113 protein-coding genes, 1 tRNA gene and 1 other RNA gene (1 of these 115 running past the window's edge) are annotated in these 112,496 nt (G+C 57.7%); 69 read left to right on the top strand and 46 right to left on the bottom strand.

Annotated elements, in window-relative coordinates; translation table 11 throughout:
* Positions 1-166: 166 nt before the first annotated feature.
* On the bottom strand, positions 167-1,300 hold the full coding sequence (locus ASE07_RS05735; RefSeq protein WP_057289855.1) for an ABC transporter substrate-binding protein: 1,134 nt from the start codon (positions 1,298-1,300) through the stop codon (positions 167-169).
* Between the two features lie 273 nt (positions 1,301-1,573).
* Between ASE07_RS05735 and ASE07_RS05740 the strand changes: the two genes are divergently transcribed.
* Positions 1,574-2,227, top strand: coding sequence for a GNAT family N-acetyltransferase (locus ASE07_RS05740; protein WP_057289856.1), 654 nt, complete (start codon positions 1,574-1,576; stop codon positions 2,225-2,227).
* A 29-nt stretch (positions 2,228-2,256) separates the two neighbouring features.
* On the opposite strand, the gene ASE07_RS05745 is transcribed toward ASE07_RS05740, so the two are convergent.
* On the bottom strand, positions 2,257-2,748 hold the full coding sequence (locus ASE07_RS05745) for an Lrp/AsnC family transcriptional regulator (RefSeq protein ID WP_057289968.1): 492 nt from the start codon (positions 2,746-2,748) through the stop codon (positions 2,257-2,259).
* 179 nt (positions 2,749-2,927) lie between these two features.
* Here ASE07_RS05745 and phhA point away from each other — a divergent pair, with 179 nt between their 5' ends.
* Positions 2,928-3,821 carry a phenylalanine 4-monooxygenase gene (phhA, locus tag ASE07_RS05750; protein WP_057289857.1) on the top strand — a complete coding sequence of 298 codons (894 nt, stop codon included), beginning with the start codon at positions 2,928-2,930 and terminating at the stop codon, positions 3,819-3,821.
* A 42-nt stretch (positions 3,822-3,863) separates the two neighbouring features.
* Here the strand turns inward: phhA and ASE07_RS05755 are convergent, their stop codons facing one another.
* Positions 3,864-4,169 carry a hypothetical protein gene (locus ASE07_RS05755; protein ID WP_057289858.1) on the bottom strand — a complete coding sequence of 102 codons (306 nt, stop codon included), beginning with the start codon at positions 4,167-4,169 and terminating at the stop codon, positions 3,864-3,866.
* A gap of 310 nt (positions 4,170-4,479) precedes the next feature.
* On the opposite strand from ASE07_RS05755, the gene ASE07_RS05760 reads away from it, so the two are divergent.
* Complete coding sequence (locus tag ASE07_RS05760) at positions 4,480-4,938, top strand: GGDEF domain-containing protein (protein ID WP_057289859.1); 459 nt, start codon at positions 4,480-4,482, stop codon at positions 4,936-4,938.
* A 94-nt stretch (positions 4,939-5,032) separates the two neighbouring features.
* Here ASE07_RS05760 and ASE07_RS05765 read toward each other — a convergent pair whose 3' ends face one another.
* Positions 5,033-5,362, bottom strand: coding sequence for a hypothetical protein (locus tag ASE07_RS05765; protein WP_057289860.1), 330 nt, complete (start codon positions 5,360-5,362; stop codon positions 5,033-5,035).
* Positions 5,363-5,888: 526 nt separating this feature from the next.
* Between ASE07_RS05765 and ASE07_RS05770 the strand changes: the two genes are divergently transcribed.
* Complete coding sequence (locus ASE07_RS05770) at positions 5,889-6,746, top strand: DUF72 domain-containing protein (protein ID WP_156396414.1); 858 nt, start codon at positions 5,889-5,891, stop codon at positions 6,744-6,746.
* Here ASE07_RS05770 and ASE07_RS05775 read toward each other — a convergent pair.
* From ASE07_RS05775 to ASE07_RS05795, 5 genes are all read right to left on the bottom strand, one after another.
* The gene (locus tag ASE07_RS05775; protein WP_057289861.1) at positions 6,724-8,124 is read right to left on the bottom strand and encodes a serine/threonine protein kinase; all 1,401 of its coding nucleotides are present in this window, start codon (positions 8,122-8,124) and stop codon (positions 6,724-6,726) included. The two genes, ASE07_RS05770 and ASE07_RS05775, sit on opposite strands and share 23 nt — an antisense overlap.
* A gap of 3 nt (positions 8,125-8,127) precedes the next feature.
* Entirely contained in the window at positions 8,128-8,871 is a 744-nt protein-coding gene (locus ASE07_RS05780) for a metallophosphoesterase family protein (protein ID WP_057289862.1), read from the bottom strand.
* Between the two features lie 134 nt (positions 8,872-9,005).
* Entirely contained in the window at positions 9,006-9,713 is a 708-nt protein-coding gene (queC, locus tag ASE07_RS05785) for a 7-cyano-7-deazaguanine synthase QueC (RefSeq protein WP_057289969.1), read from the bottom strand.
* Positions 9,714-9,851: 138 nt separating this feature from the next.
* Positions 9,852-10,679 (bottom strand): DUF3108 domain-containing protein, encoded by an 828-nt coding sequence (locus ASE07_RS05790; protein ID WP_162256862.1) that lies wholly within the window; start codon positions 10,677-10,679, stop codon positions 9,852-9,854.
* A gap of 2 nt (positions 10,680-10,681) precedes the next feature.
* Positions 10,682-11,857, bottom strand: coding sequence for a DUF3108 domain-containing protein (locus ASE07_RS05795; RefSeq protein ID WP_057289863.1), 1,176 nt, complete (start codon positions 11,855-11,857; stop codon positions 10,682-10,684).
* A 205-nt stretch (positions 11,858-12,062) separates the two neighbouring features.
* On the opposite strand from ASE07_RS05795, the gene ASE07_RS29400 reads away from it, so the two are divergent.
* On the top strand, positions 12,063-12,812 hold the full coding sequence (locus ASE07_RS29400; RefSeq protein ID WP_057289864.1) for a PhaM family polyhydroxyalkanoate granule multifunctional regulatory protein: 750 nt from the start codon (positions 12,063-12,065) through the stop codon (positions 12,810-12,812).
* 130 nt (positions 12,813-12,942) lie between these two features.
* Here ASE07_RS29400 and ASE07_RS05805 read toward each other — a convergent pair whose 3' ends face one another.
* Together ASE07_RS05805 and ASE07_RS05810 are read right to left on the bottom strand one after the other, a co-directional pair.
* Positions 12,943-14,190: an MFS transporter gene (locus ASE07_RS05805; RefSeq protein ID WP_057289865.1), complete on the bottom strand. Its 1,248-nt coding sequence runs from the start codon at positions 14,188-14,190 to the stop codon at positions 12,943-12,945.
* A gap of 542 nt (positions 14,191-14,732) precedes the next feature.
* Positions 14,733-15,845, bottom strand: a complete 1,113-nt coding sequence (locus ASE07_RS05810) for a hypothetical protein (protein ID WP_057289866.1) — start codon at positions 15,843-15,845, stop codon at positions 14,733-14,735.
* Positions 15,846-16,046: 201 nt separating this feature from the next.
* On the opposite strand from ASE07_RS05810, the gene ASE07_RS28665 reads away from it, so the two are divergent.
* The 5 genes from ASE07_RS28665 (at position 16,047) to ASE07_RS05830 (ending at position 19,326) form a co-directional block, all read left to right on the top strand.
* Complete coding sequence (locus tag ASE07_RS28665) at positions 16,047-16,328, top strand: hypothetical protein (protein ID WP_156396418.1); 282 nt, start codon at positions 16,047-16,049, stop codon at positions 16,326-16,328.
* 19 nt (positions 16,329-16,347) lie between these two features.
* Positions 16,348-17,202: a hypothetical protein gene (locus ASE07_RS05815; RefSeq protein WP_057289867.1), complete on the top strand. Its 855-nt coding sequence runs from the start codon at positions 16,348-16,350 to the stop codon at positions 17,200-17,202.
* Positions 17,203-17,343: 141 nt separating this feature from the next.
* On the top strand, positions 17,344-17,820 hold the full coding sequence (rfaE2, locus tag ASE07_RS05820) for a D-glycero-beta-D-manno-heptose 1-phosphate adenylyltransferase (protein WP_057289868.1): 477 nt from the start codon (positions 17,344-17,346) through the stop codon (positions 17,818-17,820).
* A 27-nt stretch (positions 17,821-17,847) separates the two neighbouring features.
* Positions 17,848-18,861, top strand: a complete 1,014-nt coding sequence (locus ASE07_RS05825) for an asparaginase (protein WP_057289869.1) — start codon at positions 17,848-17,850, stop codon at positions 18,859-18,861.
* Between the two features lie 9 nt (positions 18,862-18,870).
* A complete protein-coding gene (locus tag ASE07_RS05830; protein WP_057289870.1) occupies positions 18,871-19,326 on the top strand; it encodes a DUF411 domain-containing protein in 456 nt (151 codons plus the stop codon).
* 90 nt (positions 19,327-19,416) lie between these two features.
* Here ASE07_RS05830 and ASE07_RS05835 read toward each other — a convergent pair whose 3' ends face one another.
* From ASE07_RS05835 to ASE07_RS05845, 3 genes are all read right to left on the bottom strand, one after another.
* Complete coding sequence (locus ASE07_RS05835) at positions 19,417-19,899, bottom strand: copper chaperone PCu(A)C (protein ID WP_057289871.1); 483 nt, start codon at positions 19,897-19,899, stop codon at positions 19,417-19,419.
* Between the two features lie 26 nt (positions 19,900-19,925).
* Complete coding sequence (gene trmL / locus ASE07_RS05840) at positions 19,926-20,396, bottom strand: tRNA (uridine(34)/cytosine(34)/5-carboxymethylaminomethyluridine(34)-2'-O)-methyltransferase TrmL (RefSeq protein ID WP_057289872.1); 471 nt, start codon at positions 20,394-20,396, stop codon at positions 19,926-19,928.
* 70 nt (positions 20,397-20,466) lie between these two features.
* Positions 20,467-21,204, bottom strand: coding sequence for a ComF family protein (locus ASE07_RS05845; RefSeq protein ID WP_057289873.1), 738 nt, complete (start codon positions 21,202-21,204; stop codon positions 20,467-20,469).
* 65 nt (positions 21,205-21,269) lie between these two features.
* Here ASE07_RS05845 and ASE07_RS05850 point away from each other — a divergent pair, with 65 nt between their 5' ends.
* The 8 genes from ASE07_RS05850 to ASE07_RS05880 all read left to right on the top strand — a co-directional run bounded on the left by ASE07_RS05850 (position 21,270) and on the right by ASE07_RS05880 (position 27,527).
* Positions 21,270-22,214, top strand: coding sequence for a methyltransferase domain-containing protein (locus ASE07_RS05850; RefSeq protein WP_057289874.1), 945 nt, complete (start codon positions 21,270-21,272; stop codon positions 22,212-22,214).
* 231 nt (positions 22,215-22,445) lie between these two features.
* Positions 22,446-22,907: a DUF2244 domain-containing protein gene (locus ASE07_RS05855; RefSeq protein WP_057289875.1), complete on the top strand. Its 462-nt coding sequence runs from the start codon at positions 22,446-22,448 to the stop codon at positions 22,905-22,907.
* A 15-nt stretch (positions 22,908-22,922) separates the two neighbouring features.
* Positions 22,923-24,083 carry a cytochrome c oxidase subunit II gene (gene coxB, locus ASE07_RS05860; RefSeq protein ID WP_057289876.1) on the top strand — a complete coding sequence of 387 codons (1,161 nt, stop codon included), beginning with the start codon at positions 22,923-22,925 and terminating at the stop codon, positions 24,081-24,083.
* Between the two features lie 18 nt (positions 24,084-24,101).
* Complete coding sequence (ctaD, locus tag ASE07_RS05865) at positions 24,102-25,697, top strand: cytochrome c oxidase subunit I (RefSeq protein ID WP_057289877.1); 1,596 nt, start codon at positions 24,102-24,104, stop codon at positions 25,695-25,697.
* A gap of 43 nt (positions 25,698-25,740) precedes the next feature.
* Positions 25,741-25,848: a cytochrome oxidase small assembly protein gene (locus ASE07_RS29595; protein WP_235548362.1), complete on the top strand. Its 108-nt coding sequence runs from the start codon at positions 25,741-25,743 to the stop codon at positions 25,846-25,848.
* Position 25,849: 1 nt separating this feature from the next.
* Positions 25,850-26,419, top strand: a complete 570-nt coding sequence (locus ASE07_RS05870) for a cytochrome c oxidase assembly protein (RefSeq protein ID WP_057289878.1) — start codon at positions 25,850-25,852, stop codon at positions 26,417-26,419.
* Between the two features lie 2 nt (positions 26,420-26,421).
* Entirely contained in the window at positions 26,422-26,637 is a 216-nt protein-coding gene (locus ASE07_RS05875; RefSeq protein ID WP_057289879.1) for a DUF2970 domain-containing protein, read from the top strand.
* Between the two features lie 29 nt (positions 26,638-26,666).
* A complete protein-coding gene (locus ASE07_RS05880) occupies positions 26,667-27,527 on the top strand; it encodes a cytochrome c oxidase subunit 3 (RefSeq protein ID WP_057289880.1) in 861 nt (286 codons plus the stop codon).
* Between the two features lie 145 nt (positions 27,528-27,672).
* Here ASE07_RS05880 and ASE07_RS05885 read toward each other — a convergent pair whose 3' ends face one another.
* Positions 27,673-27,873 carry a twin transmembrane helix small protein gene (locus ASE07_RS05885; protein WP_057289881.1) on the bottom strand — a complete coding sequence of 67 codons (201 nt, stop codon included), beginning with the start codon at positions 27,871-27,873 and terminating at the stop codon, positions 27,673-27,675.
* Between the two features lie 80 nt (positions 27,874-27,953).
* Here ASE07_RS05885 and ASE07_RS05890 point away from each other — a divergent pair, with 80 nt between their 5' ends.
* The 5 genes from ASE07_RS05890 to ASE07_RS05910 are packed head-to-tail and all read left to right on the top strand — an operon-like array spanning position 27,954 to position 31,888.
* Entirely contained in the window at positions 27,954-28,667 is a 714-nt protein-coding gene (locus tag ASE07_RS05890; protein ID WP_057289882.1) for an SURF1 family protein, read from the top strand.
* 25 nt (positions 28,668-28,692) lie between these two features.
* Complete coding sequence (locus ASE07_RS05895) at positions 28,693-29,244, top strand: SCO family protein (RefSeq protein ID WP_235548365.1); 552 nt, start codon at positions 28,693-28,695, stop codon at positions 29,242-29,244.
* Positions 29,245-29,253: 9 nt separating this feature from the next.
* The gene (locus ASE07_RS05900) at positions 29,254-30,366 is read left to right on the top strand and encodes a COX15/CtaA family protein (RefSeq protein ID WP_057289884.1); all 1,113 of its coding nucleotides are present in this window, start codon (positions 29,254-29,256) and stop codon (positions 30,364-30,366) included.
* Between the two features lie 7 nt (positions 30,367-30,373).
* Positions 30,374-31,258: a heme o synthase gene (cyoE, locus tag ASE07_RS05905; RefSeq protein ID WP_057289885.1), complete on the top strand. Its 885-nt coding sequence runs from the start codon at positions 30,374-30,376 to the stop codon at positions 31,256-31,258.
* 3 nt (positions 31,259-31,261) lie between these two features.
* Positions 31,262-31,888, top strand: coding sequence for an SCO family protein (locus ASE07_RS05910; RefSeq protein ID WP_057289886.1), 627 nt, complete (start codon positions 31,262-31,264; stop codon positions 31,886-31,888).
* Between the two features lie 103 nt (positions 31,889-31,991).
* Here the strand turns inward: ASE07_RS05910 and rpoH are convergent, their stop codons facing one another.
* The 4 genes from rpoH to ftsY form a co-directional block, all read right to left on the bottom strand.
* Positions 31,992-32,888: an RNA polymerase sigma factor RpoH gene (gene rpoH, locus ASE07_RS05915; protein ID WP_057289887.1), complete on the bottom strand. Its 897-nt coding sequence runs from the start codon at positions 32,886-32,888 to the stop codon at positions 31,992-31,994.
* 245 nt (positions 32,889-33,133) lie between these two features.
* Positions 33,134-34,060, bottom strand: a complete 927-nt coding sequence (ftsX, locus tag ASE07_RS05920; RefSeq protein ID WP_200960888.1) for a permease-like cell division protein FtsX — start codon at positions 34,058-34,060, stop codon at positions 33,134-33,136.
* A complete protein-coding gene (locus tag ASE07_RS05925; RefSeq protein ID WP_057289888.1) occupies positions 34,057-34,740 on the bottom strand; it encodes a cell division ATP-binding protein FtsE in 684 nt (227 codons plus the stop codon). Before ASE07_RS05925 ends, ftsX begins: the two co-directional genes overlap by 4 nt.
* Positions 34,737-35,981, bottom strand: coding sequence for a signal recognition particle-docking protein FtsY (gene ftsY / locus ASE07_RS05930; RefSeq protein ID WP_057289889.1), 1,245 nt, complete (start codon positions 35,979-35,981; stop codon positions 34,737-34,739). The genes ASE07_RS05925 and ftsY overlap by 4 nt, the downstream gene beginning before the upstream one ends.
* Positions 35,982-36,134: 153 nt before the next feature.
* On the opposite strand from ftsY, the gene ASE07_RS05935 reads away from it, so the two are divergent.
* The 5 genes from ASE07_RS05935 to ASE07_RS05955 all read left to right on the top strand — a co-directional run bounded on the left by ASE07_RS05935 (position 36,135) and on the right by ASE07_RS05955 (position 40,428).
* Positions 36,135-37,508, top strand: a complete 1,374-nt coding sequence (locus ASE07_RS05935) for a M16 family metallopeptidase (protein WP_057289890.1) — start codon at positions 36,135-36,137, stop codon at positions 37,506-37,508.
* A 13-nt stretch (positions 37,509-37,521) separates the two neighbouring features.
* On the top strand, positions 37,522-38,877 hold the full coding sequence (locus ASE07_RS05940; RefSeq protein ID WP_057289891.1) for a M16 family metallopeptidase: 1,356 nt from the start codon (positions 37,522-37,524) through the stop codon (positions 38,875-38,877).
* 14 nt (positions 38,878-38,891) lie between these two features.
* Positions 38,892-39,551: a 16S rRNA (guanine(966)-N(2))-methyltransferase RsmD gene (rsmD, locus tag ASE07_RS05945; RefSeq protein ID WP_057289972.1), complete on the top strand. Its 660-nt coding sequence runs from the start codon at positions 38,892-38,894 to the stop codon at positions 39,549-39,551.
* A gap of 43 nt (positions 39,552-39,594) precedes the next feature.
* Positions 39,595-40,083 (top strand): pantetheine-phosphate adenylyltransferase, encoded by a 489-nt coding sequence (gene coaD, locus ASE07_RS05950; protein ID WP_057289892.1) that lies wholly within the window; start codon positions 39,595-39,597, stop codon positions 40,081-40,083.
* 63 nt (positions 40,084-40,146) lie between these two features.
* Positions 40,147-40,428, top strand: a complete 282-nt coding sequence (locus ASE07_RS05955; RefSeq protein ID WP_057289893.1) for a YfhL family 4Fe-4S dicluster ferredoxin — start codon at positions 40,147-40,149, stop codon at positions 40,426-40,428.
* Between the two features lie 18 nt (positions 40,429-40,446).
* Here ASE07_RS05955 and ASE07_RS05960 read toward each other — a convergent pair whose 3' ends face one another.
* From ASE07_RS05960 to ASE07_RS06015, 12 genes are all read right to left on the bottom strand, one after another.
* Positions 40,447-41,541, bottom strand: a complete 1,095-nt coding sequence (locus ASE07_RS05960; RefSeq protein WP_057289894.1) for a GGDEF domain-containing protein — start codon at positions 41,539-41,541, stop codon at positions 40,447-40,449.
* A 190-nt stretch (positions 41,542-41,731) separates the two neighbouring features.
* The gene (locus ASE07_RS05965; RefSeq protein ID WP_057289895.1) at positions 41,732-42,583 is read right to left on the bottom strand and encodes an MOSC domain-containing protein; all 852 of its coding nucleotides are present in this window, start codon (positions 42,581-42,583) and stop codon (positions 41,732-41,734) included.
* 23 nt (positions 42,584-42,606) lie between these two features.
* The gene (gene ychF, locus ASE07_RS05970) at positions 42,607-43,698 is read right to left on the bottom strand and encodes a redox-regulated ATPase YchF (protein ID WP_057289896.1); all 1,092 of its coding nucleotides are present in this window, start codon (positions 43,696-43,698) and stop codon (positions 42,607-42,609) included.
* A 64-nt stretch (positions 43,699-43,762) separates the two neighbouring features.
* Positions 43,763-44,860, bottom strand: coding sequence for a hypothetical protein (locus ASE07_RS05975; protein ID WP_057289897.1), 1,098 nt, complete (start codon positions 44,858-44,860; stop codon positions 43,763-43,765).
* Between the two features lie 79 nt (positions 44,861-44,939).
* Positions 44,940-45,518 carry an aminoacyl-tRNA hydrolase gene (gene pth / locus ASE07_RS05980; RefSeq protein WP_057289898.1) on the bottom strand — a complete coding sequence of 193 codons (579 nt, stop codon included), beginning with the start codon at positions 45,516-45,518 and terminating at the stop codon, positions 44,940-44,942.
* A gap of 150 nt (positions 45,519-45,668) precedes the next feature.
* Positions 45,669-47,381, bottom strand: a complete 1,713-nt coding sequence (gene ybaL, locus ASE07_RS05985) for a YbaL family putative K(+) efflux transporter (protein WP_057289899.1) — start codon at positions 47,379-47,381, stop codon at positions 45,669-45,671.
* Between the two features lie 247 nt (positions 47,382-47,628).
* Positions 47,629-48,243 carry a 50S ribosomal protein L25/general stress protein Ctc gene (locus ASE07_RS05990; protein WP_057289900.1) on the bottom strand — a complete coding sequence of 205 codons (615 nt, stop codon included), beginning with the start codon at positions 48,241-48,243 and terminating at the stop codon, positions 47,629-47,631.
* A 111-nt stretch (positions 48,244-48,354) separates the two neighbouring features.
* Complete coding sequence (locus ASE07_RS05995; RefSeq protein WP_057289901.1) at positions 48,355-49,305, bottom strand: ribose-phosphate pyrophosphokinase; 951 nt, start codon at positions 49,303-49,305, stop codon at positions 48,355-48,357.
* A 101-nt stretch (positions 49,306-49,406) separates the two neighbouring features.
* Positions 49,407-49,483, bottom strand: a tRNA-Gln gene (locus ASE07_RS06000).
* Between the two features lie 55 nt (positions 49,484-49,538).
* On the bottom strand, positions 49,539-50,405 hold the full coding sequence (gene ispE / locus ASE07_RS06005) for a 4-(cytidine 5'-diphospho)-2-C-methyl-D-erythritol kinase (protein ID WP_057289902.1): 867 nt from the start codon (positions 50,403-50,405) through the stop codon (positions 49,539-49,541).
* Positions 50,390-51,031: a lipoprotein insertase outer membrane protein LolB gene (gene lolB, locus ASE07_RS06010; protein WP_057289903.1), complete on the bottom strand. Its 642-nt coding sequence runs from the start codon at positions 51,029-51,031 to the stop codon at positions 50,390-50,392. Before lolB ends, ispE begins: the two co-directional genes overlap by 16 nt.
* Positions 51,028-52,863 carry a tetratricopeptide repeat protein gene (locus ASE07_RS06015; protein WP_200960889.1) on the bottom strand — a complete coding sequence of 612 codons (1,836 nt, stop codon included), beginning with the start codon at positions 52,861-52,863 and terminating at the stop codon, positions 51,028-51,030. Before ASE07_RS06015 ends, lolB begins: the two co-directional genes overlap by 4 nt.
* 190 nt (positions 52,864-53,053) lie before the next feature.
* Between ASE07_RS06015 and mutM the strand changes: the two genes are divergently transcribed.
* From mutM to mutY, 3 genes are read left to right on the top strand one after another with little or no spacing between them, the layout of a single operon-like run.
* The gene (gene mutM, locus ASE07_RS06020; RefSeq protein WP_057289905.1) at positions 53,054-53,875 is read left to right on the top strand and encodes a bifunctional DNA-formamidopyrimidine glycosylase/DNA-(apurinic or apyrimidinic site) lyase; all 822 of its coding nucleotides are present in this window, start codon (positions 53,054-53,056) and stop codon (positions 53,873-53,875) included.
* A 48-nt stretch (positions 53,876-53,923) separates the two neighbouring features.
* Positions 53,924-55,861: a dynamin family protein gene (locus tag ASE07_RS06025; RefSeq protein ID WP_057289906.1), complete on the top strand. Its 1,938-nt coding sequence runs from the start codon at positions 53,924-53,926 to the stop codon at positions 55,859-55,861.
* Positions 55,862-55,871: 10 nt separating this feature from the next.
* The gene (mutY, locus tag ASE07_RS06030; RefSeq protein WP_057289907.1) at positions 55,872-57,017 is read left to right on the top strand and encodes an A/G-specific adenine glycosylase; all 1,146 of its coding nucleotides are present in this window, start codon (positions 55,872-55,874) and stop codon (positions 57,015-57,017) included.
* Positions 57,018-57,097: 80 nt separating this feature from the next.
* Here mutY and ASE07_RS06035 read toward each other — a convergent pair whose 3' ends face one another.
* The 7 genes from ASE07_RS06035 to ilvA all read right to left on the bottom strand — a co-directional run bounded on the left by ASE07_RS06035 (position 57,098) and on the right by ilvA (position 64,365).
* Complete coding sequence (locus tag ASE07_RS06035; protein ID WP_235548363.1) at positions 57,098-58,150, bottom strand: GGDEF domain-containing protein; 1,053 nt, start codon at positions 58,148-58,150, stop codon at positions 57,098-57,100.
* A 317-nt stretch (positions 58,151-58,467) separates the two neighbouring features.
* The gene (locus ASE07_RS06040; RefSeq protein ID WP_057289908.1) at positions 58,468-59,094 is read right to left on the bottom strand and encodes an LON peptidase substrate-binding domain-containing protein; all 627 of its coding nucleotides are present in this window, start codon (positions 59,092-59,094) and stop codon (positions 58,468-58,470) included.
* Positions 59,095-59,116: 22 nt separating this feature from the next.
* A complete protein-coding gene (rapZ, locus tag ASE07_RS06045) occupies positions 59,117-59,977 on the bottom strand; it encodes an RNase adapter RapZ (protein WP_057289909.1) in 861 nt (286 codons plus the stop codon).
* Between the two features lie 112 nt (positions 59,978-60,089).
* On the bottom strand, positions 60,090-61,028 hold the full coding sequence (hprK, locus tag ASE07_RS06050) for an HPr(Ser) kinase/phosphatase (protein ID WP_057289910.1): 939 nt from the start codon (positions 61,026-61,028) through the stop codon (positions 60,090-60,092).
* Between the two features lie 12 nt (positions 61,029-61,040).
* The gene (locus ASE07_RS06055) at positions 61,041-61,508 is read right to left on the bottom strand and encodes a PTS sugar transporter subunit IIA (protein ID WP_057289911.1); all 468 of its coding nucleotides are present in this window, start codon (positions 61,506-61,508) and stop codon (positions 61,041-61,043) included.
* Between the two features lie 258 nt (positions 61,509-61,766).
* Positions 61,767-62,606: an NADPH-dependent 7-cyano-7-deazaguanine reductase QueF gene (gene queF / locus ASE07_RS06060; RefSeq protein ID WP_057289912.1), complete on the bottom strand. Its 840-nt coding sequence runs from the start codon at positions 62,604-62,606 to the stop codon at positions 61,767-61,769.
* 235 nt (positions 62,607-62,841) lie between these two features.
* Positions 62,842-64,365 (bottom strand): threonine ammonia-lyase, biosynthetic, encoded by a 1,524-nt coding sequence (ilvA, locus tag ASE07_RS06065; protein WP_057289913.1) that lies wholly within the window; start codon positions 64,363-64,365, stop codon positions 62,842-62,844.
* A 151-nt stretch (positions 64,366-64,516) separates the two neighbouring features.
* Here ilvA and ASE07_RS06070 point away from each other — a divergent pair, with 151 nt between their 5' ends.
* The 16 genes from ASE07_RS06070 (at position 64,517) to ASE07_RS06145 (ending at position 82,188) form a co-directional block, all read left to right on the top strand.
* The gene (locus ASE07_RS06070) at positions 64,517-65,005 is read left to right on the top strand and encodes a YqaA family protein (RefSeq protein WP_057289914.1); all 489 of its coding nucleotides are present in this window, start codon (positions 64,517-64,519) and stop codon (positions 65,003-65,005) included.
* Positions 65,006-65,156: 151 nt separating this feature from the next.
* Positions 65,157-69,152: a DUF3683 domain-containing protein gene (locus ASE07_RS06075; RefSeq protein ID WP_057289915.1), complete on the top strand. Its 3,996-nt coding sequence runs from the start codon at positions 65,157-65,159 to the stop codon at positions 69,150-69,152.
* A 19-nt stretch (positions 69,153-69,171) separates the two neighbouring features.
* The gene (locus ASE07_RS06080) at positions 69,172-69,609 is read left to right on the top strand and encodes an HIT family protein (protein ID WP_057289916.1); all 438 of its coding nucleotides are present in this window, start codon (positions 69,172-69,174) and stop codon (positions 69,607-69,609) included.
* A 73-nt stretch (positions 69,610-69,682) separates the two neighbouring features.
* On the top strand, positions 69,683-70,114 hold the full coding sequence (locus ASE07_RS06085) for a gamma-butyrobetaine hydroxylase-like domain-containing protein (RefSeq protein ID WP_057289917.1): 432 nt from the start codon (positions 69,683-69,685) through the stop codon (positions 70,112-70,114).
* Between the two features lie 117 nt (positions 70,115-70,231).
* A complete protein-coding gene (gene ubiE / locus ASE07_RS06090) occupies positions 70,232-70,966 on the top strand; it encodes a bifunctional demethylmenaquinone methyltransferase/2-methoxy-6-polyprenyl-1,4-benzoquinol methylase UbiE (RefSeq protein ID WP_057289918.1) in 735 nt (244 codons plus the stop codon).
* 9 nt (positions 70,967-70,975) lie between these two features.
* On the top strand, positions 70,976-71,917 hold the full coding sequence (locus ASE07_RS06095) for a Tim44 domain-containing protein (RefSeq protein WP_057289919.1): 942 nt from the start codon (positions 70,976-70,978) through the stop codon (positions 71,915-71,917).
* Positions 71,918-71,986: 69 nt separating this feature from the next.
* The gene (locus tag ASE07_RS06100; protein WP_057289920.1) at positions 71,987-72,562 is read left to right on the top strand and encodes a ubiquinone biosynthesis accessory factor UbiJ; all 576 of its coding nucleotides are present in this window, start codon (positions 71,987-71,989) and stop codon (positions 72,560-72,562) included.
* Positions 72,563-74,140, top strand: coding sequence for a ubiquinone biosynthesis regulatory protein kinase UbiB (gene ubiB, locus ASE07_RS06105; protein WP_057289921.1), 1,578 nt, complete (start codon positions 72,563-72,565; stop codon positions 74,138-74,140).
* Positions 74,141-74,146: 6 nt separating this feature from the next.
* Positions 74,147-74,752, top strand: a complete 606-nt coding sequence (locus ASE07_RS06110; RefSeq protein ID WP_057289922.1) for a methyltransferase domain-containing protein — start codon at positions 74,147-74,149, stop codon at positions 74,750-74,752.
* An 81-nt stretch (positions 74,753-74,833) separates the two neighbouring features.
* Positions 74,834-76,264 (top strand): sodium:solute symporter family protein, encoded by a 1,431-nt coding sequence (locus ASE07_RS06115; protein WP_057289923.1) that lies wholly within the window; start codon positions 74,834-74,836, stop codon positions 76,262-76,264.
* 165 nt (positions 76,265-76,429) lie between these two features.
* Positions 76,430-76,759, top strand: coding sequence for an FmdB family zinc ribbon protein (locus tag ASE07_RS06120; protein ID WP_057289924.1), 330 nt, complete (start codon positions 76,430-76,432; stop codon positions 76,757-76,759).
* Positions 76,760-76,812: 53 nt separating this feature from the next.
* Entirely contained in the window at positions 76,813-77,448 is a 636-nt protein-coding gene (locus ASE07_RS06125; protein ID WP_057289925.1) for a DUF502 domain-containing protein, read from the top strand.
* A 95-nt stretch (positions 77,449-77,543) separates the two neighbouring features.
* Positions 77,544-79,349 (top strand): aspartate--tRNA ligase, encoded by a 1,806-nt coding sequence (gene aspS, locus ASE07_RS06130; protein ID WP_057289926.1) that lies wholly within the window; start codon positions 77,544-77,546, stop codon positions 79,347-79,349.
* A 162-nt stretch (positions 79,350-79,511) separates the two neighbouring features.
* Positions 79,512-80,009: a dihydroneopterin triphosphate diphosphatase gene (nudB, locus tag ASE07_RS06135; RefSeq protein ID WP_057289927.1), complete on the top strand. Its 498-nt coding sequence runs from the start codon at positions 79,512-79,514 to the stop codon at positions 80,007-80,009.
* Between the two features lie 81 nt (positions 80,010-80,090).
* The gene (locus ASE07_RS06140; protein WP_057289928.1) at positions 80,091-80,885 is read left to right on the top strand and encodes an endonuclease/exonuclease/phosphatase family protein; all 795 of its coding nucleotides are present in this window, start codon (positions 80,091-80,093) and stop codon (positions 80,883-80,885) included.
* A gap of 136 nt (positions 80,886-81,021) precedes the next feature.
* Positions 81,022-82,188, top strand: a complete 1,167-nt coding sequence (locus tag ASE07_RS06145; protein ID WP_057289929.1) for a phospholipase D-like domain-containing protein — start codon at positions 81,022-81,024, stop codon at positions 82,186-82,188.
* A gap of 11 nt (positions 82,189-82,199) precedes the next feature.
* Here ASE07_RS06145 and pdxR read toward each other — a convergent pair whose 3' ends face one another.
* On the bottom strand, positions 82,200-83,696 hold the full coding sequence (gene pdxR / locus ASE07_RS06150; RefSeq protein WP_200960890.1) for a MocR-like pyridoxine biosynthesis transcription factor PdxR: 1,497 nt from the start codon (positions 83,694-83,696) through the stop codon (positions 82,200-82,202).
* 103 nt (positions 83,697-83,799) lie between these two features.
* On the opposite strand from pdxR, the gene ASE07_RS06155 reads away from it, so the two are divergent.
* On the top strand, positions 83,800-84,195 hold the full coding sequence (locus ASE07_RS06155) for a rhodanese-like domain-containing protein (protein ID WP_057289931.1): 396 nt from the start codon (positions 83,800-83,802) through the stop codon (positions 84,193-84,195).
* Here the strand turns inward: ASE07_RS06155 and gcvA are convergent, their stop codons facing one another.
* A complete protein-coding gene (gcvA, locus tag ASE07_RS06160) occupies positions 84,196-85,125 on the bottom strand; it encodes a transcriptional regulator GcvA (RefSeq protein WP_057289932.1) in 930 nt (309 codons plus the stop codon).
* Positions 85,126-85,298: 173 nt separating this feature from the next.
* Between gcvA and ASE07_RS06165 the strand changes: the two genes are divergently transcribed.
* From ASE07_RS06165 to ASE07_RS06190, 6 genes are all read left to right on the top strand, one after another.
* Complete coding sequence (locus ASE07_RS06165) at positions 85,299-86,189, top strand: DMT family transporter (protein ID WP_057289933.1); 891 nt, start codon at positions 85,299-85,301, stop codon at positions 86,187-86,189.
* An 89-nt stretch (positions 86,190-86,278) separates the two neighbouring features.
* A complete protein-coding gene (locus ASE07_RS06170; protein ID WP_057289934.1) occupies positions 86,279-87,034 on the top strand; it encodes an SIR2 family NAD-dependent protein deacylase in 756 nt (251 codons plus the stop codon).
* Between the two features lie 26 nt (positions 87,035-87,060).
* Positions 87,061-87,465, top strand: coding sequence for a YybH family protein (locus tag ASE07_RS06175; protein ID WP_057289935.1), 405 nt, complete (start codon positions 87,061-87,063; stop codon positions 87,463-87,465).
* A gap of 74 nt (positions 87,466-87,539) precedes the next feature.
* Entirely contained in the window at positions 87,540-88,043 is a 504-nt protein-coding gene (locus tag ASE07_RS06180) for a pyridoxamine 5'-phosphate oxidase family protein (RefSeq protein WP_057289936.1), read from the top strand.
* A gap of 294 nt (positions 88,044-88,337) precedes the next feature.
* Entirely contained in the window at positions 88,338-89,510 is a 1,173-nt protein-coding gene (locus tag ASE07_RS06185; RefSeq protein WP_057289937.1) for a hypothetical protein, read from the top strand.
* Positions 89,511-89,553: 43 nt separating this feature from the next.
* Positions 89,554-90,339 carry a ferritin-like domain-containing protein gene (locus tag ASE07_RS06190; protein WP_235548364.1) on the top strand — a complete coding sequence of 262 codons (786 nt, stop codon included), beginning with the start codon at positions 89,554-89,556 and terminating at the stop codon, positions 90,337-90,339.
* 144 nt (positions 90,340-90,483) lie between these two features.
* Here the strand turns inward: ASE07_RS06190 and hpf are convergent, their stop codons facing one another.
* Complete coding sequence (gene hpf / locus ASE07_RS06195; protein WP_057289938.1) at positions 90,484-90,840, bottom strand: ribosome hibernation-promoting factor, HPF/YfiA family; 357 nt, start codon at positions 90,838-90,840, stop codon at positions 90,484-90,486.
* Positions 90,841-91,073: 233 nt separating this feature from the next.
* On the opposite strand from hpf, the gene ASE07_RS06200 reads away from it, so the two are divergent.
* On the top strand, positions 91,074-92,006 hold the full coding sequence (locus ASE07_RS06200) for an SDR family NAD(P)-dependent oxidoreductase (RefSeq protein ID WP_057289939.1): 933 nt from the start codon (positions 91,074-91,076) through the stop codon (positions 92,004-92,006).
* A 44-nt stretch (positions 92,007-92,050) separates the two neighbouring features.
* On the opposite strand, the gene ASE07_RS06205 is transcribed toward ASE07_RS06200, so the two are convergent.
* Complete coding sequence (locus ASE07_RS06205; RefSeq protein ID WP_057289940.1) at positions 92,051-92,944, bottom strand: LysR family transcriptional regulator; 894 nt, start codon at positions 92,942-92,944, stop codon at positions 92,051-92,053.
* A 232-nt stretch (positions 92,945-93,176) separates the two neighbouring features.
* On the opposite strand from ASE07_RS06205, the gene ASE07_RS06210 reads away from it, so the two are divergent.
* Positions 93,177-93,926: a sulfite exporter TauE/SafE family protein gene (locus tag ASE07_RS06210; protein WP_057289941.1), complete on the top strand. Its 750-nt coding sequence runs from the start codon at positions 93,177-93,179 to the stop codon at positions 93,924-93,926.
* 55 nt (positions 93,927-93,981) lie between these two features.
* Here ASE07_RS06210 and ASE07_RS06215 read toward each other — a convergent pair whose 3' ends face one another.
* Complete coding sequence (locus ASE07_RS06215; protein WP_057289942.1) at positions 93,982-94,713, bottom strand: anti-sigma factor; 732 nt, start codon at positions 94,711-94,713, stop codon at positions 93,982-93,984.
* The gene (locus ASE07_RS06220) at positions 94,710-95,252 is read right to left on the bottom strand and encodes an RNA polymerase sigma factor (protein ID WP_156396425.1); all 543 of its coding nucleotides are present in this window, start codon (positions 95,250-95,252) and stop codon (positions 94,710-94,712) included. Before ASE07_RS06220 ends, ASE07_RS06215 begins: the two co-directional genes overlap by 4 nt.
* A gap of 245 nt (positions 95,253-95,497) precedes the next feature.
* Here ASE07_RS06220 and ASE07_RS06225 point away from each other — a divergent pair, with 245 nt between their 5' ends.
* The 7 genes from ASE07_RS06225 (at position 95,498) to ASE07_RS06255 (ending at position 103,989) form a co-directional block, all read left to right on the top strand.
* Positions 95,498-95,869 (top strand): RNA-binding S4 domain-containing protein, encoded by a 372-nt coding sequence (locus tag ASE07_RS06225; RefSeq protein WP_057289943.1) that lies wholly within the window; start codon positions 95,498-95,500, stop codon positions 95,867-95,869.
* Between the two features lie 220 nt (positions 95,870-96,089).
* On the top strand, positions 96,090-96,737 hold the full coding sequence (locus tag ASE07_RS06230; RefSeq protein ID WP_057289976.1) for a TetR/AcrR family transcriptional regulator: 648 nt from the start codon (positions 96,090-96,092) through the stop codon (positions 96,735-96,737).
* Positions 96,738-96,764: 27 nt separating this feature from the next.
* Complete coding sequence (locus ASE07_RS06235; RefSeq protein ID WP_057289944.1) at positions 96,765-98,555, top strand: acyl-CoA dehydrogenase C-terminal domain-containing protein; 1,791 nt, start codon at positions 96,765-96,767, stop codon at positions 98,553-98,555.
* Between the two features lie 161 nt (positions 98,556-98,716).
* The gene (locus tag ASE07_RS06240; protein WP_057289945.1) at positions 98,717-101,104 is read left to right on the top strand and encodes a 3-hydroxyacyl-CoA dehydrogenase/enoyl-CoA hydratase family protein; all 2,388 of its coding nucleotides are present in this window, start codon (positions 98,717-98,719) and stop codon (positions 101,102-101,104) included.
* A 55-nt stretch (positions 101,105-101,159) separates the two neighbouring features.
* Positions 101,160-101,582, top strand: coding sequence for a PaaI family thioesterase (locus tag ASE07_RS06245; protein ID WP_057289946.1), 423 nt, complete (start codon positions 101,160-101,162; stop codon positions 101,580-101,582).
* A 17-nt stretch (positions 101,583-101,599) separates the two neighbouring features.
* Positions 101,600-102,796 carry an acetyl-CoA C-acyltransferase gene (locus tag ASE07_RS06250; RefSeq protein ID WP_057289947.1) on the top strand — a complete coding sequence of 399 codons (1,197 nt, stop codon included), beginning with the start codon at positions 101,600-101,602 and terminating at the stop codon, positions 102,794-102,796.
* Between the two features lie 425 nt (positions 102,797-103,221).
* Positions 103,222-103,989, top strand: coding sequence for an enoyl-CoA hydratase (locus tag ASE07_RS06255; RefSeq protein WP_057289948.1), 768 nt, complete (start codon positions 103,222-103,224; stop codon positions 103,987-103,989).
* Positions 103,990-104,061: 72 nt separating this feature from the next.
* Here the strand turns inward: ASE07_RS06255 and ASE07_RS06260 are convergent, their stop codons facing one another.
* Together ASE07_RS06260 and ASE07_RS06265 are read right to left on the bottom strand one after the other, a co-directional pair.
* Positions 104,062-104,910: a hypothetical protein gene (locus ASE07_RS06260; RefSeq protein ID WP_057289949.1), complete on the bottom strand. Its 849-nt coding sequence runs from the start codon at positions 104,908-104,910 to the stop codon at positions 104,062-104,064.
* Positions 104,911-105,138: 228 nt separating this feature from the next.
* The gene (locus ASE07_RS06265) at positions 105,139-106,845 is read right to left on the bottom strand and encodes a thiamine pyrophosphate-binding protein (protein WP_057289977.1); all 1,707 of its coding nucleotides are present in this window, start codon (positions 106,843-106,845) and stop codon (positions 105,139-105,141) included.
* A 180-nt stretch (positions 106,846-107,025) separates the two neighbouring features.
* On the opposite strand from ASE07_RS06265, the gene rnpB reads away from it, so the two are divergent.
* From rnpB to ASE07_RS06290, 6 genes are all read left to right on the top strand, one after another.
* Positions 107,026-107,345, top strand: an RNA gene (rnpB, locus tag ASE07_RS06360) — RNase P RNA component class A.
* Between the two features lie 332 nt (positions 107,346-107,677).
* Positions 107,678-108,955: an extracellular catalytic domain type 2 short-chain-length polyhydroxyalkanoate depolymerase gene (locus tag ASE07_RS06270; RefSeq protein ID WP_082583978.1), complete on the top strand. Its 1,278-nt coding sequence runs from the start codon at positions 107,678-107,680 to the stop codon at positions 108,953-108,955.
* Between the two features lie 429 nt (positions 108,956-109,384).
* Entirely contained in the window at positions 109,385-109,813 is a 429-nt protein-coding gene (gene mraZ / locus ASE07_RS06275) for a division/cell wall cluster transcriptional repressor MraZ (RefSeq protein WP_057289951.1), read from the top strand.
* Between the two features lie 8 nt (positions 109,814-109,821).
* Positions 109,822-110,808, top strand: coding sequence for a 16S rRNA (cytosine(1402)-N(4))-methyltransferase RsmH (gene rsmH, locus ASE07_RS06280; RefSeq protein WP_057289952.1), 987 nt, complete (start codon positions 109,822-109,824; stop codon positions 110,806-110,808).
* Positions 110,805-111,077 (top strand): cell division protein FtsL, encoded by a 273-nt coding sequence (gene ftsL, locus ASE07_RS06285; RefSeq protein WP_057289953.1) that lies wholly within the window; start codon positions 110,805-110,807, stop codon positions 111,075-111,077. The genes rsmH and ftsL overlap by 4 nt, the downstream gene beginning before the upstream one ends.
* Positions 111,077-112,496, top strand: the 5' portion of a protein-coding gene (locus ASE07_RS06290) for a peptidoglycan D,D-transpeptidase FtsI family protein (RefSeq protein ID WP_057289954.1). 338 nt of this gene lie beyond the right edge of the window; only the first 1,420 of its 1,758 coding nucleotides appear in the window; it begins with the start codon at positions 111,077-111,079; its stop codon lies beyond the right edge, outside the window. The genes ftsL and ASE07_RS06290 overlap by 1 nt, the downstream gene beginning before the upstream one ends.

The following is a 112,496-nucleotide window of genomic DNA, read 5'->3' on the forward strand; positions in this document are numbered from 1 at the left end:
TTGGGAACCCGAAGGGCGGCGAAGCGGGGTCGCCTTTCTTGGCTTACCTTCTTTGGCGAAGCAAAGAAGGTAAGTGGCCCGCCGGGGCCAGTCCCGGCAAGCATCCACGAAGAACAAACAGCCCAGAACCACCGAAGAAAATCCCAAAACAAAAACAACAAAACCCCTATCGAACAAACCTCCCATCCTTCCCAATCATCGTCAACTCAACAAACTCACTCCCCGTATGATCCCCCGCCCCATACGTCACCATCAACCCACCAAAATCCACCCTCTGCATCGATTCCAGCGCCCGCACAAACCCGTCACGCGTCAACTTCGGTCCTGCACGCCGTAAGCCCTCCACCAGCACCTTTGCATTCACATATCCCTCCATCGCCGCATACGAAATCGTCGCTCCCGATGCCTTTGCGGCCGAACTAAACTCCTGCCCCAGCTTGGTCGTTACCAAATGCGGTGCAGGCGTAATCTGCGACACAATCACACCGTTGCCAGCCTTGCCCAGATCCTTCACAAAAGCATCCGAGGAATTGTTCGACAAGGTCATGATCTGCGTATGGCTTCCCGCCGCACGAATCGCCTTGATCACATCGATCGTGTTTTTGGCGGAACTGACGATGATCAGCGCTGAAGGATTCGCTTTCACCACCTCGGCAGCCGCCGCAGCGTTATCCGGATTCACACGGCCAAACTTGATGACGGCAGCGGGCTGCAGCTTGCGTGCCGCCATCGCTTTCTGGAAACCTTCCAGTCCATCCTGGCCAAAGGCATCGTCCACATGCAGGATGCCAATCGCCTGAATCCCGATGGTGGTGAAGTGCTCAACGGCACGTACCACTTCATCCTGATATTTCGCGCGAATGTTGAACAACATTTTGTGCGCCGGCTGATGAAAGATCGTTGCGCCGGTGCTGGGAGCGACCAGCGGGACATTGTTCGCCTCAAGCAGAGGCAGGATGCCTTTTGTGTGCGGCGTGCCACGACCCTGGAACAACGCAAAGACACGGTCTTTTTTGATCAGGGTTTCGGCATTGGCGAGTGTCAGGGCAGGGTCGAACTTGTCGTCGAGCATGCGCATCTCGATCTTGCGACCATAGATGCCGCCTTGTTTATTGACCTGATTGAAATAGGCGTTCGCGCCTTCATTCATTTCCTTCACGGGACCAGCGACCGTGCCGGTGATCCCCACGGTCTGCCCGATCAAGATCGTGTTGTCAGTGACGCCTTCTTCTGCCGATGCCGCAATTAACGTTCCGCCTAACAATAGTGCCGCAAGTGCCTTGCGTCGCAACGAAATCATGTTGTCCCCTCAATGTATCAAAAAGTTTACGTACGGAAAGAATATCCCATGCACTCTTTGCCGACGATGGTGCGCGTCGCAACTGTGGGTTTTACGTAACAGTCCGGATAAATATCGCCTGTGACGATTGATTACTCTCAACCTGCACGTATATAGAAGGCAGTCTCCTGCGGTGTTTGCGCATATGGCCTACAATGCAATGGTGCATTGCACAAACCCAATTTCTGCAGGAATCGGCATGAAATCGATTGATCTGGAAGGCTTGATGCCACCATGAGTACTACCACTGCTACTGGCACGGACCGCCCTGTAGTCCGCGTCAAGGAACTGTCCGAACGCGACAGGCGCCGCTTGCTGATGCATTTTCTTGCGCTCGACGACAGCGATCGATTGCTTCGCTTCGGCACGGTACTGCCTGATGAGTTGATTACCCGTTATGTGCAGAAGCTGGATTTTTCACGCGACACCGTGTTTGGCGTGTATGACGACAACCTGCGGTTGCTGGGTGTCGGACATCTGGCCTTTACCGCGCGTGAGACTTCTCCGGTTCTGCATAACGCGACACTCAAGGCCCGAATCGCTGAGTTCGGCGTTTCCGTGTCGTCCAATGCGCGCGGCATGGGCATCGGTTCGCGGTTGTTCGAACGGGCGGCGATACGTTGCCGTAATGAGGATGTCGATACCTTGTACATGCATTGCCTGTCTTCCAACCAGACCATGATTCATATCGCCGCAAAAGCGGGCATGAAGATTCATCGCGAATACGGGGAAGCTGACGCTTATCTCAAGCTACAACCTGCGAGTCCGGGAACGATGCTGGCGGAAGCCATGGAAGAACAATTCGCGACTTTTGATTACGGGTTCAAGGCCAATACCAAGGCGGCGCTCAAGTGGTGGAATCGCTTGCCGGGAAGGAAAGGAAAGTAGGCCATCTTCCTACTGCGGCGGCGCCCTCATCACACCAATGGCAGCGCCGTCGTATCCTTGATCCTCTGCAGCGCAAAGCTCGACTTCACGTCCATTACTGCGGAATGCCTGAGCAGCGTCTCCATCATGAATTGCGAGAAGTGCTCCATGTCTTCCACATGGACTCGCAACAAATAATCCATTTCGCCTGTCATCGCGTAGCAGGCCACAACCTCGGGCCAGTTTGCGACCGATGCAGCGAAATCGGCGCGTGGCGAATGTCCGCCGGCCGGATGACTATCGTTGTGCCTCTCCAGCCGTACATTGACATAGGCTAGCAGTCCCAGCCCGATTTTGTCCGGATCAAGCAGGGCTACGTACTGACGAATAACGCCGTTCTCTTCAAGGTTCTTGATCCGCCGCAGGCAAGGCGAAGGCGACAGGTTGACGCGCTCGGCAATTTCCTGGTTCGTCAGCCTGCCATCCGCTTGCAGAATGGAAAGGATTTTTCGGTCGGTCTTGTCCAGGTTAATTTTTGGCATGTTCAGCCTCTTTGGTGCGATATGGAGCAATATTATTGCCCATAATCCGATGAAGAGCGCAATCATCGCAATTTTATGCCTTGGCGTCTTGACTATACTGTCTTCATCCTTTTGCCATGTCATCCACGAGATTTACGGTGATGGACTGGCGGTCAAGTACAAGTCACGGAGACATCAACATGAACACCACAGTAGACCAGGCGGATTTTTTCAAGACGCTTGAAGAAAAGTCGGATGGCGGTACGCTGCGCGGCGACTACAGCCGCTGCGACGCAAACTATATCGTCCAGCAGGACTGGTCGGCATACACGCCTGAACAGCATGCGTTGTGGAAAAAGCTTTATCAGCGCCAGGCAAAGCTGGTGCCGGGGCGTGCTTGCGATATGTTCATCGATAGCCTGGCAAAGATGGATGCCAGCGAAGAGATTCCCCGTTTCGATCGCACGACTGAAGCCTTGCATAAGGCCACCGGCTGGGAACTGGTCGCCGTGCCCGGCCTGGTGCCGGAGCTGACCTTCTTCGAGCATCTGGCCAATCGCCGCTTTCCAGTCACCGTGTGGCTACGCGAAGCCCATGAATTTGACTACATCGTCGAGCCCGATGTCTTCCACGACTTCTTTGGCCATGTGCCGTTGCTATTCAATCCGGTCTTTGCCGATTACATCCAGCAATATGGGCAGGGCGGCCTGAAGGCGCTCAAGACCGATGGTCTCACGCATCTTGCGCGGCTCTACTGGTACACGGTGGAGTTTGGACTGATTGAAAGCCCGCAAGGCTTGCGCGCCTATGGTGCTGGCATCTTGTCATCGGGCGGAGAAATAGAGTATTGCCTGACAGATCCCGCGCCGCGTCGAATTCCGCTCGACATCGAACGCATCATGCGTACGCTGTACAAGATCGACTCGTACCAGGAAACGTATTTTGTGATCCGCGATTTCGAGCAGCTGTTTAAGGCAACCGCGCCCGATTTCACGCCGATCTACGAGCGCCTGAAAGATCAGGAGGCGCTGCCTGCCAACACCTTGTTGCCCGGCGAGATCAACCTGCCGCCCAATCCAAAGATGGCGGGCTGAGCAAGGAGGGGCTTAGTGGCTACCGTGCTAAAACGCTAGCCACTAACTGGAGAGCCGGCTGCGCAACAGGACGCGAATTTCTTCGCGCGTCACTTTGCCATTCTTGTTGATATCCAGGCGCTCAAAATTATTGACGATCCGCTCCATGCCGGCGGTCCGGGCCTCGGCCATGGTCAAGCCGCCGTCATTATCCATGTCCGCTGCCTTGAATTGCTCATCGAATTTCGCGAGATGCCGCTGCGGCTTGGTTGCTGGTGACGCGGCGGGATTGGGTGTCTGTTCAGTGGCAATTGCCAGTCCGGCACCAAACACGGTACCGATTACCATGCATGCCAGGATGTAGTGCATCACATTCTCCAAAAGCTCGCTCGAACGATTCAAATGTAAGCAGAGCCCCGTTGTTTCACCAAGGCATTTACGCCTTGTTACACCTCGAAGTGGGCTTTCTCCTGCAATCATCTTCCTTTCTGCTTCCATCGGATGCTAAATTGCCAAGCTGACGGTTCTCGATTGGCATCGGACTACAGCTATGTGACGCCAACGTTACAATTGGTGCATGGCGGCCCATAGTTCTTGCTGATCTACGGCGTTGTTTCCGCCGTCACGCTGTGGTGTATCGGCGACCGCTTCAGTTATCCAGGTACGTCCGGAGATGGAAATGCAGCGCAGCGAGCGTTCCGGACGGCCGTTCTGCCTGGTCATGCTGGATCTGGATTTTTTCAAGAACATAAATGACCACTATGGTCATCCGGTCGGCGATGAGGTGCTCAAGGTGGTGTGCGGGATCGCCAGTGGGGCGTTGCGTGGTGTGGATGCGCTCGGGCGTCTCGGTGGCGAAGAGTTTGCCGTACTGTTGCCCGAAACATCGCTCGACGCCGGCTTCACCACGATGGAAAGGGTCAGAACGGCCGTCAGTGCCTATGACTGGAACACCATCGCCCAAGGGATTGCCGTCAGCTTTTCCGCCGGTATTGCCTGCCATATCCCGGACGACAGCGTGCAAACCATGACCAAGCGCGCCGACGACGCGTTGTATCGTGCAAAGAACGGAGGTCGCAATCGCGTCATCGTTGCCGAGCCTGAACTGGCCGGTCATGTTGCCGGTGCCGGACGCTGATTTCGTGGTTCCCTGCTTCTCCGCTTCTCCCAACGTGTCGCAACGCAGGCCCGCGTCTTCAAACCGGCGTTCAAGCGCAATGTCAAACTGCCTTTCAGGTAAGTTGATAACGCAGTGCCGACAATTCGATATGCGTCAGAATCACGGCACTCTTGACCGCATAGTTCATGCCGTCGTAAGGATGGATGCGATGCTGTGCTTCATCGCTGAGCCGCGCGAGCTCATCGACGCTTTGCCGCATCCGAGGTTCGTCGCGTGCGTGCAATGCCTGCTGTGCCTGGCTGGAACGCTGTCGCAGCCTGCTCACGCATTCCTTCAGTTCTTGAGGAACGCTTGCATCCGAGTGGCATGCCTGCACGGCATGGATGATCGTGCGGTCGATAAAGACCAGGCGGTCCAAGATTTCGTCGTCGTGCGCTTTCATGCAAGACTCCCTTCATACCTCGATAGGGTGCAGCGATTTTCTGGAAACCTGAACACAGCGATGGCGGTTCAGGGAATCATGTCTGGCGCAAATGATGTCGTGTGAGCCAATCGGATGGCATGCTGATCATGAAGTTCCTGCTGAAAATGTTTGGCAAAATCCGGCGCATCAAGTCAGTCGAGTGAGTTGCCCAAGCTGCGATAGTTACGTTCGTTATTACGATAGTTGCGTTAGTCGCATGAGATCCATGACCCACGGTCCATGGTATTAGACGTTCATGCGGTACGGGTGATACCGGTGACGCCTTGCGATAAATCTCAAAGCATTGCGCGATTCATTACATTGCGCGGAACATGTGTTCCAACTGCGGGTCTGGTCTCTGAGTGCTGCAAATAGATTGTGCTCCCGCTTCTGATACGGATCAACTTGCATTGCACAATGTCTGACCAGCACATGCATGATGAAAATTGGTGCGCTGCGGCGTGCTTGCCTATTGATCAGATATCAAGTCCTATCAAATCTTTGCATGCAAAACCCATTGGAGTCTTCGCTCTTCATCGGCTGCGCGGGTTGGGGAATTCCATCCACGGTGGCCGACCAGTTCGGTGGTGAAGGGAGCCACCTCGAACGATACGCGCGCGTGCTGACGGGTGTCGAAATCAACACTTCATTCTATCGGCCGCATCGTCCGGTGACGTATGCACGTTGGCGCGACAGCGTGCCTGCCGGCTTTCGCTTTTCGGCGAAGGTCCCCAAAATCATTACGCATGAAATGCGCCTCAAGGATGTCGCCGATCCGCTCGAGCGCTTTGTCGGCGAAGTACGCAATCTTGGCCACAAGCTCGATTGCCTGCTGGTGCAATTACCGCCGCGCCTTGCGTTCGATGCCGATGTTGCGCACCGGTTCTTTGTCGACCTGCGAACAATGATCGACGTCGACGTGGTCTGCGAACCGCGCCATGCGAGCTGGTTCACGCCGGTCGCCGCCGACCTGCTGCATCACCGCAAGGTCTCGTACGTGATCGCTGATCCCCAGGTGAGCACGGTGCCGATCGACGACATCGCTGGCCACATGCCAACTGTGTATCTGCGTCTGCACGGCTCGCCGGAAATGTATTACTCCGCCTACACGGACACGTATCTTGACGAGCTTGCCGTGCGTATCAGAGCTTATCTGGACGGGGGCAGCAAGGTCTGGTGCGTGTTCGACAATACTGCTAACGGTGCTGCAGTACCGAATGCGTTGTCGTTAATAAAGCGGCTGAAGGGCTTTGTCGATCAAGTCAGTCCGCTCGATCAATCCATTCAATCGCTTCAAGCAATTCAGACAAGGCAGCCCAGCCAACCCAGCCTGCTGGACCTCAGCCGCCACCCGCACTCTTGACCACGGTGACCGTGCAATCAGCCTGTGCCACGACTTGCGACGATACGCTGCCGAGGTAACGACGCAGCACCGACCTTCCTCGTGAACCGATCACAATGTGGTCCACATCATTGACTCTCGCGTAGTCGACGATGGCCGATGCCGGGTCAGGCGCTTCCAGCACATGGTAGGTGATCTTATCCGGCGCGATCGCCAGCGGCCGCGCCCAGTGCTTCAGTCCGACCAGATGCTTGACATGGATATTGCGTCCCTGACGGTCGACCACCTCATCCATGCCGATGCGATTGGTCTTCTGCACGGTAATGCAGGCGAGGCGGGCACCCGGTTCCGTCTGCAGTATGCGACGCGCGGCCGTGCGCAGTGCCTCGGCCAGCGATTCCGAACCATACGACAAGTCGATCGCGACGACGATGATGGGCGCGTGCGTCAGCTGTTGGCCTGCCGATTGCTGCGATGAGGCTTCCATGCCGACCGCATGGAACCAGCGGCGTACGACGACAAAAAAACCATCCCTTGCGTGCTTGTCCGCGCGGGCGGTCAGTTGTACCTGATCAGGATTCTGCAACTCAAATGCGAGTTGTGCCGCGGTATCGTGGCGTGAACCCGGGTCCACTTCGAGGCAGCGCAGAATGATCTCCTGCAACCATGGGGGAATCTTTGCATTCAGTGCGCGTGGCGGTACCGGATCACGGTACAGGCGACGCCGCAGCCCGGATACAGTCGTTGGAAACCCATACGGGCGTTCGCCTGTCGCCAGGTGGTAAAGCAATACGCCCAGCGCAAACAGATCGCTGCGCGGATCATTGCGAATATGCAGCACCTGTTCCGGCGAGATGTACGGTCCGGTACCCATGGGCAGGCGGAATTCCTCGGCCAGCAGATCGGGCAGTCTGTCATGGCGCGACAGGCCATAATCAATCAGGATCGCTTCGCCGTTTTCACGAAACATGATGTTGCTCGGCTTGACGTCCAGGTGAATCACCTGCTGTCGGTGCAGATTGTGCAAGGCGCTGGCGACACGAATCCCGATGCTGATCACTTCGTCGACCGGCAGCGGCGAGTCGTCGAAACGCGCACGCAGGGATGTCCCTGCAATCAGTTCCATCACGATATATGGCTGTCCGGTAAAGTCGCCCGATGCCACAAAATGCGGCACATGCGTACCGTTCAGTTTGGGCATGATCATTTGCTCGACTTCAAAACCCACGATCGCCGCCGGATCGTGGTTGTCGCCGAGTATCGGGACTTTCATCAGCAGGGGAGGGTCATCAGGCGCTTCTTCTCGCGAGACGCGCCAGAGCATGGCCATGCCGCCCTTGTGCAGACGCTCTTCCAGGCGGAAACCGTCAACCACCATGCCTGCCTCGAGACGCAGCATGCGTTACAGACCGTGCTGCAAACGATTGCCGACGCTTTGCGGCAAGCCGGCGGAGCGAATCTTTTCCGCCGCCGTATCGTAGTCATACGGCACGCGGAAATAGATCAGCTCATGTGTGACATCGTCATACAGCGCATAACAAGCGGCGGGATTGCCATCGCGCGGCTGGCCGACCGAACCGGGCAGTACCAGCCAGTGCCGCTGTGTGCCGAGAGGAATGCTGCTATCGCCGGTCGGCACGAAGGACGACACCTTGCCCGTCGGCGACATGTTGTACAAGGCCGGTTGATGCACGTGTCCGCAAAAGGTAATCCGGCACTGCGTCGCGTACATGCTCTTCAGCGCCTCCACCGTGCCGGTAATGTATTCCCAGCTGTGCGGGTCGGCCGCGGTAGCATGCACGAAGAGGCAATGACCGGTCTCCTGCGTCATGGGCAGTTGCTCGAGAAAGTTGCGCTGCTGTTCATTGAGCTGCGAACGCGTCCATTCGACCACTGCGCGTGCCTGGGGATTCATGTTCTTGCCCGCCGCCTGTGAAATCGCGGCATCATGGTTTCCCTGCACCGCGATCGCACCGTCGGCGACGTACTCCATCACGGTATCGACCACCCAGCCCGGATCGGCGCCGTAGCCGACAAAGTCACCCAGAAAGGCATAACGTTGGGCGCGGCGCTCTTCGGCATGCGCAAGACAGGCGGTGAACGCCTCACGGTTGGCATGGATATCGGTAAGGATGGCGATCAGCATGGTGGCGAGCGGGTATCGTACTTACTGGTGGGGCAAATCCTGCCCATGAACGGCACACCGACACTATCGGCATGCCATGTGAAGCACCTATCTTATCGTGCGAGTCTTTGAGTTTCCTTACACCGCATGAACGTTCAGGTTGCGCTCGCAATGTATTCCCGATAGCCGCGTGCCCGTAGCTCGCAGGCAGGGCAGGTCCCGCAGCCATAGCCCCAGTCATGCAGTGCGCCGCGTTCGCCGAGATAGCAGGTATGCGTGTCAGCCCGGATCACATCGACCAGCGCCTGGCCGCCAAGGTCAGCGGCAAGCTTCCAGGTTTCGGCCTTGTTGATCCACATCAGCGGAGTTTCAAGCTTCAGACGTGTCGCCATGCCCAGATTGAGCGCTACCTGCAAGGCTTTCATCGTATCGTCGCGGCAGTCGGGATAACCGGAAAAATCGGTTTCGCACATCCCGCCGACCAATACATCGAGTCCACGGCGATAGGCGACGGTGGCAGCCACCGTCATGAACAGAAGGTTGCGCCCCGGCACGAAGGTATTGGGCAAGCCGTCGTCCTGCATTGTGATTGCGACATCACGTGTCAGTGCAGTGTCGGAAATGCTGGCAATCAGCGAGAGGTCGATCATATGGTCATCGCCCAGCCGGGTATCCCAGTCCGACGACAGCGACCGCATTGTCCGTAGCAAGGCAGGTCTCACGCTGAGTTCGATGGCATGCCGCTGCTTGTAGTCGAAGCCGATGGTTTCCACGCGCGCATAGCGGGAAAGCGCCCAGGCGAGGCAGGTGGCGGAATCCTGTCCGCCGCTGAAAAGAACGAGTGCGCCGTTGTTGGTAGTCATGAGTCGGATCAAAAAATAAATGGAGAAGCAGGCCGCGATGATCAGGAATCTTTCCGCTGGCATCGGCTGCAATGCGTACGACCTGGCGAATCAGTCGGAACTGTCGGGCTTGCTGACGGTGCTTACGCAGATTATGGCTTACGGTGTCTTGCGATTCAGTTCCTGCAAGGTTTGTTCGATATAGTCGCCGTTATCTTCGCTGTAGCGTACGCGCACTGGATACCACTCCAGCGTCGGCGCCAGCCAGATGTCGAGAAGCTGGTCCTTCGAATCGGGCGTCGGCACCCGCTGCACATGCAGGCTGTTAAGTTCGCCCAGCGGCGTGTGAATAGTATCCTGGCCGACTACCTTGAACACCCATTCATCCGCATCGCGCTGACCCGCTACGACCACCTTCCACACAAAGCCCGTCTTGAACTTTTTGGACATCCCACGGGCGACCCCGGCGAGTTGCCAGATCACGCTGTTGCGATCCTGCTCGCCGCCCTGGATGGGATATTGTTCGTCGGAGCTGCTGAAGGTAATCCGGTTTTCCGAGCGATCGAAAGATGTGGTGGTCGCCGGGCGCCGAAAGCGTTTTTCCGTAATGCTGGTGGGCGCCAGCCCATCAGCATCGATAAGGCCTTCGCTTTTCGTATCGAGTATTTTGCCGACGATCATCGCGCGGGCTTCATTGCTGATGCTGAAGGAATTGCCCGTCATGCTCCAGCGCATGACCGCATCGCCTTCGATCGGCATGCCTTTCTGTTTTGCCTGTATGGAATAGGACAGGTCAGCCGAAGGGGGGAAACTGATCTTCGCTTTTGTCGCCGGCTTTGCGGACGCCACAGGTATTACAGGCACCACAGATGCTACCGGCACCGCAATTGCCGTGGTGGGTTTGGTGGCCGCGTTTGCCGCGACCGTGCCCGCTAGCAAGCCGGACAGTAGGACGGCCGCAGCCATCGTTCGCATGAGTGTATTCATCGTTAGTTGGTTTGTGTCGCCGGCGGTATGCCGGCATTCAGATTGGACAAGGACATTTCCAGATAGTCGCCGTTGGTCGATGTCTGGCGCAGCCTGACCGGATACCATTGCTGTTGCGGTGCGAGCCAGATGTCGATGATCTGGTCGTAAGCTTTTTGACGAGGCGCACGCCGTACATGCCAGGCTTTCATCTTGCCGAAGGGCGTCTCGATCTCTTCCTCGCCAATCACGCCGATGCGCCATGTTTCAGCGTCGCGAGCGCCGGCCACCACGATATCAAACGCTGCGCCCGGCACAAAACGTCCCGGATCGCCGCGACCGATGCCGGCCAGTTGCCACATCACGCTGGCGCGATCCTGTTCGCCACCCTGATAAGGGTAGACGGCTTCCGATGCGGAAAAGGTAATTTTTCGCTTTTCCTGCTGAAAATGGGTATTGGTCTGCGACTTGTTCCGTGGCTTTTCGCTGTACAGGAGCGGGGCGACGCCCTGTTCGCTGATCAAGCCCTCGCTCCTGAATTGCAGCACAGTCAGGTTGATCAGCAGTAGCGAGGCATTGGCTTCGCCGGTAATACTGTAACGCCCGCCTGCGCTTTCCCAGACGAAGGTTCCAGATCCATACCATTTCTGTTGGCCGCGCAATGCAATCACGTCATAGTCAAGTTGTGCGGAAGGCGGCAAGGCAACGGGGTATTGCGGTGCTTCGGTAGTGGCAGATGCGGTGCTCTCGGCGGGAGAGAGTGGCGTCGGTTCCGCCGAATCTGCCGTATCAGGCGTGGCCACCACCACGGGTGTTTCCACGCTGGTACCGGGTGCTTCCATGCCGGCCGGTGCAAGCTGCGCGAGTGCGTCCGGGTTGGGCGCCGGCGCGGCTTCAGGCGGAGGTGGTGGCGATGCTGCCGGTGGTTTTGGCGGCTTCGGTCTGGCAGGGCGCGGTTTTTTTGGAATCGTTTTCTTTGGCGGCGGTGCAGGGGTTGCTACTGGGACAGGGGGAGCCTCGTTCAGCGCGATGGTGATGACGGGTGCCTGTTGCTCGCCTTGCAGGGACGGCAGACCGAGACGTCCTTCTGCCCATTGAAAAACCAGTAGATGCAGGAATGCAGTCACCACCAGGACGACAACGATGCGCGGCGCCCGGTGCTTTTTGGATGGTCTGCCAGAATGCGGAAAATCGATCATTCCGCTAGTGTAGCAACCTCTGCGCCGTCATCGTGGGCAGACGTCAAGTTTCATTGCGGCAAGGACGTCGCGACGTGCGGCAAAGCGTATTTTGCGCCGCCGGTCTTTGATTGTTCTCACATGACAGCTGGCCCGGCCGGGTGCATACTTCCGGGAACTGGCGAGTTTTCGCCTACGTCAGCTTTTCACTACGCGGAGGTTTTTCATGATTAAACCGGAGATGCCGAACTTTCCCGGAATGGGTGCGATGACCGATACATTGGACTTCGTAAAAAATCTGTGGGGAAGCATGGGTATTCCCGGCATGAACATGCCGGGTAAAAATGGGCCCGGCATGAACATTCCGGGAATGAATATACCGGGCATGGTCATGCCGACTCTGTCCGTTGAAGAAATCAACAAGAAGATTGCCGATCTCAGGGCGGTGGAAAACTGGCTGACGCTCAATATGAACATGCTGCGCGGCACGATACAGGCGCTCGAAGTCCAGGCCGCAACGATTTCCACTTTGCAGACGATGAGCGAGACGTTCACCGCCACCATGCAGGCCGGGGCCGATGCCGCCAAGCCTAGAACTGCAGGTGCGTCCAATGGTAGTGGTGGTAACGGCGCCGGCAGTCACAGCAGCGCCGCAAGCACATCCGGCCAGGCTGATGACGAGGCCGGCGAGAAACGCAAGGGTGCGCCCGAACCGACCAGCAAGGATGAAATCGACGCGGCAAGTCTGACCGCGCCGCTGGTCAATGCGGCGGCATGGTGGAATATGCTGCAGGACCAATTCAAGCAGGCGGTCAGCAATGCGATGACGGAAGTGCCGAAGACGAGCGATAGCCCTGACAGTAACGGCAACGGTAACAGCAAGCCCAAGGCTTCCGCAAAAAGCGTATCGAAGGACAAGGTCGAACCGGCAGCAAAGACGGCGTCGTCAAGCCGCAAGTCAAAGCCGACCAAATAAATCCATTCACGGTCACGCGGTGTTCCGGTGTTTGATAAGCAGCTGCGTGTTCCGGATTTGCCTATGTTGCGCTTGCAATGCTTGGCGCAACATACGGCTGCTCGCTGTACGCGTCAGACAAGTTCCAAGCCTAAGCCGGTCGTGTGACCGGCGTAGCCGATGGTGCGACTTTCAAATGCTGCGCCACCCAGATCCCCGCCAGCGTGCAACCGAACGCCAGATAGCCAACCAGGTTGTAATGTTCGATCTGTCCCGCAGCATTGCGGGTGATGATCAAACCGGCACCCAGCGAAGCCAGTCCCGAGGCCATCATCTGCACCGATGAAGCGATGCTCATGAAGGTGCCGCGCACTTGAGGCGCCGCTGCAGCGGTAATCATGGCCATCCCCGGCACCATGCGCCCTGGCACCAGGATGAAAAAGATCGTCGAATTGATCAGCACGGCCCACCATGGCACAGGCACCAGATGCGTCGTCACCAGCAAAGGCAACAGCGACGCCAGCGCGACGACGCGATAAGTCCGGAGCTTGCCGTAACGGTCTGCCATCCTGCCGATCAGGCGTGAGGTAAAGAAGGTCGCCGCACCGCCACATAAATAGATCACGGTGATGAAGGATTCGGTCATGCCGACATTCGCGGTGTAGTACAGCGCGACATAGGGGATCACCGTGAATCCACCCAGCATCAGCAGCGACATGAAGAAATAGGCATTCATGTGATTGGGTTCCCTCACCACCGCATAGATTTGCCGGAAGACGTTGCCCGCATCGGAACGCCGCAGGTGCCCGGTTAATGAAGGCAGATAACGGTAGCCTACTGCAAGGAAGCCGCAGGACAGCAGCACGATGAAAAAGAACGGCGCCCGCCAGCCCAGCGTCTCGATGTGCGAGGCCAGGAACAAGCCAAGCGGAACACCCGCGACGGTCGACAGCGCAAATGCGGACATGATGGTTCCCATCGCCTGGCCGCGCCGCTCGAAGGGCACCACATCCGCCACGACAGTTTGCACCATGGCGCCAAGTATGCCGCCAAACGCACCCGCCAGCGCACGCGCGATCAGCAGGAAAACAAAATCAGGCGCAAGTCCACAGCACAGGGTTGCCACAATAAACAGCACATACAGCGTCAGGATCAACTTGCGCCGGTCGAAACGATCGACATAGGTCGCTGCCAGCAATCCGGACGCGGCGGCGGTAAAGGTGTACGACGAGAGCAGTAATCCGAATTGATGGGTATCGATATGCAGTACCCGGATCAGTTGCGGCCCGAGCGGCATCATGATCATGAAATCAAGGATGTGCGTGAACTGGATACCGGCAAGGGTCAGCAGGAAGATGCGTTCTTCTTTGGGGCTGGGAGAATGAGTAGTGTTGACCAAGGATGTTGCGTGTTAGTTGAACAGTAAGGCCAAAATGGTTCGGCAGGCGATGTGGCGACTATGCCACATTGTGCGTGAGGAAGCGCAATGCCTGCCATGGATTACATGCTGTCAGCAGCACTGTGTGTCTGGATGCGCTTGCAAATTGAACAATTTGAAATAAAGGGAAACTGTATCGGTAGCGATTACAAAACCAGAATAGCGTGACTGAGGAAGGATGGCTTTTAGGTTGTGCATTTGCAGCATATATTCGGTCTAATCCAATAATTTTTAAGGAATATCAATGGCTTGATCGATGGTGCGATGCGGCATGGATCGTGCTAGTCCTGTTGATATATCTTTACAGGAGGTCCTATGTTGCACTATTACATTCTCTTTGCTACTACCGATCAATGGCTGTTTCCCGCTGCGCAACTGGAGGTGCTGCCAGAGGGGCTCATTGAAGATGAACTCTAAAGAGTTCTAACTGAACACGACTGCTTTGCGCTGCTTCCGAATTCCGCTCGGCGCAATGCTAGAGACGGATCTGCTCGCCTTGTCAACTAGCGAAAGACGCCGATCGCCATCGGTTGTTCCGGCAAGGCGGGTGGGCGTTTCATTGTCGCGTTCAGGATCGGCTCAAAATTCGGCGCACCTATGGCGCCACAAGTTCGCCTTGTCATTTTGGACTGTCCCAAGGGGATGAGGTAGCCGACGCGTAATGCGGTACTGCCGCCACTGTCGTTGATATCCCGGGATAACTGGATATTCCATTTGTCACGCGCCACAGTGAGGTCCATGCGACCGAAATCCGTGCCGGCGCTGTAACCACCATGCACCTGGACGCAGTCGTCCAGGAACTGCGAAAAACGGACGCCGCTGGTTGCCTGGATTTCGGTGTGCAGCGCAATGCTATCGGCATAGTAGGTGGATTGGCTTAACTCATGCCGTAGCTCGACTTTTGAATCGGCGGTTGGCCGCAAATTCAGGTTGAGCAGGTAGCCTTCTGTTCTACCTGATGCCGGCAGGGTCGCACTACGCACGCCCGGATCCAGCGTGTCCGGGTCGGTCAGCGCTGAAACGGTAGCGGTGCTGGCGGTATTCGCGTCGACGGTGTACGCCGAAATACCAAGGTCCGACAGATACGCGTAATTGGTCCAGTATTTTCGCGCGCCGATCAGATAGCTATGCTGTTGCAAGGATTCGGCGCCATCTGCTTCTGCTGAATTGCTGCGTAATTGTGCGCCGGCGATGCGGAAACGCACGTTCTTCTTGGGCGCAAATATCCCGTTCAAGACCATTTCGGATTGTGTGCTGCCACGGGTAAAACTGCCGCCCGCACCAAACGTGCTCGACAGCGCCCGGCCGTAGTCAAACGTCAACGCGGGATCGGCCATATATTGTTCAAGCTTGGCATCCCACTTTTCTGAGCGGCTGCTATAGCCAATCACGGCGGCTTCGCGCGCCAGGCCGAAGTAACCTGGGGTAGGCCTGCCGCCGCTTTGCAGATCGGGCAATGCCTCCGTCAGCTCCCCGGTCGTCGCAAACAGGTCGGCGGTATCGGTCTGGTTAATGACTGTGGCCGAGACGTTTGCCATCGTGCCAGACAGTGCGGCAATGCAGGCCAGATGCTGCCACGCTGGCATCTTGGCGAGGATCGTCGTTGTAGAAGGCATGTATGTTCGATAATGGTTTGCCGAAGGTCGTCACGGTGGGCTGCATCACCTGAAGCCGTCGCGCTGAACGAATGGACAATGCCACTCGGACATAGTTGCATATCAAAAATATATCACGCGCCATCCATATCGTGGCGCGCGTCGGCGGTGATGGTTCGCCACTTCAGTCGTGCATTGAGCGGTAATAGAACCAGAACCGCCATGGCACTAGTTTCCGGAACCATGGTCATAAAGGCGGGCAGCTCGCTGCAGACTAATTTCGAAGAAACATTCATCGGCAAGCTGACAAACCCTCATACCCGGATGGTTTGCGGTATTTTTGGCTGGAGCGCTTGCGTTATTGTTTTGGCTACAAGTGGTTTTTCTTGCCGGCAGGCTGACCAGTACTGCACCGAACAATGTCTATCGGAGTACTTGCGTATTCCGCGGACCGTCGGGGAATTAAAGTTTCCGCGCTTTTCTTTGGTAGAATCAAATACTTAACTAATCATGAAGGTGTGTGATGCTGTATCCAGAACTATTCAAATCGCTCGAACAGGTTCGCTGGAACATGGAAAAGGATATTCCGTGGGAACAGTTTGATGCTTCCAAATTATCGGATGAGCAGGCACAAACCATCCGCATGAATGCCATCACGGAATGGTCCGCATTGCCCGCGACTGAAATGTTTTTGCGTGACAACCGTGGTGACAGTGATTTCTCCGCATTCATGTCGGTCTGGTTTTTTGAAGAGCAAAAACATTCGCTGGTGCTGATGGAATACCTGCGTCGTTTTCGCCCGGATCTGCTTCCCACCGAAGAAGAATTGCACAATGTGCGTTTCGAATTCGATCCGGCACCTCCGCTCGAAACCCTGATGCTGCATTTCTGCGGCGAGATCCGCCTCAACCACTGGTACCGTTGCGCCTCCGACTGGCATACCGAACCGGTAATCAAGGCCATCTACAAGATCATCAGCCAGGATGAAGCACGTCACGGCGGCGCCTATCTGCGTTACATGAAAAAAGCGTTGAACGAAGTCGGCGATACCGCGCGTGCCGCCTTCGCCAAGATCGGTGTATTGATGGCATCCGCACGCCGCACCGAAAAGCCGCTGCATCCGACCAATCTGCATGTCAACCAGGCGCTGTTCCCGAATGACACGGTCCAAAGCCGCTTGCCCGATCCAAACTGGCTCGAGCGCTGGCTGGACGGTCAGATCAAGTTCGACAGTGAATGGGAAAAGAAAGTGATTGACCGCATTCTGCACAATATGTCGCTGCTGTTCGATCGTACCTTTGAATCGGTGCAGGACCTGAACCGTTATCGCAAGGAAGTCAGCGCACGTCTGCAGGGTAACCTGAAGCCGGCCTCCTGACACGGCGACACTGACGCTTTGCAGTAAGCAGGGTCCCGCTTTTTCGACCAGTCTTTTCATGTATTCAAGAAGGGCTTGCGGGAAAGCGCTACACTAAAGTAAAAGCCGTAAGCCATCGCTTGCGGCTTTCTTATTTTCATCATGCCTAATTTCGAAGATAAACTTGTTACCCGCGCCGCACTGAAGGAACGTGTCGCCAGCCTGCCCAAACCGGTTGTCCTGACCAACGGCGTATTTGACATCCTGCACCGAGGCCATGTCACTTACCTTGAGCAGGCACGTGAGCAGGGGGCATCGCTGGTCGTTGCCGTCAATACCGATGCATCGGTCAGGCGACTAGGCAAGGGCGACGATCGTCCGGTCAACACCTGTGAAGACCGCATGGCGATACTTGCCGCACTCGAATCGGTCAGCCTGGTCGTGCCGTTTGATGAAGACACTGCACTGGAAGTGGTACAGGAAGCACGCCCCGATGTCTATGTAAAAGGCGGCGATTACGACATGGCAGCGATTCCCGAAGGCAGGGCAGTCGCTGCCTACGGTGGCAAGGCTGTTGCCATTGAATTCCAGCATGACCGTTCGACCAGCAAACTGTTGTCGAAGGTGCGCAATTCCTGACCCTGAACCTTTCTGAAGGGACCATGCATGATGCTTGCTCCACTCGTTGAAGTCATCCGCGGCGGCCGGCTCGAGTCCTTGCATTACGGCGCTGTTGCTGTCGTGAATGCCAGGGGCGACCTGCTTTATCATGCCGGCGATCCTGACTTTCTGACCTTCACGCGCTCTACCATCAAGCCTTTTCAGGCGCTGCCTTTCCTGCGCGCCGGAGGCCACGAAAAGTTCGGCTTCGATAGCCGTGAACTCGCACTGATGTGTGCCAGCCATTCTGGTGAAGCGATGCACACGCAGACGGTGGAGGGCATGCTGCGCAAGGTCGGTTGCGACGAGCATCACTTGCGCTGCGGCTGCCATGTGCCCATGCACTTCACCGTGCAGGACAAGGCGCCGCCTGCAGGTGCAACTTTCAATCAGCTGCATAACAACTGCAGTGGCAAGCATGCCGGCTTCCTTGCGTATTGCGTGCAGAACGGACATCCACTGGACAACTATGTCGAGCCGGCACATCCACTGCAACAGGCAGTGCGCGACAGCATAGCCGAAGTTGCCGGCATGTCCCCGAGCGATATGGCGATGGGTATCGACGGCTGTTCCGCGCCCAACTATGGCCTTCCGCTGTCACGGCTCGCACACACCTATGCGCGGCTTGCGCAGGGTGACCAGGATCCCCATTACGGCAGCCTGATGGGCGAGCTGTTTCGCGCAATGACCTTGCATCCGGAGCTGGTGTCCGGCACCGGGCGCAGCGACCTCGCATTCATGCAGACGGTACCGGGCGACTGGGTGGCAAAGATCGGCGCCGAAGCAGTGCAAGTGATCGGTATCCGTTCTGCCGGCATCGGTATCGCCGTCAAGATTGCGGATGGCAGCACACGTGGTTTGTTTCCGGCCACCATTTCGGTATTGCAGCAAATCGGGATACTGCCTTCAGCGGAAGCGACACCTCTTGCTCCATGGGCGCGTCCACAGCTCCACAACTTCCGTGGCCTGCACACCGGTGAAGTGCGTGCCACCTTCACATTGACCAAAGATAAATTCTAAGGAGCCATCATGCAACGCAGGACTTTGCTGCAAGGCGCACTGGTTGCGCTGTATTTACCTGCGGCTGTCACGCACGCCGCCACACCAGCCATTCAGGTGTACAAGACACCGAGCTGCGGCTGCTGCCATGAATGGGTCGCGCATTTGCGCAAAAGCGGATTTACGGTGAACACCACCGATGTGCCAGACACCGCTCCTTATCGGACGCGTTATGGCGTCCCGACCGAACTGGCGTCATGTCATACGGGAGTCGTCGGTGGATATGCGCTTGAAGGCCATGTGCCCGCCGAGCAAATCAAGCGATTGCTCGCTGAAAAGCCGAAGGCAAAAGGGCTGGCGGTGCCTGGCATGCCGATGGGATCGCCCGGCATGGAGATGGACGACCATCGGCGTGATGCGTTCGACGTGGTACTGATCAAGGCCGATGGCAAGCATCAGGTCTATCACCATTATGCGGCTTCCTGATCTTCCTGATCGTTTCCGTTAGCGGTCTGGCATCGCCGGATGCGGAAAAAGCTGAGCTACGCCAGGGGCAGCTCAGCGCATCAATATCGTTCAATGGCGATGCTGACCGGCTGCGGGTGCTGCTTCCTTCTTTGCTTCTTCGACCACCACGGTGACGTCGGTCTTGCCAGCTTTTTCAAAATTCAGCGTAAGGGGAAACTTGTCGCCGGCTTTCAGCGGCTTTTCCAAACCCATCAACATGATGTGATAGCCATGTCCCGGCTTCATTTCAACCTTTGCTGCCGGCGGCAAGTCGATACCGTCGACTTCACGCATTTTCATCACATTGCCTTCCATCGACATCGTATGAATCTCCGCGGACTTGGCGACGGGCGAGGAAAGGGATGTCAGCTTGTCTGCCGAGCTACCTGTGTTTTCCAGTGAAAGATAAGCGGCGCCGGATGGCTGGTAAGGCGCGGTCGTCCGCGCATAGGGATGTCCGATTTTCAGGTCCTTGAGCTTGAATTCATGCGCTTGTGACAGGCCAGAGGCGACTACGGTGATGGCGATTGCTGCGAGGTGATACAACTTCATGTTGATCCTTCAATCAAGAGGGGGATTTACTGGCCGCCGGCGAAACCGTTCTGTCGCCATGCTTCATAAACAACAACTGCGACCGTATTGGACAGGTTGAGGCTGCGGTTATCCGGACGCATAGGCAAACGGATACGCTGCGATGCGGGAAACGATTCCCGCAAGGCTGGGTCAAGACCACGTGTTTCCGAACCGAATACAAACACATCGCCCGGTAGGAAATCGATGCCTGCAAATGGCGTCGATCCATGTGTGGTCATGGCAAACATGCGATGCGGATCCGGCGTTTCGGAAGCCAGAAAGGCCGCCCAGTCGCGATGAACCTTCATCGTCGCATAATCATGATAATCAAGACCCGCCCGTCGCATCTTGGCGTCATCCAGCGGAAAACCGAGCGGCTCCACCAGGTGGAGTTGCGCCCCGGTGTTCGCACACAGGCGAATGACATTGCCGGTATTGGGGGGGATCTCGGGTTCGACCAGTACTACATGAAACAAAGTATGCTTCCTTCCGATATATCTTGTTAGTCGTTGTTGCCTGTCGCCAGTCGATCGTGCACTGCGTTCTCTATTGCGGCGGAGTCCTGGCAAACACGATGCCGGTCACGCGTGCGGCACCGTAACGTTTTAGCATCGCCGCAAATTCATTCATCGTTTGTCCTGTTGTCATGACGTCATCGACCACGCCGATGTGCGCACCGCGCACGAGCTCCATTGTTTGCGCCTGCAGCGAAAACGCATGATGGATATTCTGTTGCCGCTGCGACGGATCCAGTTGCGCCTGCGCCTGGGTTTCACGCTGCCTGAGCGCAAGCCGCGAGTGCAGCGGAATACCAAGCGAGCGCGAAAGCGGACGTGCCATTTCAAGGGCCTGGTTAAACCCGCGCTCGGTCAAGCGTGTACGTCCCAGCGGTACCGCACACAACAAGCTTGGCAGCGCCGTATCCTGTCGCGCAAGCAGCGCGTCGCGCATCATGGTTGCAAACAGCGACGCCAGATCCAGGCGCGCACCGAACTTCAGCGCCAGCACCAGCCGATCAACCGGTGCGGCGTAGTCGGCAGCAGCAATTGTCGCATCGAATGCCGGCGGATGTCGCAGGCACTCACCACAGATCGTGTCGCCAGCTTGATGCATCGGCGTCGCGCAACAGCGGCATCGGTTTGGCTGCAAGGCCAAAAATTGTCCATGGCATCCCTTGCACAATCCGTCAATTGCCTCCAGACCGCAGAATGCGCAACCGCCCGGCAAGGCCACGGGCAGGCGGGAAAACAAAGTGTGCGACCAATGGCGCAGGCGAGTGAACATGGAGCAGGCAAATCTTCAAGCGTGTAAACTTCGGCATTATCTCATTGCCTTAACCGGATTTTCTCTTGCCTTCATCCCTGCCAACTTCCGAGAGCCGGTCCAGCGGTCCGATTGATACCCGGCGCGTGCGTGCGCTGTTCGCCAGGCCCGGCCGTATCGCCGATTCGGAGTTTTTGCGCCGCGAAATTGCCGGGCGCATGCATGAGCGCCTTGCTCTTGTGAAATTGCAGCCCGAGCGCATACTGGACTTGGGATGCGGCGAAGGCGCGGATTTCAGCTCCTTGCAGGGACAATACCCGCAAGCACAGCTTGTTGGCATGGACGGATCGCTGGCCATGTTGCAAGCCGCACGCCAACGGCAGCAGCAGGCAAGCTCGTCAATGAACCGCCTGTTGTCCAAATGGCTGCCTGGCAAGCTGGGGGGAGGTACTAGTCAACTCGCTACAGCTTGTGCGGATTTTGCGCAATTGCCCTTGCCCGCAGCATGCGCGGATCTGGTGTGGTCCAATCTCGCGCTGCACTGGCATCCGCAGCCGGACATGGTGTTCGCTGAATGGCGGCGCGTACTTCGGATTGACGGTTTGCTGATGTTTTCCTGCTTTGGCCCTGATACGCTCCGTGAAGTCCGTCATGCATTTGCCAACATCGATAGCGCCGCGCATGCGTTGTCATTTGTTGATATGCATGATTTCGGCGACATGCTGGTGAACGCCGGCTTTTCCACCCCCGTGATGGACATGGAAACCATTACGGTGACTTATGATTCCACTGATAAGCTGTTTGCCGATGTGCGTGCGTTGGGCGGTAATCCGCTTCTCACCAAACGGCAAGGGCTGTTCGGACGTGCCGCCTGGCACGCAGCCATCGCAACGCTGGAGCGGATGCGCGGTGCCGACGGCAAGATTCCTCTGACTTTCGAGGTGGTCTATGGACATGCGTTTCGTCCGGCGCCGCACAAGACGGCTAGCGGCGAAAGCATCATCCGGTTCGAACCAGGCTGGAAAAAATAACACGACACTTCATCGACAGGCGATAGCAATATGACAGATCGGCCAAGGTGTGGCCAAAACTGCAAGGCCGCCAGCGCCGCTCATCGGTCGCTAACCCGCATGTATAGAGGCATGGCATACCGTTGCCCAGTATTTTTCCGCTTGATAAGCAGCCAAGTTCAGCCTTATACTTCCGTGGTTTTGCATAGTGCTTGTACTCTCGGGTTCGCTGTCGCGGTCGGATGATCCAACATGGTCTCGCGCGAATGGATTTTAAGGCGCAATTGCTCGATAACGCCACGTCAGCTGATGATGGTCTATGCGGCATTGTGTACAACTTCCTTACTGGTCGCCGTTGTGTTTACGTTGCGTGGCGCCTGGTACATCCTTGGCTTTGCCATTCTGGAAATGTTGGCGATGGGAATCGCTTTTTTCCTGTATGCTCGCCATGCCACCGACAGGGAGCACATCGCGCTGGCAGACGATTGCCTCCTGGTAGAGCTGATTCAGGTAGAGCATGTCCGTCAATTCAGGCTGGATCCGCGCCGTACGCGCGTTGAGCCGCCCGGATCCGCGCGAGACCTAATCGGACTTGAGGCGGGCGAAACCAGAGTTGAAGTGGGACGCTTTTTGACAGAATGGAAACGACGCGAGCTTGCGCGGGAACTACAGAGCGCGCTGGCGTCAGGAAAATATACGGAACTCCAATTTTAGGCTTTTGAGGAAATTATGAAACTTGCGAAGCGCCTCCAATCACTGATGCTCGGTGCGTCGCTCCTGGCGGCCGGCGTGCCATCATGGGCGGTTGTGGACAGTCAGGGCGGTCCTGCCGTGCGTCAGTTGAACTTTCAGCCACCGGTAACCAAGATTGCCGAGGAAGTGTACTCGCTGCACAACCTGATGCTGATCATCTGCCTGCTGATCTTTATCGCCGTGTTCGGCGTGATGTTCTATTCGATCATCAAGCATCGCAAGTCAGTCGGCCACAGGCCGGCAACTTTCCATGAAAGCACCGCAGTTGAAATCGCCTGGACCATCGTCCCGTTCCTGATTGTTATTGGTATGGCATTGCCGGCGACAAAAACCGTCGTTGCAATGAAAGATACGTCCAATGCGGATATCACCATCAAGGCAACTGGCATGCAGTGGAAATGGGGTTATGACTACCTCAAAGGCGAAGGTGAAGGCATTTCCTTCCTCTCCGCCATGTCCACGCCGCGCGAGCAGATCGTCGATGTGAGCAAGACCAAGAGCGACAACTACCTGATCGAGGTCGACAACCCTGTTGTCGTTCCGGTTAACAAGAAGATCCGTATCGTTACTACCGCCAACGACGTTATCCACGCATGGGGCGTCCCGGCATTCAGCGTCAAGCAGGATGCGATCCCCGGTTTTGTCCGCGACACCTGGTTCCGTGCCGAAAAAATCGGTACCTACCGTGGTAATTGCTACGAGTTGTGCGGCAAGGAACACGCATTCATGCCTATCGTCGTGAATGTTGTCAGCGACGAAGACTACAAAAAGTGGACAGAAACCAAGAAAAAGGAAATGGCGGCGCAGGCTGACGATCCGAATAAGACCTGGACTGTTGATGAACTGAAGCAGCGCGGCGAAAAAGTTTATGCAGCTAACTGCGTGGCCTGCCACCAGGCTAACGGCAAAGGTGTTCCGGGCGCATTCCCTGCACTCGAGGGTTCCGCTATGGTCACTGGCCCCAAGGGTCCGCAGATCAACATTCTGCTGAATGGTAAGGGCGGCATGCCGCCGTGGAAGGGCGTCTTGTCGGACACCGACATCGCCGCCGTCATTACTTATACCCGTAATAGCTGGTCCAACAAGGCCCAGGAAAATATTGTTCAACCGGCTGAAGTGCTGGCTGCGCGCAAGTAATTGAATTAGGAGATTGACATGAGCACCACCGTAGTTGATCACGCCCACGATCACGCTCACGACCACGCGCACGACCATCCTCATGGCTGGCAGCGCTGGCTGTACGCAACCAACCACAAGGACATCGGTAGTCTGTACCTGTGGTTCTCTTTCATCATGCTGCTGTCCGGCGGCGTGCTGGCACTGATGATCCGTGCCGAATTGTTCCAGCCGGGTCTGCAATTGGTACAACCGGAGTTCTTTAACCAGCTGACCACCATGCACGGTCTCGTGATGGTGTTCGGCGCGATCATGCCGGCGTTCGTCGGTTTCGCCAACTGGATGATCCCGCTGCAAATCGGCGCATCCGACATGGCATTTGCCCGGATGAACAACTTCTCGTTCTGGCTGCTGCCGCCTGCTGCCATCCTGCTGGCTGCATCCTTCCTGGTTCCTGGCGGCGCTACCGCTGCGGGCTGGACGCTGTATGCCCCGCTGTCGACCCAGATGGGTATCGGCATGGACATGGGTATTTTCGCGATGCACATCATGGGTGCGTCGTCGATCATGGGTTCGATCAATATCATCGTCACCGTCCTGAACATGCGCGCTCCCGGCATGACGCTGATGAAGATGCCGATGTTCTGCTGGACCTGGCTGATTACTGCCTACCTGCTGATCGCTGTGATGCCCGTGCTGGCTGGCGCAATCACGATGACATTGACCGACCGTCACTTCGGCACCTCGTTTTTTAACGCTGCCGGCGGCGGTGATCCGGTAATGTATCAGCACATTTTCTGGTTCTTCGGTCACCCGGAGGTCTACATCATGATTCTGCCGGCGTTCGGCATTGTCTCGCAGATTATCCCGGCCTTTGCACGCAAGCAGCTGTTCGGTTACGCCTCCATGGTGTATGCAACCGCATCGATCGCGATCCTGTCGTTCATCGTCTGGGCGCACCATATGTTTGCCACCGGCATGCCGGTGACAGCGCAGCTGTTCTTCATGTACGCAACCATGCTGATCTCGGTTCCGACCGGCGTGAAAGTGTTCAACTGGATCGCCACCATGTGGAAAGGCTCGATGACTTTTGAAACCCCGATGCTGTTCTCGGTGGGCTTCATCTTCGTGTTCACCATCGGGGGCTTTACCGGCCTGATTCTCGCGGTGACACCGATCGACATCCAGATGCAGGATACCTACTATGTGGTTGCGCACTTCCACTACGTTCTGGTTGCGGGATCGCTGTTCGCACTGTTTGCCGGTTTCTACTACTGGGGTCCGAAGTGGACAGGTTTCATGTACAACGAAACCCGCGGCAAGATTCACTTCTGGGGTTCGCTCATTACCTTCAACATCACTTTCTTCCCGATGCACTTCCTGGGACTGGCCGGCATGCCGCGTCGTTACGCCGACTACCCGGCGCAGTTCACGGACTTCAACATGATCGCGTCGATCGGCGCATTCGGCTTCGGCCTGATGCAGGCCTACTTCCTGCTGGCCGTCGTGCTGCCCTCGATCAAGGGTGGTGTCGCAGCGCCTGCCAAGCCATGGGATGGTGCGGAAGGCCTCGAGTGGACTGTCCCAAGCCCGGCACCGTTCCACACCTTTGAAACACCGCCGATCGTCAAGTAATCTAAGGTAAATGGGGTCGGCGAAAGCTGGCCCCAAATCCAATATGTCTGACCCAAAGAAACCGAATAACCTGAAGACCGCGCTGATCATTGCGTCGATCGCACTGATGTTTTTTATCGGCTTCTTTATCAAACGGATCTGGCTGAGCTGAAATGGAACAACAAAATCCGACACCGGCAGGGCAGGAGCGGTCGCTGAACAAGCAGATGCTCAAGAAACTGCTGATTGTCGCAGTCCTGATGTTCGGTTTCGGGTATGGCCTGGTGCCAGTCTATAAACAGATATGCGAGTTGACCGGCATCAATCTGTTGACGCCGAAAGATTCGATGGTTGGGGATATCAAGAATACCCAGGTCGACAAGAGCCGTACCATTACCGTCGAATTTGATGCCAATGCCCAAGGCCCGTGGCGTTTCCGCCCGACCGTTTCAAGCATGCAGGTGCATCCCGGCGAAATGGCGCAAGTAGTCTATGAAGTGGTCAATACGCAGTCCCGCAGCATGGACGCGCAGGCGATTCCAAGTTATGCACCGCAGCAGGCAACCGCCCACTTCAAAAAGATGGAATGTTTTTGTTTCAAGCAGCAGACGCTTGGACCAAACGAGGCCAGGCAGATGCCGGTCGTGTTCTACATTGATCCGGCATTGCCAAGGGATGTGAAGACAATCACCTTGTCTTACACGTTCTTTGAAATCGGCGGTCCCGGCAAGAAGGCAAGCTGAAGATGGACGAGTCGAAGAAACCTGCGCAGCGCAAAGCATCCTTTGGCGCCACTGTAAAGGCGGTGTTCTGGTCGTTCTTCGGCGTTCGCAAGAAAAGTGATTACGAAAGCGATGCGCAGCACCTGAATCCGGTGCATGTGATCATCGCCGGGATCATCGGTGCCATTATTTTTATCACGACGCTGTTGCTGATTGTGAAGAGCGTCGTTGCAAAGTGATTATTTAAAATTTGTATTGGGAGATGGAAATGGGTTCTCAACACGCTAAGACAGCGCCGTACTACTTTGTGCCAGGCCCGTCCAAATGGCCGGTTCTGGCAGGTGCGTCCCTACTCTTGACGATGGCAGGCGCGTCCGCATGGGTAAACGGTTACGGCTGGGGGCCGGTCGCCAATATTCTCGGCATCCTGGCAACAATCGTGGTGCTGTTCAAATGGTTCGGCGAAGCCTTCGCGGAATCGGAAAGCGGCCTGTACGGCGACCGCATCGACCTGTCGTTCCGCTGGAGCATGAGCTGGTTCATTTTCTCTGAAGTGATGTTCTTCGCGGGCTTCTTCGGCGCATTGTTCTATGCCCGCAGCGTTACCATGCCCTGGCTCGCTGATATCGACCACAAGGTGATCTGGCCTGACTTTACTGCACAATGGGGGAATACACCTGGTGGCACGATCGATCCCTTCACCAAGATGGGCCCGTTCCCGATCCCGACCATCAACACGGCACTGTTGCTGGCATCCGGCGTGACCTTGACTATCTCTCACCATGCACTGCGGCTCGGTCAGCGTGGCAAGACCGCATTCTGGCTGGCGGCAACAATTCTTCTGGGTGCAGTTTTCATGGGCTTCCAGGTATATGAATACATGCACGCCTACAGCGAACTGAACCTGAAGCTGACTTCCGGCATCTACGGCTCGACCTTTTTCATGCTGACCGGCTTCCACGGGTTCCACGTGACCCTCGGCGCCATCATGCTGGCTGTTGTCCTGTATCGCCTGATGAAGGGACACTTCACTCCTGAAAATCACTTCGGCTTCGAAGGCGCTGCCTGGTACTGGCACTTCGTCGACGTTGTCTGGCTCGGCCTCTACGTTGTGGTCTACTGGTTGTAAGCTTCAGGCCGCGAATAAAAAGCCGCACTTCGGTGCGGCTTTTTTACTGGACAGGCGAGCTATGCAATTTATCAACGGCGGGGGATATCGCTGCGACTTCAATAGTCGGAGTCACGTGGCACCCTATCAGAACGACTTGCTGCGGCTAACGAATCCCGGTCGGTTGTATCCAGCCCTGGCTATGCGCGATCAGGATCAGGATGAACAGCGTGATGGAAAAACCGACGCGAAACGCGAGCGCTTTCACGGTCCGGTTGCTTTTTCCCTTGTCGCGCATCAGGAAAATCAGGGCTGAGCCCAGACTTGCAAGAATGAGGATAAAGGCAATGGCGACAACTGTTTTCATGATTGGTACGGTAGGGTGACACCAGCCTGTCGACATCGACTTCCAATGGTACATGGCCAGCTGATTAAAGAGACATTGTAATGCCATTCAAATTCCGCTTTCGGTGGATCCCTTTCATTGCCGCACTGATCGTCGCAGCAGTAGGCATTACATTGGGGAACTGGCAGACGCGACGTGCGCAGGAAAAGCAGGAGATCGAAGCTAAGCTGGGTGTACGACAACATGCGCCCGCCCTGGTGCTCGAAGGACGCGGCGATGTGCCTGCCGATATCGAATATCGTCGCGTCGCCGTCCGTGGCGAATTCGTTCCGGGCTGGACCTTCTATCTCGATAATCGGCCCTACAACGGCGTCCCCGGCTTTTATGTACTCACTCCATTGAAAATTGCGGGGTCTGACATGCATGTACTGGTGTCGCGCGGCTGGCTCAAGCGCGACGTTGCCGATCGCACCAGGATTCCACCGATCGCGACGCCCAAGGGAACCATAGAAATTTCCGGCATTGTCCGTAATAGTAGCAGCCGTCTGCTACAACTCGGCGAAGCTCCTCCCCTGCAGCCGAATGCCATCGTCCAGAACGCCGAGGCGCAGGATGTGGGGCGTGCGGCCGGATTGCCAATCCACCCGTTCGTGATAGAACAATTGACCGATGTGCATGATGGGCTGGTAAGAGATTGGCCGCGGCCATCCACGGGTGAAGATCGGCATCGTGGTTATGCTTTTCAGTGGTATGCGCTCGCAGCAACAGCGCTGATTTTTTTTGTCGTGACAGGATTTCGACGTGGAACAAACTAAACAAAAGACAAGCGGCCGATGGAAAATGCTCGCCGTGCTGGCGGTCTGCGCCTCGCCGCTCATCATTTCTTACCTGACGTATTACGTCATCAAACCAGAGGGCCGCACAAACTATGGCGACCTGATCGATCCGCGTGCCTACCCTATTCCTAAGCTGGATGCCACTTCGCTGGACCAAAAACCGGCATCACTGGATGATTTCCGGGGCAAATGGGTGATGATGCAGATTGGCAACGCCGATTGCGCCGACGCCTGTCGCAAACGCCTGCATGACATGCGCCAGTTGCGCCTTGCGCAGGGCAAGGAAATGGAAAGGATAGAGCGAGTCTGGCTCATCACCGATGACAAGCCTCTGGAAACCATGCTCATGCGCGAGTTTGACGGCACGCGCATGCTACGGGTGAAGCCGGAAGCGCTTACTAAATGGCTGCCCGTTGATAATGGAACGACCCCGGCGGACCATATCTACATGATAGATCCCTTGGGCAATCTGATGATGCGCTTCCCCAAGGACGCCGATCCCAACAAAATCAAGAAAGACCTTGCCAAACTGCTCAAGGCCTCGCGCATTGGATAAGGGCGAACCATGCTGATACAACTCGCGGTCATTGCCCTGCTTGTTGCGCTCTTGCCGCTGACCATCGTCTGGGTTTCCAGCGACCAGAACAAGTATCGCAAGCTGGTGTGGATTGCTGTATTCCTGACTTTCGACCTAATCATGTTCGGCGCTTTTACGCGCCTGACCGACTCCGGCCTCGGCTGTCCGGACTGGCCAGGCTGTTACGGCCACGCCAATCCATTGCAGGCGCATGAACACATCAGTGCTGCGGAAGCGGCCATGCCCACCGGCCCGGTCACCGTCATCAAGGCATGGATTGAAATGATCCATCGTTATCTGGCCATGACCGTCGGCGTCCTGATCATTGCCATCATGGCCATTGCGTGGCGCGGGTGGATCAAATCCCGACGCACCGATCCAAAGTTTTCGCCGTGGTTACCCAGCCTGCTGTTCGGATTCGTCTGCCTTCAGGGTGCCTTTGGGGCGTGGACAGTTACGTTAAAACTGCAACCGGTCATTGTCACGATCCACTTGCTGCTTGGGTTGTTTCTTTTGTTATTGCTCGTGTGGCTTGGTGCGCGTGAAAACAATCACGCTCCGGTCGCCGCCAGTGCAGGTTCATTGCAATGGCCTGCCGCGTTGGCGATGGGCATCCTGTTTATTCAAATTGCCCTGGGGGGGTGGGTGAGCACCAATTATGCCGCGCTTGCCTGTACCGACTTCCCCTTGTGCCACGGCCGTGTCGTACCCAACATGGACTTTGAACATGGTTTTACGCTGTGGCGCCATCTTGGCAAGACCGCAGACGGCGACTACCTGCCATTTGAGGCACTGACCGCCATTCACTGGGTGCACCGCAATTTTGCCATCGTCGTCGCAGGTTTTATTGCCTGGGTGGCATATAAGGCCATGCGCGTCGACGGTCTCAAGACTGATGGGCGCCGGCTACTCATTGCCGTCGTCGTGCAGTTCCTGATTGGTGTTTCCACCGTGTTTCTGAAATGGCCGTTAGCACTTGCCGTCTTGCACAATGGCGGTGCGGCGGTCCTTGTGCTGCTGCTGACCATGCTAAACTATCGAGTTAGAATTCCCGCGCAAACCGCAGCTGACAGCACTGTAACCCGGCTATCTGCCGCATGAGATCCAAGTGACTACCCTGACCGCACATCCCAACCGCATCGCTCAGTATTGGGCTCTCACCAAGCCGCGTGTGACCCAGCTGGCCGTGTTCTGTGCCGTGATCGGCATGTTCCTGGCATCGCCTGATCTGCCAAGCTGGAAAATTGTGGTTGCCGCAACGATCGGTATCTGGCTGCTGGCCGGTGCCGCCTTCGCGATCAACTGCCTGGTCGAGCGCGAGATCGATTCACGGATGGCGCGCACCGCCCGCCGCCCGATGGCGCGCGGTGAAATCACTGTCACACAGACACTGATGTTCTCCGGCATCATCGGCGGTGCCGGTATGTGGGTTCTGTTTAATTTTGTGAACCCATTAACGATGTGGCTGACGTTCGCGACCTTTGTCGGGTATGCGGTCATCTATACCATGCTGCTGAAGCCGGCGACCCCGCAAAACATCGTCATCGGTGGTCTATCTGGCGCCATGCCGCCCGCGCTGGGCTGGGCAGCCGTCGCCAATGATTTGCCGATGCAGGCATGGATACTCGTACTGATCATTTTTGTGTGGACACCGCCCCACTTCTGGGCACTCGCCCTGTACCGCCGTGACGACTATGCCAAGTCCGGCCTGCCGATGCTGCCGGTCACCCACGGCCTGAAATTCACCCAGTTCCATATCTGGCTGTACACGATTGCGCTGGTTGCCACTACCATGTTGCCGTTTGCGGTACAGATGAGCGGCCTGATTTACCTGGCCAGTGCGGCGGTGCTCGGCGCCGTCTTCCTCTGGTATGCCTGGCAGGTCTATCGTCATTACACCGACCTGATCGCCCGCAAGACTTTTGCCTATTCAATCATCTACCTGTCATTGCTGTTCATCGCCTTGCTGGTCGATCACTACTTCAAGTTCTGAAGCATGCCATCCTTTTTTCGACGCCGTTTCGCGCCTTTCCTGCTGCTCGCTGCAGCGCTAATGCTCTCAGCCTGCGACAAACAGGGTGAGGGGGGGCAACTGCTGTCGTCCTCCGCATCCACTTTCAAGAATACCGACGTCACCGGACTGGATTACGCGAAGGATTTCGCGATGCCGGATCATAACGGGACGATGCGTACGCTGGCCGATTTCAAAGGCAAGGCGGTGGTCGTGTTTTTCGGTTATACCCAGTGCCCCGATGTTTGTCCAAGCACCATGGCGGAAATGGCAAGCGTGATGCAGCAACTCGGACCGCAGGCGGACAAAGTGCAGGTGTTGTTCGTTACCGTCGATCCTGAGCGCGATACGCCTGCGTTACTGTCCAAATATGTTCCTTCATTTGATACACGCTTCCTTGGACTGGTTGGCGACAAAGCGCAGACCGAAAAGATTGCCAAGGACTTCAAGGTGTTTTACCAGAAGGTGCCGGGCAAGGAGCCAGGCAGCTACACGATGGACCACGCGGCGGGCAGCTACGTGTTCGACCCGCAAGGCCGCATTCGCCTCTTCGTAAGACATGGGCAGGGCGCCGAACCCATCGTGCATGACCTGAAACTGCTGCTGTCATAAAGCCTCGCCACACGGCGCAGGCAACGACCGAAGAGATGAAAAAGGCGCTCCGTGGAGCGCCTTTTTATTGCCGGTCGATCACCCGCGCGATACCGGTCAGGCATCAGGCATAAGCTGCCAGCGCACCTTTCATTTTCTTCAAGGCTGCGCTCTCGATCTGGCGGATTCGTTCGGCAGATACACCGAATTCGTCAGCCAGTTCATGCAGTGTCGCGCCAGAACCGTCGTCATTGGCCAGCCAGCGCGCTTCGACGATGCGGCGTGAGCGCGGATCGAGCTTGCCGAGTGCCGTTTCCAGACCTTCGGACTGCAGACGGTCATACTGACGCGCCTCCAGTGTTTTTGTCGGCTCGCTTGCCTCGGACGACAGATAAGCGATCGGTGCAAACTTGTCGTCTTCATCATCGCTTGGCGCATCAAGGGCAATATCGTGACCGGACATACGGGTTTCCATCTCAATGACTTCCTCCCGTTTGACGTTCAGCGACCTGGCCAGATCGTCGACCTGTGCCGGCGTCATCGCATCAAGTCCTTCCTTGTGGCTGCGCAGGTTGAAGAACAGCTTGCGTTGAGCCTTCGTCGTGGCTACTTTGACGAGACGCCAGTTTTTCAGGATGTACTCATGCATTTCAGCCTTGATCCAGTGCATCGCGTACGACACCAGACGAACTCCCTGGTCCGGATCGAAGCGTTTGACCGCCTTCATCAAGCCAATATTACCTTCCTGGATCAGGTCGGCATGCGGCAAGCCGTATCCGAGATAACCGCGTGCAATGGAAACGACCAGTCGCAGGTGCGACATCACCAGCTTTTGCGCTGCGCCCAAATCGTTCTTCTCACGGAACTCACGCGCAAGCGACGTCTCTTCCTCATGCGTGAGCATGGGGATACGGTTCACAGCCGAAATATACGCTTCAATATTGCCGAGGTTTCCAGAGAAACCCAGCGCCAAAGCATTCTTCGCGGATGGAACCAATGCGGACTGTGCAGATGCGTTCATTGTTTCTCCTTGCTTCACGAGCTTCAATCACCGTCAAATGCCAGTGATCCGCTCCTTGTTGAACATTATATTAGCACTCCCCGCAATAGAGTGCTAATCACCGATTTCAACGATGTTCATAGGGTAGACCTATTGCAGTTCCGTAACGATTGGTCAGGGAGACTTTAGGCCACGTCAGGCGCAGTAAGTTGCGAGGGCTCAAAGAAAAAGCGGGAAATTGCCTAAAAGTTTTAATTCGCCAAGACTTAACCAAGTCGCGCCAAGTGCCGCTTAACCGACATCAATGCACCTACCAGTCCTAAACCTGCGCTGATTAACAAAAGAGCAAGCTGAGTTTGCACAGTGAGAGGAGTCAGGCGGAATTCCGACGCGTAAAGCCGGGCAAATTCTGTAATGGCCCCATTCAGCGGCCCCAAGGCAAGTGCGACCACGCCAAGTGCCAGCACACCGGCCGCCAAGCCGAGTAATGCGCCGGAATAGTAGAATGGCCGGCAAATAAAGCTATCCGTCGCGCCAAACATCCGGCACACCTCAATTTCCTCGCGCTGTGTCATCACCTGCAGCCGGATGGTATTGAAGACGACCGCCACGACCACCACACCCAAGGTCGTGGCAAGAAAGAGCAGGGCAATCCGCAGCACCTGCATCAATGCGGCCAGTCGCTTGACCCAGGCCGAATCGATTTGGACATATTCGACACCTGGCAGGTTTTTCAGTTGCGCAGCAATCGATTCGACACGCACTGCATCGCTGGTGCTTTGTACGCCGGACAACTTCAGGACATAGCCGTCCGGCAGCGGATTTTCTCCAAGCGCCGTGATCGCATCCGATAAACCGGTTTTATCTTTCAATAAGGTCAACGCGCGTTCGCGTGGAATAAACTCCAGTCGTCCGGTGCTCTGGGAAGCCTGCACGATCTGGCGGATTTGCGGCGCCAGCGCCGTCACCCGCTCGCGCGGTGTATCGATTGCCATGAACAGGCTGATTTCCGGTTCCACCGCCAGTTGCTCGGATACTGGCCGGACGTTCTCCAGAATGGTCAGTCCGGCGATCGGAAGCGCCAGCGCGATCGCCACGACCAGCACATTCAAGATAAAGCTGCCGGCTGACGAAGCTATGTGAGCCATTGCATCCCGGAGGGCGGCAAGATGTTGTGAAAGCCAATTCATCATGCGGATTCCTGCGCAAGACGCATTTCCGGACTTTTCGTGAGACGTCCGCCGTCAAGATAGATGATGCGGTCGGCGTTACGCAGGATCGCTTCGTCGTGCGTTGCAATCAGGCAAGTCACGCCAGCCTCGTGAAAAGCCGTGAGCGCATCCATCACCCGGTTAGCGCTGGCACGGTCGAGGTTTGCGGTCGGCTCGTCGGCCAGAATGATCTGGGGCCGGTTGACGATGGCACGGGCAATGGCCACGCGCTGCTGTTCGCCGCCCGACAACGCGAGCGGTTCCGAGGTCGCCTTGCCGGCCAGACCCACTTTGTCCAATGCTGCCCGTGCCCGCTTTTCGGCGTCATTGCGTGCCGATCCGGTCACCAGCAAGGGCAGCATCACGTTGGCAACCACGCTACGGTCGCTCAAGAGGTTGGCTGGTTGGAACATCAGTCCAAGATTGCGACGCAGATAAGGGATTCCCGACGCTGATAGCTTGCCGATATCCTGGCCATTCACCAGGACGCTGCCCGATGTTGGCCGCTCGATGGCGGCAATCATCTTCAGCAAGGTCGATTTGCCGGCACCTGAGGGGCCGGACAGGTACGCCAGCTCGCCCTTCGCGATCGATAGCGTGACGTCCGTTAGCGCCGAACTGCCATGGCTGTATTGCTTGGAGACCTGCCTGAATTCGATCATGTCAGCAAAGCTTCAACAAATTCCTCGGCATTGAAAGGCTGGAGGTCCTCGATCTTTTCGCCCACGCCAATAAAGTACACGGGAACCGGACGCGTCTTGGCGATCGCTGCCAGGACGCCACCCTTGGCGGTGCCGTCGAGCTTGGTCACGATCAGACCCGTGAGCCCGAGCGCATCGTCAAATGCCTTAACCTGCGCCAGTGCGTTCTGGCCGGTATTGCCGTCGATGACGAGCAGGATTTCGTGCGGTGCCGACGCCATCCCTTTACCAATGACACGGCGCACCTTCTTCAATTCTTCCATCAGGTGCAGCTGGGTCGGCAGGCGACCAGCCGTATCGATCATCACGACGTTCGTGCCGCGCGCGCGTGCCGATTGCACGGCATCAAATGCCACCGCGGCCGGATCGCCCGACTCCTGCGCAATCACCGATATGTTATTGCGTTCGCCCCAGATGGCCAGCTGTTCCCGCGCTGCCGCGCGGAAGGTATCTCCGGCGGCGAGCAACACGGATTGCTGGTGTGCCTGAAGGTGTTTGGCCAGCTTGCCGATGGTCGTGGTCTTGCCGGCACCGTTGACGCCGGCAATCATCATCACCAAAGGCTGATGCCGGCCGAGCACCATCGGCTTCTGCAGCGGTGTCAGCATGTCAATCAGCAATGCGCGCAAGGCTGTCTTCACTTGTTCCGCATCGGTCAGCTTCTCGCTTTTCACCTTTTTCTTGAGCGAATCAAGAATGAACTGTGTCGCCTCGACACCAGCGTCGGACATCAGCAGCGCCGATTCAAGCTCTTCATAAAGGTCTTCGTCGATCTTTGCACCGACAAACAGGGTTGTCAGATTGCTCGACGTTTTGGATAAGCCGGATTTAAGGCGTTGCATCCAGGAACGCTTTTGCTCGAGTTCGATCGGCGCAGCCGGAACAATCTCGCCTTCTTCTTCATTCTCTTCCTCGACGGCAAGCGCCGGCATCGGCGGTGGTGCTGGTGGCGAGGAAGAAGCGGGCGTCGGCGACGTCACGTCCTGAGCCAGCTCCTCTTCAGGCTGGGGGGCCGGTGCAGCATCACGCTTAAACAAGCCAAACCAAGACTTTTGCTCGGTGGCAGTCGACACCGGAGCGGTCACTGGGACAGGCGCCGGAGTCACTTCAGCCGGCACTGTGGACTGGACTTCGCCGGCCGAAGCGGGCGACTCCTGCGGCGCAGGCGTATCTTTCGGTTTTTTCTTAAAGAAACTAAACATTCGGGTAGGGAGGAGTGGCAGTTCGGCGCGCACAAAGCCGCGTAGCCGAAAGAAGATACAATCGGAACCTCATTTAATGGGCGGCGCTCTTTTACAGTCAATTATGCGTCCGCTGCATCATTACTAGCCCCGTATTTTATCAGAGCACAGAATATGAAATTCCGGATTGCCATCCTGCTGTCGGCGTGCGTGCTGAACTGGTTGCCTGTTACTGCAGGCGCCGCCGACATTGCGCAAGAGTTCATGTTGAATAACGGCATGAAAATTATCGTCAAGGAGGACCATCGCGCACCGACAGTGGCGCACATGGTCTGGTACAAGACGGGTTCGATGGACGAGCAGAACGGCACGACCGGAATTGCGCATGCTCTCGAACACATGATGTTCAAAGGCACCAAATCGCTCAAGCCGGGAGAATTCAGCCAGCGTGTCGCAGCGCTCGGGGGGCGCGAAAACGCGTTCACCAGCAAGGATTACACCGCCTACTTCCAGCAGATAGAAAAGTCGAAGCTGGAACAGGTCATGCGCCTTGAATCGGACCGTATGGCAAACCTGATTTTCGACAAGGACGAGTTCGCGCGCGAGATCCGTGTTGTGATGGAAGAACGGCGCTGGCGCACCGAGGACCAGCCTATTCCGCAGGTCTACGAGGCCCTGAATGCAACGGCCTTCACGGCACATCCTTATCATCACCCCATTGCCGGATGGATGGAGGATTTGAAAAGCATGACCGTGCAGGACGCAAAGAACTGGTATGACCGCTGGTATGCGCCAAACAATGCAGTGATGGTCGTGACCGGCGATGTCGATGCCAGGCAGGTGCTGGCGCTTGCCCAGAAATATTACGGCAAGATCCCGCGCAAGGCAGTGCCGACGACACGCCCACAGGACGAACCTGAGCAGCGCGGCATCCGGCGCGTGACCATCAAGGCGCCGGCAGAGAATCCCTATGTCGTCATGGCATTCAAGGCGCCGACCCTGCGCGATGTCGAAAAGGACGACGAATCCCATGCACTCGATGTGCTCGCCGCCATTCTTGACGGTTACGACAATGCGCGACTCAATGCCAAGTTGGTACGAACAGACAAGGTCGCCAATTCGGCGGGGGCCGGCTATTCCAATGTCGCACGCGGCCCCGCATTGTTCCTGCTCGACGGCACGCCGTCACAAGGCACGACCACCGAACAACTCGAGAAGCTGCTGCGGGCAGAGGTGGACCGCATCGGCAAGGAGGGTGTTTCGCAAGAAGAACTGAAGCGTGTGAAGACGCAATTGATCGCTGGTCAGATCTATAAGCGCGATTCGATTTTCGGCCAGGCGATGGAGATCGGTGTCATGGAAATGAGCGGACTGTCGCATACCAAGATCAACCGCATCATTGAGAAGTTGAAAGCGGTCACCAGCGAGCAGGTCCAGGCCGTGGCGCAAAAATATTTCAGCGATGACACGTTGACCGTAGCTACCCTGGTTCCGCTGCCATTGTCCGAGAAAAAATCCGCTCCGCCGCCCAAGGGCCTGCGCCATTAATCGAGGAATGATGATGTTTAAACGCTTTTTCTTTGCACTGGCCGGCGTGGCCATCGGCTTTACCGGCATCGCACCGGCACAGGCGGCTTTGCAGATACAGTCGTGGTCGCTTGGCAACGGCACACGTGTGCTGTTTGTCGAAAACCATTCGATCCCGGTGGTCGACCTGAGCGTCGAGTTCGACGCAGGTTCTCGCCGCGACCCGCAAGACAAGTCGGGCGTCGCTTCACTGACCAATGCCATGCTCGCGCGCGGCCTGCGTGAATCGACCACGCCGATCGCGGAACCGGCGATGACGGAAGCACAGATTTCCGACGCCTTTGCCGATACGGCGGCGCAGCGCGGCGGCGGGGCGGGCGGTGATCGCGCCGGCGCCAGCCTGCGCACGCTGAGCAGTCGTGCCGAACGCGATGCTTCGGTCACATTGCTCGCCCGCTTACTGGCCCATCCCAGCTTTCCGGAAAATTTTCTGGCGCGCGACAAGGCGAGGACGATTGCCGCGATCAGGGAAAGCGAAACCAAACCGGAGTCGATTGCCGACAAGGCCTTCTGGCGCTTGCTCTATGGTAGTCATCCCTATGCAAGGCATGAAACCGTCGCTTCGGTAGAGTCGATTACACGCGATGATCTGGTTGCTTTTCACAACGCCCATTACGTAGCCAACCGCGCCATTGTGTCCATCATCGGCGACCTGAGCCGCGCCGACGCCGACGCGATCGCGCAGCAGTTGACGGAGCGTCTGCCGCAAGGGACTCCCTTGCCGGAACTGCCGTCGGTCGACATTGCACCGCCCAGGGAAGAACGCATTGCGCATCCCGCATCGCAAGCGCACATCCTGTTAGGCATGCCGGCGATTGCCCGCGGCGATCCTGATTATTTTCCCTTAATGGTCGGAAACTACACGCTCGGCGGTGGTGGTTTCGTTTCACGGTTGACGCGCGAGGTGCGCGAAAAGCGCGGACTTTCATACAGCGTCTATAGCTATTTCAATCCGCTTGCACAGCCGGGGCCATTCCAGGCCGGTCTGCAGACGCAAAAAGAGCAAACCGACAATGCATTATCCGTTGTTCGCGACACCATCTCGACCTATCTGCGTAACGGTCCGACAGAGCAGGAAGTGAAAGCCGCCAAGGACAACCTGATCGGTGGTTTTGCGTTGCGCATAGACAACAATAAGAAGATTCTCGACTACGTTGCTGCGATCGGTTTTTACCGACTGCCGCTGGATTATCTCGACACCTGGACCCGCAATGTGGCCAAGGTAACTGCGGCCGATATCAAAGCGGCGTTCAATCGCAAAGTCGCGCTCGACAAGATGTCGACAGTGATCGTCGGCAGTGCAGCCAACAATGCGGATACTGCGAAATGACGCGACCCAACAGCATGCAGGCTAGCCGTAAAAACAGGCAGGCGCCTGCTCCACGTCATGCAGGACCGGCACGCCAGGTGCGTATCATAGGTGGTCAGTGGAAAAGGACGCCGCTGGCTGTGCTTGATGCGGAAGGACTGCGTCCTACGCCGGACCGCGTCCGCGAAACCGTCTTCAACTGGCTCAGTCACCTGTTCGATGGTAACTGGACCACAGTGCGCTGCCTGGACTTGTTTGCCGGTACGGGCGCACTCGGTTTTGAAGCGGCAAGCCGCGGCGCTGCCGGTGTGCTGATGGTGGAAGACAATGCGGCTGCCGTGCGACAGCTGGATGCAACACGCGACAAGCTAAAGGCGACACAGGTCGACATTCGACGTGGTGATGCCCTGGTGACAGCGCAAACCTTGTTGCGACACGACATGCGCTTCGAACTGATCTTCCTCGATCCCCCATATCACCGCGACTGGATGGTAAAAATACTACCTGTTTGCCGGCAACTGTTGGCTGACGGCGGCATGGTATATGCTGAAGCTGAAACGCCGCTGAACACTGAAATGGAAGGCGAATCCACGCCGAATTGGCTGGATGGCTGGACAGTCGTGCGGGCAGACAAGGCAGGCATGGTGTTCTATCATTTGCTGCAGCGCAAAAGCATGCCGGAAAATCAGGCATAATGCGCGTTCCGGAATTTGTTTCATCACTGGTCAGGGAGCCAAGATGGTCACAGCAGTTTATCCAGGCACGTTCGATCCACTCACGCGCGGCCACGAAGATCTGGTAAGGCGCGCTTCGGGTTTGTTCGACAAGCTGGTGGTAGGCGTTGCCGACAGCAAGAACAAGCGGCCGTTTTTTTCGATGGAAGAGCGTCTATCCATCGCCAACGAGGTGCTGGGCCATTATCCGAATGTGCAGGTCGAAAGCTTTTCGGGCTTGCTCAAGGATTTTGTGCGCGCGCATGATGCGCGCGTCATCGTACGCGGTCTGCGTGCGGTGTCGGACTTCGAATATGAATTCCAGATGGCCGGCATGAACCGCTACCTGTTGCCCGACGTCGAAACCTTGTTCCTGACGCCATCGGACCAATATCAATTCATATCCGGTACCATTGTGCGCGAAATCGCCACATTGGGCGGTGATGTCTCCAAGTTTGTTTTCCCGTCAGTCGAAAAATGGCTGAAGGAAAAATTGGCTGCCAGCGGCAAATAAGCCGCATCCTCATCGCGACATTCGCCAACCGGCGAATGCACGGGCAGCAAAGCAGAGGTTGTTATGGCATTAATGATTACGGACGAATGTATCAATTGCGACGTGTGCGAGCCCGAGTGCCCGAACGACGCGATTTACATGGGGACCGAGATCTACGAGATCGATCCCGACAAATGTACGGAGTGCGTCGGCCACTTCAATGAGCCGCAATGCCAGCAGATATGTCCGGTGGAGTGCATCCCCTTTAACCCGGACTGGCGGGAAAGCAAGGAACAACTGCAGGCAAAGTATGAGCGCCTGCAAGCGGAAGCAGCGGCGAAAAACCAGGACAAGGCACAGGCATAGCGCCGATTCGGATTGCCTTCAGCCTGCGGCAATCACCCGATTCCGACCTGCTTCCTTCGCTCTGTAAAGTGCCTGGTCAGCCTGCGCCACCAGGCGCTGGGCGGCTGCTTCGACATCCTCTGCGCGCGCCTTCGTGTCCAGTGCGGCAACACCTAGCGAAACCGTCACATCGAGTTTCTGCCCGTTGAGCAGTACCAGCGGATGTTCCGCAATGCCGAGGCGGATACGTTCGGCGACATTCACCGCATCCACCTGTTCGGTATCGATCAGCAGGACAACAAATTCCTCACCGCCAAAACGGCCAAGCGCATCGCTCAGGCGCAGTTCCGCCTTGATGCGAGCGGCCACGCCTCGCAATACTTCGTCGCCGGCCTGATGGCCCATGCGGTCGTTGATGCGCTTGAAATAATCGATATCGATGTACATGCAGGACAGGGCATAGCTCTGACGCCATGAACGGCCGATTTCCTCAAGCAGGCGGCGCTCGATGTAGCGTCGATTGTTGACGCCGGTGAGCGGATCGGTCAACCCGATATGCTTCAGCCTTTCGGTATTGATGACGTTTTCAACACAGATGGCAATGATGGATGCCAGGTGTTCAATGAATTCCGTACTGAGTGCCGGCGCAAAACGCTTGGTATCGTCGCTACCAAGATTCATGCAGCCGATCAGCTTGCCATGCCGAACAAGAGGCAAAATGGCCACGCTGGCGGGCGGCACAATCGGTTCAGGGAAAACGCGGCCATGCAGTTCTTCTGAATAAGTGCCGAGCACCGGTTTGAACAATTTGCCCGCAAGTTCGCCGAACTCGGCTTCTTCCTGCAGGAAGAGCAGGTGAGGAAATTCCGTCTGCTGGATGCCGAGATCGACCAGAATGCGGCGAATGTCGTAATCCGGGTCGAGCAAAGTCAGGGTCACCACATGGAGGCCGGCCGAACTTGCGAAGGTATCGAAGACCGTATCAAGCAATTCACGCAGGCTGCCGGCCGAGATGAATTGCAGGTCGAACGCCTGATGCTTTTGCAGGATGCGCTGGTTTTTTTCAGCCTGTGCCAATAGCTGCGCCAGCTGCTCGCGCAGCCGCCTGTTTTCTGCAGCCAGGTCTTGCGTCATCGGCGAAGGCTCCGTATCAGGGCATCGGCGAGACGGGCAGATGCTCGGAAGGCGTGAAACGAAAATTCGTTTAGATACTACCGTGTACCATCCCGGGTCACAATAGACCGGATGGCAACTGCAAATGGAATAAGGCGAGTACGAACCGAACGATGCACATCATGCATTCTGTTACCCGCGTGTTGTCAGATCAGAATGCGATGCTGACGTCGACTTCCTGACCAACCCGCAGCACCTGACCTTCGCCTTCGAGCAGGATGGCGTTCATGCCAAATGTAATACGGCCATCGACTTTGGGATTGGCGCGGTAGGTTTGCAGGATGTCGAGCGGATTGGGGCCAAATTCACCGGTTGCCTGATCCACCGAGGGCATGGGACAGCGCGGGCAGGGCTTGACCGGCTTGAGCACGGCATCGCCGATCCTGAATGATTCGGTGACATCTTCCTCGAAGGCTTCGATACCGTTCACCACGATATTGGGGCGGAAGCGATTCATCGGCAATGACTGTCGGCCTTGCGCCTGCAGCTTGCTGTTGAGGTCGGCGAGCGAGGCTTCCGAGACCACCAGCATCGGATAACCGTCTGCAAACAAGGTTGGTACTTCCAGACCATTGGTCCATTCCTTGTTGGCGATCCGCTTGGCTTCGGCATGAAAACGCACGAGACGGCATGGCGTGCCCAGAAATTTCGAAAACCATGTCGCCGTGGTTTCGTCGCAGTCATACGCGTGTACCGGTTCGCCCCAGACGTGCACCGTCAGCGTGGTTTCCTCGGACGGATCGGGCAGGCCGAGCGGCACTTCCAGCCGCAGCATGCCGGGTGCGCGCAGTTCCAGCGTGTCGGCCTTGATACGCGGGACGATCAGGGCCATCTTCGGATAATCGCGCTGCGTCATGAACTGTCCCTCCGCATCGACGACCATCCATTCGCGATCATAGATCTGCTCGCTCATCAGGCCCGCAGGCGTGACGGTCGCCTCACGCAGGGAAATGCCGGCGCAGGATTTAATCGGATAAAGGTTCAGTTCGGTCAGGATGGGCATGGCGCGTTGGATTTTCGTAGTGCTTAGACGTTAAACAGAAAGTTCAGCACATCGCCGTCCTTGACGATGTATTCCTTGCCTTCGGCGCGCATCTTGCCGGCTTCCTTCGCACCCTGTTCGCCCTTGTAGGCAATGAAGTCTTCGAAGGAGATTGTCTGTGCACGGATAAAGCCGCGTTCGAAATCGGTGTGGATTACGCCGGCTGCCTGCGGTGCGGTCGCACCAACCGGAACCGTCCATGCTCGCACTTCTTTTACGCCTGCGGTGAAATAGGTCTGCAGGCCCAGCAGCTTGAAACCGGCACGGATCAGGCGATCGAGGCCCGGTTCTTCCATGCCCATGTCGGCCAGGAATTCTCCCTTGTCTGCATCATCGAGATCGGCGATTTCCGCTTCGATCGCGGCGCAGATCGCGACGATCGGTGCATTCTGTTCCTGCGCGTAGGCGGTCAGCTGGTCGAGCAGCGGGTTGTTGGTGAAACCGGTGTCGGAGACATTGGCTACGTACATGGCCGGCTTGGCGGTGATCAGGCAGAGCGACTTGATGATCGCCATTTCTTCCGCGTCCAAACCCATGGCGCGTACCGGCTTGGCATCGTTCAGTTGCGGCATGATGCGTTCCAGCAGGTCGACCAGTTTGGCGGCTTCCTTGTCGCCGGAACGCGCTTTCTTGTTTTCGCGGTGGATTGCCTTTTCGACGGTGCCCATGTCAGCCAGTGCAAGTTCGGTCTGGATGACGGCGATGTCGTCGAGCGGACTGACTTTACCGGCGACGTGAATTACGTTCGGGTCTTCGAAGCAGCGCACCACGTTGACGATCGCATCGGTTTCGCGGATGTGCGCGAGGAACTGGTTGCCCAGGCCTTCGCCCTTGGACGCGCCCGCCACTAGGCCGGCGATGTCTACAAATTCGACGACTGCCGGGACGATGCGCTCGGGCTTGACGATGTCGGAAAGCTGCTTGAGGCGAGGATCGGGAACTTCCACGATGCCGACGTTCGGCTCGATGGTGCAGAAAGGATAATTTTCCGCAGCAATGCCTGCTTTGGTCAGTGCATTGAACAGGGTGGATTTGCCGACGTTAGGCAGGCCGACGATGCCGCATTGGAGACTCATGGTGTACTTCGCTTTGCCAAATGTTTGAATTAACCCGCTATTTTACCGTAGCAGCGGACTCGAATCAGATCGGCTGTACCAGATCGAGATTTGGCTTTTCGACAAATTCGGCCAGCGCATCGCGCAGTCGCTCTCCTTCGCCGATGGCCAGCTTCCAGTTGAGAATGCGTGCCGCATGATTCAAGCCGTAATAATGGAAATCGTTACGGTCAGGCAGTTTCCCCAGGGATAAGGTTTGCAGGAATTCGCGTGACGGTGAGAGCAGGATGACATTGTCCAGCCATTCCCGGTTGCGGCCGATATTGGCCCGCCGCCAGGGAAGAGACTTGTCCAGCCAGCCCGGCACGATTTCATTGCTGAAATGCGGGTACAGCACCAGGCCGCCGTCCGCATTGCCGGCGACGCGGGAGTATGGCAATGCCAGGTGATAATCGATCAGGCCGCCGTCCCAGTAGGTGCCGATCGGCGCATGTGGAATATGACGGACGGGTTCCATGGTGAACGGGAGCGTGCCCGAGGCCAGCAAGGCGCTGTTCAGGTTGTCAGGGGAGAGCGGAGCAAAGGCTGTATGGAAGGCGTCGAATTTTGCCTTGAGCCAGAAAGCCGGTTCGCGCTCGTCGCCGATGACAACCCTGGCAAGATGGTTTGCCAGCTGCGAGCGTGAAACGAAATTGCCCAGAACGGCGAGGCCGAAGCCTGTGCTCACCGAAACATTGCGCCTCGGCGCCTTCAGCAAACCGCGCCCGCGCGACACCAGGATTTGCAGGCGGTAATGCGGATGGCTGGTTACTTCATGCTCATGTCCGCCTAGGGTGCCGTTCAGGACCGCCTTGCAGGTGTCCGTGACATAGCGGGCCGATGGCCGGTGCGGATAAGTCTGTTCGCAATAGAGATCGCCGAGGCGCTGGAAGCCCGACACCGGATCGGCGAGACAGGCGGCCGCCATGCGCCATGCGCCGATCGACGCGCCGACCAATGTACGTTCGCGCGGTGCCGATGGCAACCAGCTACCGAACATCCACTGGTCAAGCTTTTGCAAGATCAGTCCCTTAGGGCCACCGGCTGCGCCTGGGATGATGGCGATATCCTGTGCACGCAAGCCGTGGGTGCGAAGATGGGCGAGCGCCTTCGGGCCGGCGTGAATTGAAAGCGGGCCAGTCATGTATGACCGTGGCAAAGGGGTTGCATGGCACCGTCGGTATAGTCTGTCGCCATTGATGCGGTTACGGAAATCAGCATGCCTATTTTGCCGTCGAATGCAGTTTCATCATTGCCGCTTCAAACTTACCTTCGCAGAGCATGGGAATCACATCGATGCTTTTTTCTATTGATTCATTGATCAGCGCCTGTTCTTCCTTGCGCGGACGATGGAGTACGAAGTCGACGACGGGTTGTTGCAGGTTCAGCGAGCGTGGATGACCGATGCCGATGCGCAGCCGCCAGTAATCCTGGGTGCCGAGCGCAGCGGTAATGTCCTTCAATCCATTATGACCGCCGGAGGATCCGCCTTTCTTGATTTTCGCAGCGCCCGGGGGCAGGTCGAGTTCGTCATGGACAACCAGCACTTCGTCCGCCGCGATTTTAAAAAAGCGGGCGAGTGCGCCGACCGATTGGCCTGAACGGTTCATGTAGGTCTGCGGCTCCAGCAGCCAGACTTCCTGACCTGCGATGCTGGTTTTGCACGCCAGTGCGTTGTAACGGGACTCGCGCACGAGGCGGTTTCCGGCGAGGTTGTCGACCAGCCAAAAACCGGCGTTGTGCCTTGTCTGTTCGTATTCAGGACCCGGATTTCCCAAGCCGACGATGAGGCGTATGGACATGCTGTTAGGTTTGCCCGTGCTGCTGCCAAAATGGCAATTGCAAGGCGAATATATCAAAGACCCTGATTATCGGGGATGTTGCAGGTCGCCGTCCAATACAGCATGGCGCTGAGGGCACTTCCATCGAGTTGATGGGCTCACTGCACGCACTCAATGCGGATGTGGGGCGGCATGTTCCTGTTGTTCGAGGCTGTCCAGGATGTAGTGTGTCATGCTTGTCGCCAGTTCATGTTCGCCGATAAATACCTTGCCTGCCTTTTCGTGTCGCAGCAGCGCTGCCTCGCTTTCACTATGGGTACGCACCACGGTTTGAATAGTGGGGTTGAGTGCGCGCGCGGTTTCGATCATTGCCCGCACACCAAATGTGTCGGGAGTTGCCACCACTAGTATGGAAGCGCGAGCGATATGCGCCTGAATCAGGACCGCCGGTTCGGCGGCGTCGCCCGCGACGGCGGGTATCCCCTGTTTGCGCAACTGCTCGACCCGCTCGCGGTTCTGGTCGGCGACAACGAAATGCACGCCCCGGGCAACCAGGTCGTCGGCAATGCGCCGGCCCACGCGACCATAGCCAACCAGTACCACCTGCCCGGTTAGCTTGTTCTGGTCTGTTGTCATCGGCAATTCGGCCAGGGGGTCATCCGGGCGCTCAAATTTGCGAGCGAGGTCGGACTTGGCGCGTATCCAGTTCTGCAGAGGTTCGATCAGCTTGAAGACCGCTGGATTCAATGCAATCGAAATGATTGCGCCAGCAAGGATAAAACTTTGTGCTTCCTTGGGCAGCAGGCCGAGTGACATACCGAGGCCGGCAAGGATGAATGAGAACTCGCCGATCTGCGCCAGACTTGCCGATACGGTGAGCGCAGTGTTGAGCGGGTAACGCAGCATCAAGACGAGGACAAACGCTGCAATCGATTTGCCGACAACGATGACGGCAACCACGGCAAGGACCTGCAAGGGATATTGCACGAGTACAAGTGGATCAAACAGCATGCCAACTGACACGAAAAACAGTACGGAAAATGCGTCCCGGAGCGGAAGGGATTCCTCTGCCGCGCGATGACTGAGTTCCGATTCGCGCAGGACCATGCCCGCAAAGAAGGCGCCGAGGGCGAACGACACGCCAAATATTTTGGACGAGCCGTAGGCAATACCGACTGCGGCGGCAATGACGCAAAGGGTGAACAATTCGCGCGAGCCGGTTCTGGCGACCCGCCATAACAGCCACGGAAAGAGCTTGCGCCCCACAACAAGCATGAACACGACGAAGGCAATGACCTGTCCCAGCGTCAGGGCAAGCGTCGTCCACAGCGTACTGCCTTCTTGTCCGCCGCTGCCACCGAGCCATCCTGACAACGCCGGCAATAGCACCAGGACCAACACCGTAACCAGATCTTCCACGACCAGCCAGCCAACGGCGATCTGCCCGTTGATTGAGTCTAAAATTCCCCGGTCTTCAAGCGCTCTAAGCAGAACGACTGTGCTGGCGACAGACAAGGCGAGTCCAAATACCAGACCCGCGCCAAGACTCCAGCCCCACAAATGCGCAAGCCCTACCCCCATCGCGGTCGCAACGACGATCTGCAAGATCGCGCCGGGCAGGGCAATACGTCGTACCTGCAAAAGGTCATCGACTGAAAAATGCAGTCCAACGCCAAACATGAGTAGCATGACGCCGATTTCCGCGAGCTGAGCTGACAGTTCGATATCTGCGACAAAGCCCGGAGTCGCAGGGCCGATCACAATGCCGGCAGCGAGATAGCCAACCAGCGCGGGGAGCTTCAGGCGAATGGCAAGCATCCCGAAGATCAGGCCAAGGCCCAGAGCGGCGGCAATTGTCGTAATCAGACTGACGTCATGTGGCATGCGGGGCTGTTCCTCCAAGGTTGAATGGATGTAATTTATGCGGCTGGGCGAACGAGTGATTTTACAGACGATTCATGGCCAGGAAGTGGCTGCGGTCGAATGCGGGTTTGACAAATATATTGAAAAATTCCGCTGGTTTGCATGAGAGTAATTGCCTGCGGATGAGTAGCAGCAGCTATAAGCAGCTATAAAAATAAAACCCCGCCAGGTGGCGGGGTTTTCATGGTTGCGAAGTACGCAATACCGATTACTTCTTCTCTGCGTCGCCTTCGGCAGCAGCCGCGTCGTCAGCAGAAACCTGACCGGCAGGTACGCTCGCCGTTGCGATGGTCGGATCATCCTGACCGTGCAGCACCGCGGACACGCCCTTCGGCAGCTTGATGTTAGACAGGTGAACTGTCGCACCAACTTCGACTGTCGACAGGTCGACTTCGACGAATTCCGGCAGGTCGCCAGGGAGGCAAGTCACGTCGAGTTCGTTCATCACGTGGCTGATGATCGCACCGCCCAGCTTCACAGCCGGCGAAATCTCAGCGTTCACGAAGTGCAGCGGCACCTTGACGTGGATCTTCTGGTTCTGGTCAACGCGCTGGAAGTCAGCGTGCAGGACGAGTTGCTTGAACGCGTGCACCTGGAAGTCGCGCAGCAGGACTTTTTCAACCTTGCCTTCAATTTCCATGTCGAGGATCGACGAATGGAATGCTTCCTTTTTCAGCGCATGGTACAGCGCGTTGTGGTCGAGAGCGATAGCGACCGGTGCAGCCGTACCACCGTAAATGATGCCCGGTGTCTGGCCAGCATTGCGCAGGCGGCGGCTCGCTCCGGACCCCTGCTCTTTGCGTGGGAATGCAACTACTTTCATATTAAATCTCCAATGATTGCAAGGCATCTGCCTCGCGTTGCCGTCCCCCGCGACCAGGGGACGAAAAAACCTGGCCCCGCCGGAAGGCGGGGCCAGGGAAAAGCGTAAATCTTAATCTGCGAACAGAGAGCTGACCGAGTCACCTTTGGTAATGCGCTTGAAGGTCTCAGCCAGCAGTTCCGCCGATGTGAGCTGACGGATCTTCGGGCAAGCACGTGCGGCAGCGGTCAGCGGAATGGTGTCGGTGACAACCAGTTCGTCCAGCGGGGACGTCGCAATGCGCTCGATCGCTGGACCGGACAGCACGGGGTGCGTACAGTAGGCGACCACTTTCTTGGCGCCACGCTCTTTCAACACTTCAGCTGCCTTCGTCAGTGTGCCTGCGGTGTCGACCATGTCGTCCATGATCACGCAGTTACGGCCTTCAACTTCACCAATGATGTGCATTACTTCGGACACATTGGCTTTGGGGCGGCGCTTGTCGATGATCGCGAGGTCGCAGTTCAGGCGCTTGGCGAGCGCACGGGCACGAACCACGCCGCCCACGTCAGGCGATACGACCAGAAGATCGTCGTAATTCTTTTCTACCAGATCCGACAGCAGGATCGGCGAGGCATAGATGTTGTCGACAGGAATATCAAAGAAGCCCTGAATCTGGTCGGCATGCAAATCCATGATCAGGACGCGTTCGACGCCTGCCTGCTGCAACATGTTGGCAACAACTTTGGCCGAAATGGCAACACGAGCGGAACGCGGGCGACGGTCCTGACGGGCATAACCGAAATAGGGGATGGCGGCAGTGATACGACCGGCAGACGCACGCTTCAGTGCATCGACCATCAGCATGATTTCCATCAGGCTGTCATTGGTTGGAGCACAAGTCGACTGCAATACGAAAACATCCTTGCCGCGGACGTTTTCGTTGATTTCCACCATGACTTCACCGTCGGAAAATTTTGATACCACCGCCTTGCCGAGAGGAATTCCAAGCTGTTTGGCCACTCCTGCGGCCAGCTCCGGATTGGCATTGCCGGTAAAGACCATCAGGTTTTCGAGCGCCATGGGACACCTAGGTAATTGAGTGGGTTAAAAATTTGAAAAGCCGCCAAGGCTTTGACGTATCGTCTTGCGTTGGCGGCTTGTAAGTTTCTTCTATATTTTAATGGCAGGGGAAGAAGGATTCGAACCTTCGAATGCCGGAATCAAAATCCGGTGCCTTGACCAACTTGGCGACTCCCCTACACAACCGGTTGTTCAACATTGCACTCTTCCGCAATACCAAACGAATTCTTGACTTACGAACCTAGCAAGTGCGAGAGCGGGTGACGCTCGATCGCTTTGGCTTTCCATGCTTTCCAATTCCGCAGGCCGGTTTTGCGTACTGCTTGCAAAACTTCCTCTGCCTCATGTTCATGCGAAAACGCGCAGAACACACATGCACCGGAACCAGTCATCCTGGCATCTCCGTATTGTCTCAGCCATTTAATGGCTTCAGCAATGGGGGGGAAAAGCCTTGTTGCCACGACTTGCAGGTCGTTTTTTCCGAAGCCGGTAGACGCCTCAGGAAAGTCCGTTATTCTGACGACTTTTGTATCCCTTGTCAATTCCGGATCGGAAAATATCGCAGCTGTTGGTGCCGAGACACCGGGTTCGATTACAACATACCAATACGGCGGGGTGTTGAGTGGGGTAAGTGTTTCGCCTACTCCCTCGGCAAATGCGTTCTTGCCAAAGATGAAAAACGGCACGTCGGCGCCGAGTTGCAATCCGAGATGCATCAGCTGTTTCCGGGTAAGGCCGGTATTCCACAGATGATTGAGGGCGATCAGGGTAGTTGCGGCATCGGATGACCCTCCACCCAGCCCGCCGCCCATCGGAAGGCGCTTGTCGATGGCGATGTCGACGCCGAAGCGGGTGCCGGTTTCCGTTTGCAGCAGGCGGGCGGCACGCACCATCAGGTCCGACGCTTCCGGTACGCCGGCAATCTCGGTCGTGCGTTTGATTTCAGCATCTTCACGCATCATGAAATGCAACCGATCACCATGGTCCAGCAACTGGAATGCGGTCTGCAAAAGGTGATAACCGTCCGCGCGACGTCCCGTCACGTGTAGAAAGAGATTCAGCTTGGCAGGCGCAAGGCAGTCGTTCAGTGTTCTTGCCATGTATCGATCACAATGCGGATGGAGACGTCGCCGGCTTGTGCGGTATTGCGCGCGAGGTCAATGCGTCGCGGACGAGTCTGCGGCGATGCCTCATCCTGCCAGTTGGCATAACGTATGCGCCAGCCGTCGCGCGTGGTGAAGTCGCTGGCTTGCGGGTTGGCGATAAAGCGCTTTCCGGAGGCATCAATGCCGAAGCCTTGCAGCCATTGACGCAGCCCGGATACCGGTAGCGGCCAGCCGAGGGTTTCGGCTGTCAATGCATCGACATCAGGTGCGGAACGCACCGGCTGGTTGGCCTGGCGCAGCATTGCGCCCTCTGGTGTCACATCGATCACAGCCACCGTTTGCCCCAATGGCGAGAGGATGGCGACGGTAGTCTGTGCCGCAGTCTGTGCCCAAGTGAAGCTGCCATGCAAGGCCTCTTCTTTCTGGTTGCCCTGATAGCGCACCGATAGGCGGCCAGCCAGGTCGACGTTGTCGCTGAAGCTGCGTGCCGATGGAGCCGATGCCGACGGGATCGTTTCCGGTGCAGGCATTGATGACAAGGGATTGAGGCTTGCGCAGCCGGCGGCGAGTGCCGACAGCGCCGCAATCAGTATGCGGTTCCCGACAGTCCGCTGCATCATAGGTTCACATTGAGCCGCGCCAGCGTACTCCTGAGAGTGTCGTTCTGCGGATCCTTGGTCTGGGCATCGCGCCATAGTTTCTGCGCATCGGCCTTCTGGCCCTTTACCCACAATACTTCGCCGAGATGGGCTGCAATTTCAACGTCAGGGCGCAGTTCATACGCGCGACGCAGCGACGCTTCCGCATCTTTCAGTTTGCCGAGGCGGAACTGGATCCAACCCATGCTATCCAGGATGAAAGGATCGTCCGGCGCCAGTTTGAGCGCCTTGTCAATCAGGGTGAGCGCTTCATCAAGACGGATGTTGCGCTCGGCCAGAGAGTAGCCAAGGGCATTGTAGGCATGATGGTTGGATGGCGCGAGCTGCATGATCTTGCGCAGCGACGCTTCCATCACCTCATACTGGTTACTCTTTTCCGCGACCATTGCGTGGTCGTAGAGCAGGTCGGTATTCTCGGGGAACTTTTTCAGTCCGGCCTTGAGCACTTCCAGGGACTCCTGTAGTCGGTTTGCATCACGCAGCAATTGCGCTTCGGCGAGCAGCATTTGCGACTCTTCGCGTTCACCGTTGACGATGGTGTCGTGCAAAGCTTTGCGAGCGCCGGCGATATCGCCGCGCTTGGCGATTATTTGCGCGCGCTTGACTTGCGCGGTCAGGTAATTTTCACCCGGTTCGATCTGCGACAGCCATTTCAGGGCCCCATCGGTATCCTTGCGGTCCTCGGCGATCTGGGCTAGCAACAGCTGCGCCTGCGAAGGATCTCGTTCATCGTCCGGATTGGCTGCCAGTACGTTGAGATAGCTGGTCAGGTGCTTTTCCGCTGCAGGCAAGTCATTGGCCTGCACTTCGAGCACGCCGAGTGCGTAGAGCGAGGTCAGGTCCTGAGGCTGCTCTTTCAGGAGCGCTTCAAACTGGGCTCGTGCCGCCGCAAACTGCTTTTCTTCAACCAGGTTGCGCGCATAAGCAAGCCGTACTTCACGTGCTTTAGGATTCTTCGCAATGAAGCTGGAAATGATGCGGTTGGCTTCGGCCTTGTCGGGTGTGACCTGGGCGAGCGCGAGCACGGCGATTTCCGAGTCGGGCTTGGCTTTCAATGCGAGCTGTGCTTCGCGGCGCGCCCGCTCATTGTCGCCTGCGGCAAAAGCACCCTGGGCAAGCGCAAGATGCGATTCCGTCATGTCGAGATAGGGTGCCAGCACTTCTTCGAGCAGGGTGAATGCGGCGGCTTTATCCTTGGCCCTGGACAGCAGGCGTTGCATCTGGAAAGCGAGCAGGCCCCGAGTCTGCGGGCGTGCTTCCTTCAGACGCTGTTCAAGGATGGGCTTGGCCTCGGCAAGGTTATCGCTGAGTACGACGAAGCTGAGGTAGTATTGCGCCGCTTCATCGGAATTGGGTGCAAGGCTGCGCCACAGGCGCACTGCGTTAAGCGCTTCATCAGCCTGTTTTGCACTGAGTGCAATTTCCGCTGCGCGTTTCGCGAGACGTGGGTCGCGTGTCTGCTGCGCGGCGGCCATATCCGTCACATAGGCGCTTTGCCAGTCACCACGCTGGAAGGCGAATTCGGAGGCCAGCAGCTTGTAGAGCAATTCTTCGGTCAGTTCGGCTTTCGGCAGATTGTCTTCTTCTTTGGGTTCGCCAGATGTCGTTCCGGCACGCTGCGCGACGGGCTGCGTCCGGATTGGCCCGCTTTCTGCCGTAGTGACCGAGGACGGCGTGTTGTTGGCCGCCTGGGTTGGTGTCTGGGGCTGCTGCGATGTCTGCGATTGCTGGCCGACGGAGGCGCATGCCGACAAGACGAGCGGCAGAGTTACAATAAGAAGAGTGTTTTTCAAGGGATATTCCCGGCAATTCAAGCAGAGTTAATTCTACGCCCAACGGTGGGGCAGTGCAGTATTGGCAGGGTGCCGGCTCAGTATTGCACGTCGTGTATTGAAACCGGCGCACACCGCCAACAACTGAGTCTACTCATAGCATGCTTGTTCCCCGTCAAATTTGTCTTTATACAAAGAGTTAGCTTCCAGAATGCCTGAATTACCCGAAGTAGAGGTGACCCGGCGCGGCGTCGCGCCACATCTTGAAGGCCGCGTGGTGACTGCGGTTGTCCTGCGCCACACCGGGCTGCGTTGGCCTTTTCCGCCCAACCTGAGCGAATTGCTGGTCGGTCGCACGATACTGCGCACTGGCCGACGCGGGAAATACTTGCTGATCGGATTCGAGCATGGCACCTTGATCGTGCATCTTGGCATGTCCGGACATTTGCGTATCCTGCCGCAGTCGACGCCGGCGCAAAAGCATGATCATTTTGACTTGGGAGTGGGCGACCAGATCATGCGCCTGACTGATCCACGCCGCTTTGGTGCGGTACTCTGGCATGGCAACGAAGAAGGCGTGCTGGATGAGCATCTGCTGTTGCGTAGCCTGGGCGTTGAACCCTTGGAAGACACATTTACTGCCTTGCTGCTGTATAAGCAGACGCGCAAGCGCAGTGCACCCATCAAGCAAGTGTTGCTTGCGGGAGACATTGTTGTGGGCGTAGGAAATATCTATGCATCGGAAAGCCTGTTCAAAGCTGGCATCAATCCCAAGGTCGCAGCACATCGGATCAGCCTGGCGCGCTACGAAAAACTGGCCAAGGCGATTCGTGAAACCTTGGCCGCCGCCATAGAGAAAGGTGGCAGTACGCTGCGCGATTTCATGGCAGCCGATGGCCAGCCTGGGTACTTCCAGCAGAGCTACTTTGTGTATGACCGGGCCGGCGATCCATGCCGGGTTTGCGGCAATGAAGTCCGGCAATTGAAGCAAGGTCAGCGGTCGACCTTTTATTGTCCAAATTGTCAAAAGTAAGCCCGGGTGCTAGATTCGTGAATACAACTCAGATGAATTGGGGAAACCGTGAGCAATCTCGTACAGAAGTTCCAGGAATACAGCAGTTGGCGCAATGGTGTGCTGGCAGCGCTGGAACGCTATCGCACCTGCGTCGACGCGGCGGATCTGGCTGATTCGGCCAGCGACCAGCGTTTTGCGCGCCTGCGTGCAAGGCTCACTGATGACAAACTGTCAATTGCCTTTGTTGCCGAATTCTCGCGCGGCAAATCAGAACTGATCAATGCGATCTTTTTCGCCGACTACGGTCAGCGCATCCTGCCATCCTCTGCCGGTCGCACAACGATGTGTCCGACCGAATTGCTGTACGACGAAACTTTCCCGCCGTCGATCCGTCTGCTGCCTATCGAAACCCGGGCTGAATCGGCATCGACCAGCGACTTCAAAGAGCAAAACCATGTCTGGACTGTATTGCCGCTGGATATTTCTTCAGGCGAAGGCATGCTGGAAGCATTCAAGCAAGTCAGCCTGACCAAGCGTGTCAGTGTGGAAGACGCCAAGCTTTACGGCCTGTATCAGGAAGATGATCCCGACGCTTCCATGTCAGTCGACCAGGGCGGGCTGGTGGAGATTTCGCAATGGCGCCATGCGATCGTCAACTTTCCGCACCCTTTGCTCAAGCAGGGTCTGGTAATTATTGATACGCCCGGCCTCAATGCGATCGGCACCGAGCCGGAATTGACACTCAACCTGATCCCGAACGCGCATGCGGTGCTGTTCATCCTCGCTGCCGATACCGGCGTCACCAAGAGCGATATCGACGTCTGGCGCGACCACATCGGCGCGGGCCCGGCGCGCATGGTGGTGCTCAACAAGATCGATAGCATGTGGGACGAACTCCGTAGTGTCGATGAGGTCGAGCAGCAGATCCGGAAGCAGGTGACGACCGTTGCCCAGACGCTGAACCTGGATGCCGACCAGGTATTTCCCATTTCCGCGCAAAAGGGCTTGGTGGGCAAGGTCAACCGTGACCAGGAATTGTTGGCTAAAAGCCGGTTGCCCCAATTGGAAACAGCGCTGTCCGAAGAGTTGATTCCAAGCAAGCAGCAAATCGTCCGTGGTCAGCTGATGAGTGATGTCGGTGAACTGACATCGGCCAAACAGGCTTTGCTGGATGCGCGTTCGCGTAATGTGGTCGAACAGCTGATGGAACTGAAGAGCCTGCGCGGCAAGAACCAGAACATCATTGAACACATGATGAAGCGTGTCGACCTCGAAAAGAAGGAATTCGACGGCAGCCTGCTCAAGCTGCAGGGGACGCGCGCCGTGTTTACGCGTCTGTCGACCGAAGTCTTTACCAGCCTTGGCATGGATATCCTCAAGGAAGACATCGCCAGGACACGCGACGCCATGGAGAAAAGTAAATTTTCCGTCGGCTTGCGGGCAGCGGTCAGGGACTTCTTTGCGCAGATCCAGAAAAACATTGGGACGTCGGGACGCAAGACCGAAGAAATAACGGAAATGATGACAGTCATGTACCGCAAATTTTCGACCGAACATGGACTTGCGCTGTCATCGCCCATGCCGTTTTCGCTTGATAAATACCGCAAGGAAATCGAGCTGATTGAAGGCGTGTACCACAAACAGTTTGGTACGGCGGCCATCATGACCACGCCTCAGGTGGTGTTGATGACCAAATTCTTCGACTCGATCGCTTCCCGCGTCAAGCAAAGCTTCCTGCAAGCCAATCGCGACGTCGAGGCCTGGCTGAAAGTGGTGATGGCACCGCTCGAAGCGCAGATCTGGGAACACAAGTCCCAGCTGAAAAAGCGCAAGCAATCGATCGAGCGCATTCACCTGGCCACCGATAGCCTTGAGGAAAAGCTTGAAGCGCTGGAAAAAATGCAGGACGACCTGGGACAGCAAAAGAAGGCCCTGCTACAACTGGAGACGGAACTCAAACGTGCCATCGAAGCAGAACTGGCTGCACTGAAAGCCGCAGCCTGAGCCAATCACGATGAAACAAGTTGTCGAGGCGCGCACCGCCCATGCCGGCGGTGTGTCGCAGGATTTCGCCGATCCCGGCTTTTCCGAAGCCGTGATCGGCTGGCAGAAACAGCACGGGCGCCATGCGCTGCCATGGCAGAATACCCGGGACGCCTACCGTATCTGGCTTTCCGAAATCATGCTGCAGCAAACCCAGGTAGCCGCGGTCATTCCTTACTACCAGCGCTTTCTTGAACGTTTCCCCGATGTTCGTGCCCTGGCCGAAGCGCCGTCCGAAGACGTGATGGCACACTGGAGCGGTCTCGGTTACTACACCCGTGCGCGCAACCTGCATCGCTGTGCGCAACGCGTGGTCGAACAATACGATGGTGTTTTTCCGAGCGATCCCGGCTTGCTGGCGGAGTTACCCGGGATCGGCCGCTCGACTGCCGCAGCGATCAGTGCATTCTCCTACGGAACGCGCGCCGCTATCCTGGATGGCAACGTCAAGCGCGTGTTTTGCCGCGTGTTCGGCGTTGAAGGTTTTCCCGGTTCCAAACCAGTCGAAGACCAGTTGTGGAAGCGTGCTGTCGCGCTGCTGCCGGACGCCGATATGGAAGCCTATACGCAAGGCCTGATGGACCTGGGCGCAACGCTGTGCACCCGGAGCCGACCTGCCTGCGAACGTTGTCCGCTGGCAGACCGTTGCGTGGCACGCGCTACCGGTCGTACTCATCTGCTACCGGAGCGCAAACCGAAAAAGGCGATCCCTGAAAAAAGCGCAACGATGCTGGTGATTGCCGACCAAAGCCATGTCCTGCTCGAACAGCGGCCCGACAGCGGAATCTGGGGCGGCCTGCTGTCGCTGCCTGAAATCGATGTACTGGAACCTGCTGATAATACACGCGAAGAAATCGAAGCCACATTGCGCATCGCCGCGACACGCTACGGTGTGGTCGACGACTTTGAGCGCTTGCAACCATTCACTCACGTATTCACGCATTTCAAGCTGCACGTATCACCATATCAGGTGCATCTGGCAAAACGGAGTGATTTTGCGGGACAGGAAAACTGGGTCTGGTATCCGGTCACAGGACTGGCGGATGCGCCGCTTCCGGCGCCCGTGAAGAAATTGCTGCTCGCCGTTTTCCGCGAGCCCGATCTGCTTTCGCTGTAAGCTTTCGCACGTCCGGACATTGGGGTATTGGTCATTCCCACGCTGGACAATGACGGGTAACGCCTTTCTGCGCGCTCAGATCATTCCAGGCCGATCCATTCCACACGGTTGCGGCCGAGCTGCTTCGCCTGGTACAGGGCTGAATCGGCGCGCGCGATCAGGTCGGTAATCTTTTCCCCATTGCGATACTGCGCTACCCCAATCGATAGCGAAATATGCTTTTGCGCGAGGATCTTCTGGAAGTCGAGAAAGTGCGCATACACACGTAGCCTTTCCGCATGCATCACCGCACCCTTGAGGTCGGTATCGGGCAAGATCTGCAGAAACTCATCGCCACCGTAACGGCCAAGCACATCGGTATCCCGGATGCTGTCGCATGCCGTTTTGGCAAATTCCTTGAGAATGGTGTCGCCCACCAGGTGACCGTTGTTGTCATTGATTTCCTTGAAACGGTCGATATCAATCAGGCAAATAGTGAACGGGATGTCGGACGTATCAGCTTGTAGCTTGGCCTGCTCAAGTTCGGTCTGCAACTGGCGGCGGTTGTAAAGTCCGGTCAATTCATCGCGCGCCGATTTCTCTTCATAGTGTTCAAGTTGATAACGCGTGGCGCGCAACAACTGTCGCAGGTTCTGGATCTGCTTGCCGACCAGGATCATGCCGGGCAGAGTGAGCGCCAGCACACACCACTGCACCAGATCGGCGCTGAAGGCATGCAGGAAGCCTTCAGTCTGGCCGCGCAGTACGATGATGGCAAGATAAAAGCTGAGGCAGCCAAAGGACAGGGCGATCAGCGACGCCGTGGACAACCGGAAGATCCCGAATGAAAACGCGATCAGGATGAACGGTACCAGGGCAATCTGCGTGGCGCGTTCAAGGTATGCGACCACCAGCATGATGAATAGCGAGGTCACCAGTTGCGGCAGCATCAGGCTGGGTTCGTGGAAGCGCTGGTTGATCCCGAGGCGGAACACACTATAGAACAACACCACAAAGCACAGCACAATCGCGGCCACACTGATGAAGGTGCGGCCGCTGATAAAACCCTGGCGATAGAACACGTACAGGCTCAGCGCGTAGAGCAGCGAGATCAGGCTGATGGGCGAGATCTGCGGAATACGCACGGGCTGCATATTCTTTCGGCGGTTGATGGACTCTGTCCGCATGGTGTGGCGTGCGTCATCCAATAACATAGGGTTAGCGCTCAAGATGGTGCCAAGTGGTGCCTGCAAGGCGATTGCGAAAAAGGGAATTGTGTAAAGATGAGCTGACCCTGCATTTATCCTATGAATGCAAGTTCACGATTTTGCGCAGTAACAAACCGGCGAGAGAAAAGGAAGGCCGTGGACCGCAGCGTCAACGGCCTTCTCGCAAATGGCACATCATTGGACGATGCGACAGCTAACATGCGTTCACCCCGACTGTCCCAGGACTGGACGCTATGCCTGGTTCAGATAATTTTATGCTGCTGCAGATATTGATGAACAATTGACAAGCGTGTCTGCGCATCGCTGAGTTCGAGCAGTTTTTGCCGCGCCTTGAGCGGGATCGGCAGAATCTCGCACCAGCGGTTGGCAACCCAGCTTGCGCTATCCAGCCTTGCCGGTTTAGTGAAGGGGCTGATAAAGTCAGCGCCTTCTTCCATCCGCCCCTTGGTGTCGATGTCGTCGATGACAATTTTCAGGGCCCTGGCGCAGTCCACATGCATATCGCTCACCGGAGCCGGCGGGTCGGCTGCCAGCATGTCGATACGTGCCTCGAGCCGCTGATCCGGAAGCACACGGGTTTCCAGAATGCGAAAACGTTCGCCGCCTTCGGTACGCAGCATCATTACGCCGAGGTTCTGCATATCCCAGTCAACGATGCTCGCTAGGCAGCCGACGTCTTCCGGTTCGGCGGCTGTGCCAACTTCCTGACCGGACTTGATGAGAACTACCCCGAACGGCGCGTTGCGTTTCATGCAGTCGCGCACCATGTCCATGTAACGGGTTTCGAAGACCTTGAGCGGCAGCACGCCGCCGGGGAAGAGGACTGTCTTCAGCGGGAACAGCGGAAGCCAGGAATCGGTATGCGGCATGATAAGGACAGGTGGGATCGGTTTAGTTCAGCTCGCGATGCCGCAGCAGGACGTGTTCGTTCGCGCGGAAATGTCTGGCCAGTTGTTCGACCATGTAGACGGAACGATGCTGTCCGCCGGTGCAGCCGATCGCCACGGTGAGGTAACTGCGGTTGTCATTCTTGAAAGCCGGCAGCCACTTCTCGACGAAGTTACGGATATCCGTAAACAATTCAGCAACATGGGCCTGCGCATCAAGAAAAGCGATCACGGGTTCGTCGCGGCCGGTGTAAGGACGCAGAGTAATGTCGTAAAACGGATTCGGCAGGACCCGGACATCGAAAACCAGGTCTGCATCCAGCGGTACGCCGAATTTAAAGGCGAAGGATTCAAATAGCAGCGTCAGCGGCGTGCGCTCGGTTTCGACCAGATCCTTGATCCAGGCGCGCAGTTTGTTGGCCGACAGGCCTGACGTATCGATCACATGCCCAAGTCCCTCGATGGCGGACATCATTTCGCGCTCGCGCAGGATGCATTCGGTCAGAGTGGGCCGGTCAGTACCGGCTTCTGGCCGCACGCGGTGCGACAAGGGATGGCTGCGGCGGGTTTCGGAGAAACGGGTAATCAGGGATTCGGTCTTCGCTGTCAGGAACAGGACCTTGACGTCGTGGCCTTCCTTTTTGAGCACGCTGATGTCGTCAGGCAGGCCGGCGAGGGAATCGGCGCTGCGTGCATCCATTGCCACGGCCAGGGTATCGCCGCCTTCTTCCAGCCGGGTCGCGACCAGGTGCCGCAACAGCTTGGGTGGCAGGTTGTCGACGCAGAAATAGCCGGCGTCTTCAAGTGCATTGAGACCGACCGATTTTCCCGAACCGGAAATGCCAGTGATGAGGATGATACGCATAGACATGAATCATACCGCAAGCATCTGGCTGCCGCAGTCGACTTGTATGTTGAGACGCCTGTCTGCTTCGTTGGTGCGCCTTGCCATGGTCATGTCAACAGGCGCTCTTAACTCAATCGTTGCCCATCGCTCTTTGCTGGCGCTCCATGAACTCCTTGAGCGTATCGATTCCGCGGAGTTGCAGGATGGTGTTGCGGACCGCGGCTTCAAGCAGTACCGCGAGGTTGCGGCCGGCTTCGACCGGGATGATGACCTTGCGAATCGGCAGTCCCAGCACTTCTTCGCTCTGTGAGTGCAGCGGCAGGCGTTCGTAATTCTCCTCCAGCGTGCTGCGCCGGACCAGATGAACGATCAGCTTGAGCCGCATCTTGCGGCGTACCGCGGTTTCGCCAAAGATGGTCTTGATGTCCAGCAATCCGAGCCCCCGGACTTCCAGCAGGTTCTGCAACAGGGGCGGGCAGCGGCCTTCGATCATATTGGGCGCGATTCGCGCAAACTCGACTGCGTCATCGGCGACCAGGCCATGATTGCGGGAAATCAGTTCCAGCCCAAGTTCGCTTTTGCCGAGGCCGGATTCACCGGTAATCAATACACCGACGCCCAGGACGTCCATGAACACGCCATGCATGGTGATGCGCTGTGCCAGTTCCTTGGACAGGTAGACCCGCAAGTAGTCGATGACCTGGGCTGCCGGCAAGGGGGTCGAAAACAGCGGAATGTTCTTTTCGTCGCAGATGGCGAGGATATATGGCGGTGTTTCCAGGCCTTGCGCAATGATGAAAGCGGGCGGTTCGCCGACAACCAACTCTTCGGTCTGATATTTACGCGATGCCGGGGAAAGTTTGTTGTAATACTGAATTTCCTGGTGACCGAAGACCTGGAGTCGGCCCGGATGAATCAGGTTCAGGTGGCCAACTTGGTCAGCGGCAGAAGTAGCGTCGCCGCTAATGCGCCGTTCGCCGCCCGGAAACCCGGCAAACCACCCGAGCTGCAATGCTTCCCGGGTGTCGTCGAACAGTTGCTGAATGGTCAGGTGAGTAGATGCCGGCATCGCAATCGAAATTCAGGCATGCACGCTGGGTTGCCAGGCAAGGATGCGGGCATGGACCGAAGCGGCGTCCGGGTCGGTGGCAAGCAACTGCCGGAAGGTTTCGTCGGAAAACATCTCGGCAATTTCGGACAGGATTTCAAGATGCTGCTGCGTGACGTGGTCAGGAATCAGCAGGAAAACCAGCAGCTTCACCGGCTGACCGTCAGGAGATTCAAAAGGAATTGCTTCTTTGAGGCGGACAAATGCCGCCAGCGGCGCCTTCAAACCCTTGATGCGGCCATGCGGAACGGCAACGCCGTGTCCCAGGCCGGTGGAGCCGAGACGCTCCCGGGCGAACAGATTATCCGAAACAACAGAGCGGGCAATGCCGCAGTTATTCTCAAAAATCAATCCGGCCTGTTCGAAAGCACGCTTCTTGCTGGAAACTTCCAGATCAAGAACTACGTTATTCGCCGACAGAATCTTTGCAAGGTTGGTCATGTTACGCAATCGTATGGTGCGATGCACAAATAAGGCTTTCGAGACGCATTATAGGCTTGTTTCGGGGATGCGTAATCCAAAGCATAGGATGGAGAATGGAAAGCTTATTGACAGGTAGCAGAGTAAAGATGTGTCGGTTTCAATAATTATCAGCTTCTGTACCTTGAGCAGTCCACCTGTCCCGAGGTATTGACGGCAAAACGCAACATAAGTTTCTTCCGTGCATCAAAGATTGTCATGCGATGCTTCATGCCCCTTTTACTGACGTGCGTTACGTACATTTGGAGGACGTTGTCCTGTCGTGAAATTGCTGCGCCATGGATTGATGTCAAGCCCTCCGCGCCGTGTGTACCGTGCATAGACGGCGAGTTTCTGTGGTCGGCATTGGCGCATGATATCCATAAAGATACGCTCGACGCATTGCTCATGGAATTCATTATGCTCGCGGAAACCAATCAAATATCTCAACAATGCTTCCTGGTCAATCTGCGGACCGACGTAGCGAATCTGTACGCTGCCCCAGTCCGGCTGCCCGGTCACGAGGCAATTGGACTTGAGCAGGTGCGATACCAGCGTTTCTTCAACGATCGCTTCGTCGGTGTTGGCTTTGAGCCCCGTTGCATCGGGTGTATAGCGGTCGACCTCGATATCCAGTCGATCCAGCAGCAAACCTTCGAGTTCGCCCATCCCCAGCTTGTCAAAGCCTTCCGGCAGCGTCAGCTTTACCTGTACTGATGCGCCGAATCCATCCGACAGGTCGACGCGCAGCATCTCCGTGAGCGCTTCCGGGCTGGCGACCCTGGTTTGGTTGAACGAGTTCAGGTACAGCTTGAGCGACTTTGATTCAATGATATTGGGCGAATCGGCCGGCACCATGAAAGTGGCGATCGCCACCTGCGGTTTGCCCCTCAGATTAAGCCATGAAAGTTCGTAGGCGTTCCAGATGTCGATGCCGAAGAAGGGCAGGCTGCCCGCGATGCCGATTTCCTCCCGTTTTTGCTGGCGAGCAATTGGAAACAGCAGCGAGGGCGCGTATGCGGTTTGGTAAGCGGTCGGCTTTCCGAGCGGAGAAGCCTCAGGCAGGTTGGGTGTATTCATCGTAAGCTTGTGGCAATGTGATGGGCAGGATGGGCAGGGCGCTGCGCGTTGCGTTGCGGAGGCGGCCAGAGCTGCAGAGATAGGGACGCGCAGCGGGAACACAATGGCATTTCGACCATAGGTGCAACAGCCGGTTCGAACCGGCTGTTGCAGCGGTAGTAACTGCTATAAAAACTTCAAGCGGGGCAGGGCAGCATCTATCTGATCCCCGTAGCGTGCGGCAAACAAGAAAGTGTTACAGGAACAGCTTGTACGCCGGATTCTCGCTTTCATCCCAATGACGATAACCGAGCGTCGTCAGGAACTGGCGGAAGATCTTCATTTCCTTCTTCGGCACCTGCAGTCCGACCAGGATGCGGCCGACATCGCCGCCCTGATTGCGATAATGGAACAGGCTGATGTTCCAGTTGGGTGCCATGCTGTCGAGGAAGCGCATCAGTGCACCCGGACGCTCGGGGAATTCGAAGCGATACAGCAATTCGTCGTGTGCCAGCGGGCTCTTGCCGCCGACGAGGTGGCGCACATGCAGCTTGGCGAGTTCGTCGTGCGTCAGGTCGAGCGTACGGAAACCATGCTTCTCGAAATTCTTGGTGATCTGGCCCGGTTCGTCGCGGCTGGAAATCGACATGCCGACAAAGACGTGCGCTTCCTTCGCATCGCTGATGCGATAGATGAATTCGGTAACATTGCGCGGTCCGACCAGCGAGCAGAAGCGCTTGAAGCTGCCGCGCTCCTCCGGAATGGTGACGGCGAAGACGGCTTCACGCGCTTCGCCCACTTCGGCGCGTTCGGCGACGAAGCGCAGGCGGTCGAAGTTCATGTTGGCACCGCAGGCGATGGTCACAAAAGTCTGGCCAGTGACCGGTTTCTTCGTGCCTTTCGATCGTTCGATGTATTCCTTGGCGCCGGCCACGGCAAGTGCGCCGGCAGGTTCCAGAATGCTGCGTGTATCCTGGAAAACATCCTTGATCGCTGCGCAAACCGCATCGGTATCGACGATGACGAACTCGTCCACCAGCTTCTTCGTAATGCGGAAGGTTTCTTCGCCAACCAACTTGACCGCCGTGCCGTCCGAGAACAAACCGACGTCCGGCAGCGATACGCGGCGGCCGGCCTTGACGCTCCGCGCCATCGCATCGGAATCGACCGTCTGCACGCCGATGATCCTGATCTCCGGGCGGACCGCCTTGATGTAAGAAGCCACCCCGGAAATCAATCCGCCACCACCGATGGCAACAAAAACGGCGTCGATCGGACCGGGATGCTGGCGCAGGATTTCCATCGCGATGGTTCCCTGGCCGGCAATCACATAGGGATCGTCGAACGGATGGACGAAGGTCAGCTTCTGCTTCTTTTCCAGCGTCAGCGCATGGTTATACGCGTCGGTATAGGAGTCGCCGTGCAACACGACTTCACCGCCGCGCGCCCGGACTGCTTCAATCTTCACCGGCGGTGTGGTCGTCGGCATCACGATCATCGCGCGGCAGCCTAACTTGGCCGCCGACAGCGCGACACCTTGCGCGTGATTGCCGGCGGATGCGCAAATCACGCCGCGCTTGAGCTGTGCCGGCGTCAGGTGCGCCATCTTGTTATAGGCTCCGCGCAGCTTGAAGCTGAACACGCTCTGAATGTCTTCACGCTTGAAGTAAATGCTATTACCCATGCGCTCCGACAGGGTGGGCGCAAATTCAAGCGGCGATTCAACGGCGACGTCATAGACGCGAGCAGTCAGGATTTTCTGTAGATAGTCGGTAGTCATAGGCTTGGGTCAGCGGCACGCCTTTCCAATGCGGCATGCAAGCCCGCCATTATAATGGACGCCTTTCAATAATCCTCAATGCGCGAGTTCGGGCGCGCCCGCATACTCGATATGGGCTGCGCGTGCTTGACGCAGCCGCACCTGCCCATCAATGATCGAATCCTCTGTCCGCTGGCTTCTTAGTGTCCTCGCCATACCCGATGTCGGATTGTCTTCCGTATTCCTGATCAGCGTCTTGTCCGCGACCCTGTTGCCACTCGGGTCCGAGCCGGCCGTTTTCGCCGTGGTCAAGGCGAATGGCGCGCTGTTCTGGCCGGCGATCCTGGTTGCCACCGTTGGAAACACCATCGGCGGCATGATCGATTATGCAATGGGATACGGCGCCAAGCAGACCTTCTCGCGCAAAGGGGAGGGGCACTGGTTTCGCTGGCTGCAGCGCTTCGGTCCCAAGACCCTGCTGCTGGCTTGGCTACCAGCCGTGGGCGATCCGCTCTGCGCGCTGGCCGGATGGCTGCGCATGCCATTCTGGCAATCCGTCTTGTATATGGCGATCGGGAAATTTCTCCGCTATCTCACCATGACCTCGGCGTTGTTGTACATACCTGACGGATTTTGGCGCGGGCTTGTCAATCTGTTCTGACTTTCGTTGCAATAGAGGCATCTTTTTCTGGGCTTGCACCAAATTTTGTCTTTATTTCAGGCGTTTAGGCGCATGGAAAGTAGGGGTGTTGGCGTCCGCTGCATTGCAATAAGCTAAAATGCTCCTTTAAGGGTCAGTCCGATACTTCCTGATGAACGCCCCAGCACAAATCCAAGCATTGCTTTCCGACGCGCCAAGCGCGGCCGTTCCCAGCCGCCTGCGTGAAATTCCCTATAACTACACTTCCTTTTCCGACCGTGAAATCGTGATTCGCCTGCTTGGCGAAGAATCGTGGAGCATCCTCGATGCGCTGCGCGGCGAGCGGCAGACGGGACGTTCCGCGCGCATGCTGTACGAAGTGCTCGGCGATATCTGGGTGGTCAGGCGCAATCCCTACCTGCAGGACGATTTGCTCGACAATCCCAAGCGTCGTCAGGACCTGATCGATGCCCTCAACCATCGTCTCACCGAAGTCGAAAAGCGCCGCCTGACGACTGATCTCGCGGATGTCGGCGACACGCATGCCCGTCTCCGCAGCGCCAATGTCGAAGTGCTGGTGAAAGCCGCCCGCCAGGCAGTGGCCGACTTCGGCGATGAATTCCGCAAGATGTACGATCTGCGCAAACGCGCTACCAGGGTGCTCGGTCGTTACACGGCAAAGGACAACATCAAGTTCGACGGCCTGTCGCGCGTCTCCCACGTCACCGATGCGACCGACTGGCGTGTTGAGTACCCGTTCGTGGTGCTGACTCCCGATACCGAAGATGAAATGGCCGGCCTGGTGAAGGCTTGCATCGAACTTGGCCTGACCATTATTCCGCGCGGAGGCGGCACCGGTTATACCGGCGGCGCGATTCCGCTGACCCCGATGTCGGCCGTCATCAACACCGAGAAGCTGGAACAGTTGGGCGCCGTCGAAATGACCATGCTGCCCGGCGTCGACAAGCCTTACGCCACGATCTATTCGGGCGCGGGCGTGGTCACCAAGCGGGTTTCCGATGCCGCCGAAAAAGCCGGCTTTGTATTCGCGGTCGACCCCACGTCGGCGGAAGCGTCCTGCATCGGCGGCAACGTCGCCATGAATGCCGGCGGCAAGAAAGCGGTGCTGTGGGGCACGGCGCTCGACAACCTGGCAAGCTGGAGAATGGTCGACCCGAATGGCGACTGGCTGGAAGTCACGCGCCTCGAGCACAACCTTGGCAAGATCCATGACGCGCCGGTGGCTCGCTTCAAGCTCGAATGGACGCATCCGGGCGAGAAGGGCAAGAACAACGCGCCGTTCAAGACCGAGATCCTTGAAATCGAAGGCCGCCGCTTCCGCAAAGAGGGGCTGGGCAAGGACGTCACCGACAAGTTCCTCGCTGGGCTGCCGGGTGTGCAAAAGGAAGGCTGCGACGGCCTCATCACGTCGGCGCGCTGGATCCTGCACAAGATGCCGAAGCATACGCGCACCGTCTGTCTCGAATTCTTCGGCCAGGCGCGCGACGCGATTCCATCGATTGTCGAAATCAAGGATTTCCTCGACGCCGAGACGAAGAAGGGCGGCGCCATCCTCGCCGGCCTGGAGCACCTCGACGAGCGCTATCTGCGCGCGGTCGGTTATGCGACCAAATCCAAGCGCGGCGTTTTGCCGAAGATGGCGCTGTTTGGCGACATCGTCGGTGACGACGAGGAGGCGGTTGCCCGCGCCGCGTCGGAAGTGGTACGTATCGCCAACACCCGCGTCGGTGAAGGCTTCGTCGCGGTCAGCCCGGAAACACGCAAGAAATTCTGGCTCGATCGCGCCCGCACCGCGGCGATCGCCAAACATACCAACGCTTTCAAGATCAACGAAGACGTCGTCATTCCGCTCAATCGCATGGGCGAATACACCGACGGCATCGAGCGTATCAATATCGAACTGTCGATCCGCAACAAACTGCAATTGATGGCCGAACTGCGCCAGTTCTTCGCCTCGAATCATCTGCCGCTCGGAAAGAGCGAAGATGCGGAAGCCAACGATATCCCGCCGTCCGAACTGCTCGGCGATCGCGTTGCACAGGCGCGTGAGTTGATCGACCTGACCGAGGCGCGCTGGTCTTATCTGCTCTCCAATCTCGACAAGCCGCTCAAGCACGCGCACGACGAACTGGCCGCACTCGGCGTGTCCATGACATGGATCGATGAACGCCTGCAGCGCCAGCCGGATGCCATCGTGTTCCATGTGGTGCAGGATCGCACCATCCGCGTGTCCTGGAAGGGCGAAGTGCGTGCCCCGTTGCGCCAGATCTTCAATGGCGGCGCGTTCAAGCTGATCCTCGACGAGTGCAGCGCAATCCACAAGCGGGTACTGCGCGGCCGTGTATTCGTCGCGCTGCACATGCATGCGGGCGACGGTAACGTGCACACCAACATCCCGGTCAATTCCGATCACTATGAAATGCTGCAGGATGCACATGCCGCGGTCGAACGCATCATGGTGCTCGCACGTTCGCTCAATGGCGTGATCTCGGGCGAGCACGGCATCGGCATCACCAAGCTGGAATTCCTGACCGAAGACGAGATCCAGGATTTTCGCGACTACAAATTGCGCGTCGACCCGGAAGGCCGCTTCAACAAGGGCAAGCTGCTCAACCTTCCCGGCATGCATGCGGACTTGCGCAACGCTTATACGCCATCGTTTGGCCTGATGGGCCACGAGTCGCTGATCATGCAGCAGAGCGACATCGGCGCGATCGCCAACAGCGTCAAGGATTGCCTGCGCTGCGGCAAGTGCAAACCGGTGTGCGCGACCCATGTGCCGCGTGCCAACCTGCTGTATTCGCCGCGTAACAAGATTCTCGCGACGTCGTTACTGGTCGAAGCTTTCCTGTATGAAGAACAGACCCGTCGCGGCGTGTCCATCAAGCACTGGGAAGAATTCGAAGACGTTGCCGATCATTGCACCGTCTGCCACAAGTGCGCGACGCCATGCCCGGTCGACATCGATTTCGGCGATGTGTCGATGAACATGCGCAATCTGCTGCGCAAGATGGACAAGAAGTCCTTCAACCCCGGTACGGCGGCCGCCATGTTCTTCCTCAATGCCACCGATCCGGCTACCATCAACGCCACCCGCGCGGCGATGACCGGCATCGGCTACAAGGCGCAGCGGATGGCGAATGACGTTTTGAAAAAGTTTGCAAAGAAGCAGACCAAGGCGCCGCCCGCCACCCATGGCAAGCCGCCGATCAAGGAACAGGTCATTCACTTCGTCAACAAGAAGATGCCAGGCAATCTGCCGAAGAAGACCGCACGCGCCTTGCTGGATATTGAAGACGACAAGGTCGTGCCGATCATTCGCGATCCGATGAAGACTACCGCCGATACGGAAGCGGTGTTCTATTTCCCGGGATGCGGTTCGGAGCGCCTGTTCTCGCAGGTCGGACTCGCCACCCAGGCCATGCTCTGGCATGTCGGCGTGCAAACCGTGCTGCCGCCGGGCTATCTGTGTTGCGGTTATCCGCAGCGCGGCTCCGGTCAGTACGACAAGGCGGAAAAGATGATTACCGATAATCGTGTGCTGTTCCATCGGGTCGCCAACACGCTGAACTACCTCGATATCAAGACAGTCGTAGTCTCGTGCGGCACCTGCTACGATCAGCTGCAGAGTTATGAATTCGAGAAAATATTCCCTGGCTGCCGGATCATCGACATCCATGAATACCTGCTCGAAAAGAATGTGAAGCTCGAAGGCGTGTCCGGTACCCGCTACATGTACCACGACCCCTGCCATACGCCGATGAAACAGCAGGATCCGCTGAAAACGGTGAATGCGCTGATCACTACCGGCGACGGCGCCAAGGTCGAAAAAAACGATCGCTGCTGCGGCGAGTCGGGTACTTTCGCGGTCAGCCGTCCGGACATCTCGACGCAGGTTCGCTTCCGCAAGGAAGTGGAAATGCGCAAGGGTGCCGACAAGCTGCGCGAGGACGGCTTCAACGGTGATGTCAAGATCCTGACTTCGTGCCCGTCCTGCCTGCAGGGCCTGAACCGCTACAATGAAGATTCCGGCACGACCGCGGACTATATTGTGGTTGAAATGGCGAAGCACCTGCTCGGCGAGAACTGGTTGCCGGACTATGTCGCCCGCGCCAACAGCGGCGGCATCGAGCGCGTGCTCGTATAAGTTTGCAAGAAGGGAAGCGATGGTCAAAGAAGCGTGTGAACTGTGCATGCATCCCGGCGGCGAAGTCATCTACCGGGATGACAACTACCGTATCGTACTGGTCGATGACGAGCGCTATCCCGGCTTTTGCCGGGTGATCTGGAATAAGCATGTCGTCGAAATGACCGACCTGTCGACCGCCGAACGCGCGATCCTGATCGCGGCCGTATGGCAGGTCGAAGAGGCGGTGCGCGAAACCATGCAGCCGCACAAGATCAACGTCGCCAGCCTCGGCAACGTGGTCCCGCATCTGCACTGGCACATCATCCCGCGCTACGAGGATGATGCGCATTTCCCCAACCCGATCTGGGGCGAGGTCAAGCGCACGCCGGTGTCAGCCGATCTTGCCAAACGCAAAGCCCTGGTGCCGCGTCTGCGGGAAGCACTGCTGGATCGCTTTGAAGAATCCCTGCTGTAGATCTGTGTAGAACTGTAAAGCAGTAAAGCCCGGCATCCGCCGTAACCACTTTCCTTCACGCCCAGGACCCAACATGGCCGATCTGAAACAAGCGCCTTCCCCGACCTCTCTGACGGTACGCAACCAGTCGCGGGTGCTGGAAATCGCCTTCGATTCCGGTGAAGAGTTTTCGCTGCCTTTCGAATTCATGCGGGTGTATTCGCCATCGGCCGAAGTGCGCGGTCATGGCGCCGGACAGGAAGTGCTGCAAACCGGGAAGCGCGACGTCACCATCACGGCAATGGAGCCGGTCGGCAACTATGCGGTGCAACCGCAATTTTCCGACGGCCATAACTCGGGCATCTTTTCCTGGGATTACCTGTACTGGCTGGGCGCCAACCAGTCGCAACTGTGGGAAGACTACCTGCAGCGCCTGGAAGCAGCAGGCTTTACCCGTGAAAGCGGTCGCGACGCCCCCATGATCGCGGCCAGCGCGGGCGGCCATGCCTGCGGCCATCATCATTGATTCCCAAAGCTGCCTGCTTCGGCGCGGCGAACTTCCGGTGCGGAACGCTTGGCAGCGTCGCCTGTCTGCACCTGTAGGCACTTGTATAATGCGCGCTGGACCAACTTGCCTGACGCCATGACCAATACCACGCATTTCGGTTATAAGACCGTTTCCGAAGACGAGAAGGTGCACAAAGTCGCCGAAGTCTTTCATTCCGTCGCTGCCAAATACGACGTGATGAATGACCTGATGTCAGGCGGACTGCATCGCATCTGGAAGGCATTCACGATTGCCCAGGCCGGTGTACGGCCGGGTTTCAAGGTGCTCGATATTGCCGGGGGTACCGGCGATCTGTCCAAGGCATTTGCAAAGCAGGCGGGCCCGAGCGGCGAAGTCTGGCTCACCGACATCAATGAATCCATGCTGCGCGTCGGTCGCGACCGGTTGTTGAATAAGGGCCTCGCGACCCCCACATTACTGTGTGATGCGGAAAAACTGCCGTTTCCAAGCAATTATTTCGACCGTGTCAGCGTCGCCTTCGGCTTGCGCAATATGACGCACAAGGATGTTGCACTCGCGGAAATGCGGCGCGTGCTGAAGCCGGGCGGCAAACTGCTGGTACTGGAATTCTCGAAGGTACATGAAGCATTGCAGAAACCTTATGACCTGTATTCGTTCTCAGTATTACCATGGCTGGGCCAGCGCATTGCCAATGATGCGGAAAGCTATCGTTACCTCGCGGAATCGATTCGCATGCACCCGGATCAGGAAACACTCAAGACCATGCTGGAAACAGCCGGACTTGAACGTGTCGAGTACTTTAATTTGACGGCTGGCGTTGCAGCCCTGCATACCGGCGTCAAACTCTAGGAGAGTCGCATGAAAAAGTATTTGCTTGCATTAATGATCGCGGTTAGCTCCATGTCGGTTGTGGTAGCCGACGCCGAAGCGAAGCGAATGGGCGGCGGCAGTTCTATCGGCCGTCAGTCATCCGGGATCAGTCGGGATGCAACTCCGCCATCGTCCAGCCAGGCACCAAGCCAGGCGCGACAGGCGGCGCCGGCCACAACACCGCAAGGAATGGCGCCGAAACCGGCTAGTCCATGGCGCAACATCCTTGGCGGCGCGCTGCTTGGCTTGGGTTTGGGTGCCTTGTTGTCGCATCTTGGCATTGGCGGCGCACTGGCCAGCGTGATCAGTACCATTTTGATGGTTGCCTTACTGGCGCTGGCCGCCATGTTCATCATTCGCATGATTCGCAACAGGAATGGCGTGAACCGCCAACAGCCGGCCTACGCAGGGAGTACTGACTCCGGTTTGGCGTCCGGCCTGTCGGCACGCACCCCGGAAATCGGTTCGCGCATTGAGCCGCAGGTGCAGCCATCGGCTTTCCAGGCCGAGCCAGTGAGCAGCGGATCGACGTCCGCACCGCTGAACGTGCCGGCCGGCTTCGATACGCCGTCTTTCCTGCGTCATTCCAAGACCTACTTCATCCGCCTGCAAGCGGCGTGGGACAAGGCAGACATTAACGACATCCGTGAATTCACGACGCCGGAAATGTTTGCCGAACTGCGATTGCAGTTGCAGGAACGCGGTGCATCCCTCAACCATACCGACGTGGTATCGCTTGAGGCTGATCTGGTGGGAATGGAACAGATCGGTGACGAATACCTGGCCAGCGTGCGTTTCAGCGGCCTGATCAAGGAAGCCGAAAACGCGCCGGCCGAGCAGTTCGCCGAAGTCTGGAATCTGACCAAATCGGCAACCGGTCAAGGCGGCTGGCTGCTTGCGGGAATTCAACAATTGTCAGGCGTCTCCTAAATAACGCCCGGCAAACTGGTAAACTTCAAACCGCCCGTGAATTGTCACGGGCGGTTTTATTTTGCGACCATGATTCGTTCAACTATCCCCGCAGCAATCAACCACCTGCTGTCCCGTGAGCAGTGGGCCCGTGACAAACTGGCAAAACATGCCGGCAAAGTCGCCGTTTTCGACGCCGGCGTGGCTTCGGTGCGCCTCAAGGTCGTCGCCGATGGCATGGTGCAGGCGGCCAGCGCTGAAGAGATATCCAGCGTCACCATCCGCGCCAAGCTGAGCGACTTGCCGCTCATCGTCCAGAACCGCGAACATGCTTTTTCCTACGTACAGATCGAGGGTGACGCCGATTTCGCCAATACCGTGTCGCAGGTCAGCCAGTCGCTGCGCTGGGAAGCGGAAGAAGACCTGAGCCGGCTGTTCGGTGATGCCGCTGCGGTCCGGCTGGTCGGCGGCGCTCGCACGGTCCTGCAGTCGGCCAGGGCCACCCATCAGAAACTGACTGAAAACATTGCAGAATACTTCCTTGAAGAGAATCCCTTGCTGGTGCGGCCGCAGAGCGTCGCCGAGTTTTCGAGTGAAGTCACGCGATTGCGTGATGACCTTGAGCGCCTGTCCAAACGCATTGACCGCCTGAAGGGAAGTCGCTAGATGTTTTTCAAGGTATTGCGGCTTTACAAGATCGCCCGTGTCGCCATCAAATACGGGCTGGACAATATTGCCATGTCCGGCCTCGCCAGCCCGCGCATCGCGGCGCTGATCGATACGCTATTCTTCTGGCGCGACATTTCCACGCCGCGCGGCGTCAGGTTGCGGCGCGCACTAGAAGAACTGGGACCGATTTTCGTCAAGTTCGGCCAGGTGCTGTCGACCCGGCGCGACCTCATGCCGCCGGATATCGCCGACGAACTGGCCAAGCTGCAGGACCGCGTGCCGCCGTTCGATTCCGACCTTGCCATCGCACAAATCAAGCGCTCTCTCGGCGCCCATCCCGAGCAGCTGTTTGCCAGCTTCGAACGGGTACCGGTGGCCTCCGCATCGATCGCCCAGGTGCACTTCGCGACCCTGAAGGACGGCACGCAGGTCGCGGTAAAGGTGCTGCGCCCGGGCATGAAACGCTCGATCGACGAAGACATTGCGCTGATGCGGATTGCCGCCGGCTGGGTGGAAAAGCTGTGGGCCGATGGCCGCCGCCTGAAACCGAAGGAAGTGGTCGGGGAGTTCGACAAGTACCTGCACGACGAACTCGATTTGATGCGCGAAGCCGCCAATGCCAGCCAGCTCCGCCGAAATTTCACCGGCTCCGACCTGCTGATGGTGCCCGAGATGTTCTGGGACTATTGCTCGACCTCGGTGATCGTGATGGAACGCATGCACGGTATCCCGATCTCCCAAATTGACCGGCTGGTGGCGGAAGGCGTCGACATGAAGAAACTGTCGCGCGACGGCGTCGAAATCTTTTTCACGCAAGTGTTCCGCGACGGCTTCTTTCACGCCGACATGCATCCGGGGAATATCCTGGTGTCGGTCGATCCACAGACTTTCGGCCGTTATATTGCCCTGGATTTCGGTATCGTCGGCACGCTGACCGATTTCGATAAGGATTACCTGTCGCAAAACTTCCTCGCGTTTTTCCGCCGCGATTACAAACGTGTGGCCGAAGCCCATATCGAATCCGGCTGGGCACCCAAGGAAACTCGCGTCGATGAACTGGAATCGGCGGTGCGCGCCTGCTGCGAGCCGATTTTCGACCGGCCGCTGCGCGACATCTCGTTCGGCCAGGTCCTGCTGCGCCTGTTCCAGACCTCACGCCGCTTTAATGTGGAAGTGCAGCCGCAGCTGGTGCTGCTGCAAAAGACCTTGCTCAATATCGAAGGGCTGGGTCGCCAGCTCGATCCCGACCTCGATCTCTGGAAGACCGCCAAACCCTACCTGGAACGGTGGATGCAGGAGCAGATTGGCTGGCGTGGCATGCTGGCCCGATTCAAGGAAGAGGCGCCGCACTACAACAAGATGATTCCGCAGCTGCCGCGCCTGGTGCATCAGGCGCTAACCGCGAAGATCGAAGAGCCGGGCATCAATGCGATCCTCCTGAAGCAGCTGATTGCCGAACAGCGGCGCACCAACATGCTGCTTGGTATAGCGGTGTACTTCGGTGGCGGGCTGGCGGGCGGCATCCTGATTGCGCAACTGCTGTTGCGCTGGTATCAAATTCTGCACTGGTGGTAGGGCAAAGTGGCGCAACAATTCGACAGCCGTGACCCGCTTGCGCCGGAATTCTGGTCCGAGCGGTTTGAAAAACACTTCACACCCTGGGACCGGGCAGGCGTCCCGAAGGCGCTACAGGATTTCGTCGCGACTGCGTCGCATCCACTGCGCACCCTCATTCCCGGCTGCGGTAGCGGATATGAAGTTGCCTGCATGGCGGAGGCGGGCTGGGACGTCACCGCAATCGACTTCTCCCCGGCTGCCGTCGAGGCGGCCCGCCGGTTGCAACCCCGGCATGCGGCACGTATCGTGCAGGCCGATTTCTTCAGCTTTACGCCCGCGCAGCCGCCCGACCTCATTTACGAACGCGCCTTTCTGTGTGCGCTCCCGCGTGACAAATGGCCGGCTATCGTGCAACGCTGGGCCGATTTGCTGCAACCGGGCGCGCTTCTTGCGGGATTTTTCTTTTTTGATGAAGCCCTGAAGGGGCCTCCTTTTGGTGCATCTGCCGGAACCCTGGAGGCATTGCTGACACCCTGTTTTGATCGAATCGACGATCAAGCCGTCACCGATTCGGTCGAAGTTTTCGCCGGCAAGGAACGCTGGCAGGTGTGGCGTCGGCAATCCGTCTGACGCCGTACACATCGACGCAAAATTGTCATTCCAGGAAGTTTCTGCGGCTATAATCGCGAAAAATTTCTTCAAGGAACTCGCATGAGCACACTGGTTGGATTCGTCATCCTCTACCTGCTTGTTTCAATTGCAATCGGCCTTTATGCCGCCACGCGGGTCAAAAATGCCGGCGACTACGCGGTGGCGGGACGCTCGTTGCCACTGTATGTGGTGGTGGCGACCGTTTTTGCGACATGGTTTGGTTCTGAGACCGTGCTCGGTATCCCCGCCAAATTCGTGGAGGAGGGATTGGGAGGGGTCATTGAAGATCCGTTCGGTTCCTCCATGTGCCTGATTCTGGTCGGCTTGTTCTTTGCGCGAAAGTTGTACAGGATGAACCTCCTGACGATCGGCGATTACTACCGTCAGCGCTACAACCGCACGGTAGAAGTCATCGTATCGGTCTGTATTGTCATCTCCTACCTGGGTTGGGTATCGGCGCAGATCACGGCCCTCGGCCTAGTGTTCAATGTGCTGTCCCAAGGTGCGATTATGGTATCGACAGGCATGCTGATCGGTGCTGCCATCGTGCTGCTTTACACCCTGTTCGGCGGCATGTGGTCGGTCGCGATGACCGATTTTTTCCAGATGATCATTATTGTCGTCGGGCTTGTATACATCGCCTTTGTCGTGTCCGATCTCGCAGGTGGCGCCGGCAAGGTGATTGATCATGCGGCGGCGGCCGGCAAGTTCCAGTTTGCTCCGGCACTGACGTCAAAGGATGTGCTGGCTTTTGTCGGTGCCTGGGTGACGATGATGTTCGGCTCCATTCCCCAGCAGGACGTTTTCCAGCGTGTCATGTCTGCCAAAAGCGAGAAGGTTGGTGCGGTCGGATCGGTGACGGGCGGATCACTCTACTTTGTGTTCGCGTTCATTCCGATGTTCCTCGCCTATTCAGCGTCGCTGATAGACCCGCAGATGGTGCAAACTCTGCTGGATAAGGATGCGCAAATGATACTGCCCACGCTGATCCTCAACAATACGCCGCTGTTAGCGCAGGTGATGTTCTTTGGCGCCTTGCTGTCGGCCATCATGTCAACAGCCAGCGGCACGCTGCTGGCCCCGAGCATTACCCTGACTGAGAACGTCCTCCGCGAATTTTTCCCCATGAACGACAGGCAAATGCTGCTGGCCACGCGGATCGTGGTCGTGTGCTTTGCTGTTGCGGTAACCGCCTTCGCCCTGATTTCACAGGGTACGTCGATCTATGACATGGTCGGTAACGCTTACAAGGTCACCCTGGTGTCGGCATTCGTCCCCTTGCTGATGGGGCTGTACTGGAAGAAGGCAAACACCCAGGGCGCGCTGTTTTCAGTGATCGGCGGGCTGGCTTCCTGGCTGTTGATGGAAAACTTCGGCGGCGAATCCATCTGGCCTCCGCAACTGGTCGGCCTCCTGGTGAGCTTCGGCGGAATGGTGATCGGTTCGCTGGCACCGCAGCGCATCGGCCGGCAAGCCGCCGCTTCGCACTGAGATTCCAGCAAATACTTTCCCTCAAAAGCCGCAGCCGTTCTGCGGCTTTTGTTTTTCCGTCCATAGCCATTTTGTCACCATCATTGCGCTCATCAATCAGTCCGCAAAACCCTGGGGAAAACCTTTATAATTCAGGGTTTTGGATGATTTTTGCGGGGGTATCCTATGCCAATTTATGCTTATCGCTGCGAATCTTGCGGTTTCACCAAGGATGTATTGCAAAAGGTGTCCGATGCGCCGCTGACGGATTGCCCGTCGTGCAGCAAAAGCAGTTTCAAAAAACAGTTGACGGCTGCCGGCTTTCAGCTCAAAGGTACGGGTTGGTATGTGACCGATTTCCGTAACGGTAGCGGCGGCACGTCCGCACCGGCGGGCAATACGGCGGCGTCTGCCGACAAACCGGCCGCGGCTGCGAGTTCGGATTCGGGTGCATCTTCGTCGTCCTCGTCTTCCACCAGCGGCACGGCGCCTGCGTCCACCACCACGGCCTCTTAACCGAAGCGGGTGTTCACGGCACTTCCTGCCTGCGCCCCACGCTGAAGGAAACCATGCGTAAATATTTTGTCACCGGCCTGTTGATCCTCGTTCCGCTTGCCATCACCTTGTGGGTGCTGAACCTGATCATCACCACCCTCGATCAGTCGCTCCTGCTGTTGCCGGAACGCTGGCGGCCGCTAGTGCTGTTCGGCTACAACCTGCCGGGCGCGGGTGCGGTGCTGACGGTGCTGATCATTTTCGTCACCGGTCTGCTGACGCGTAACTTCATCGGCAAGAAGCTGGTCTATGTCTGGGAATTGCTGCTTACCCGCATTCCCATTGTCAGCTCCATCTATTCCAGCGTGAAGCAAGTGTCCGACACCTTGTTTTCTTCATCGGGCAATGCCTTCCGCAAGGCAATGCTGGTGCAGTATCCGCGCCAGGGTTCGTGGACCATTGCCTTCCTGACGGGGGTGCCGGGTGGCGATGTCAGGAACCACCTGGTCGGCGATTACATCAGCGTGTATGTGCCGACGACGCCAAACCCGACTTCCGGATTTTTCCTCATGATGCCGCGATCCGAAGCGATTGAACTCGACATGACCGTCGATGAGGCATTGAAATACATCGTATCGATGGGCGTCGTGGCGCCCGAATATGTGGCATCCGCGGCCAGGAACCTGAAGGCCGTCGAATCCGAAGTCTGAAACATCTGAAACCGATCTGTTTTTCCCGGGATCCCGACCTTGCGCCTGCGCAGGCACCGGGATCATTCCAAAGAATCTGAAACTGGAACTTGAATATGTCTATGCGAACCCATTATTGCGGCCTCACCACCGAGGAGCTTCTCGGTCAAACCGTCAGCCTGTGCGGCTGGGTGCATCGTCGCCGCGACCACGGTGGCGTGATCTTCATCGACTTGCGCGACCGTGAAGGCCTGGTGCAGGTGGTCTGCGATCCGGATCGTGCCGATGTATTCAAGACCGCCGAAGCAGTCCGGAATGAATTCTGTGTCCGTATTACCGGTGTAGTGCGCAATCGTCCGGAAGGCACCACCAATGCCAACCTGAAGTCCGGCAAGATCGAAGTGCTGGCCCATCAGCTTGAGGTGCTGAACCCGTCGGTGACGCCACCGTTCCAGCTGGACGACGACAACCTGTCCGAAACGACCCGCCTGACGCACCGCGTGCTCGACCTGCGCCGTCCGCAGATGCAGAACAACCTGCGCCTGCGCTACAAGGTGACGATGGAAGTGCGCAAGTTCCTCGATGCCAACGGCTTCATCGACATCGAAACGCCGATGCTGACCAAGTCGACGCCGGAAGGCGCGCGTGACTACCTGGTGCCGTCGCGTGTCAACGCCGGTAACTTCTTCGCGCTGCCGCAGTCGCCGCAGTTGTTCAAGCAGTTGCTGATGGTGGCCAACTTCGATCGCTATTACCAGATCACCAAGTGCTTCCGCGACGAAGACCTGCGCGCAGATCGTCAGCCCGAGTTCACGCAGATCGACTGCGAAACCTCGTTCATGAACGAGCAGGAAATCCGTGACATGTTCGAAGGCATGATCCGCGGCGTGTTCAAGAATGCGCTCGACATCGACCTGCCGAACCCGTTCCCGGTGATGGAATATGCGGAAGCCATGGGCTTGTACGGTTCCGACAAGCCGGACATGCGCGTCAAGCTGCAGTTCACCGACCTGACCGCGGTCATGAAGGATGTGGACTTCAAGGTCTTCTCCGGTGCCGCCAACATGGAAGGCGGTCGCGTGGTCGGCCTGCGCGTTCCGGGCGGCGGCGCAATGCCGCGTTCCGAGATCGACGCTTACACCCAGTTCGTCGCAATCTATGGCGCCAAGGGCCTGGCTTACATCAAGGTCAACGAGAAGGCCAAAGGCCGTGACGGCTTGCAGTCACCGATCGTCAAGAATCTGCACGATACCGCGCTGGCCCAGATCATCGAACAGACCGGTGCCCAGGACGGCGACCTGATCTTCTTCGGCGCCGACAAGGCGAAGGTCGTCAACGACGCGATCGGCGCATTGCGCGTGAAGATCGGCCACAGCGACTTCGGCAAGAAGAACGGTCTCTTTGAAGATTCATGGAAGCCGTTGTGGGTCATCGACTTCCCGATGTTCGAATTCGATGAAGAAGGTCAGCGTTATGTTGCAGCCCATCATCCGTTCACATCGCCCAAGGATGGTCACGAAGACTTCCTCGAAACCGATCCGGGCAAGGCGCTGGCCAAAGCCTATGACATGGTGCTCAATGGCTGGGAACTGGGTGGTGGTTCGGTGCGTATCCATCGTGCCGAGGTACAGAGCAAGGTATTCCGCGCACTCAAGATCGATGCCGAAGAAGCGCAGCTCAAGTTCGGCTTCCTGCTGGATGCACTGCAGTATGGCGCACCTCCGCACGGCGGCCTCGCTTTCGGTCTCGACCGTATCGTCACCATGATGACCGGCGCCGAGTCGATCCGCGACGTGATCGCCTTCCCGAAGACCCAGCGCGCGCAGTGTCTGCTGACACAGGCACCGTCGGAAGTCGACGAGAAGCAGTTGCGTGAACTGCACATCCGTTTGCGCAACGTCGAGCCGGCCGCTAAAGCATAAAACCGCATAAAGCGGCATATTGGTGCAGCAAACCAGGAAAGGCGCAGGAAACTGCGCCTTTTTTCGTATGACGCAGGCCGATGGTACTTGACCTCTATGGGGTATGATTTTGCAATCGCGGGGAGATCCCGCAGCCAAAGGTGACTTCAACAAACGATCCGAATGCAAAAGCCCTATAAAATTCCCGAATCCGTCCTGGTCGTCATTCATACCGCCGAACGCGACGTTCTGCTGATCGAGCGCGCCGACAAGCCGGGGTACTGGCAATCCGTTACCGGCTCCAAAGATACGGAAGACGAGCCTTTACGCGAGACCGCGATCCGTGAAGTTTTTGAAGAAACCGGCATTCGCATCCTTGCGGAAACATCATCGCAGACCTCCGATCCCACTTGCGTATCCGAAAGCCGGCTGATCGACTGGAAACTCTCCAACGTCTATGAAATCTATCCGGTATGGCGTCACCGTTATGCACCAGGAGTGACGCGCAACACCGAGCATGTATTCAGCCTGAAAGTGCCAAGGGACATCGCAATCGCCCTGGCACCACGCGAACATGTGAACCATATGTGGCTGCCATACCGGGAGGCGGCGGACAAATGTTTTTCGCCGTCCAATGCGGAGGCTATCCTGCAGTTGCCTGCATACAGCATGGTCGGCTGACGCGAACCGATCGCGATCCAGCCGGTACTTGATCGCAATGCACGGTCGTTCACGGCATTGCCTGAGGAAGAAAATAAACTGATGAAACTTCGGATCGCGACCTACAACATACACAAGGGCGTCAGCTCGCTGCGCAGCATGCCGCGGGTACACGCATTGAAACAGGCCCTGTCTTCCATGGAGGCGGACATCCTGTTCCTGCAGGAAGTGCAGGGCCGCCATGACAAGTACGCAATGAAGCATGCAAACCTGTGGCCGGAGCAGGAGCAGCATAAATTCCTTGCGGGCGATTCGCACGAAGCGGTGTACGGCATGAATGCGGTCTACGACCATGGACATCATGGAAATGCCTTGCTGAGCCGTTTTCCGGTGGTATCGTCGACCAATAAGGACGTGTCCGACCATGCCTATGAGGCACGCGGTATCCTGCATTGCATTGTCGAGACGCCGAAAGGACAGGTGCATTGTTATGTGATCCATCTCGGCTTGTTTGCCGGCAGTCGCAAGCGCCAGACCGAGCAGTTGATCGAAGCGGTGACAACCTCTTCGCCGCCCGGTGCGCCGGTCATCATCGCCGGTGACTTCAACGACTGGACCAATCAGCTCAGCGAGTCGCTGCGCGAGCGACTTGGCGTGACGGAAGTGTTTGACGACGACCTGCCTAGCCGTGGTTTCGGTTCTTATTTGCGCACGCTGGGCGGGCGCGGACCTAAAATGAAGCCGGCGCGGACTTTTCCCGCGGCATTGCCCTGGCTACGCCTTGACCGCATCTATGTGCGCGGCCTGCATATAGAAACTGCGGAAGTGCTCCATGGCGGCATGTGGGCCAAGTTGTCCGACCATGCGCCGATCATCGCGTCGCTTGAACTGAAATAAGTCTATCAACGCTGGAAAGGCTGGAGCAGATCTCATACCCGTACACGTCAAATAGACTTGGGGCGATAGATAGTACAGGCGTATGGAATCTGCTCTAGAATCGCAGCGGTCAACCCAGCGAAGGCTTTTCTCGCTTATGCGTTCGGTCGAATTCATTGCACACAACAGAGTTGTACTTTTGCATTGCGGTGCGGAATATTTTCCCGCGCTGATTGCAGCCATCGACAGTGCGCGCTTCGAAGTGTGCCTCGAAACGTATATCTATAGTCTCGATGCGACCGGCATCCAGGTAAAGGATGCGCTGGTGCGCGCCGCATCGCGCGGCGTGACCGTCAATGTCATTACCGACTGGATTGGCACCGGTCATCTGCAGTCGGTCGCGCTCAGCAAGGTATTTGGCGAGGGCGGTGTCAATCATCGCACTTTCAATTCCTGGTTTCGCCGCGGCGTCGCGCGCACGCATCGCAAGATGTGCGTGGTCGATCGTGAAGTCGCCTTTCTTGGCGGCCTCAATATCAATGACGACTATCTTTCCGACGATGGATACAATACGCCGTTGCCGGCGCCGCGCTGGGATTTCGCCGTGCGTGTGCATGGCCCGCTGGTTGCGGCGATTTACCACGAACTCCAGTCACAGTGGCGCCTGCTCAATGGCTTGCACCTGCGATTTCGGTGGAAGCGCCTGCGCGAGCACAAGGTGCCGAACCCGGTCATCGAAGATGGTGTGGCCATGGCCGCGCTCGTGCTGCGCGATAACCTGCGCAACCGCCGTACCATACAACGGACGTATCTCAAAGCGCTTGGCAATGCGCGGCATCGTGCCTTGCTGGCCAATCCGTATTTCGCGCCGGGTCGCAAGTTGCGGGACGGCCTTGCTGCTGCGGCCCGGCGCGGTGTTGAAGTCACACTGCTGATCGGCGTCGGGCAATTTCGCATTCAGGACGCCGTCGCCCATTCCTTCTATCCCAAGCTGCTCAAGAGCGGAGTGCGTGTCGTCGAGTACCGCAAGACCCAATTGCATGGCAAGGTTGCCGTGATCGACAACGACTGGGCGACAGTCGGCTCCAGCAACTGGGACGGACTCAGCCTGTTCGTCAATCATGAAGCGAACATCGTGGTGCGCGAACCGCATTTCGCCCATGACCTGCGGGTGTTGATCGAGCGTGCGGTCGAAGAGGGTGTCACTATCCGCGAGGAAGACTACGCGAACGTCCCCTGGTATGAGCGAGCGTGGTATGGCATGGCTTACTTTATCTACAAAAGTATTCTGCGGGTGATTACGCTCGGTCGATATACCGAGTAACGGATGCTGGTCTAGCCGATCACTTTTGCAAGCCGTTTCATTCCCATCCGTATCTCGCCGGGCTGCAACGCACTGAAGCCCATCACAAAACCGTTGCGGATATCGGCGCCGCGGTACAGCCGTGACAACAGCGGCATGTCAATGCCGGCGTCGGACGCCATGCCTGAAATACGTTTGTCCGACAAGCGTTGATCGCGCAACAGGCAGGCCGTCTGCAGACCGCCAGATGCGGGTTGCGCTTGCAGCCGTTCGCCGACCTGACGCTCAAGTTCCTCCATGAAGATATCACGCCGCGCGCGGTATAGCTCGCGCATACGCCTGACATGCGCCATGAAATGCCCTTCGCGGATAAAGTCCGCCAGTACCGCCTGCATCAACGGCGAAGTATGTCCATCGACCTGGCTGCGTGCCATCACGAACGGGTCGACAAGTGGCTTTGGCACGACCAGATAGGCAAGCCGGATACCTGGAAACAGCACTTTCGAAAACGTGCCGATGTACAGCACCCGCTGATGCGGATCCAGGCCGTGAATCGCAGCGACCGGTCGGGTGTCGTAATGGAACTCACTGTCATAATCGTCTTCGACGATCCACGCGTTGGCGGCGCGCGCCCATTCAATAAGCTGCAGCCGACGCGGCAAACACAGCGTCATGCCCAGCGGGTACTGATGCGATGGCGTGACGTAGGCGAGCCTTGCGTCGGAAGCCATTCCGATTGCCGCATCGACCATCATGCCTTGCTCGTCCACCGGAACCGGGATCAGATGTGCGCCTGCTCCCGCAAACGCGGTCTGCGCACCCCGATAACCTGGGTCCTCGATCCATACGGCATCGCCCGCGTCGAGCATCATCATCGAAATGAGCGTCAGCGCCTGCTGCGAACTGGTCAGCACGATAACTTGCCCGGCGTCGCAGTCGACCCCGCGCGATAAGGATAGATATTGCGCAATCGATTCCCGTAGCAGCGGCGAGCCTTGCGGGTCGCCATTCATCATCCACGCGTCCGATCCGTGACGTGCATGACGTGATAGCAGGCGCTGCCATATGGCGATGGGAAAGCTGTCGAGCGCCGGCATGCCCGCCGAGAATGCACGTAGCTGACTTGCATCGGTACAACCGCCCATCACGGCAATCTGCTGACCCCGTTCGGACAGTTCTGGAATTGACGTACCAGCATAAGAACCCCGTATCGGTTTTCCTGGGCGCGCACGAACGTCTTGCGCAATGCCTGTACCGACAAAACTTCCGCTACCGGTCTGCCTGATCAGATAGCCTTCGTCTTCGAGTTGCGCATAAGCCGACTCGGCGGTACTGCGCGATACGGCAAGGTCGGCCGCCAGTGCCCGCGTGGATGGCAGCCGGTCGCCGGGGCGCAGGCTGCCATCCAGGATGCCGCTGCGTATCGCCCGGTAGACCTGAATTGACAACGCCATCCGTGTGTCGCCGTTTTTTTCCAGCAGGGTGAGCAGCACACCGGCAATGGCACGGGAACCCGAGCTGCTTTTCATAAGTGGTCTGGTGGTATGCGTAAAATTGGTATGCGGAAGCAAACCATTTGACGATACCATGTTTGCAGCTGTCTGAACGACGAATGTCAAAGGAAGGAAGCCCATGCAAGCGCAATTGCAGCATTATCTCGACAAGCTCGCGTATGAAATCGACTCCTGGGACCTGAGCGTGTCCCTCAAAAATAACGACAGAGTCATTGTGATCGATGCACGCGCGCCGGAAGCTTATGCGGAGGAGCATATTCCCGGAGCGATCAATGTTCCGCATCGAACCATGTCCGACGAAAGTGTGGCGCAGCTCGACCGTGCGGCCTTGATCGTCACTTACTGTGATGGCATCGGCTGCAATGCGTCGACCAAGGGCGCGCTGAACATGACACGGCTGGGGTTCCGGGTAAAGGAACTGATGGGAGGCCTGGACTGGTGGAAGCGTGACGGTCACCCGACCGCGGGCAAGCAGGCAGCACCAGGCAATAGCGAAATCGTTTGCGGCTGCTGATCAGTCGGCGCTTGTTTCCGGTTCCGGGCCCGGACCATTGCCAGCTTCCGCGATAACCCATTCGCAGAATGCCTTGACCGCCGGGCGCGCCTCTGCTTCCGGCGGTCGCAACAAATGAAACTGGTACGGCCCCAGGACGCGCTGCGGAAACAGACGCACCAGCCGGCCGGCACGCAAATCTTCGGCAATGAAAGGCTCGGCAGCAATCGCTACCCCCTGATGATTGGCGGCAGCTTCCAGCGTCAGGTAGGTGTGCGAAAAGCTCGGACGCAGATTACCCGCGTACTGCACACCGAAATGCCGCAACCACCGCACCCAGTTCACTTCATGCGGAATGCGTGGCTCCAGTTCATCATGCAGCAGCGGATAGCGCAGCAGGTCGGCCGGTTCCCGCAATTCCGGCGCCGCCGCCCTGAACGCCGGACTGCAAACCGCCGAAAACCATTCTTCCATCAACAGCTTGGCATTCAGGCCCGGATAAGGACCCGTGCCCAGGCGTATCGCCACATCCACACCTTCATTCAGAAAATCCACCGGATGCAGCGAAGCAAGAACGCGCATGTCGATGTCCGGATGCGCTTCGCGCAAACGCCCCAGGCGGGGCAGCAGCCAACGCGACACCAAGGTTGGAACGGACGTGACAGTGACCACGCGGTCATCGCCATGACGCCGCGCTGCTTCCGATGCTTCCGCCAGGCTGCTCAGCAAGGGACGCAGGTTCTGGGCGTACTGGCGTCCAGCAGGGGTCAGTACCACGCCGCGCGGCAGGCGCTGAAACAAAGTGATCCCCAGCCATGTTTCCAGCTGCTTGACCTGATGGGCGATAGCGCCTGCGGATACATGCAGTTCTTCGCCGGCAGCTTGAAATCCGCCGTGGCGGGCGGCAGCCTCAAAGGCGCGAACGGCAGGCAGGGGCGGTAGTCGGTACATGATCTTGGCTCAATAATTTTGGGGCAACCCTGCAAGAATATTGATTTGTCCAGAAATCAGCAAGGCAATAGACTCCATGCATTCAAGAGGAATGCCAGTCTTGCTGGCGCTGTTAACTGCCGTAAGAACGGTGTTGCAGCCCTCAATCCTATTTGCCCTGAAAGCACGCACCCATGTCCCGTACATCCGCCATCGTCCTGATTTTGTTGTCCGCCCTCGGGTTCGGCAGCATGGCCATTTTTGCCAAGATTGCCTATGCGGCGGGCGTCAGTCCCAGCATGCTGCTCGTACTGCGCTTCGCACTTGCCGTCGGCATGCTGGCGCCGCTGGTCTGGATGCGGCGTGTAAAGCTGCCACGCGGACCTGCGCTGGCGGGTTTTCTGCTGATGGGCGCCTTGTACACGGCACAGTCGCAGTCTTACTTCACCGCACTCATGTATGCCAGCAGCGGTCTGGTCGGCCTGTTGCTGTATGTGTATCCGATACTGGTGACGGTGCTTGCGGTGACCTTCGGTTCCGAAAGGCTTGATCGCCGCACCCTGGGGTTGCTGATCGTCGCGATCGCCGGGATGGCTGTCATGCTGGGCGGCGACTTGCAGGGCCAGCCGCTGGGCATTGCGCTGGGCTTACTCGCCGCCGCGATCTACGCGGTGTATATCCTGCTCGGCAGCAAGGTATCGGAAGGCGTCGATCCGCTGGCCGGCACGCTGGTCATCATGGGGGCTGCCGCACTGGGCAATGGCGGATTCGCGTTGGCATCGGGCGCCGCATTTCCGGCCACCTTGGATGCCTGGCTGGCCATCGCTGCCATCGCGCTGGCGACCACCATTGCGATTTCCTGCTTCCTGGTTGGCATCAAGCATGTCGGCCCGTCGCAAGCCTCTATCATTTCGACGCTGGAGCCGGTGATTACACTTTGCCTTGGAGTAGCTTTGCTCGCCGAAACCGTCAGTGCAGGGCAGTTGCTTGGCGGCGCCATGGTGCTCGGTGCAGTTATCCTGCTTGCCCTGCGTTCGCAGCCGCCAATGCCAGTCGCGCAACACGCTGAGGGCGCGCCGACCTGAGCGCGTCAAAGCATCTATGCTGCAACCACGCTGTAGTTCAGACAACGAGCGTTATACTGCAAATTCATCCGTACGTCTGATCGCTCACCATGCTCTTTGACTTTGTGTTGCTGGAGAAGCTGCGCAGTGCCCGGCACATTGCCGTGTTCACCGGCGCGGGAGTGTCTGCCGAAAGCGGCATCCCGACCTTTCGTGATGCGCAGACCGGCTTGTGGGCAAAGTTCAGGGCAGAGGATCTGGCGACGCCGGAAGCGTTTCGCCGCGATCCGGTAACGGTCTGGAACTGGTACGCATGGCGGCGTGAACTGATGGCGGATGCAGGGCCTAATCCGGCACACCTTGCCATTGCACAGATGCAGCAGGTCGTGCCCGAGCTTACGGTGATCACCCAGAACGTGGACGGATTGCACGCAAAAGCCGGTAGCGCGAACGTCATTGAATTGCACGGCAACATCTGGAATGACTTCTGCGCTGACTGCCGCCAGCAGGCCAACGGCAAGGAAGGCACGAACAATGTGCCGCCGCGCTGCACGCATTGCGGCGGTATGCTGCGGCCTGGCGTGGTGTGGTTCGGCGAAGCCCTGCCGGCCGATGCCTGGACGCGGGCCTCTGACGTACTTGAGGTAGCCGATGTATTTTTTTGCATTGGCACTTCCAGCCTGGTTGAACCTGCGGCCAGCCTGCCGCGGTATGCCCGCTCCTGCGGACGCACGGTGGTGCAGATCAATCCGGAGGCGACCAGCCATGACGAGATTGCGCAATACGTGTTACGCGGCAAGGCCGGTGAAGTATTGCCGCAACTGGTGCAAGCAGCCTGGCCACAGGTCATGCCTGAAGTCCCGTAAATCCTAACTTTATGCTGGAGCCGATCATGGATAACGACGAACTTGCCATACGAAGTCTTATTGCAGACTGGCAGATTGCCTCTGAAGAAGGGGATATTGATCGCCTGCACAGCATGATGTCGGACGATGTCGTTTTTCTGATGCCGGGGCAGGCGCCAATGCGCGGCAAGGATACTTTCATCGCGGCATTTCGCGAAGGCATGCAGCACTTTCGCATCGAGTCGGAAGGCAAGATTGAAGAGTTGCAGGTCAACGACGATGTCGCTTATTGCTGGACACACTTATCAGTGACCGTAACGCCGTATCGCAACGGATTACCGATGAAGCGTTCGGGCAACACGCTGACGATACTGCGCAAACAGCACGGCAATCACTGGGTAATTGTGCGCGACGCCAACATGCTGACGGCACAACCTGCCAATCCATCCTGAGCGGAACTTTATTCCTGCGCTGCGATTCTCCTTTGTACAGGCGCCTACAGCGTCTTTCCCTAAGGAGAATTTCCATGGATGTACAAGATCAAAACTATGGCGAATTGCAGGAGGTCGCGCAGCTGGTTGAAGAAATCAAGTTCGCGATGATGACCACGGAAGAAGAGGATGGCACCTTGCGTAGCCGCCCCATGTCCACCATGCAAATGGATTCGGCCGGCAATTTGTGGTTTTTCACCGGTTTGTCCTCACCCAAGGTCGAGGAATCGCAGCAAAATCATCGGCAGGTCAACCTGAGTTATGCACGTCCGGACAAGCAGGACTACCTGTCGATTTCGGGGACAGCCGAAATCGTGCGCGACAAGGAAAAAATGCGCTCGCTCTGGACACCCTGGATCAAGCCCTGGTTTCCCGCAGGTCTCGACGATCCCGACCTGGTACTGCTCAAGGTCACGATCACCGAAGCCGAATACTGGATTGCGCCGGGCAGTACGGTAAAGCGGCTCTATGGCCTGGCCAAGGGCATGATGACCGGCAATACCGATGCGCTCGGCGATAATCGCAAAGTGGTGATGTAATGTCGTCGCAGCGACGAGTCATTTGTGCGGCACCGCTTTGCACACCGGCTTCCTGTAGTGCATCGACTGTATTGCATCGATTTACTTATCGCTATTCCCTGTGCGCTGTTCCCTGCGCAAATACACCTGCATTGGCATGGCTCAACATCTTCGGCGACGTTCTGAAAAACTCGATCTGCTATTGCGAACTTTGCCATAGCCGCTTCATCGAAGCAGCTGAATGACCACTGTCGGATTGCGGATTCAACCCGCATCATCGCCATCCCCATTCCTGTTCAGCGAAGGAGCATTGCAATGGCTTTCAATTTGTTCAGTTCAAGAGGTACACCGATCGACCAGCAGCGCTTTACCTGGCGAGACATGGTGCAGAAGCCGATCAGCAAGCTGGATGACGACGCCTTTACCCGTATCCGCATCATCCTGATGAATGGCATCGAGCAGGAGTCAATCCGCTTCCAGCACATGGCGGCACGGCGCAATCGCGACTTGCGGGTCGCGCTGGCCAAAGTGCGGCGTAGTGAGCAGCATCAGGCCACGATGGTGAACTGGCTGCTTGGCCCCGACCATTCACCGCTGGAAATCACCATTGGTTACGAGCAGGTGGCCATCGAGATTACCGCAGCCGTCGCGCAACGCGAACCGGATCCTACTCTTGCACAGGGATATCGTTTCGGCATGCTGGAAGATTTTGATCACCTGTATCGTTACTCGGCCTTGCTTGATCGCCTGGAAGGCAAGGATGCAAACAATATCCTGCAGAGCTATACCGATATTCTGCCGGGACGTCCCACGGTGGTGGAGCATCGCGCACCGGAAGACGATGTGCGCGAATCCTACAACCGGCTGACCGCCGCCCCGGTGACGCGCCTGAATGCGCTGACCATCGTGGCGACCGAGTCGCAGGTGCATCAGTATTATCTCAACGTCGGTCCGCAGTTTGCCGACCCGGTTGCGCGACAGCTGTATGCCGAGATTGCCTCGATCGAGGAACAACATGTCACGCAATATGAATGCTTCTTCGACCCGGATGAAACTTGGCTGGAGCAATGGCTGCTGCACGAGGCTGCGGAAGTCTACAACTACTACAGTTGCGTGCAACAGGAAAGCAATCCGCGCGTAAAGGCGATCTGGGAGCGTTTTCTGGATTACGAGCTTGGTCATTTCCACTACGTTGCGGAGCTGTTCAAGCAGATCGAACGGCGCGATCCAACCGAACTTTTTCCCGGCGATCTGCCCGAGCCGATTCTCTTTGCAAGCCAGCGCGATTTCGTCAGGCAGGTACTGCTCAAGGAAGTCGATCTGCGGGCGAACGGCATGCAAATTGTGGATAAGGCGAATGAAAGCCAGGCATCGGTCGCCTATCGCCAGCATATCAATTCGGATGGATCGCCAAGTGAAACCGTCGCCGCAGGGTACATCTGGGCACCTGGTACCGAGCTGAATCGCAAGGTGGCCGTGGCGGTTTGAGCTGAGCATGAGATTGGTGCAGCAAACCAAGGAAGGAAACATCATGAAGCAGCAACCTGAAATGGGAATGAATCGCACCGGCGTACAGATGTCGCCGATCGATACGACAAGCATGCAATCCGCGCATCCCACGCTAGTGACGCCGGTACCGCCCGGCGACGAGAGTGCGCTCGCTGAAATGCGCAGCCGTTACATCAATGAAGCAGATGGTCTTGGTTCGGTGCCGGTGCCGGGCACGATACACGGTGCGATCACCACGGGCGTCTCCATGCTGACCGGGAACAAGCCGCAACTCCTGCTCGACAAGCTCGGTGAGCGGCTGGCCTTCGAGCGTACCGGCACGCGGCTCTATGATGCATTGATCACTAAATTTACCGCGCTGCAGGACGACTCCACCAGCATGACGCTGGCCGACCTGCAGAAAATCCGGGACGATGAAGTTCGTCATTTCCGCATGATGGCGAGCGCAATTGAAACTATCGGTGGTGATCCGACTTCACAAACGCCGTGCGCCGATGTGGTCGGTGTCGAATCTCAGGGCTTGATGCAGGTACTGACCGATCCGCGCACGACAATGGCGCAGTCGCTGCACGCCATCCTGGTGGCAGAAATGACCGACAACGTCGGGTGGGAACAGCTGATCGCATTAGTTGAAGATCAGGGACAAATGTCGCTGATTACCGACTTCAGCGTAGCCCTCGATGAAGAACGCGCACATTTGCAGCAGGTGCAACGGTGGTATGAGGAAGCGACGTTTGGCAGATCGATTTCCGATGGCGCGGTAGTTGACGATGTGAGCGACATGAATACTTCGGCGCCGCTGCATTGAGCGCCGCGTGATCAGTGTCCGAAAGAATGTGCGGACTCAGCGGCGTTTATTACAGGATCGCCTTGTTACGCTATTGAGGCTTCCTCCCCTTGAAAGGGAGGGAGCAGACCATCTTACGTCAGACATCCAGGCCAGACACTTTTGTCACATGTCCACAGCGCCTGCATCCCCGCCGCTGACGTGCTTCAGTGCTTCGTTTCTGTGCGACTGCACCTTGTCCTTGTGCCGGATCACCTGCCGGTCCAGCTTGTCCATCAGCCCATCAATGGCCGCGTACAAATCTTCTGCATAGTGATCCAGATGGATGATGTTTCCTTTCATGCGAAGGTTGACCTCTGCCCGCTGCCGCTTGTCTTTTTCTGATGGTTTTTCGACGCCGAGTACCACTGCGATATCGATGATTTGGTCGAAATGCCGGATCACACGTTCCAGCTTCGTTTCTACGTATTCCCTCAGGGCAGGGCTGATATCGACATGTTGCCCGGTAAGCAGTAGGTTCATATGTTTCACTCCTCGACACAATGGATTGGAAAAAAGGCGTGTCCGTATTTCCATTCACGATGGAATCGAACCCGCCAACCGCATAAACCTTGAGACGTATTGTCACCGCTCAGGTTCATTGTTTCGCGTCATGTCGCGTCATGACACGCCCCGTCGTACCGCAGTGTTGCTCACGGAAACCAAAATCCGCTTAAGATTGATGCTTCACAATCTCTTTATTATGTGCAACCACCATGACTACATCAGCTCAATCCATTGCTCCCATCCGTTTTGATGGCAAAGTCGCAATCGTGACCGGTGCCGGCGGAGGACTCGGGCGTTCTCATGCCTTGCAACTTGCGGCCCGTGGCGCGCGTGTTGTTGTCAACGATCTTGGCGTCGCGCGCGATGGTTCCGGCAACGGCATGTCGCCGGCGGAAAAGGTGGTCGCCGAAATCCGTGAAGCCGGCGGACAGGCAATTGCCAGCGCGGCATCGGTAACCGATCCGGCCGCCGTGCAGGAAATGGTGGAGCAGGTCATGCGCGAATGGGGACGCATTGACATCCTTGTCAACAATGCCGGCTTCCTGCGCGATAAAAGTTTTTCAAAGATGACTCTCGATGATTTCCGCGCGATCGTCGATGTGCACCTGATGGGCGCTGTCTATTGCACGAAGGCCGTGTGGGAAATCATGAAGCAGCAAAATTACGGCCGCATCGTGATGACGACTTCGTCGTCCGGCCTGTTCGGCAATTTCGGTCAGGCCAATTACGGTGCCGCCAAAATGGCGCTGGTGGGATTGATGCAGACGCTGGGACTCGAAGGCGAAAAATACGATATTCGCGTGAACTGCCTGGCACCGACCGCGGCGACGCGCATGACGGAAGACCTGATGCCCCCGGAAGTGCTGGCCCTGCTGACGCCGGAAAGCGTCACCCCCGGTATGCTGTATCTGGCCTCGGCCGACGCGCCGAACAAGATGGTGCTGTGCGCGGGCGCAGGGACGTTCTCTCGTTCAAACATTACGCTGACCGATGGCGTGCACATCGGCGAGCGCCCGGATGCGGTCGAGCAGCTGGTCGCCAATGCGCATCGTCTGCAGGATCGTAGCGGCGAAATCGTGCCGGTCGCCGGTTTCCAGCAAGGTCAGATGGAAGTGACAAAGGCGCGCGAAGGCAAAGCATAAATGGCGTCGCATCGCGGCGCTGCCTGCATCGCGTCGCGCAACGCTTACTGCGCGTGGATGTCGGACAGGTAGGCTACAAGCTGCCGCGCCTGTGCCGACAGGCCATCGAGGTTACGCACGCAGAGCCGTAGTTCACGCGTGGCCCACGGGTCATTCAGCGCAACGATCACAGTCGGCGTTGCCATGCTGTGGCGTTTTGCCGCGGCTTCCGGCAGCACCGCAATGCCAGCTCCTTGCGCGACCAGCTGCGCAATCGCGAAAAAGCCCGGAGCGCGAACCCGTACTGTCGGCGGTTTGCCAAGCATGGTAGCCATCTCTTCCACGAAATGTTGCAGAGCACGTTCGGCAGGCATGCCGATGAATGCATAGCCCAGCGCATCACGGAGCAGGCAATCGTGACGGGCAGCCAGAGGATGGTCTTGCGGTACAAGCAGCACCAGGCGGTCGTGACGGAAGGGCAGGGACACGATGCCGGTGAGCTGCAGGTTTCCGTCGAGGACACCGACATCAGTGTTGTCCGATAACAGAGCGCGCAGGATCTGGTCACTCGGTAGCTCTTCGATCTGCAGATCGACTTCCGGGAAATCCTTGAGAAACGGCCCTAGCGCGGGTGGCAGGAACGTACTGTTGGCCACGGTATTGGCGGCAATGCGTACGCGCACCCGCTGTTGCCCGCTCAGCGCCTGCAAGGCTTCACCGAGTTGCACCGATTCGGCTACCACGCGGCGGGCATGGTCAAGCGCGATCCGCCCTGCTGGCGTCGGCGTCATGCCGTCGGCGTGACGCATAAACAAGGGCATGCCGATCCGCTGTTCCAGCAGACGCAGCCGGTTGCTGGCGGCCGACAGTGCAATCGGAAAGTCAGCCGCCGCACGGCTGAGGCTGCCGCTTTCGGCAATCGCGATCATCAGCCGCAAATCCGTCAGGTCAAAATGCATGGTTTCTCCAATGGCGAAGGCTGACTACAGATAATAAGCATTTTAGCGTCGAGGGCTTCGCGGCAGAATAAGGCCTTACTTAAAAAGGCTTGGATATGGCGGGCAATACGGAAGCGAAAGCAGTTGCCGGGTTGGCACTGGTGATGTTCGGCATCACACGACTCAAGCCAAAACAGACGCAGTTCGTCCCAACTTCGGGCATATCAAGAACATCGGCAGGCACAGCGCGTCCATGAGCGATTTCATTAGTCCTTCTTCCCTGATCATTGCTGCCATCTTTCTGCTGGCAGGCTTTGTCAAAGGCGTGATCGGTCTCGGTTTGCCGACGGTTGCGATCGGTTTGCTTGGGCTGGTGATGACGCCGGTACAGGCGGTTTCGCTGCTGGTGGTACCCTCGCTGGTCACGAATGTCTGGCAATTGCTTGCAGGTCCCCGCTTCTTGCCGCTGCTGCGCCGCCTCGGCGGGATGCTGGCGGGATTGTGCGTCGGCATCGGGATCAGCGCGGCGGCGCTCGATCCCGATACCAGTGGCCGTAACAGCATGCTGCTCGGCATAGCGCTTATCGGCTATGCCTTGTTCGGCTTGAGCAAAAAGAAGTTTTCCGTCCCGAAAAGGCTGGAGTGGTGGTTGTCGCCGGTGGTGGGGGGCGTGACGGGAGTGATCGCGGCCTCTACCGGTGTCTTTGTGATTCCTGCCGTGCCTTATCTGCAGGCGCTGGATCTGGACAAGGAGGAACTGGTGCAAGCCATGGGTCTGTCATTCACCGTGTCGACAGTGGGCCTCGCGGCGGTGTTGATGGTGCAGGGCAGCTTCCATCTGTCGGTGGCCGGCGCATCGCTGGCGTCTCTGGCGCCCGCTCTGCTGGGCATGGTTGTTGGGCAGGGCGTGCGCGCACGAGTGCGGGCCGACACCTTCCGGCTGTTTTTCTTTGTCGGCTTGCTGATGCTCGGCGTGCATCTCGCATGGCGCTTCGGCGGTTAATAGATTAACAAGCTAACAAGCTAAGCGGGCGCAGATTCGCTGCGCCCGCCTTCCGTCAAATCTGCAGCCACGCACCTTTGTAGATCACCGGTCCGCTCGGTGCATTCGGGTTCGGTGAACCGCCTTTCGGCTCCAGGCTGATCGCCAGTACCGGCACGGATTCCGGCGTCGCGTTTTCGGGCAACGGCAAGGTCACTGTTCCGTTTGCCGCAACCAGTCCGAGCGAACGCGGCGCACCTTCCTTCGGCACTGCCCACAGTTCCAGGCTCTTGTCGGCGGCGACCTGCTGCTGTGTCACGACCTTGACGGTCAACTGCCGGCGTTTCGTGTCGCCGGTAATGACCATGACCGGCTGTGCCTTGTCATCCGACAGCGTAGCGACATACGATGTCGGCGCCACACCCGGCTCGGGCAGGCGTGTCAGCAGCACCGTGATCAATATTGCGGCCAGTGCGGTCGATGCCATGCCGAGACCGCGCCAGAACGCAAGGTCTTCGCGTAGGCCGAGCCAGAACGATTTTCTGGACTGGTTGATGCGCACGCTGCGCAGGTCGAGCTGTTTTTCGATGGCTTGCCATACCTGCGGCGACGGTGCGGCAGGCGCAGCAAACTCCACCATCGGGTTGAGCCGGTCCTGCCACTCGGCGACCGACCGCTGCAGGGCCGCGTCGTCGCGCAGCCAGGATTCAAAGCGTCGGCGAGCGCCGCCACGCAACGTGCCCAGCACATACTCCGAGGCGAGTTTTTCACGCAATGTGTCGTTATGACGGATTTGCTGGAGATTCATACGCCCTCCAGCTTGGAAAGGCAGAGCCGGAGCCGTTCGAGGCCGCGCCGGATCCAGGTTTTGACGGTGCCGATCGGCAGTTTCATCTGCTCGGCGACTTCGCTGTGCGACAGATCGTGGTAAAACGCCAATGCAATCGCTTGCCGGTGCAAGCCTTCAAGACGCGAGAAGCACTTTGCCAACGCCTTCGCATCGCCGCTCATCTGCAGCGCCTCGATTGGGGTCGGGTTGGTGCTTTCCAGTGCTTCCATCACGCCCTTGTCAAAGGTGTCGGCATCGATTTCCACCGTATGATCTATGCGGCGCAGCATATCGAAAGCCTTGTTGCGCACGATGGTCGTCATCCATGTCATTGGTGCGGCGAGGCCTGCCTGGTAGCTGGAAGCGTTGTTCCAGATATTGACGAAACTTTCCTGCAATACCTCTTCCGCCAGCTCCCTCTTTACCACTATACGCAGCGCGAAGCCAAACAGTTTCGCCGAAGTAGCATCATATAGTTCCCGGAAAGCAAGGGCATCACGGCGTCCTACCGCAGCCATCAAGGCTTTTAGCCGTGCAGTGTCCTTATCGTCAATTGCCACGGTCGATCCGATCATGTCAGTGCGGTGCCCGGTATGGAGCGCAATGCCGCGATTATAGTATGGACAAGTCCGGTGCATTTTCGTCACGGAAAGCCGGAATTCGGTTGAGCCGACTAAAACACAACACATTGAATATTGCGCTGCACGATATAAAAAACGCGCCCGCACTATAAAATGCAGTGTGTTACCTGCATATACAGACGATGTCAGAATCCGTACGAATTGATAAATGGCTTTGGGCCGCCCGTTTCTTTAAAACCCGATCGTTGGCGACCGACGCCGTCGATGGTGGAAAAGTCCGTCTGAATGGCGAACGTGTCAAGCCGGCACGCGGGGTAAAACCCGGCGATATGCTGGAGATTGACAACGGTTCCACAGAGTGGGAAATACAGGTGCGCGACCTCGCCGACAAGCGAGGCTCGGCCACCATTGCCCAAACGCTTTACGAAGAGACCGAACGCAGCATCGCAGAACGCGAAAAGAAAGCGGAACAGCGAAAATTCTTCCGCGAACCCGGTGAAGCCATCAAGGGACGACCAACCAAGCGCGACAGGCGACTCATCGACAAATTCTGAGCCGCCACGCCGGCCCATACCACCTGCCTCGACGGGCGATTTCGCGCCATTTTGCTGCATAGCATAAATAGAATCGTCACTCTAAGTTCCTGTTTGACATTTATACTTCGGTAGATAATAGTACGAGCGTTCGCTTCAGGTTATCCGCCGTGCTGAATTTTGAATATTTTGATAGGGCACTACCGTGGCAACCAACATGACTGACTCGACAACAAAACTGATGCGCAAAGGCGAACTTACCCGCGCCGCGATCCTGGATGTGGCACTTGACCTTGCCAGCCGTGACGGGCTGGAAGGGCTCACCATCGGTCTGCTCGCAGACAAGATGAATATGAGCAAGTCGGGTGTGTTCGCGCATTTCGGTTCCCGTGAAGATTTGCAGATCGAAGTCGTCAAGTTGTACCACCATCACTTCGAGCAGGAAGTGTTCTATCCCAGCATGAAGGAGCCGCGCGGCCTGCCGCGCCTGAAAGGCATGTTCGCCCGCTGGGTCAAGCGCGTGTCGGTCGAAATCGCTTCCGGCTGCATCTACATCAGTGGTGCGGTCGAATACGACGATCGTCCCGGTGCAATCCGCGAAGAACTGGCAGGCATGGTGCGCGCATGGAAGAACGCGCTGCGCCGCTGCGTGGTACAGACTATCGAAATGGGCCATCTGTCCGCCGATACCGATCCGGATCAACTGGTCTTCGAGACGTACGGTTTAATCTTGGCCCTGCATCACGATGCACGTTTCCTGAAGTTGCCCGGCAGCGTCAATCGCGCCGAAGTCGGGTTCGAACGCCTGATCAAAAGTTATGCGAACACGCAGTCCGCCGAGGCGGCTGCAACACCGAACCCCAAATCCGCTGTCAAGAAGACAGCCTAATCTGTTTAGTCGTCAGGAGAAATAACCATGGGTCAATACGTCGCTCCCTTGCGTGACATGCAGTTCGTGCTGCACGAGCTGCTGAAAGTGGAAGATGAGTTCAAGCAGTTGCCGAAGCACGCCGAGATCGACAAGGACATCATCAACCAGGTCCTGGAAGAGGGCGGTAAGTTTAGCTCCCAGGTGGTATTTCCCCTGAACCACAGCGGTGACCGCGAAGGCTGCCGTCTCGACAAAGAGACCCACGTTGTCCACACACCGAAGGGCTTCAAGGAAGCGTACAAGCAGTACGTCGAAGCCGGCTGGCCATCCCTGTCCTGCGACCCCGAATTCGGCGGCCAGGGCCTGCCGCTCGTGATCAACAATTCGTTCTACGAAATGCTGAACTCGGCCAACCAGGCATGGACCATGTACCCTGGCCTGTCGCACGGTGCTTACGAGGCATTGCATGCGCACGGCACGCCGGAACAGAAAGCGATGTACCTGCCCAAGCTGGTGTCGGGCGAGTGGACCGGCACCATGTGCTTGACTGAACCGCATTGCGGCACCGACCTCGGCATGCTGCGCTCGAAGGCGGAGCCGCAGGCTGACGGTTCCTACAGCATTTCCGGCGGCAAGATCTTCATTTCGGCCGGTGAGCATGAGATGTCGGCCAACATCATTCACCTGGTACTGGCACGCCTGCCGGACGCACCATCGGGCACCAAGGGCATCTCGCTGTTCCTGGTACCGAAGTACATTCCGAATGCCGACGGTACACCGGGCGAGCGCAACAAGATCTTCTGCGGCGCGATCGAAGAAAAGATGGGCATCCACGGCAACTCGACGTGCCAGATGAACATGGACGGCGCCAAGGGCTGGCTGATCGGCGAGCCGAACAAGGGCCTGAACGCGATGTTCGTGATGATGAATGCGGCCCGCCTCGGCGTTGGCATGCAATCGCTCGGCCTGACCGAAGTCGCTTACCAGAACGCCGTGATCTACGCGAAGGACCGTCTGCAGATGCGCAGCCTGTCCGGCGTCAAGGCACCGGACAAGCCAGCCGACCCGATCATCGTGCATCCCGACGTGCGCCGCATGCTGCTGACCGCACGCGCATTTGCCGAAGGCGGCCGCGCATTCAGCTCCTACATCGCGCTGCAGATCGACCGTGAACTGAACCATCCCGATGAACAAGTCCGCAAGGACGCCGCCGACGAAGTCGCGCTGCTGACACCGATCATCAAGGCCTTCCTGACCGACAACGGCTGGATCGCCACATCGGAAGCGATGCAGGTCTACGGCGGCCACGGCTTCATTTCCGAATGGGGCATGGAGCAGTATGTGCGCGACGCCCGTATCAACATGATCTATGAAGGCACCAACACCATCCAGTCGCTGGACCTGCTGGGCCGCAAGATCCTGATGGACAACGGCGCGAAGCTGCGCAAGTTCGGCGCCAAGGTCCAGGCCTTCGTCGAAGAGAACGGCACCGACGAGGCGATGTCCGAATTCATCACCCCGCTGGCCGATCTCGGCGAGAAGGTCACCAAGCTGACCATGGAAATCGGCATGAAGGCTTTCCAGAATCAGGATGAAGTCGGCGCCGCCGCCGTCCCTTACCTGCGCGTGGTCGGTCACTTGGTGTTCTCCTACTTCTTCGCGCAGATGGCGAAGATCGCGTTGGAGAAGCAGGATTCCGGCGATAACTTCTACAAGGCCAAGCTGGCCACCGCACGCTTCTACTTCGGCCGCCTGCAACCGGAAACAGCAATGCTGATCCGCCAGGCACGCTCGGGTTCCGCGAACCTGATGGCGCTGGAAGAAGATCTGTTCTAAGCACCTCACTGCACGGCTCCTTCCCCCTCGTAGGGGGAAGGTCGGGATGGGGGTGAGAAGGTCGATCAACCGCCTACGATTGCTCAACCGTACTACCCCCTCCCTAACCCTCCCCCTGCATGGGGGAGGGGACAGTCCATACGAAATTTTAAGGAGTCCCCATGTCCAACTTCATCGTCAAGAAAGTCGCCGTGCTCGGCGCCGGCGTGATGGGCGCGCAGATCGCCGCCCACTGCGTGAACGCGAAAGTCCCCGTTGTCCTGTTCGACCTGCCGGCCAAGGAAGGCCCGAAGAACGGCATCGTGCTGCGCGCGATCGAAAACCTCAAGAAGCTCAGCCCGGCCCCGCTCGGCAACAAGGATGATGCATCCCTGATCCAGGTCGCCAACTACGAAGACAACCTTGAGATCCTCAAGGGTTGCGACCTCATCATCGAAGCGATCGCTGAGCGCATGGACTGGAAGCATGACCTGTACAAGAAGGTCGCTCCATTCATCGGCCCCAACACCATCTTTGCATCGAACACCTCCGGCCTGTCGATCACCGCGCTGTCCGAAGGTTTCGATGCCGATCTGAAAGCGCGTTTCTGCGGCGTGCACTTTTTCAACCCGCCGCGCTACATGCACCTGGTTGAACTGATTCCGACCGTCTCGACCCGTCCGGAAATCCTCGATCAGCTCGAAGGCTTCCTGACCACGACGCTGGGCAAGGGTGTGGTGCGCGCGAAAGACACACCGAACTTCATCGCCAACCGTGTCGGCATCTTCAGCATGATGGCGACGATGTATGAAGCACAGAAATTCGGCCTGCCGGTCGATGTCGTGGATGACCTGACCGGCACCAAGCTCGGTCGCGCCAAGTCGGCCACCTTCCGTACTGCCGACGTGGTGGGCCTCGACACCATGGGCCACGTAATGAAGACCATGCAGGACAACTTGAAGGACGATCCCTTCTATCCGGTCTACAAGACGCCGGAACTGCTGGAAAAACTGATCGCCGCCGGTGCGCTCGGACAGAAGACCGGCGCCGGTTTCTTCAAGAAGGTGGGCAAGGACATCCTGCGCTTCGACGGCGCGAAGGGCGATTACGTCCCGTCCACCGGCAAGGCCGACGATATCGTGGTGCGCATCCTGAAGGAAAAGGATCCGGCCAAGAAGATGAAGACATTGCGCGAGTCGACCAACCCGCAGGCGCAATTCCTGTGGGCGATCTTCCGCGACACCTTCCACTACATCGCCGTGCATCTTGAATCGATCGCCGATTGCGCACGTGATGTCGACTTCGCCCTGCGCTGGGGCTTCGGCCAGAAGAACGGTCCGTTCGAAGGCTGGCAGGCAGCCGGCTGGCAACAGGTGGCCGAGTGGGTCAAGGACGACATCGACGCCGGCAAGGCGCTGTGCAATGCACCGCTGCCGCAATGGGTGTTTGACGGCCGTACCGGTGTGCATACTGCCGAAGGCTCCTGGTCGCCGGCAAAAAATGCCTACGTGCCGCGCTCCGACCTCGCGGTCTACCAGCGTCAGGCTTTCCGCGCCACTGTGCTCGGCGAAAACGCACTGGACGGCACCAAGGCCGGCACCACTGTCTTTGAAGACGAATCGGTTCGCATCTGGCATCAGAACGACGACGTGCTGATCCTGTCGCTGAAGACCAAGATGCACGTGATCGGCCAGGGCGTGATCAACGGTCTCGCCAAGGCTATCGACGAAGCCGAAAAGAACTACAAGGGCCTGGTACTCTGGAGTGCGGATGCTGCCGACGGCGGCGCGTTCTCGGCAGGTGCCGACCTGCAATCGATGCTGCCGGTCTTCATGTCGGGCGGTGTCAAGGCCATCGAGCCCGAAGTCGCCAAGCTGCAGCAGGCGCACCAGGCGCTCAAGTATGCCAACGTGCCGGTAGTCGCAGCGGTATCCGGCATGGCGCTGGGCGGCGGTTGCGAACTGATGATGCATGCGTCAAAACGTGTTGCCTCGATCGAGTCCTACATCGGCCTGGTGGAAGTGGGCGTGGGCCTGGTGCCGGCGGGTGGCGGCCTGAAGGAAGCGGCAGTGCGCGCAGCAGCCGATGCCAAGGGCACCGACATCCTGCAGTTCCTGAAGAACTACTTCACCAACGCAGCGACTGCCAACGTGTCGAAGTCCGCGCTCGAAGCCCAGAAGATGGGTTACCTGTCGCAGAACGACGTGATCGTGTTCAACCCCTACGAGCTGCTGCACGTGGCCAAGGTGGAAGCACGGGCGATGTTCGATGCCGGCTACCGTCCGCAACTGCAGAAGCTGATTCCGGTCGCTGGCCGTACCGGCATGGCCACCATCATGGCGCAGCTGGTCAACATGCGTGACGGCGGCTTCATCTCCGCGCACGATTACAAACTGGGTGCGATGATCGCCGAGATCGTCTGCGGCGGCGACATCGAGCCGGGCAGTCTGGTCAGCGAGCAGTGGCTGCTGGACCTGGAGCGCAAGGCCTTCATGGAATTGCTGAACAATCCAAAGACGCAGGAACGCATCATGGGCATGATGCAGACCGGCAAGCCCGTTCGTAACTAAGCGTGTAACTAAGCGCGTAACTAAGCGGATTGATCAGTTAATACAGGACGACATCATGGACCTGCTGCAGATTGGAAAACAGGCACTGGCATCACAGCCGTTCAGCATGCTGGTCGGCGCGGTCCTGACAAAGTTTGACCAGGAAGGCACGGAATTGCGCGTGCCGATCCAGGACAAGCTCAAGCAGCAGCATGGCTTCGTGCACGGCGGCGTGGTCAGCTATGCCGCCGACAATGCCCTGACCTTCGCGGGCGGGGCGGCACTTGGTACCGGTGTCGTCACCTCGGAATACAAGATCAATTACGTGCGTCCGGCAATCGGGCAGGAGCTGATTGCCCGCGCCGTCGCCGTCCATGCAGGCAAGTCGCAGGCGGCATGCCGCTGCGATATTTTCGTCGTCGACGAAGGTAAAGAGACTTTGTGCGCAATCGCGCAGGGCACGATCGCACGGCTCCCCGCCGCGTCGTCGGCTGAATGAACCAGGAGAATTTCAACATGAGCAAACAACTTCAAGAAGCATACGTAGTCGCAGCGACCCGCACGCCGATCGGCAAGGCGCCGCGCGGCATGTTCAAGAACGTCCGTCCGGACGACCTGCTGGTACGCGCGCTGCAAGCGGCCATGGCACAGGTGCCTAACCTCGATCCAAAGACCATCGAAGACGCCATCGTCGGTTGCTCGTTCCCCGAAGCTGAGCAAGGCATGAACATGGCGCGTAACGCCGTGCTGCTGGCCGGCCTGCCCAACACGGTTGGCGGCGTAACCATCAACCGTTACTGCGCATCGGGTATCACCGCTGTGGCCATGGCGGCGGACCGCATCCGCGTCGGCCAGGCCGATGTGATGATCGCCGCCGGTGCCGAATCGATGTCGATGGTGCCGATGATGGGTCACCATCCGGCCATCAACATGGGCGTGTTCAAGGATGAAAACATCGGCATGGCCTATGGCATGGGCCTGACCGCGGAAAAGGTTGCGCAGCAGTGGAAGATCTCCCGCGAAGCGCAAGACCAGTTCGCGCTGGAATCGCATCGCCGTGCCATCGCTGCGCAGCAATCGGGCGCACGCGAAGCCGAAATCTGCCCGGTCGAGATCATCGAGAAATTCCCGAACCTCGGCACCGGGCAGATCGATATCAAGACCCGCACCGTCAACCAGGACGAAGGCGCACGCGCCGACACCAGCCTGGAAGTGCTGGGCAAGCTCAAGCCGGTATTTGCCAACAAGGGCAGCGTCACGGCCGGCAACAGCTCGCAGACGTCGGACGGGGCCGGCGCGCTGATCCTGGTATCGGAAAAGATCCTCAAGCAGTTTAATTTGACTCCGCTCGCGAAGTTCTCGTCGTTCGCCGTCCGCGGTGTGCCGCCGGAAATCATGGGCATTGGTCCGAAGGAAGCGATTCCTGCAGCCTGCCGCGCCGCCGGCATCACCCAGGACCAGCTGGACTGGATCGAACTGAATGAAGCGTTCGCCGCTCAGGCGCTCGCGGTGATTCAGGACCTCGGTCTGGATCCTTCCAAGGTCAATCCCTACGGCGGCGCGATTGCCCTCGGCCACCCGCTCGGCGCAACCGGCGCGATCCGTGCCGCAACGACGATCCATGCGATGCGTGCCAAGAACCTGAAGTACGGCATGGTAACCATGTGCGTCGGTACCGGCATGGGTGCGGCGGGTATCTTTGAAGCAGTTTAAATTCGGTGCTTGATGTGTGATTCGAAAGCCGTGCACTACGTAGCTGCGCGGCTTTTTTGTTGGTGAATGGTTTCCGTTTCGCCAAATACTCAGCGTCGGCTCGGTCAGCACGCAACCATCAATATTCGTGCACAATCACTGTGCCGGTGAACCCGAGTAAACGTGCATGATGAGCCCCGCAACAAGTAGCGCATCAGTGACCGGCTCCTTCCTCCTTGCAGGGGGAAGGTTGGGATGGGGGTAGTGCGGTTGAGCTGCCGTATGCGTTGATTTGACCTGCACACCCCCACCCTAACCCTCCCCCTACAAGGGGGAGGGGATCTAACGGAGCGTGTTGCGAGGGCATCGAGTTTGTCTGGACAAACTAAACACCAGAACACCAGAAGACCAAAGCGTATAAGACTACCTATTTCACAGGAGAAGACATGGACATCCAGACCACCAAGGCCAACGGCATTCTGACCATCGAATTCAACCGTCCCGACAAGAAGAACGCAATCACTTCGGCGATGTACCAGTTGATGGCCGACGCGCTCAGCGATGCCGAAACCGACAATGCCGTACGTGCGATCCTCATCATCGGCAAGCCGGAAATTTTTACCGCCGGCAACGACCTTGAAGACTTCATGAAGCATTCATCTGCACCGGTCGGTGAACGCCCGGTCGCACAGTTCATGCGCCATCTCAGCACCGCCTCCAAACCGGTTGTCGCTGCTGTCGCCGGCGCCGCTGTCGGCATCGGCACCACATTGCTCATGCATTGCGACCTCGTCTACGCGGCGGAGAATGCCAAGTTCTCCATGCCCTTCACCCAGCTTGGTCTGTGTCCCGAATTCGCCTCCAGCATGCTGTTCCCGCAAATGGTCGGTTACCAGCGCGCTGCGGAAAAGCTGCTGCTGGGCGAAGCCTTTTCGGCCCAGGAAGCGCAGGAAATGGGTTTTGTCAGCCGCGTGTTGCCGGCACCTGACCTGATTCCGTTTGCACACGCGCAGGCGGCGAAACTGGTCGCCTTGCCAGCATCGTCGCTGCGCACCACCAAGCGCTTGATGAAAGACAGCCAGGTTGAGGCTGTGCAGCAGCGCATGCTGGCAGAAAATAAGCATTTCGGTGAAATGCTGGGTGCGAACGAAGCGAAGGAAGCATTCACTGCTTTCTTTGAAAAGCGGCGTCCGGATTTCTCGAAATTCGTTTAACCAGCGTTCACGGCGTTATCAGGGACGGCGCCTCCGTATGCGCGGTCCTCCAACCTACAGACCTGCAGCGCGTCAACGGCGATGCAGGAGCCGGGCCCACCAGCTTTTGCGCGGCATGATGGTCTTCCGGGTGGTGGGGATTTCAGGGTCCGCCGATTTCTGGGCATAGATTGGCGCTGCAAATTCAGGCACGGCCTTACGCTCGGGTTCTGTCGCTTGCATAGAGCCAGGGGTGTCGACGTTGGGCGGCTGATCTGTCAAAGGGCCGACTTGCGAAGCTGGTGCGGGTGGACGTGACGTGGTGACCTCCGGTTCCGGCACATGGGCCGGCTCGGGTGCCTGATGTGACGCCTGCGCTGTTTGTGGCGACGGTGGCGTTAACGGAGCCTGCGCCCCTGGTAGGTCCTCTTGCTCCTTTGGCACCGACGTCTGCTGTGGTTCCTGCCGCGCTTCCGGTCGTGGTTCAGGCATAGTCTGTTGCGGCTCGGGTGCCGCCTTTGCCGCCGTTTCGGCTGGCGCGGGCTTGACTGCTTCTACCTGCCTGTCGTACTCCAGGAAAAGCACCTTGCTTTCCAGTACTTTGATCACGCTATCCTTGTCCGCCAGCCTTGCGCGCAATTCCGTCGTGACCTGATCCTTTACCTTGCGCAATTCCGCTTCCAGCGCGAGCGCCCGCTCAAGCGAGCGATTCCTTTCTTCAAGAATCGCAATTCTCACCTTGTCGTGATCGACCGCATTGCCATGTTCCGCGTCGTTGGCATGCAGTCGTCCGTAGGTCCGCAGCAATTCGGAAGTTTCAATCTGCGTTTCGCCTTCGGGCGTGACGGTCTTGGACAGACGGCCGCGCTCGATGTCGCGATATAGGGTTGAGCGGTTCCTGCGAACAAGTTTCGCAGCCTCGGTGATGGAAACGAGTGCCATATTCGGAAAGTAAGTGGTGTCGGATGGTAACGCTCCTGCCAGAAGGAGGCCGGGCGGAAGGGGAGCGATGCGACGCGCAGGCGAACGCAACGTCGGTGCCGTGCCGCCGTGTATTCCTTGACAAACTTTTCCCGAAAAAATTCTGCTGCAGCTTACGGAAACGCTACGCTTTCAAACATGACGGACCGGACAGTCTGGAAGATCACGCGTTGCAAGCTAGAAATAAGCTCAGGTCCTGGCGTTCAGCGCGGTGTTGCGAATCGTTTCAAGCGAAGCATTGGGTGTGATGAGATCCGCGTCGTAACGCAGTTCGATCAGGGCCGGCATGCCGGTGGACACGATATGCGCGCGCGCCCGTCGTAATGCAGGCAAGAAATCCTCTGTCGTGTCGACCGCTTCGCCATGCGCGCCATAGGCTTTTGCCAGGGCGGCAAAGTCCGGGTTGTGCAGCGACGTGCCGGAAACACGTGCCGGGAATTCGCGTTCCTGATGCATGCGAATTGTGCCGTAGGTGCCGTTATTGAACACAATGAACAGCACGCCGGACTGGAACTGCACCGCAGTCGCCAGTTCCTGTCCATTCATCAGAAAGTCGCCGTCACCCGCGAAATTGACGACACTGCGCTGACGTCCGGCGTGCTTCTCGATGATGCCCGCTGCCACTGCAGCGGGCGCACCGTATCCCATCGCGCCCGAGGTTGGCGCGAGTTGCGTACGCAGGCCGCCATAGAGCCAGAATCGATGCGCCCAAGTGGCGAAGTTGCCTGCGCCATTGGTGATGATGGTGTCCGCAGGAAGTTCGGCTTTGAGTGCTTGTACCACTTGCCACAGATTGAGCCTGGCCTGTTTGTCCTTGAAGATCGGCGGTTCGGCTTGCCAAGCCTGCAGGTCGGCGCGCGCCTCGGCGACTGTATGACGCCATGCGCCTGCATCGACGGGCTCCATGCCTGCCAGCGCCGCCGCGATCTGCGGCATGCCGCTGTTGATCATCAGATTGGCCTGGTAGACCCGCCCAAGCTCGTCCGCGCCGGCATGGATATGGATCAGTCCTTGACGTGGATTGGGTGCGTCAAGCAAGGTATAGCCGCCAGTGGTCATTTCGCCGAGACGAGGGCCGATGGCAATCACCAGATCGGCAGCCTTGATGCGTGCGGCGAGCTTGGGGTTGATGCCGATACCGACATCGCCGATGTAGTGCGCATGCCGGTTATCCAGCAGATCCTGGAAGCGGAATGCGCAGGCGACAGGCAGGGCGTTGGCTTCGGCAAAGCGGCGTATGTCATCGCATGCCTCGCTGGTCCATACCGTGCCGCCGAGAATCACGACAGGCCGCTGGGCAGCGGCCAGCATCGCGCGCAACTCCGCGATCTGCGAAGGCGCCGGCGCCGCCTGCACCGGCTTGTATGGCCGTGCGTCCGGCACGTCCGCCGAAGCGCTCAGCATGTCTTCCGGCAGCGCCAGCACAACGGGTCCGGGACGGCCGCTGGTGGCGACCTGGAAGGCACGTGCCACATATTCCGGCACACGGTCGGCACGATCGATTTGCGCCACCCATTTCGTCATGGTGCCGAACATGCGGCGGTAATCGATTTCCTGAAAAGCTTCACGCTCGACGAAATCATTGCCGACCTGCCCGATGAACAGGATCATCGGCGTTGAATCCTGATGTGCGGTATGCACGCCTATCGATGCATTGGTCGCGCCGGGCCCGCGTGTCACGAAGCAGATGCCGGGGCGTCCGGTCAGCTTGCCGTAGGCTTCGGCCATGAATGCCGCGCCGCCTTCCTGGCGATTGATGATGAAACGTATCGAGGAGTCATGCAGCGCATCGAGCACCGCGAGATAGCTTTCGCCGGGGACGCCGAATGCAATGTCGGCGCCATGAGTTTGCAAAGCATCGACCAGTAGCTGGCCGCCGGTGCGGGATGTTGGCATGATAATCAACTTGTCATTCAGGATGCACAACAATATATCGCATGCTGACGGTTTCTGTCGGTTGCAACGAGGCAGGCCTCATAGGGGAGTTGACGCGAGATTCCAATGTGCCGATACCCTTGAAGAATTTTCCTGCCCACACAGACCGCCCGACACGCCGCCTGCGTTACAATGCCGCCTGAAGCAAGCCAGACAGCCGCTGGCTATCGCAAGATAGCGGGAGGAAGGTCCGGACTCCACAGAGCAGGGTGACGGCTAACGACCGTCCGCCGTGAGGCGCGGAATAGGGCCACAGAGACGAGCGTATTAAGTTACGGTGAAACGCGGTAACCTCCACCCGGAGCAATTTCAAATAGGCACGCATTGATGCTGCTCGCGGAGCGTGCGGGTAGAAAGCTTGAGCCGTGGAGCAATTCACGGCCTAGAGGAATGGCTGTCATAGCGCGCAAGGGCAACCCCAGGCGCCGTAACAGAATCCGGCCTATCGGCTTGCTTCACTTTATTCGATTGAATGCTTCCTTGAGCGCACCGCTGCATCTATTTTTGCGATTGAATTGCGTGCAATATGTTGTGTTTTTACAGGAACGACCGTACCGTTCCGGACGGCTTGAGCAATCTCAACGCGCGTAATCTTTGTTTCGCTAAAGTACGCCTCTCCAGAGCCTGTTGGCCGTGGGATGAATCACTGCGAATAGTGGAGGATTGCGACACCGGGGTCCCTCCGAATTAGCGGCCGCTAAACCAGCATCATCACAGGGCAACCGGAATTGCTTTCCCGCTTCCGATACGTCATCCCACGACCAACAGGCTCTCTCCTTCTGGCAGTGCTGCAATGCACCTCCTTCGCCCCCATTTCCCATCACAAGCATTGCGCCTGGCCAGACTTGTCATGACTGGCGTGCTGCTATGGTCTGCCAGCGGCGCAGTCATCGCCGCGCCGGTAGTCTTGCCAGGGCTGGGCGTGGACAACGATGAGACCTCGGTATCCGGGCTCTCATCGGGCGCATTCATGGCGGTCCAGTTCAGCGTTGCCTACTCGGCCGACATCAAGGGTGCCGGCGTCATTGCGGGCGGTCCTTACTATTGCGCGCAGGGTCATGTCGATATCGCCACGTCACGATGCAGCTGCACCGGTATCCCGTTCTTCTCGGCATGCGAGGTTGCCCGTGGGGCGACCGATGTCCCGCGCCTTGCCGGCATCACCGATCGTCTCGCCGCCGAAGGAAAGGTCGACCCCGTGTCCGGCCTGAGCGCGCAACGCATCTGGATGTTTACCGGCGGGCGTGACAGCGAAGTACCATCAGCCGTGATGGAGGACCTGAACGATTATTACCGCCGCTATGTGCCCGCAGCGCAAATCCATTTCGTGAAGGACCCGCGCGCCGAGCATACGTTTCCGACGGAAAATTTCGGCAACGACTGCGGTCAGCTCGGCAGTCCTTATCTCGGCAAATGCGGCATCGATGCCGCAGGCGAATTGTTGAACTGGATTTACGGCGGCAACCTCAATCCGCGCAGCGACAGACAAAGCGGTCGGCTGATCAAGTTCGATCAGAATGAGTTCACCGAAAGCGGCAATGCAGCCGCCGTCGGGTTGGGGGACACGGGCTATGTGTACGTGCCAGCCGCTTGCGACCATCAACCGGGGGCGCGCTGCCGACTGCATGTCGCCTTCCACGGATGTCGCCAGAACGTCACCGCCGTTGACGAGGATTTTGTGCGTCATGCAGGGTATAACCTCTGGGCTGACACCAATGGGATTGTCGTTTTGTACCCCCAGACACGCGCACGATTTGCGACCAATCCCAACGCCTGCTGGGACTGGTTCGATTTCAGCCGTAGCGATCCCGACTATGCAAACAAGGACGGGCGGCAGATGGGGGCCATCAAGGCCATGATGAGTCGGCTTGCCGGGCAGCGTACACCCTCCGGACAGGGCTGTTTCACTGCCAGCAATACCGATCATGTCAGGGCCGGGCGCGCATATGACCGCTTCTTTTTCGCCTTTGCGGCCGGTTCCGGCAAATTGCTTGGTTTCGATAACGACTTTACTTTTACCACGCTCAAGCAGACCGCCCCGCAGTTTTATCTTCCCGGCAATTGTCCCTGAATCCTTTCTCGGCACATCGATTTTTACTTGCCAAACGGACAGTTCTGTCGCTCCGCAAGCACGAAACCTATTTCCGCATGGCACATCAAAGTTCCGAATAGCAATGGAATCACCATTCAATTGGCTTGCCCACAGGTACTGAAACACATGTGTACTTCTAAGGCGTCACCTTCAGTTTCTGCGATAAGTGCTTAATTTTCCTCACAATTCAGTTCTGAGGTTGCTGTAACGAAACGCGCTAAGTCATTGACTTCATTAGAAAAAATCCCATTTTTGTTGCCGGATATTACTTGACCGCAAATAAAGCACCCTTTAAAGTGGGCGGCAGTGTGAAAAAGTGTATTTTTGTGGGTGAAATTGCAGCATCAGACGCCCAAAAACTTGTTTCACAAACATTACAAATAACGACAACTACGAGGGTTAATCAGGGTGTTTCAGGGCGCGTCAGCACTGAGTTTGGATGCCAAAGGACGGATGACCATCCCGTCCAAGCATCGCGACGCCTTGTCGCTTCAGTGCGAAGGCCGTGTCACGCTGACCAAGCATCCTCATGGTTGTCTGCTGTTCTTCCCCCGCCCCGTCTGGGAAAGCCACCGTGAACAAATCGCCGCCTGGCCGATGTCGGCGCGCGCATGGCAACGGATTTTCCTGGGCAATGCCTCCGATGTCGACATGGATTCCGCCGGCCGTATTTTGATCGCGCCGGAACTGCGTAGTGCCGTCGGCCTGACACGCGATGTCATGTTGCTCGGCATGGGTAGCCATTTTGAAATCTGGGATGCGGAAAAGCTCGCCGAAAGCGAGGCGGAAGCGGTGGCGAACGGCATGCCGGACGCTTTAAGTAACTTTTCGTTTTAACGGCCCGTATGACAACTCAGACGGTGCCAGAATTGCAGCACCGGACGGTGCTGCTGGAAGAGGCGGTCGATGGCCTGCAAATCGACGGTGAACGCGCCAATGGCGTGTACGTCGATGGCACCTTCGGTCGCGGCGGTCACAGCCGCCGGATCCTCGAGCATCTCGGCCCGCAAGGTCGATTGATTGCATTCGACAAGGATCCGCAGGCGATTGCGACGGCAAACACGATTGGCGACGCGCGGTTTGAGATCGTGCATGACAGTTTCGCCACACTGCGCGACGCGCTCGATGCACGCGGCGTTGTTCAGGTAGACGGGATTTTGCTGGACCTGGGAATCTCTTCGCCGCAGGTGGATGAGGCGGCGCGGGGCTTCAGTTTTCGACTGGATGGTCCGCTCGATATGCGCATGGACACCACGCGCGGGATGTCGGCGGCAGAGTGGCTCGCGACCGAGTCAGAACAGACGATAGGAAAGGTTATAAGAGATTATGGGGAAGAACGGTTTGCTTTTCAGATTGCAAAGGCGATTACTGCTCGCAGGACAGTCGCCCCAATTTCAACCACACGACAGCTTGCCGAGATCGTGGCACACGCCGTCAAAACCCGCGAGAAGGGCAAAGATCCGGCCACTCGCACATTTCAGGCTATCCGGATTTACATCAATAAAGAGCTTGAAGAACTCGAAGTAGGACTCGACGCAGCACTCGAAAAACTGGCCCCGCACGGGAGAATGGTTGTGATCAGCTTTCATTCACTGGAAGATCGCATCGTCAAGCGCTTCATGGCTTCCAAAGCCAACGCGCCGCAGCCAGACCGTCGCCTGCCGATTCGTGCCGTCGACCTGCCGAAGCCACAGCTCAAGCTGGTGGCAAAAATAAAACCCTCCGACGCCGAAGTCGCAGGCAACCCGCGTGCTCGCTCAGCGATCATGCGGGTGGCCGAACGCACCACAGCACCACTTGCACCATCTGTATTACCGGGGAGCGCTCCGTGAGCGGCCGTATCAATATTGTCCTGACCATTGCCCTGGTCATCTGCGCGTTGGCCGCTGTGAACGCGCAGTATCAGCAGCGCCGCCTGTTTGTTGAACTCGAACGCGCGCAAGCGCAGTCGCGCCAGCTCGACATCGAATGGTCCCAGTTGCAGCTTGATCAGTCGACGCTCGGCAAGCATGCCCGTATCGAAGCCAGCGCGCATCGTGACCTCAGCATGGTCGTGGTCACGCCGGCGCGTACCCAGTACCTGATTCCGGGAGCGAACTGATGCGCGCCGCCTCACGTACCGCAGCCGGCAAGGGAGTGCAGTTCAGCGCCAGCCCGGTGCTCGACGTCAAACTGCCGGTCTGGCGTTCACGCGTTGTGCTCTTTGTGATGTTTGCCGCATTTGCAGCGCTGGCCGGTCGGGCCTTGTGGCTCCAGGGCCTGTCGACCGAATTCCTGCAGAAACAGGGCGCGTCACGTTATGCACGTACGCTGGAGCTGCCGGCAACGCGCGGCAAGATCACCGACCGCAACGGCCAGGTGCTTGCATCGTCGATGCCGGTCAAGGCGGTATGGGCAATTCCGGAAGACGTGTCGGAAGCGCCGGCTGAAAAGCTGCGTGAACTCGCCAAACTGCTCGACATGAACGAGCGCGACCTGCGCAAGAAGCTGGATTCCGACCGCACTTTTGTTTATCTGAAGCGCCAGGTCGAACAGGAAACGGTCGACAAGATCATCAAGCTTGGCATTGCCGGCATCGAGACACGCAAGGAATACAAACGGTATTACCCTGAAGGCGAGGTGCTTGCGCACATCGTCGGTTTTACCAATGTGGAAGACGCGGGCCAGGAAGGCATGGAACTGGCGTTCCAGAAAAACCTCGCCGGCATCACCGGCAGCCGTCGCGTCATCAAGGATCGTCTTGGACGCGTCGTCGAGGACATCGGCGCAACGCGCACGCCGCACGACGGCAAGGATCTGACCTTGTCCATCGACCGCAAGATTCAGTACATCGCCTTCTCGCATCTGAAAGAAGCGGTCGACAAGCATAAGGCCAAGGCTGCCGGTATCGTCGTGCTCGATGTGAAAACGGGTGAAGTCCTCGCGCTGGCAAATCTGCCGACCTACAATCCGAATGATCGCTCACGCCTGACCGGCGATCAGTTGCGCAACCGCGTGCTGACCGACATCTTCGAGCCGGGCTCGATCATGAAACCGTTTACGATCGCGCTGGCGCTGGAAAACAAGCTCGTCACGCCGACCACCAGCATCCAGACCGCGCCGGGTCGCATCACCATCGGCAAGGCAACCATTGGCGACGCCCATGCGCACGGGATATTGACCGTCGCCCAGGTATTGGAAAAGTCGTCCAACGTCGGTACCGCCAAGATCGCGCTGCAAATGCAGCCCCAGCAGATGTGGGAAATGTTTACCGCGGTCGGTCTCGGCCAGCAGCCGAAGCTTGATTTCCCCGGTGCGGTGGCAGGCCGGGTGCGTCCTTATAAATCATGGAAACCGATTGAACAGGCGACCATGAGCTATGGTCACGGCATTTCCACTTCGCTGATCCAGATGGCGCAGTCTTACCTCATTTTTGCGCGCAATGGCGAAATGATCCCGATCACCTTTCACAAGACAACCGATCAGCCCATTGGCCATCGGGTGATCTCCGAGAAAACGGCACGTGATGTCCGCGAGATGC

Origin of the sequence: Noviherbaspirillum sp. Root189 (genome assembly GCF_001428545.1) — a bacterium.
Classification (GTDB): domain Bacteria; phylum Pseudomonadota; class Gammaproteobacteria; order Burkholderiales; family Burkholderiaceae_D; genus Noviherbaspirillum.

Excerpts from the sequence above, each read along its gene's own strand:
- ASE07_RS06220 (WP_156396425.1), bottom strand. The coding sequence starts at position 95,252 with ATGGCTGCGGTAGGACGCCGTGATGCCCTTGCTTTCCGGGAACTATAT.
- rpoH (WP_057289887.1), bottom strand. The coding sequence starts at position 32,888 with ATGAACGCATCTGCACAGTCCGCATTGGTTCCATCCGCGAAGAATGCT.
- ASE07_RS06070 (WP_057289914.1), top strand. The coding sequence starts at position 64,517 with ATGATCGAATCCTCTGTCCGCTGGCTTCTTAGTGTCCTCGCCATACCC.
- ASE07_RS06210 (WP_057289941.1), top strand. The coding sequence starts at position 93,177 with ATGAGCGATTTCATTAGTCCTTCTTCCCTGATCATTGCTGCCATCTTT.
- ASE07_RS05760 (WP_057289859.1), top strand. The coding sequence starts at position 4,480 with ATGCAGCGCAGCGAGCGTTCCGGACGGCCGTTCTGCCTGGTCATGCTG.
- ASE07_RS05880 (WP_057289880.1), top strand. The coding sequence starts at position 26,667 with ATGGGTTCTCAACACGCTAAGACAGCGCCGTACTACTTTGTGCCAGGC.
- ASE07_RS06225 (WP_057289943.1), top strand. The coding sequence starts at position 95,498 with ATGTCAGAATCCGTACGAATTGATAAATGGCTTTGGGCCGCCCGTTTC.
- ASE07_RS06205 (WP_057289940.1), bottom strand. The coding sequence starts at position 92,944 with ATGCATTTTGACCTGACGGATTTGCGGCTGATGATCGCGATTGCCGAA.
- ASE07_RS06120 (WP_057289924.1), top strand. The coding sequence starts at position 76,430 with ATGCCAATTTATGCTTATCGCTGCGAATCTTGCGGTTTCACCAAGGAT.
- ASE07_RS06190 (WP_235548364.1), top strand. The coding sequence starts at position 89,554 with ATGAAGCAGCAACCTGAAATGGGAATGAATCGCACCGGCGTACAGATG.
- ASE07_RS05810 (WP_057289866.1), bottom strand. The coding sequence starts at position 15,845 with ATGCCTTCTACAACGACGATCCTCGCCAAGATGCCAGCGTGGCAGCAT.
- ASE07_RS05975 (WP_057289897.1), bottom strand. The coding sequence starts at position 44,860 with ATGACTGGCCCGCTTTCAATTCACGCCGGCCCGAAGGCGCTCGCCCAT.
- ctaD (WP_057289877.1), top strand. The coding sequence starts at position 24,102 with ATGAGCACCACCGTAGTTGATCACGCCCACGATCACGCTCACGACCAC.
- queC (WP_057289969.1), bottom strand. The coding sequence starts at position 9,713 with ATGACTACCAACAACGGCGCACTCGTTCTTTTCAGCGGCGGACAGGAT.
- ubiB (WP_057289921.1), top strand. The coding sequence starts at position 72,563 with ATGTTTTTCAAGGTATTGCGGCTTTACAAGATCGCCCGTGTCGCCATC.
- ASE07_RS06115 (WP_057289923.1), top strand. The coding sequence starts at position 74,834 with ATGAGCACACTGGTTGGATTCGTCATCCTCTACCTGCTTGTTTCAATT.
- ASE07_RS06270 (WP_082583978.1), top strand. The coding sequence starts at position 107,678 with ATGCACCTCCTTCGCCCCCATTTCCCATCACAAGCATTGCGCCTGGCC.
- ASE07_RS05995 (WP_057289901.1), bottom strand. The coding sequence starts at position 49,305 with ATGGCGCTCGAAAACCTGATGGTCTTTACCGGCAATGCCAATCCGGAG.
- ASE07_RS05740 (WP_057289856.1), top strand. The coding sequence starts at position 1,574 with ATGAGTACTACCACTGCTACTGGCACGGACCGCCCTGTAGTCCGCGTC.
- ASE07_RS05845 (WP_057289873.1), bottom strand. The coding sequence starts at position 21,204 with ATGTTCACTCGCCTGCGCCATTGGTCGCACACTTTGTTTTCCCGCCTG.
- ASE07_RS05960 (WP_057289894.1), bottom strand. The coding sequence starts at position 41,541 with ATGACGCAAGACCTGGCTGCAGAAAACAGGCGGCTGCGCGAGCAGCTG.
- hpf (WP_057289938.1), bottom strand. The coding sequence starts at position 90,840 with ATGAACCTACTGCTTACCGGGCAACATGTCGATATCAGCCCTGCCCTG.
- ASE07_RS05765 (WP_057289860.1), bottom strand. The coding sequence starts at position 5,362 with ATGAAAGCGCACGACGACGAAATCTTGGACCGCCTGGTCTTTATCGAC.
- coxB (WP_057289876.1), top strand. The coding sequence starts at position 22,923 with ATGAAACTTGCGAAGCGCCTCCAATCACTGATGCTCGGTGCGTCGCTC.
- ASE07_RS05910 (WP_057289886.1), top strand. The coding sequence starts at position 31,262 with ATGCCATCCTTTTTTCGACGCCGTTTCGCGCCTTTCCTGCTGCTCGCT.
- ASE07_RS05815 (WP_057289867.1), top strand. The coding sequence starts at position 16,348 with ATGCTGTATCCAGAACTATTCAAATCGCTCGAACAGGTTCGCTGGAAC.
- ASE07_RS05955 (WP_057289893.1), top strand. The coding sequence starts at position 40,147 with ATGGCATTAATGATTACGGACGAATGTATCAATTGCGACGTGTGCGAG.
- ispE (WP_057289902.1), bottom strand. The coding sequence starts at position 50,405 with ATGGCAAGAACACTGAACGACTGCCTTGCGCCTGCCAAGCTGAATCTC.
- pth (WP_057289898.1), bottom strand. The coding sequence starts at position 45,518 with ATGTCCATACGCCTCATCGTCGGCTTGGGAAATCCGGGTCCTGAATAC.
- ASE07_RS06100 (WP_057289920.1), top strand. The coding sequence starts at position 71,987 with ATGATTCGTTCAACTATCCCCGCAGCAATCAACCACCTGCTGTCCCGT.
- ASE07_RS06240 (WP_057289945.1), top strand. The coding sequence starts at position 98,717 with ATGTCCAACTTCATCGTCAAGAAAGTCGCCGTGCTCGGCGCCGGCGTG.
- ubiE (WP_057289918.1), top strand. The coding sequence starts at position 70,232 with ATGACCAATACCACGCATTTCGGTTATAAGACCGTTTCCGAAGACGAG.
- ASE07_RS05830 (WP_057289870.1), top strand. The coding sequence starts at position 18,871 with ATGCAACGCAGGACTTTGCTGCAAGGCGCACTGGTTGCGCTGTATTTA.
- ASE07_RS06125 (WP_057289925.1), top strand. The coding sequence starts at position 76,813 with ATGCGTAAATATTTTGTCACCGGCCTGTTGATCCTCGTTCCGCTTGCC.
- ASE07_RS06095 (WP_057289919.1), top strand. The coding sequence starts at position 70,976 with ATGAAAAAGTATTTGCTTGCATTAATGATCGCGGTTAGCTCCATGTCG.
- ASE07_RS05780 (WP_057289862.1), bottom strand. The coding sequence starts at position 8,871 with ATGCTGATCGCCATCCTTACCGATATCCATGCCAACCGTGAGGCGTTC.
- ASE07_RS06155 (WP_057289931.1), top strand. The coding sequence starts at position 83,800 with ATGCAAGCGCAATTGCAGCATTATCTCGACAAGCTCGCGTATGAAATC.
- ASE07_RS06165 (WP_057289933.1), top strand. The coding sequence starts at position 85,299 with ATGTCCCGTACATCCGCCATCGTCCTGATTTTGTTGTCCGCCCTCGGG.
- ASE07_RS05870 (WP_057289878.1), top strand. The coding sequence starts at position 25,850 with ATGGAACAACAAAATCCGACACCGGCAGGGCAGGAGCGGTCGCTGAAC.
- lolB (WP_057289903.1), bottom strand. The coding sequence starts at position 51,031 with ATGATGCAGCGGACTGTCGGGAACCGCATACTGATTGCGGCGCTGTCG.
- ASE07_RS06215 (WP_057289942.1), bottom strand. The coding sequence starts at position 94,713 with ATGAATCTCCAGCAAATCCGTCATAACGACACATTGCGTGAAAAACTC.
- rapZ (WP_057289909.1), bottom strand. The coding sequence starts at position 59,977 with ATGCGTATCATCCTCATCACTGGCATTTCCGGTTCGGGAAAATCGGTC.
- ASE07_RS05990 (WP_057289900.1), bottom strand. The coding sequence starts at position 48,243 with ATGAAAGTAGTTGCATTCCCACGCAAAGAGCAGGGGTCCGGAGCGAGC.
- ASE07_RS05755 (WP_057289858.1), bottom strand. The coding sequence starts at position 4,169 with ATGCACTACATCCTGGCATGCATGGTAATCGGTACCGTGTTTGGTGCC.
- ilvA (WP_057289913.1), bottom strand. The coding sequence starts at position 64,365 with ATGACTACCGACTATCTACAGAAAATCCTGACTGCTCGCGTCTATGAC.
- ASE07_RS05795 (WP_057289863.1), bottom strand. The coding sequence starts at position 11,857 with ATGATCGATTTTCCGCATTCTGGCAGACCATCCAAAAAGCACCGGGCG.
- nudB (WP_057289927.1), top strand. The coding sequence starts at position 79,512 with ATGCAAAAGCCCTATAAAATTCCCGAATCCGTCCTGGTCGTCATTCAT.
- ASE07_RS06250 (WP_057289947.1), top strand. The coding sequence starts at position 101,600 with ATGAGCAAACAACTTCAAGAAGCATACGTAGTCGCAGCGACCCGCACG.
- ASE07_RS06265 (WP_057289977.1), bottom strand. The coding sequence starts at position 106,845 with ATGCCAACATCCCGCACCGGCGGCCAGCTACTGGTCGATGCTTTGCAA.
- ASE07_RS06185 (WP_057289937.1), top strand. The coding sequence starts at position 88,338 with ATGGCTTTCAATTTGTTCAGTTCAAGAGGTACACCGATCGACCAGCAG.
- ASE07_RS05775 (WP_057289861.1), bottom strand. The coding sequence starts at position 8,124 with ATGCTGCGTCTCGAGGCAGGCATGGTGGTTGACGGTTTCCGCCTGGAA.
- ASE07_RS29595 (WP_235548362.1), top strand. The coding sequence starts at position 25,741 with ATGTCTGACCCAAAGAAACCGAATAACCTGAAGACCGCGCTGATCATT.
- ASE07_RS06075 (WP_057289915.1), top strand. The coding sequence starts at position 65,157 with ATGAACGCCCCAGCACAAATCCAAGCATTGCTTTCCGACGCGCCAAGC.
- ASE07_RS06140 (WP_057289928.1), top strand. The coding sequence starts at position 80,091 with ATGAAACTTCGGATCGCGACCTACAACATACACAAGGGCGTCAGCTCG.
- ASE07_RS06035 (WP_235548363.1), bottom strand. The coding sequence starts at position 58,150 with ATGCAGCCCGTGCGTATTCCGCAGATCTCGCCCATCAGCCTGATCTCG.
- queF (WP_057289912.1), bottom strand. The coding sequence starts at position 62,606 with ATGAATACACCCAACCTGCCTGAGGCTTCTCCGCTCGGAAAGCCGACC.
- ASE07_RS05770 (WP_156396414.1), top strand. The coding sequence starts at position 5,889 with ATGCAAAACCCATTGGAGTCTTCGCTCTTCATCGGCTGCGCGGGTTGG.
- ftsY (WP_057289889.1), bottom strand. The coding sequence starts at position 35,981 with ATGTTTAGTTTCTTTAAGAAAAAACCGAAAGATACGCCTGCGCCGCAG.
- ASE07_RS05965 (WP_057289895.1), bottom strand. The coding sequence starts at position 42,583 with ATGCCCATCCTGACCGAACTGAACCTTTATCCGATTAAATCCTGCGCC.
- ASE07_RS06055 (WP_057289911.1), bottom strand. The coding sequence starts at position 61,508 with ATGACCAACCTTGCAAAGATTCTGTCGGCGAATAACGTAGTTCTTGAT.
- ASE07_RS05940 (WP_057289891.1), top strand. The coding sequence starts at position 37,522 with ATGTTTAAACGCTTTTTCTTTGCACTGGCCGGCGTGGCCATCGGCTTT.
- ASE07_RS05925 (WP_057289888.1), bottom strand. The coding sequence starts at position 34,740 with ATGATCGAATTCAGGCAGGTCTCCAAGCAATACAGCCATGGCAGTTCG.
- ASE07_RS28665 (WP_156396418.1), top strand. The coding sequence starts at position 16,047 with ATGGCACTAGTTTCCGGAACCATGGTCATAAAGGCGGGCAGCTCGCTG.
- ASE07_RS06170 (WP_057289934.1), top strand. The coding sequence starts at position 86,279 with ATGCTCTTTGACTTTGTGTTGCTGGAGAAGCTGCGCAGTGCCCGGCAC.
- ASE07_RS06080 (WP_057289916.1), top strand. The coding sequence starts at position 69,172 with ATGGTCAAAGAAGCGTGTGAACTGTGCATGCATCCCGGCGGCGAAGTC.
- ASE07_RS06040 (WP_057289908.1), bottom strand. The coding sequence starts at position 59,094 with ATGCCGCATACCGATTCCTGGCTTCCGCTGTTCCCGCTGAAGACAGTC.
- ftsX (WP_200960888.1), bottom strand. The coding sequence starts at position 34,060 with ATGATGAATTGGCTTTCACAACATCTTGCCGCCCTCCGGGATGCAATG.
- ASE07_RS05885 (WP_057289881.1), bottom strand. The coding sequence starts at position 27,873 with ATGAAAACAGTTGTCGCCATTGCCTTTATCCTCATTCTTGCAAGTCTG.
- ychF (WP_057289896.1), bottom strand. The coding sequence starts at position 43,698 with ATGAGTCTCCAATGCGGCATCGTCGGCCTGCCTAACGTCGGCAAATCC.
- phhA (WP_057289857.1), top strand. The coding sequence starts at position 2,928 with ATGAACACCACAGTAGACCAGGCGGATTTTTTCAAGACGCTTGAAGAA.
- ASE07_RS06255 (WP_057289948.1), top strand. The coding sequence starts at position 103,222 with ATGGACATCCAGACCACCAAGGCCAACGGCATTCTGACCATCGAATTC.
- ASE07_RS06245 (WP_057289946.1), top strand. The coding sequence starts at position 101,160 with ATGGACCTGCTGCAGATTGGAAAACAGGCACTGGCATCACAGCCGTTC.
- ASE07_RS06180 (WP_057289936.1), top strand. The coding sequence starts at position 87,540 with ATGGATGTACAAGATCAAAACTATGGCGAATTGCAGGAGGTCGCGCAG.
- gcvA (WP_057289932.1), bottom strand. The coding sequence starts at position 85,125 with ATGTACCGACTACCGCCCCTGCCTGCCGTTCGCGCCTTTGAGGCTGCC.
- coaD (WP_057289892.1), top strand. The coding sequence starts at position 39,595 with ATGGTCACAGCAGTTTATCCAGGCACGTTCGATCCACTCACGCGCGGC.
- pdxR (WP_200960890.1), bottom strand. The coding sequence starts at position 83,696 with ATGAAAAGCAGCTCGGGTTCCCGTGCCATTGCCGGTGTGCTGCTCACC.
- ASE07_RS06085 (WP_057289917.1), top strand. The coding sequence starts at position 69,683 with ATGGCCGATCTGAAACAAGCGCCTTCCCCGACCTCTCTGACGGTACGC.
- ASE07_RS06235 (WP_057289944.1), top strand. The coding sequence starts at position 96,765 with ATGGGTCAATACGTCGCTCCCTTGCGTGACATGCAGTTCGTGCTGCAC.
- ASE07_RS05855 (WP_057289875.1), top strand. The coding sequence starts at position 22,446 with ATGGTCTCGCGCGAATGGATTTTAAGGCGCAATTGCTCGATAACGCCA.
- ASE07_RS05735 (WP_057289855.1), bottom strand. The coding sequence starts at position 1,300 with ATGATTTCGTTGCGACGCAAGGCACTTGCGGCACTATTGTTAGGCGGA.
- ASE07_RS06200 (WP_057289939.1), top strand. The coding sequence starts at position 91,074 with ATGACTACATCAGCTCAATCCATTGCTCCCATCCGTTTTGATGGCAAA.
- mutY (WP_057289907.1), top strand. The coding sequence starts at position 55,872 with ATGAAACAAGTTGTCGAGGCGCGCACCGCCCATGCCGGCGGTGTGTCG.
- ASE07_RS05875 (WP_057289879.1), top strand. The coding sequence starts at position 26,422 with ATGGACGAGTCGAAGAAACCTGCGCAGCGCAAAGCATCCTTTGGCGCC.
- ASE07_RS05790 (WP_162256862.1), bottom strand. The coding sequence starts at position 10,679 with ATGAATACACTCATGCGAACGATGGCTGCGGCCGTCCTACTGTCCGGC.
- ASE07_RS06175 (WP_057289935.1), top strand. The coding sequence starts at position 87,061 with ATGGATAACGACGAACTTGCCATACGAAGTCTTATTGCAGACTGGCAG.
- ASE07_RS06230 (WP_057289976.1), top strand. The coding sequence starts at position 96,090 with ATGCGCAAAGGCGAACTTACCCGCGCCGCGATCCTGGATGTGGCACTT.
- rsmH (WP_057289952.1), top strand. The coding sequence starts at position 109,822 with ATGACAACTCAGACGGTGCCAGAATTGCAGCACCGGACGGTGCTGCTG.
- ASE07_RS05935 (WP_057289890.1), top strand. The coding sequence starts at position 36,135 with ATGAAATTCCGGATTGCCATCCTGCTGTCGGCGTGCGTGCTGAACTGG.
- ASE07_RS06260 (WP_057289949.1), bottom strand. The coding sequence starts at position 104,910 with ATGGCACTCGTTTCCATCACCGAGGCTGCGAAACTTGTTCGCAGGAAC.
- hprK (WP_057289910.1), bottom strand. The coding sequence starts at position 61,028 with ATGCCGGCATCTACTCACCTGACCATTCAGCAACTGTTCGACGACACC.
- aspS (WP_057289926.1), top strand. The coding sequence starts at position 77,544 with ATGTCTATGCGAACCCATTATTGCGGCCTCACCACCGAGGAGCTTCTC.
- rsmD (WP_057289972.1), top strand. The coding sequence starts at position 38,892 with ATGCAGGCTAGCCGTAAAAACAGGCAGGCGCCTGCTCCACGTCATGCA.
- ASE07_RS05900 (WP_057289884.1), top strand. The coding sequence starts at position 29,254 with ATGCTGATACAACTCGCGGTCATTGCCCTGCTTGTTGCGCTCTTGCCG.
- ASE07_RS05745 (WP_057289968.1), bottom strand. The coding sequence starts at position 2,748 with ATGCCAAAAATTAACCTGGACAAGACCGACCGAAAAATCCTTTCCATT.
- mutM (WP_057289905.1), top strand. The coding sequence starts at position 53,054 with ATGCCTGAATTACCCGAAGTAGAGGTGACCCGGCGCGGCGTCGCGCCA.
- rfaE2 (WP_057289868.1), top strand. The coding sequence starts at position 17,344 with ATGCCTAATTTCGAAGATAAACTTGTTACCCGCGCCGCACTGAAGGAA.
- ASE07_RS29400 (WP_057289864.1), top strand. The coding sequence starts at position 12,063 with ATGATTAAACCGGAGATGCCGAACTTTCCCGGAATGGGTGCGATGACC.
- ybaL (WP_057289899.1), bottom strand. The coding sequence starts at position 47,381 with ATGCCACATGACGTCAGTCTGATTACGACAATTGCCGCCGCTCTGGGC.
- ASE07_RS05895 (WP_235548365.1), top strand. The coding sequence starts at position 28,693 with ATGCTCGCCGTGCTGGCGGTCTGCGCCTCGCCGCTCATCATTTCTTAC.
- ASE07_RS05890 (WP_057289882.1), top strand. The coding sequence starts at position 27,954 with ATGCCATTCAAATTCCGCTTTCGGTGGATCCCTTTCATTGCCGCACTG.
- ASE07_RS05825 (WP_057289869.1), top strand. The coding sequence starts at position 17,848 with ATGATGCTTGCTCCACTCGTTGAAGTCATCCGCGGCGGCCGGCTCGAG.
- ASE07_RS05835 (WP_057289871.1), bottom strand. The coding sequence starts at position 19,899 with ATGAAGTTGTATCACCTCGCAGCAATCGCCATCACCGTAGTCGCCTCT.
- ASE07_RS06145 (WP_057289929.1), top strand. The coding sequence starts at position 81,022 with ATGCGTTCGGTCGAATTCATTGCACACAACAGAGTTGTACTTTTGCAT.